At 70.6% G+C, this 101,231-nt stretch carries 96 protein-coding genes, 1 tRNA gene and 1 pseudogene; 44 read left to right on the forward strand and 54 right to left on the reverse strand.

Annotated features, from left to right (window positions below):
• Positions 1-91: 91 nt before the first annotated feature.
• Positions 92-283: a hypothetical protein gene (locus tag EV190_RS16540; protein ID WP_133742482.1), complete on the reverse strand. Its 192-nt coding sequence runs from the start codon at positions 281-283 to the stop codon at positions 92-94.
• Between the two features lie 769 nt (positions 284-1,052).
• Here EV190_RS16540 and EV190_RS16545 point away from each other — a divergent pair.
• From EV190_RS16545 to EV190_RS16585, 9 genes are all read left to right on the forward strand, one after another.
• Positions 1,053-2,465 (forward strand): sensor histidine kinase, encoded by a 1,413-nt coding sequence (locus EV190_RS16545; RefSeq protein WP_133742483.1) that lies wholly within the window; start codon positions 1,053-1,055, stop codon positions 2,463-2,465.
• Between the two features lie 48 nt (positions 2,466-2,513).
• Entirely contained in the window at positions 2,514-2,939 is a 426-nt protein-coding gene (locus EV190_RS16550) for a roadblock/LC7 domain-containing protein (RefSeq protein WP_133742484.1), read from the forward strand.
• Positions 2,940-2,993: 54 nt separating this feature from the next.
• Complete coding sequence (locus EV190_RS16555; RefSeq protein ID WP_133742485.1) at positions 2,994-3,356, forward strand: DUF742 domain-containing protein; 363 nt, start codon at positions 2,994-2,996, stop codon at positions 3,354-3,356.
• A 13-nt stretch (positions 3,357-3,369) separates the two neighbouring features.
• Positions 3,370-3,927 (forward strand): GTP-binding protein, encoded by a 558-nt coding sequence (locus EV190_RS16560; protein WP_133742486.1) that lies wholly within the window; start codon positions 3,370-3,372, stop codon positions 3,925-3,927.
• Positions 3,928-4,073: 146 nt separating this feature from the next.
• A complete protein-coding gene (locus EV190_RS16565; protein ID WP_133742487.1) occupies positions 4,074-4,802 on the forward strand; it encodes a thioesterase II family protein in 729 nt (242 codons plus the stop codon).
• Positions 4,803-4,925: 123 nt separating this feature from the next.
• Positions 4,926-5,990: a lactonase family protein gene (locus tag EV190_RS16570; protein ID WP_133742488.1), complete on the forward strand. Its 1,065-nt coding sequence runs from the start codon at positions 4,926-4,928 to the stop codon at positions 5,988-5,990.
• A 193-nt stretch (positions 5,991-6,183) separates the two neighbouring features.
• Positions 6,184-6,774: a biotin transporter BioY gene (locus EV190_RS16575; RefSeq protein WP_133742489.1), complete on the forward strand. Its 591-nt coding sequence runs from the start codon at positions 6,184-6,186 to the stop codon at positions 6,772-6,774.
• Between the two features lie 16 nt (positions 6,775-6,790).
• Positions 6,791-7,474: an energy-coupling factor ABC transporter ATP-binding protein gene (locus tag EV190_RS16580; protein ID WP_133742490.1), complete on the forward strand. Its 684-nt coding sequence runs from the start codon at positions 6,791-6,793 to the stop codon at positions 7,472-7,474.
• The gene (locus tag EV190_RS16585; protein WP_133742491.1) at positions 7,471-8,067 is read left to right on the forward strand and encodes an energy-coupling factor transporter transmembrane component T family protein; all 597 of its coding nucleotides are present in this window, start codon (positions 7,471-7,473) and stop codon (positions 8,065-8,067) included. The genes EV190_RS16580 and EV190_RS16585 overlap by 4 nt, the downstream gene beginning before the upstream one ends.
• Before the next feature lie 482 nt (positions 8,068-8,549).
• Here the strand turns inward: EV190_RS16585 and EV190_RS24575 are convergent.
• Positions 8,550-8,747: pseudogene (locus EV190_RS24575) on the reverse strand (transposase); the annotation flags it as partial.
• 405 nt (positions 8,748-9,152) lie between these two features.
• On the opposite strand from EV190_RS24575, the gene EV190_RS16590 reads away from it, so the two are divergent.
• The gene (locus EV190_RS16590) at positions 9,153-10,130 is read left to right on the forward strand and encodes a serine hydrolase (RefSeq protein WP_243742615.1); all 978 of its coding nucleotides are present in this window, start codon (positions 9,153-9,155) and stop codon (positions 10,128-10,130) included.
• A 21-nt stretch (positions 10,131-10,151) separates the two neighbouring features.
• On the opposite strand, the gene EV190_RS16595 is transcribed toward EV190_RS16590, so the two are convergent.
• From EV190_RS16595 to fabG, 3 genes are read right to left on the reverse strand one after another with little or no spacing between them, the layout of a single operon-like run.
• Complete coding sequence (locus EV190_RS16595) at positions 10,152-11,279, reverse strand: acyl-CoA dehydrogenase family protein (protein WP_133742493.1); 1,128 nt, start codon at positions 11,277-11,279, stop codon at positions 10,152-10,154.
• Positions 11,276-12,478, reverse strand: a complete 1,203-nt coding sequence (locus tag EV190_RS16600; protein ID WP_133742494.1) for an acyl-CoA dehydrogenase family protein — start codon at positions 12,476-12,478, stop codon at positions 11,276-11,278. The genes EV190_RS16595 and EV190_RS16600 overlap by 4 nt, the downstream gene beginning before the upstream one ends.
• Positions 12,479-12,519: 41 nt before the next feature.
• Positions 12,520-13,278 carry a 3-oxoacyl-ACP reductase FabG gene (gene fabG / locus EV190_RS16605; protein WP_133742495.1) on the reverse strand — a complete coding sequence of 253 codons (759 nt, stop codon included), beginning with the start codon at positions 13,276-13,278 and terminating at the stop codon, positions 12,520-12,522.
• Positions 13,279-13,807: 529 nt separating this feature from the next.
• On the opposite strand from fabG, the gene EV190_RS16610 reads away from it, so the two are divergent.
• The 3 genes from EV190_RS16610 (at position 13,808) to EV190_RS16620 (ending at position 16,425) form a co-directional block, all read left to right on the forward strand.
• Positions 13,808-14,569, forward strand: coding sequence for a glycerophosphodiester phosphodiesterase (locus EV190_RS16610; protein ID WP_133742496.1), 762 nt, complete (start codon positions 13,808-13,810; stop codon positions 14,567-14,569).
• A gap of 189 nt (positions 14,570-14,758) precedes the next feature.
• A complete protein-coding gene (locus EV190_RS16615; RefSeq protein ID WP_243742616.1) occupies positions 14,759-15,340 on the forward strand; it encodes an ATP-binding protein in 582 nt (193 codons plus the stop codon).
• Between the two features lie 209 nt (positions 15,341-15,549).
• Complete coding sequence (locus tag EV190_RS16620) at positions 15,550-16,425, forward strand: helix-turn-helix domain-containing protein (protein WP_133742497.1); 876 nt, start codon at positions 15,550-15,552, stop codon at positions 16,423-16,425.
• A 76-nt stretch (positions 16,426-16,501) separates the two neighbouring features.
• Here the strand turns inward: EV190_RS16620 and EV190_RS16625 are convergent, their stop codons facing one another.
• The 6 genes from EV190_RS16625 to EV190_RS16650 form a co-directional block, all read right to left on the reverse strand.
• Positions 16,502-16,735, reverse strand: coding sequence for a DUF397 domain-containing protein (locus tag EV190_RS16625; RefSeq protein ID WP_133742498.1), 234 nt, complete (start codon positions 16,733-16,735; stop codon positions 16,502-16,504).
• 495 nt (positions 16,736-17,230) lie between these two features.
• Positions 17,231-18,133, reverse strand: a complete 903-nt coding sequence (locus tag EV190_RS16630) for a metal ABC transporter substrate-binding protein (protein WP_133742499.1) — start codon at positions 18,131-18,133, stop codon at positions 17,231-17,233.
• An 87-nt stretch (positions 18,134-18,220) separates the two neighbouring features.
• Positions 18,221-18,889: a potassium channel family protein gene (locus tag EV190_RS16635; protein ID WP_133742500.1), complete on the reverse strand. Its 669-nt coding sequence runs from the start codon at positions 18,887-18,889 to the stop codon at positions 18,221-18,223.
• Positions 18,890-19,024: 135 nt separating this feature from the next.
• A complete protein-coding gene (locus EV190_RS16640) occupies positions 19,025-20,440 on the reverse strand; it encodes a TrkH family potassium uptake protein (RefSeq protein WP_133742501.1) in 1,416 nt (471 codons plus the stop codon).
• A 134-nt stretch (positions 20,441-20,574) separates the two neighbouring features.
• Complete coding sequence (nhaA, locus tag EV190_RS16645) at positions 20,575-21,816, reverse strand: Na+/H+ antiporter NhaA (protein WP_243742629.1); 1,242 nt, start codon at positions 21,814-21,816, stop codon at positions 20,575-20,577.
• 329 nt (positions 21,817-22,145) lie between these two features.
• Positions 22,146-23,063 carry a cation diffusion facilitator family transporter gene (locus tag EV190_RS16650; protein WP_133742503.1) on the reverse strand — a complete coding sequence of 306 codons (918 nt, stop codon included), beginning with the start codon at positions 23,061-23,063 and terminating at the stop codon, positions 22,146-22,148.
• Between the two features lie 108 nt (positions 23,064-23,171).
• Here EV190_RS16650 and cmtR point away from each other — a divergent pair, with 108 nt between their 5' ends.
• On the forward strand, positions 23,172-23,510 hold the full coding sequence (gene cmtR, locus EV190_RS16655) for a Cd(II)/Pb(II)-sensing metalloregulatory transcriptional regulator CmtR (RefSeq protein ID WP_208113213.1): 339 nt from the start codon (positions 23,172-23,174) through the stop codon (positions 23,508-23,510).
• A 38-nt stretch (positions 23,511-23,548) separates the two neighbouring features.
• Here cmtR and EV190_RS16660 read toward each other — a convergent pair whose 3' ends face one another.
• Positions 23,549-24,355: a (2Fe-2S)-binding protein gene (locus tag EV190_RS16660; protein WP_243742617.1), complete on the reverse strand. Its 807-nt coding sequence runs from the start codon at positions 24,353-24,355 to the stop codon at positions 23,549-23,551.
• On the reverse strand, positions 24,352-24,855 hold the full coding sequence (locus EV190_RS24345; protein WP_279536624.1) for a MarR family winged helix-turn-helix transcriptional regulator: 504 nt from the start codon (positions 24,853-24,855) through the stop codon (positions 24,352-24,354). Before EV190_RS24345 ends, EV190_RS16660 begins: the two co-directional genes overlap by 4 nt.
• 239 nt (positions 24,856-25,094) lie before the next feature.
• Here EV190_RS24345 and EV190_RS16670 point away from each other — a divergent pair, with 239 nt between their 5' ends.
• Together EV190_RS16670 and EV190_RS23465 are read left to right on the forward strand one after the other, a co-directional pair.
• Complete coding sequence (locus EV190_RS16670) at positions 25,095-28,286, forward strand: efflux RND transporter permease subunit (RefSeq protein WP_133742505.1); 3,192 nt, start codon at positions 25,095-25,097, stop codon at positions 28,284-28,286.
• Between the two features lie 167 nt (positions 28,287-28,453).
• Complete coding sequence (locus EV190_RS23465; RefSeq protein WP_166655483.1) at positions 28,454-28,600, forward strand: hypothetical protein; 147 nt, start codon at positions 28,454-28,456, stop codon at positions 28,598-28,600.
• 106 nt (positions 28,601-28,706) lie between these two features.
• Here the strand turns inward: EV190_RS23465 and EV190_RS16675 are convergent, their stop codons facing one another.
• Positions 28,707-29,156 (reverse strand): ATP-binding protein, encoded by a 450-nt coding sequence (locus EV190_RS16675; RefSeq protein WP_208113214.1) that lies wholly within the window; start codon positions 29,154-29,156, stop codon positions 28,707-28,709.
• A gap of 660 nt (positions 29,157-29,816) precedes the next feature.
• On the opposite strand from EV190_RS16675, the gene EV190_RS16680 reads away from it, so the two are divergent.
• The 5 genes from EV190_RS16680 (at position 29,817) to EV190_RS16700 (ending at position 38,351) form a co-directional block, all read left to right on the forward strand.
• Positions 29,817-31,850 carry a PhoX family protein gene (locus tag EV190_RS16680; protein ID WP_133742507.1) on the forward strand — a complete coding sequence of 678 codons (2,034 nt, stop codon included), beginning with the start codon at positions 29,817-29,819 and terminating at the stop codon, positions 31,848-31,850.
• Between the two features lie 550 nt (positions 31,851-32,400).
• The gene (locus EV190_RS16685; RefSeq protein ID WP_133742508.1) at positions 32,401-33,384 is read left to right on the forward strand and encodes an ABC transporter permease; all 984 of its coding nucleotides are present in this window, start codon (positions 32,401-32,403) and stop codon (positions 33,382-33,384) included.
• Positions 33,385-33,451: 67 nt separating this feature from the next.
• On the forward strand, positions 33,452-34,378 hold the full coding sequence (locus EV190_RS16690; RefSeq protein ID WP_133742509.1) for an ABC transporter permease: 927 nt from the start codon (positions 33,452-33,454) through the stop codon (positions 34,376-34,378).
• A gap of 14 nt (positions 34,379-34,392) precedes the next feature.
• Positions 34,393-36,582: an ABC transporter ATP-binding protein gene (locus EV190_RS16695; protein ID WP_133742510.1), complete on the forward strand. Its 2,190-nt coding sequence runs from the start codon at positions 34,393-34,395 to the stop codon at positions 36,580-36,582.
• Between the two features lie 62 nt (positions 36,583-36,644).
• A complete protein-coding gene (locus EV190_RS16700) occupies positions 36,645-38,351 on the forward strand; it encodes an ABC transporter family substrate-binding protein (protein ID WP_133742511.1) in 1,707 nt (568 codons plus the stop codon).
• 209 nt (positions 38,352-38,560) lie between these two features.
• Here EV190_RS16700 and EV190_RS16705 read toward each other — a convergent pair whose 3' ends face one another.
• The 3 genes from EV190_RS16705 to EV190_RS16715 form a co-directional block, all read right to left on the reverse strand.
• Positions 38,561-38,977: a hypothetical protein gene (locus EV190_RS16705; RefSeq protein ID WP_243742618.1), complete on the reverse strand. Its 417-nt coding sequence runs from the start codon at positions 38,975-38,977 to the stop codon at positions 38,561-38,563.
• Positions 38,978-38,989: 12 nt separating this feature from the next.
• Entirely contained in the window at positions 38,990-40,330 is a 1,341-nt protein-coding gene (locus tag EV190_RS16710) for a hypothetical protein (protein ID WP_133742512.1), read from the reverse strand.
• An 82-nt stretch (positions 40,331-40,412) separates the two neighbouring features.
• Positions 40,413-41,426 carry a MinD/ParA family ATP-binding protein gene (locus EV190_RS16715; protein WP_243742619.1) on the reverse strand — a complete coding sequence of 338 codons (1,014 nt, stop codon included), beginning with the start codon at positions 41,424-41,426 and terminating at the stop codon, positions 40,413-40,415.
• Positions 41,427-41,686: 260 nt separating this feature from the next.
• Here EV190_RS16715 and EV190_RS16720 point away from each other — a divergent pair, with 260 nt between their 5' ends.
• The 6 genes from EV190_RS16720 to EV190_RS16745 all read left to right on the forward strand — a co-directional run bounded on the left by EV190_RS16720 (position 41,687) and on the right by EV190_RS16745 (position 47,651).
• Positions 41,687-42,055, forward strand: a complete 369-nt coding sequence (locus EV190_RS16720; protein ID WP_133742513.1) for a hypothetical protein — start codon at positions 41,687-41,689, stop codon at positions 42,053-42,055.
• Between the two features lie 505 nt (positions 42,056-42,560).
• Positions 42,561-43,871: a polymorphic toxin-type HINT domain-containing protein gene (locus EV190_RS16725; RefSeq protein WP_133742514.1), complete on the forward strand. Its 1,311-nt coding sequence runs from the start codon at positions 42,561-42,563 to the stop codon at positions 43,869-43,871.
• 6 nt (positions 43,872-43,877) lie between these two features.
• On the forward strand, positions 43,878-44,213 hold the full coding sequence (locus EV190_RS16730) for a hypothetical protein (RefSeq protein ID WP_133742515.1): 336 nt from the start codon (positions 43,878-43,880) through the stop codon (positions 44,211-44,213).
• Positions 44,214-44,564: 351 nt separating this feature from the next.
• On the forward strand, positions 44,565-46,592 hold the full coding sequence (locus EV190_RS16735; protein ID WP_243742620.1) for a polymorphic toxin-type HINT domain-containing protein: 2,028 nt from the start codon (positions 44,565-44,567) through the stop codon (positions 46,590-46,592).
• Positions 46,585-47,103, forward strand: a complete 519-nt coding sequence (locus EV190_RS16740) for an SMI1/KNR4 family protein (RefSeq protein ID WP_133742516.1) — start codon at positions 46,585-46,587, stop codon at positions 47,101-47,103. The genes EV190_RS16735 and EV190_RS16740 overlap by 8 nt, the downstream gene beginning before the upstream one ends.
• A gap of 59 nt (positions 47,104-47,162) precedes the next feature.
• Positions 47,163-47,651, forward strand: a complete 489-nt coding sequence (locus EV190_RS16745; RefSeq protein WP_208113215.1) for a hypothetical protein — start codon at positions 47,163-47,165, stop codon at positions 47,649-47,651.
• Positions 47,652-47,677: 26 nt separating this feature from the next.
• Here EV190_RS16745 and EV190_RS16750 read toward each other — a convergent pair whose 3' ends face one another.
• The 18 genes from EV190_RS16750 to EV190_RS23480 form a co-directional block, all read right to left on the reverse strand.
• Entirely contained in the window at positions 47,678-48,454 is a 777-nt protein-coding gene (locus EV190_RS16750) for a hypothetical protein (protein ID WP_133742518.1), read from the reverse strand.
• Positions 48,455-48,479: 25 nt separating this feature from the next.
• On the reverse strand, positions 48,480-49,142 hold the full coding sequence (locus EV190_RS16755) for a C40 family peptidase (RefSeq protein WP_243742621.1): 663 nt from the start codon (positions 49,140-49,142) through the stop codon (positions 48,480-48,482).
• Between the two features lie 27 nt (positions 49,143-49,169).
• Positions 49,170-49,688, reverse strand: coding sequence for a hypothetical protein (locus tag EV190_RS16760; RefSeq protein ID WP_133742519.1), 519 nt, complete (start codon positions 49,686-49,688; stop codon positions 49,170-49,172).
• A gap of 59 nt (positions 49,689-49,747) precedes the next feature.
• Entirely contained in the window at positions 49,748-50,761 is a 1,014-nt protein-coding gene (locus EV190_RS16765) for an OmpA family protein (protein ID WP_243742622.1), read from the reverse strand.
• 196 nt (positions 50,762-50,957) lie between these two features.
• Positions 50,958-51,665 carry a pilus assembly protein TadG-related protein gene (locus EV190_RS16770; RefSeq protein WP_133742520.1) on the reverse strand — a complete coding sequence of 236 codons (708 nt, stop codon included), beginning with the start codon at positions 51,663-51,665 and terminating at the stop codon, positions 50,958-50,960.
• Positions 51,666-51,715: 50 nt separating this feature from the next.
• The gene (locus EV190_RS16775; protein ID WP_133742521.1) at positions 51,716-51,970 is read right to left on the reverse strand and encodes a hypothetical protein; all 255 of its coding nucleotides are present in this window, start codon (positions 51,968-51,970) and stop codon (positions 51,716-51,718) included.
• A gap of 136 nt (positions 51,971-52,106) precedes the next feature.
• A complete protein-coding gene (locus EV190_RS16780; RefSeq protein ID WP_133742522.1) occupies positions 52,107-52,775 on the reverse strand; it encodes a response regulator in 669 nt (222 codons plus the stop codon).
• Positions 52,776-52,813: 38 nt separating this feature from the next.
• Positions 52,814-54,010 (reverse strand): sensor histidine kinase, encoded by a 1,197-nt coding sequence (locus EV190_RS16785; protein WP_243742623.1) that lies wholly within the window; start codon positions 54,008-54,010, stop codon positions 52,814-52,816.
• A 4-nt stretch (positions 54,011-54,014) separates the two neighbouring features.
• Complete coding sequence (locus EV190_RS16790; RefSeq protein ID WP_133742523.1) at positions 54,015-54,923, reverse strand: DUF5936 domain-containing protein; 909 nt, start codon at positions 54,921-54,923, stop codon at positions 54,015-54,017.
• Positions 54,924-54,972: 49 nt separating this feature from the next.
• Positions 54,973-55,902: a type II secretion system F family protein gene (locus tag EV190_RS16795; RefSeq protein ID WP_133742524.1), complete on the reverse strand. Its 930-nt coding sequence runs from the start codon at positions 55,900-55,902 to the stop codon at positions 54,973-54,975.
• Positions 55,899-57,254: a CpaF family protein gene (locus EV190_RS16800; protein ID WP_133742525.1), complete on the reverse strand. Its 1,356-nt coding sequence runs from the start codon at positions 57,252-57,254 to the stop codon at positions 55,899-55,901. Before EV190_RS16800 ends, EV190_RS16795 begins: the two co-directional genes overlap by 4 nt.
• Before the next feature lie 38 nt (positions 57,255-57,292).
• On the reverse strand, positions 57,293-57,667 hold the full coding sequence (locus EV190_RS16805; RefSeq protein WP_133742526.1) for a TadE family protein: 375 nt from the start codon (positions 57,665-57,667) through the stop codon (positions 57,293-57,295).
• Positions 57,668-57,671: 4 nt separating this feature from the next.
• Positions 57,672-59,270: an AAA family ATPase gene (locus EV190_RS16810; RefSeq protein WP_133742527.1), complete on the reverse strand. Its 1,599-nt coding sequence runs from the start codon at positions 59,268-59,270 to the stop codon at positions 57,672-57,674.
• A 31-nt stretch (positions 59,271-59,301) separates the two neighbouring features.
• Positions 59,302-60,069 (reverse strand): Flp pilus assembly protein CpaB, encoded by a 768-nt coding sequence (gene cpaB, locus EV190_RS16815; RefSeq protein WP_133742528.1) that lies wholly within the window; start codon positions 60,067-60,069, stop codon positions 59,302-59,304.
• Positions 60,070-60,121: 52 nt separating this feature from the next.
• Positions 60,122-61,231 carry a hypothetical protein gene (locus EV190_RS16820; protein WP_243742624.1) on the reverse strand — a complete coding sequence of 370 codons (1,110 nt, stop codon included), beginning with the start codon at positions 61,229-61,231 and terminating at the stop codon, positions 60,122-60,124.
• 461 nt (positions 61,232-61,692) lie between these two features.
• On the reverse strand, positions 61,693-62,166 hold the full coding sequence (locus tag EV190_RS23470) for an ATP-binding protein (RefSeq protein WP_166655484.1): 474 nt from the start codon (positions 62,164-62,166) through the stop codon (positions 61,693-61,695).
• Positions 62,163-62,438 carry a hypothetical protein gene (locus EV190_RS23475; protein ID WP_166655485.1) on the reverse strand — a complete coding sequence of 92 codons (276 nt, stop codon included), beginning with the start codon at positions 62,436-62,438 and terminating at the stop codon, positions 62,163-62,165. Before EV190_RS23475 ends, EV190_RS23470 begins: the two co-directional genes overlap by 4 nt.
• Complete coding sequence (locus EV190_RS23480; RefSeq protein ID WP_166655486.1) at positions 62,438-62,908, reverse strand: hypothetical protein; 471 nt, start codon at positions 62,906-62,908, stop codon at positions 62,438-62,440. Before EV190_RS23480 ends, EV190_RS23475 begins: the two co-directional genes overlap by 1 nt.
• Before the next feature lie 228 nt (positions 62,909-63,136).
• On the opposite strand from EV190_RS23480, the gene EV190_RS16830 reads away from it, so the two are divergent.
• Complete coding sequence (locus EV190_RS16830) at positions 63,137-63,991, forward strand: helix-turn-helix domain-containing protein (protein WP_133742530.1); 855 nt, start codon at positions 63,137-63,139, stop codon at positions 63,989-63,991.
• Between the two features lie 14 nt (positions 63,992-64,005).
• A complete protein-coding gene (locus tag EV190_RS16835) occupies positions 64,006-64,200 on the forward strand; it encodes a DUF397 domain-containing protein (RefSeq protein WP_133742531.1) in 195 nt (64 codons plus the stop codon).
• Positions 64,201-64,385: 185 nt separating this feature from the next.
• On the opposite strand, the gene EV190_RS16840 is transcribed toward EV190_RS16835, so the two are convergent.
• On the reverse strand, positions 64,386-64,619 hold the full coding sequence (locus EV190_RS16840) for a hypothetical protein (RefSeq protein WP_133742532.1): 234 nt from the start codon (positions 64,617-64,619) through the stop codon (positions 64,386-64,388).
• A 173-nt stretch (positions 64,620-64,792) separates the two neighbouring features.
• Between EV190_RS16840 and EV190_RS16845 the strand changes: the two genes are divergently transcribed.
• The 4 genes from EV190_RS16845 (at position 64,793) to EV190_RS16860 (ending at position 67,418) form a co-directional block, all read left to right on the forward strand.
• Positions 64,793-64,987 carry a DUF397 domain-containing protein gene (locus tag EV190_RS16845; RefSeq protein WP_133742533.1) on the forward strand — a complete coding sequence of 65 codons (195 nt, stop codon included), beginning with the start codon at positions 64,793-64,795 and terminating at the stop codon, positions 64,985-64,987.
• A gap of 1,067 nt (positions 64,988-66,054) precedes the next feature.
• A complete protein-coding gene (locus tag EV190_RS16850) occupies positions 66,055-66,390 on the forward strand; it encodes an ArsR/SmtB family transcription factor (protein WP_133742534.1) in 336 nt (111 codons plus the stop codon).
• Complete coding sequence (locus EV190_RS16855) at positions 66,390-67,106, forward strand: cation transporter (protein ID WP_133742535.1); 717 nt, start codon at positions 66,390-66,392, stop codon at positions 67,104-67,106. Before EV190_RS16850 ends, EV190_RS16855 begins: the two co-directional genes overlap by 1 nt.
• A 63-nt stretch (positions 67,107-67,169) precedes the next feature.
• The gene (locus EV190_RS16860; RefSeq protein WP_133742536.1) at positions 67,170-67,418 is read left to right on the forward strand and encodes a hypothetical protein; all 249 of its coding nucleotides are present in this window, start codon (positions 67,170-67,172) and stop codon (positions 67,416-67,418) included.
• Positions 67,419-67,541: 123 nt separating this feature from the next.
• On the opposite strand, the gene EV190_RS16865 is transcribed toward EV190_RS16860, so the two are convergent.
• The 10 genes from EV190_RS16865 to EV190_RS16905 all read right to left on the reverse strand — a co-directional run bounded on the left by EV190_RS16865 (position 67,542) and on the right by EV190_RS16905 (position 76,812).
• Positions 67,542-67,967 carry a tetratricopeptide repeat protein gene (locus EV190_RS16865; RefSeq protein ID WP_133742537.1) on the reverse strand — a complete coding sequence of 142 codons (426 nt, stop codon included), beginning with the start codon at positions 67,965-67,967 and terminating at the stop codon, positions 67,542-67,544.
• A 356-nt stretch (positions 67,968-68,323) separates the two neighbouring features.
• Positions 68,324-68,893, reverse strand: a complete 570-nt coding sequence (locus EV190_RS16870) for a DUF6879 family protein (RefSeq protein WP_133742538.1) — start codon at positions 68,891-68,893, stop codon at positions 68,324-68,326.
• Complete coding sequence (locus tag EV190_RS16875; RefSeq protein WP_133742539.1) at positions 68,890-69,111, reverse strand: hypothetical protein; 222 nt, start codon at positions 69,109-69,111, stop codon at positions 68,890-68,892. Before EV190_RS16875 ends, EV190_RS16870 begins: the two co-directional genes overlap by 4 nt.
• Positions 69,112-69,200: 89 nt before the next feature.
• The gene (locus EV190_RS23485; RefSeq protein WP_166655487.1) at positions 69,201-69,362 is read right to left on the reverse strand and encodes a hypothetical protein; all 162 of its coding nucleotides are present in this window, start codon (positions 69,360-69,362) and stop codon (positions 69,201-69,203) included.
• Positions 69,363-69,538: 176 nt separating this feature from the next.
• Positions 69,539-69,614, reverse strand: a tRNA-His gene (locus tag EV190_RS16880).
• Positions 69,615-69,687: 73 nt separating this feature from the next.
• Positions 69,688-70,323, reverse strand: coding sequence for an oligoribonuclease (orn, locus tag EV190_RS16885; RefSeq protein WP_133742540.1), 636 nt, complete (start codon positions 70,321-70,323; stop codon positions 69,688-69,690).
• Positions 70,324-70,433: 110 nt separating this feature from the next.
• The gene (locus EV190_RS24350; RefSeq protein WP_133742541.1) at positions 70,434-72,029 is read right to left on the reverse strand and encodes a DUF2510 domain-containing protein; all 1,596 of its coding nucleotides are present in this window, start codon (positions 72,027-72,029) and stop codon (positions 70,434-70,436) included.
• Between the two features lie 85 nt (positions 72,030-72,114).
• Positions 72,115-72,780: a hypothetical protein gene (locus EV190_RS16895; protein WP_208113216.1), complete on the reverse strand. Its 666-nt coding sequence runs from the start codon at positions 72,778-72,780 to the stop codon at positions 72,115-72,117.
• 298 nt (positions 72,781-73,078) lie between these two features.
• Positions 73,079-74,866, reverse strand: coding sequence for a substrate-binding and VWA domain-containing protein (locus EV190_RS16900; RefSeq protein ID WP_133742542.1), 1,788 nt, complete (start codon positions 74,864-74,866; stop codon positions 73,079-73,081).
• A 236-nt stretch (positions 74,867-75,102) separates the two neighbouring features.
• Positions 75,103-76,812, reverse strand: coding sequence for a substrate-binding domain-containing protein (locus EV190_RS16905; RefSeq protein WP_133742543.1), 1,710 nt, complete (start codon positions 76,810-76,812; stop codon positions 75,103-75,105).
• 695 nt (positions 76,813-77,507) lie between these two features.
• Between EV190_RS16905 and EV190_RS16910 the strand changes: the two genes are divergently transcribed.
• Both EV190_RS16910 and EV190_RS16915 read left to right on the forward strand, forming a co-directional pair.
• A complete protein-coding gene (locus EV190_RS16910; RefSeq protein ID WP_133742568.1) occupies positions 77,508-78,014 on the forward strand; it encodes a hypothetical protein in 507 nt (168 codons plus the stop codon).
• Positions 78,015-78,074: 60 nt separating this feature from the next.
• Entirely contained in the window at positions 78,075-78,884 is an 810-nt protein-coding gene (locus tag EV190_RS16915; RefSeq protein ID WP_133742544.1) for a TrmH family RNA methyltransferase, read from the forward strand.
• Positions 78,885-78,917: 33 nt separating this feature from the next.
• Here EV190_RS16915 and EV190_RS16920 read toward each other — a convergent pair whose 3' ends face one another.
• Complete coding sequence (locus EV190_RS16920) at positions 78,918-79,802, reverse strand: diacylglycerol/lipid kinase family protein (RefSeq protein ID WP_243742625.1); 885 nt, start codon at positions 79,800-79,802, stop codon at positions 78,918-78,920.
• A 193-nt stretch (positions 79,803-79,995) separates the two neighbouring features.
• Here EV190_RS16920 and EV190_RS16925 point away from each other — a divergent pair, with 193 nt between their 5' ends.
• From EV190_RS16925 to EV190_RS16935, 3 genes are all read left to right on the forward strand, one after another.
• A complete protein-coding gene (locus EV190_RS16925; RefSeq protein ID WP_133742546.1) occupies positions 79,996-80,904 on the forward strand; it encodes a 2-hydroxyacid dehydrogenase in 909 nt (302 codons plus the stop codon).
• 84 nt (positions 80,905-80,988) lie between these two features.
• Positions 80,989-82,695, forward strand: a complete 1,707-nt coding sequence (locus EV190_RS16930) for a bifunctional 3'-5' exonuclease/DNA polymerase (protein ID WP_133742547.1) — start codon at positions 80,989-80,991, stop codon at positions 82,693-82,695.
• Positions 82,696-82,891: 196 nt separating this feature from the next.
• The gene (locus EV190_RS16935; protein WP_243742626.1) at positions 82,892-84,091 is read left to right on the forward strand and encodes a C40 family peptidase; all 1,200 of its coding nucleotides are present in this window, start codon (positions 82,892-82,894) and stop codon (positions 84,089-84,091) included.
• A gap of 412 nt (positions 84,092-84,503) precedes the next feature.
• On the opposite strand, the gene EV190_RS16940 is transcribed toward EV190_RS16935, so the two are convergent.
• Positions 84,504-85,229, reverse strand: coding sequence for an IclR family transcriptional regulator (locus EV190_RS16940; RefSeq protein ID WP_208113217.1), 726 nt, complete (start codon positions 85,227-85,229; stop codon positions 84,504-84,506).
• A 294-nt stretch (positions 85,230-85,523) separates the two neighbouring features.
• Between EV190_RS16940 and EV190_RS16945 the strand changes: the two genes are divergently transcribed.
• From EV190_RS16945 to fahA, 4 genes are all read left to right on the forward strand, one after another.
• Positions 85,524-86,483 carry an MBL fold metallo-hydrolase gene (locus tag EV190_RS16945; RefSeq protein WP_133742548.1) on the forward strand — a complete coding sequence of 320 codons (960 nt, stop codon included), beginning with the start codon at positions 85,524-85,526 and terminating at the stop codon, positions 86,481-86,483.
• A 94-nt stretch (positions 86,484-86,577) separates the two neighbouring features.
• Positions 86,578-88,308: an FAD-dependent monooxygenase gene (locus EV190_RS16950; protein ID WP_133742549.1), complete on the forward strand. Its 1,731-nt coding sequence runs from the start codon at positions 86,578-86,580 to the stop codon at positions 88,306-88,308.
• Positions 88,309-88,466: 158 nt separating this feature from the next.
• Complete coding sequence (locus EV190_RS16955) at positions 88,467-89,396, forward strand: hypothetical protein (RefSeq protein ID WP_133742550.1); 930 nt, start codon at positions 88,467-88,469, stop codon at positions 89,394-89,396.
• Positions 89,397-89,444: 48 nt separating this feature from the next.
• Positions 89,445-90,632, forward strand: coding sequence for a fumarylacetoacetase (gene fahA, locus EV190_RS16960; RefSeq protein WP_133742551.1), 1,188 nt, complete (start codon positions 89,445-89,447; stop codon positions 90,630-90,632).
• Between the two features lie 173 nt (positions 90,633-90,805).
• Here fahA and EV190_RS16965 read toward each other — a convergent pair whose 3' ends face one another.
• Positions 90,806-92,035, reverse strand: coding sequence for a hypothetical protein (locus tag EV190_RS16965; protein ID WP_133742552.1), 1,230 nt, complete (start codon positions 92,033-92,035; stop codon positions 90,806-90,808).
• A gap of 287 nt (positions 92,036-92,322) precedes the next feature.
• Here EV190_RS16965 and EV190_RS16970 point away from each other — a divergent pair, with 287 nt between their 5' ends.
• On the forward strand, positions 92,323-93,201 hold the full coding sequence (locus tag EV190_RS16970) for a glycerophosphodiester phosphodiesterase (protein WP_133742553.1): 879 nt from the start codon (positions 92,323-92,325) through the stop codon (positions 93,199-93,201).
• Positions 93,202-93,453: 252 nt separating this feature from the next.
• Here the strand turns inward: EV190_RS16970 and EV190_RS16975 are convergent, their stop codons facing one another.
• On the reverse strand, positions 93,454-95,025 hold the full coding sequence (locus EV190_RS16975) for a beta-N-acetylhexosaminidase (RefSeq protein WP_133742554.1): 1,572 nt from the start codon (positions 95,023-95,025) through the stop codon (positions 93,454-93,456).
• 396 nt (positions 95,026-95,421) lie between these two features.
• Between EV190_RS16975 and EV190_RS16980 the strand changes: the two genes are divergently transcribed.
• Entirely contained in the window at positions 95,422-96,348 is a 927-nt protein-coding gene (locus EV190_RS16980) for an NAD(P)-dependent oxidoreductase (RefSeq protein ID WP_243742627.1), read from the forward strand.
• 4 nt (positions 96,349-96,352) lie between these two features.
• On the opposite strand, the gene EV190_RS16985 is transcribed toward EV190_RS16980, so the two are convergent.
• The 4 genes from EV190_RS16985 to EV190_RS17000 all read right to left on the reverse strand — a co-directional run bounded on the left by EV190_RS16985 (position 96,353) and on the right by EV190_RS17000 (position 101,070).
• Complete coding sequence (locus tag EV190_RS16985) at positions 96,353-96,604, reverse strand: hypothetical protein (protein ID WP_243742628.1); 252 nt, start codon at positions 96,602-96,604, stop codon at positions 96,353-96,355.
• A 182-nt stretch (positions 96,605-96,786) separates the two neighbouring features.
• Positions 96,787-98,091, reverse strand: coding sequence for a glycosyltransferase (locus EV190_RS16990; protein WP_133742556.1), 1,305 nt, complete (start codon positions 98,089-98,091; stop codon positions 96,787-96,789).
• On the reverse strand, positions 98,088-98,999 hold the full coding sequence (locus EV190_RS16995; RefSeq protein WP_133742557.1) for a DMT family transporter: 912 nt from the start codon (positions 98,997-98,999) through the stop codon (positions 98,088-98,090). Before EV190_RS16995 ends, EV190_RS16990 begins: the two co-directional genes overlap by 4 nt.
• 598 nt (positions 99,000-99,597) lie before the next feature.
• Positions 99,598-101,070 carry a fused MFS/spermidine synthase gene (locus EV190_RS17000; RefSeq protein ID WP_133742558.1) on the reverse strand — a complete coding sequence of 491 codons (1,473 nt, stop codon included), beginning with the start codon at positions 101,068-101,070 and terminating at the stop codon, positions 99,598-99,600.
• Positions 101,071-101,231: the final 161 nt, after the last annotated feature.

Raw genomic sequence — 101,231 nt, forward strand, 5'->3', positions numbered from 1 at the left:
GTCAGAAGGGCGTCAAGGTCAGTTTTCACACACCGATCCTCGACGCCCTTCGCCATGGGCGCAGGCGTTTCAGGGATTTCCCATCAACGATCTAGCGGCGCGAGACCGGGGGGTTGCCGACCCCGGACACGTCGGGCGGGGAGGGCTGGCCGCCGGGGGCGCCGATCGAGGCCAGGCAGCCGACGGCCAGGAGCAGGATGGCGAGCAGGGAGACGCCCAGCCAGAGGGAACCCCACAGGACGGGGTCGCGCCATCCGGGACGGCGTAGGGGAGAGCGGTTCATCGAGGAGGGGCTCCGGGGCGGAAGGGGCGGTGGAGGGGGACCTTGCAGACAGGCTAGGGAGCCGGAAACGCTTCCGACACCCGGCAGCCGAAGAATTGGCCAAAAGCAGGAAGTAGCTTTCCCGGGAAATGGACGAACGACCGGTGTCCGTATCCGCGGCGGGGCGGGACGCCGGCCCCGCGGGGGCCGGGGAGCCCTCGCGGGACGGCGGGGGACACCCGGCCCGCGGACGGGGCCGGGGAGGGCGCGGGAACGGGTCGACCCGGCTCGGTCCCCGATTCGATAAGGGGCGGTGAACTGGGAATTCATCCGGATTCGGGAGTGTGCGAGACGGCTGGGCGGACAGGGCGGAATGGTCGTCGGAGGGGTAATCCTCCGCTGCTCCGGCACTGGTCCGGAAACAGATGCTTTGCCAGCCCGGTAAGGGTTTCTGTGCTAGTGTGGCCGCCGATTCGTTTATATATCGGCGGTTTGAGTCAGCGTTTCGCCAGGGAAAACGGCCCGTGTCCCGTGTGATCGAGGCCACCATATTCCCGTTCAGTGTTCCTTCCTCGCAGTCGGTCGGTAGCATCACGGTTCGCGAGGTGTGCGGTCGCTCGCATCGACACTGCGCCGCTGATCCGCCGTCGTTGACAAGCCCCCCGCAACAACGAGGAGATGTGCCGTGGCACAGGTGCCATCACCAGGTCAGCGCACGGGGCACCCCCTGTCGCACATGATGCAGGCGGAGGCGGACTCCTCCCGCGGCGTAAGAGCCGGAACCCGACGGATGTTCGCCCGGATCCGGGCCCGGTTCGGCAGAGGCCCCAAGGAGACCCCGCCCGCAGTGGTCGCCCCCTACGGTTACGCCCCGGCGCCTCCGCAGGGATTCGCACCCGACGGGATGCCCCCGTACGGCTACCCTCCGGTCCCGCCCCATGGCGTGGTCCCGGAGGGCGCGGCCCAGTACGGCTACCCGCAGGCCCCGCCGCAGGGCCCGCCCCCTGGTTACGGAGCGCCGTACCCTCCGGTCCAGGTGCCCCACCAGATGCCCGTCCCCGGGGAGCACCACGCCCCCGACCAGACGGCGCTCCCCCCCGGTACCGTGGCCCCGCTCGCCCCGACCCCGTTCGAGCAGGCCCCTCCCGTTCCGGACCCGGTCGTCCCCGCTCCGATCGAGCAGGCCGTGCCCGAGGCCCCGGAACCCGAACCGGTCGTTCCCCCCTCCGCCCCCGAGGTCCGGGAGGAGCCGATCACCGAGGCTCTGGCCAGCCTGGCGATGCGCGACCTCACCCTGGTCGAGTCGCTGCTGGACATCGTCGAGGACCTCGAAGACACCACGGAGGACCCCGACCTCCTCGACAAGCTGTTCAAGATCGACAACCTCGCCACCCGGATGCGCCGCAACGGTGAGAACCTGCTGGTCCTGGCCGGACAGGACACCGGTGACCAGCATCTGGAGGCGATCTCGCTGTTGGACGTCTCCCGTGCGGCGATCTCCGAGATCGGCGACTACGAGCGCGTCCGGCTGGGCAGGCTGCCCGAGCTGTTCGTCGCGGGCCGCGTGTCCGACGACGTCAGCCACCTGCTGGCCGAACTGCTCGACAACGCGACCGCCAAGTCCCCCGACCACGCCCAGGTGGTCATCAGCGCGCAGCCCATGACCGGGGACCGCCTGCTGCTGACCGTCGAGGACGAGGGGATCGGCATCCCCGAAGCCCAGCTCGACACGATCAACAAGCGCCTCGAGGGCCCGCCGGTCCTGGAAGAGGGCGCCATCCGGCACATGGGTCTCTATGTGGTCAGCCGGATCGCGCACCGACACGGACTCCAGGTGCAGCTGCAGGCGCGGGCGTTCCGCGGGATCAGCGCACACGTCGTCGTGCCCTCCGACCTGATCAGCACCACCGGACCTAAGCCTGTGACCGAACCAGTGAAGCCCGCCCCCACGCCGGTGAGCGCACGGCCCCTGACCCCTCCGACCCCGCGCGTGTCCAGCGGGGACGGGAGCGGCCCCGCCCTCACCTCCGCGGGTCTGCCTCGACGCGGCGCCAACCGCTCGACCGACCCGATGCCCGTCCTGCCGACCGCCGAACCCGAGGAACCCGCACAGTCGGAGGACCCGGAGAGCAGGGCCGAGCGCATCCGCGCCGACCTCGAGGGATTCCTCGAGGGCGAACGTGCCGCCACCCAGGACGAGTAGCGGATCCGCAGCATTCCCCCCACAAGCCACGACAGAAGCAGGACGGATATGGACAACCGCTTGAGTGAGAGCGCTGAGAATTTCGCCTGGCTCATCTCCAACTTCGTCACCGAGGTGCCAGGTGTCGAGCACGCAGTCGTCGTCTCCTCCGATGGTCTGCTGCTCACCTCGTCCCAGGACTTCCCCGACGAGCACGCCGAGCAGCTCGCGGCCATCGCCAGCGGCCTGCAGAGCCTGGCGGACGGTACCGCCCGGATGTTCGCCAAGGGCGACTCCGAGCAGTTGATCCTGCGCATGAGGCGCGGTTACCTGTTCGTCATGTCCATCAGCGACGGGTCCTCCCTGGCGGTCCTGGCCTCCAAGGACGCCGACATGAAGATCGTGGCCTACCAGATGACCCTGCTCGTGGAGAACGCCGGCCACGTGCTCACCCCGCAACTGCGTTCCCAGTTGCGCGAGGTCGTCGTCCGCTGATCCGCCACACCGGCGCAGGACCCTGGAGCGAATCTTGAAGAGGATGTCATCCCTATGAGGAGCCATCGCAGAAGGCGGGGAGCACGGATCCGCCCGTACACCTTCACGGGCGGCCGAACCCGGTCGCGCCATCCGCTGATGGTGCAGACGCTGGTCTCGATCGCGGACCCGCGAGCTGAACTCCCGCGCAACCTGATGCCGGAGTCGCAGCAGATCTACGAGCTGTGCGCCCAGGTGCGCTCGGTCGCGGAGATCTCGGCCGAACTGAAGATCCCGCTGGGCGTGACCCAGGTGCTCCTCAGTGACCTGGCCGATCAGGGCCTCGTCTACATCCACCCCACCATCACCGGGCACAGCCCATCCGAGAACCAAGTGCTGGAAAGGGCGCTCCGTGGCCTCGAACGTCTCTTCCAATAGCCGTCCGTCCGTGATGTCGACGAAGATCGTCATCGCGGGAGGCTTCGGCGCGGGCAAGACCACCCTGGTCGGCTCGGTCTCCGAGATCCCACCGGTCACCACCGAGGCGGTGATGACGGAGGCGAGCATCGCGCACGATGACGTGTCCTCCACGCCGGACAAGGTGACCACCACCGTGGCGATGGACTTCGGCCGCCTCACCCTGGACGAAGAGCTGATCATGTACATGTTCGGCACTCCGGGGCAGGCGCGGTTCTGGTTCATGTGGGACGACCTGGTGCGCGGCGCGGTCGGCGCCGTCGTGGTCGTGGACGCCCGTCGACTGGCCGATTGCTTCGACGCGATCGACTATTTCGAGAAGAACCAGAACATCCCGTACATCATCGCTCTGAACCGGTTCGACGGGGAGCGGGAGTACACGGTCGAGCAGATCCGCGAGGCCGTCGAAGTCGGCCCCGACGTGCCGATCATCGAGTTCGACGCGCGCGACCGGCTCTCCAGCGGCAGTGTGCTCAAGCAGCTCCTGAAGTACACGCTGTCGCGTCCGGAGCAGCCCGAACTCGTCGGCTGAGAACGGGCCGAGAACGGGGCTCCCCCGACAAACGAATAGGCGGACGGACATCGAGACGGGTTCACGGACCCGTCTCGGTGTCCGTTAAGGGCTGTCTGGGTATGGTTCGGGCGTTACGTTCCCCCGGCCGGAAGTGAGACCGACCCATGAGCCAGGCACGGACCACCACAACGACGCGACCCGGCGCGCACCGCTTCCCCGGCCCCGAAACCGGGGCGAACCTCGTCTGCTTCGTGCACGCCGGAGCCCTGCCCACCGTGTACCAGCCCTGGTCGGCCGAGTTGGCGGGGCGGTTCGGGGTGTGGGTCGGCACGGTCCGGCACCACGACGCCGCCGGAGGAGCCGGACCCATGTGGAAGGGCTACGCCGAACGGCAGGCCGACGCGTTGGAGGCGGTCACCGGGCCGCTCACGCTCTACGGGCACAGTATGGGCGCGGTCTCGGCCTACGAGACCGCGCGTGAGCTGCGTCGGAGGGGGCGCGACCTGGTACGCCTGGTCGTCAGCGGCTGCGATGCCCCGCACCTGCGGGTGAACGCGGACCTGCCCCGGGACCCGGTCGAACTCGTCCGTACCGTGGCCGGCCTCTACGGCGGGATCCCCGAGATGATCCTGGCGGAACCGGAACTGGCGCAGGTGTTCGGCGAGGAGCTGCGCGCGGACTTCGACGCGCTCGCCGCGTACACCTGGACCCCGGGAGCCCCCTTGGACATCCCGCTCACCGTGGCGGGCGGGACCACCGACCCGGTCGTGTCCGAGGCGGGGTTGCGCGCCTGGGCGGAGCACACGACGGGCGCCTTCCGGCTCGAACGCCTTCCCGGCAGCCACTTCTTCACCGACGACGAACGCCCCGCCCTGCTGGCGCTCATGGGCTGAGCCGGGCATCCGGGACGGCGGCCCGTCGACGGGTACGGGTATCCCGGAAAAGGGACGGCCGGGCATAAGGTGTCCTCTGGCCTCCCGGGTGTTCCGGGCGGGCCCGCAACCGGAAGGGCAGTGATGACGCGGCGTCGGATTCTGTGGATCGGCTCCTACACGTTCGGCTCCGGTCCCGGGGAGAGCGCCGCGGGGGTGCAACGGGTCCGGCTGGACACGGGGAGCGGCGCCCTGGAGGACGCGGGGGTGGCCGCCGAGAGCGGCAACCCCTCCTTCGTGGCCCTGTCCGCGGACGGGGGCGCGGTCTACGCCGTCAACGAACTCGAGGCGGGGCGGGTCAGCGGTTTCGCGGTGATCGGCGGGCAGGGCCTGAAGGAGCAGGGGTCCGTCCCGACGGGCGGCTCCTCCCCCTGCCACCTCCTGGTCCACCCGGGCGGGCGGCACCTGGTCACCGCCAACTACGGCGACGGCAGCGTCAGCGTGCACGCCCTCGCGGCGGACGGCGCCCCGGGAGAACCGGTCCAGCGGTTCACGCACACCGGCTCGGGGCCCGACACCGAGCGCCAGGAGGGGCCGCACGCGCACAGCGTGTACCTCGCGCCGGGCGGCGGGCACCTCCTGGTCGTGGACCTGGGCACCGACGAGCTGCGCTGCCACCCCTTCGACCCGGCCTCCCCCGAACCCGTCGGGCCGGGGCACATCGCGGCCCGGTTCGATCCGGGAACGGGCCCCCGGCACCTGGCCGCGCACTCCTCGGGCCACCTCTACGTGGCGGGCGAGCTGGACTCCCGGGTGCACATCCTGCGCTGGGACGCCGACACCGCCCGGGCCGAGACCGTCGGATCGCTTCCGGCGACCCTCTCGGGGAACGAGGGCAACTACCCCGCGGAGATCGCGTTGTCGCCCGACGGGAGCCGTCTGTACGTCGCTAACCGGGGCGCCGACACGATCGCCACCTTCGAGGTCTCGGCCGACGGCGCGCGGCTGCGGCACCTGGCGGACACACCGACCGGCGGCGCCTGGCCCCGGCACTTCGCCCAGGTCAGCGGGTACATTGTGGTGGCCAACCAGAACTCCTCGACGCTGACCTCGCTCCCGGTGGATCCCGTTGACGGGATCCCGGGGGAGGCGCGGCACAGCCTGGACGTGCCCGACCCGGTGTGCGTCCGGCCCGCGTTCGCCGGGTAGGCTGTCGCGGGCCTGGCCGTGTCATGGCGTTCACCACAGGCCGGGAGCGGTTTCAGAGGGGATTTGGCCGGTTCCCACAAGGTCCCGCGGAGGAAAGCTGTGCCTCCCCGCACCCCTGCCGTCCGCTGCGCGTCGACCACAATTGACGCGGACACCCCATTCGGCAGCGGACGCACACGCAAGGACTGGACTCATGAGCGCTTCCGGCACGACCACGCCCCGGTACCGGGGGCTGAACACGCGCGACCTCGCGCTCATCGCCCTGTTCGCCGCGCTTCTCGCGGCGTTGAGCATCGTTCCGGGGATCCCCGTGGGGCCCGTGCCGATCACTCTGCAGACACTCGGCGTCGTCCTGGCGCCCGCCGTCCTCGGCTGGAAGCGGGGGGTCCTGGCGATCCTGGCCTTCCTGGCCCTGGCCGCGGCGGGCCTGCCGATCCTGTCGGGCGGCAACGGGGGTCTGGCCGCCTTCGCCGGCGCCACCGGCGGCTTCCTGGTCAGCTGGGTTCCCGTCGCGCTGCTCATCGGGCTGCTCACCGAGCGCATGCTGCCCGGGTACCGCTTCTGGCCGGGACTGGCGATCAACATCACCGGCGCGCTGGTGCTGTGCTACCTGGTCGGTGTGCCCTGGATGGGGGTGGTCGCCGGGACGGGGACGCTCGGGGCCCTCAAGATCATGCTCGTCTTCGTCCCCGGGGACCTCGTCAAGGTGGTCCTGGCCACCCTGATCGCCGCCGCCGTGCACCGCGCCCACCCCGTCCCGCCCGCGGGCGACCGGGTCGACTGATCGGGGCCACTACCGAATGATTCAGCTGGAGCACGTGACGCACGCCTACAACGGACGTGTGGTCCTGGACGGGATCTCCCTGGAACTGGGCGAGCACAGGATCGGGCTGATCGGCGCCAACGGCTCGGGCAAGTCCACGCTGGCCCGGACGCTGAACGGGCTGGTCGTCCCCGACTCGGGCCGGGTGCTCGTGGACGGCCTGGACACCCGCAAGCACGGCAGGGAGGTCCGCCGCCGGGTCGGGTTCGTGTTCTCCGACGCCGACACCCAGATCATCATGCCCACGGTCGCCGAGGACGTGCAGATCGGGCTGCGCGGCAGCGGGATCGGCCGGGCGGAGATCGCCGGGCGCGTGGACGAGGTCCTGGCCCGGCACGGCCTGGCCGGGCACCGCGACCACCCCGCCCACCTGCTGTCGGGCGGGCAGAAGCAGATGCTGGCGCTGGCCTCGGTCATGGTCACCGAGCCGCGGGTGCTGGTCTGTGACGAGCCCACCACCCTGCTGGACCTGCGCAACGTGCGGGTCGTCACCGAGGCCCTGCGCGGTCTGGAGCAGCAGGTCATCCTGCTCACCCACCACCTGGACACGCTCGCGGGGTTCGACCGGGTCCTCGTCATGGACGAGGGCGCCGTCGTCTTCGACGGGGAGCCCGGGGCCGCGGTCGAGCACTACACCGCTCTGATGGAGCGGCGCCCGTGAGCATGGTGGGGCTGTACGTCCCGGGCACGTCCGCGCTGTACCGGATGACGGCGGGGACGAAGCTGCTCGTCCTGCTGGTCGTGGTCACCGTGCTGCTGGTCCTGCGGGATCCGTGGGTGTCGCTGTCCGCCGCCGTCGCCGCTCCGTCTCTGTACGCGGTCTTCGGACTGGGGGGCCACCTGTGGCGCGCGTTCCGCCCGGTGCTGCTCTTCCTGGTGCTGATCGCGGCCTTCCACTGCCTCTTCACCGGCTGGGAGACGGCGGTCCGGGTGTGCTCCCAGCTCGCCGCCGCCGTGCTGCTGGCGGGGCTGGTGACCCGGACGACCCCGGTCACCGAGATGCTGGACCTGTTCGAGCGGCTGGCCCGCCCGTTGCGGTTCGCGGGGGTGCGCCCCGACCGGGTGGCGCTGGTACTGGCGCTGACCATCCGCTGCGTCCCGATGGTCGCGGGGGCCTGGACGGCGTCGCGCGAGGCCTACCTGGCCCGGGGGCTGAGCGGGGGCGCGCACCGGATGGTCGTGCCCGTCATCGTGAACCTGCTCCGCTCCGCGGAGGCCCTCGGCGAGGCGATGAGCGCCCGCGGCATGGACTAGGGAAGCTCCGGCGCGGGGATGAATTCGGGCACCGGTGCTTCGGGTGGGTCTTTCGGCCTCCTGTCACGCGGAGCACGGGGTTACAGCAGGCAGCGACGGCGGGTGAGGGCCGGGGCCGCGCCCACGATGTCCGTTGCGTGAGGGTTCCGTTGACGGTCTTGGGCTTTCTGCCCGCTTCGGGGCCGGGAAGGGCAGAAAGCCCAAGACCATTCCGGGTGGGGGCGGAACCGGCCCTCGAATGTCCGGTGATCTTGCTGTTTCCCCCCGAGATCAAGGTTCGCGGGGGGAAACAGCAAGATCACCAACGGAAACCACGCGAAACGGACGTCGTGGGCGCGGCCCCGGCCCCGGCCCTCACCCGCCGTCGCTGCCTGCTGTAACCCCGTGCTCCGCGTGACAGGAGGCCGAAAGACCCCCCGAAGCACCGGCACGCCGAAACACCCCCACCCCGGAAACTCTCTAGAGAGTTTCCGGGGTGGGGGTTATAGGGGTGGTGTGGGGTTGAGGGGGGTTTTGGCGAGGAATCCGGTGATGAGGTCGGGGTGGCGTTGGATGTGGGCGAGTCGGGTTCTCGTCAGGTCGGCGAGTTGGTCGATGGTGCGTTTGGTGAAGTTGGCCAGGGACCGTTTCAGGTGGGCCCACACCGCCTCGACCGGGTTCAGTTCGGGCGCGTAGGGGGGATAGGGAGCCTCCGGCGCGGGGTGGTTCGGCGTCGGGAGTCCGCCGGCCGGCTCGTCGAGGTGTTCTCGTGTGCGGCGCGCTGGCGCTCGGCCCTTCGGGGGCCCGGAGGCGGCGGGCCCCGGAAAGGCCGCGATCGGAGCAGAGGTCCGAGCGCCGGGGTTTCGGGGGCAATTGACCGAGAAACAGGGGTAGACGGAGGCGGCCGCGGGAACAGGACGGAGGCGAGGGCGCGGACTCGGCGGGGCCGCGGGCGCCCGACCGCGTCGACTCCAACCGACGGAACCGGGGCGTCGCTCCGGGTCACCTGCCAGCCTCCGGACCCCCGGCGGTTCGGATCTTCTCCGGACGGCCGGAGATCCCCCAGGCCCCTGCCCGCGAAGGCCACTGGTATGCGACAGCGTTCGGTGAGATCCGGCAGACCGTTCCCGCCCTCGTCCCTGCGCGGGGCGCTCGTACTCGCGCTGCTCTTCCTGCTCCCGGCGGTACCGGCGGTGGCCCTGCCCCCCGACCCGCCCGGCGCCCGGGCGCGCGCCGCGCCCGAGTGGGCCGGGCCTCCCCAGCCGTCGGCCCCCGGCCTCCCCGACGCCTCACGCCCCCCGCCCCTGACGCCCGCCGAGTCCGAGCGCCTCACCGGCGCGCTGGGCGACTACCTGGACGGCAGGGGCGGCCGCCTGTCGATCTCGCTGCACGACCTGGCGACCGGGGCCGACTACTCCTACGGACCCGAGGAGACCTACGTCACCGCGAGCCTGGCCAAACTCGACATCCTCGTGCTCCTGCTGCTCCGAGCCGACGACGAGGGACGCGAGCTGTCGGAGTCGGAGCGCGAACTGGCCTCCCGGATGATCCGGTACAGCGACAACGACGCCGCCGACGTGCTGTACTCGCGGATCGGCTTCGACGCGGGCTTCGCCGAGGGCAACGAGCGGCTCGGCCTGCGCGCCACGGAGCCCGCCAGCGGGGTGTGGGGCGCCACCAGGACCACCACGGCCGACCAGATCCGGCTGCTGCGGGCGGTCTTCACCGACGAGGGGCCGCTGTCCGAACGGAGCCGCCGGTACGCGCGCGGCCTGCTGGGGTCGGTCGCACCCGAGCAGGCGTGGGGGGTGTCGGCCGCGGCGGAGGAGGGGGACACGGTGGAGCTGAAGAACGGCTGGGTGCCCCGGGAGAGCGACGGGAACCGGTGGGTGATCACCAGCGCCGGGCACGTCACCGGAGCGGGCCACGAGTACCTGATCGCGGTGCTGTCCGACCAGCACCGCGACTACCAGGCGGGGATCGAGTGCGTCGAGCACGTCGTCACGGAGGTGGCCGCCGCGCTGGGCGGCGACCACTCCGAGGACGTGCCGCCCCGTTCGGGGGCGGTGGACGGCAGGCCCTGACCGCCGCCTGCCCCGCGTCCGTCAGGAGGCCGGCGGCAGGTCCGCCAGCGCGGCGATCCTGGCGCGGTGGCGATCCGCGGTGCCCAGGGCGATGGAGGCGCTCTTGGCCCGCTTCAGGTACAGGTGGGCGGGGTGCTCCCAGGTGAAGCCGATGCCGCCGTGCAACTGGACGGCCTCCTCGGCCGCCCTGACCGCCACCCCCGACACGAACGCCTGGGCCAGGGCCGCGGACAGCGGGGCGTCCGGGCTGCCGGCCGCCACCGCGCTCACCGCGCTGCGCACCACGGCCCGGGCCTGGGAGACCGACACCCACAGGTCGGCGAGCCGGTGCTTGAGCGCCTGGAAGGAACCCAGCGGACGGCCGAACTGGGTGCGTTCCTTGAGGTAGGCGACCGTGGTGTCCAGCGCCCACTCGGCCAGCCCGAGCTGTTCGGCGGACAGCAGCGCGGCCCCCGCGACCAGCGCGGACTCGAACGCCTCCGCCGCCCGCCCGCCCGAGGCCAGCAGGGTCGCCGGGGCGCCCGCCAACTCCACCACGGCCAGTGGTCGGGTCAGGTCCAGGCTCACCACGGGGGTGCGCGCGGCCTCGGCCGCGGGCACCAGGTGCAGGCCGGGGCCGTCCGGTCCGCGGGCCGGGACCACCAGCACGTCGGCGTTGAGCGCGTCGACGACACCGGGCACGGTCCCGGTCAGCCCCCCGCCCTCGGCGCGCACCAGGTCGGGGAAGGCCGAACCCGGGCAGGAGGTCAGCGGCGCCACGAGCGCGGCGGTGCTCTCGCCCGCGGCCAGCGCCGCGAGGGCCGGGCCCGCCGGGCCGTCCCCGTCCACCGCGAGCAGGGCGGCGGTGGCCAGTACGGCGCTTCCCAGGAACGGCACCGGGGCCACGGCGCGCCCCAGCTCCTCGGCGACCACGGCGCTCTCGCGCAGCGTCGCGCCCGCTCCGCCCCTGCTCTCGGCGATGGGGAGCCCGGTAACGCCCAGCGACGCGAGGCCGCGCCACAACGCCGGATCGGCGACCTCGGCCGCGTCGTTCTCCACCCGGCCCAGCACCGCGCTCCACGGGCACCTGTCGGTGAGCAGCGCCCGCACGCTGGCGCGCAGCTCCTGCTCGATCTCGCTGTACAGCAGGTCCGGCTCGTGTCCGCTCATTTGGGCAGGTCCTTCCACGCGACGTCCTTGTCGACCCGGGGTTCGCCCGGAAGGCCCAGGACACGTTCGGCGATGATGTTGCGCAGGATCTCCGAGGTACCGCCCTCGATCGAGTTCCCCTTGGTGCGCAGGTAGTGGAAGCCCGGCGCCCGCTCCGTGAAGTCCAGGCCCTCGGGGCGGCGGAACGTCCAGTCGTCGTAGCCGAGCCCCTCGACGCCCAGGAGCTCCAGTTCCAGCCCGGAGATGCGCTGGTTCAGGTCGGCGAAGGAGAGCTTGGCCGCCGATCCCTCGGGGCCGGGTTGGCCTGCCGCCATCTGCTGGCGCAGCCGCTCCTTGGTCAACCGGGCGGCCTCGGCCTCCACCCACAGCTTCAGCAGGTCCTCGTGCAGACCCGGTGTGCGCAGCTCGGGCCTGGTGCGCCAGATCCGGGTGAGGAGTCCGATCAGGCCGCCCTCACGGGGTTCGGCCCGGCCGCCGATGGAGACCCGCTCGTTCATCAGGGTGGTCCGCGCGACCTTCCAGCCCTCGCCGACCCCGCCCAGCCGCAGCGCGTCGGGCAGGCGCACGCCGTCCAGGTAGACCTCGTTGAACTCGGCCTCCCCGGTGAGCTGGCGCAGCGGCCGCACGTCCACGCCCGGATCGGTCATGTCGCAGATGAAGTAGGTCATACCGCGGTGCTTGGGCGCGTTCGGGTCGGTCCGGGCGACCAGCATGGCCCAGCGCGCCTGATGCGCGATCGACGTCCACACCTTCTGCCCGTCGACCACCCACGTGTCGCCGTCGGGGACCGCCCTGGTCCCCAGGGCGGCCAGGTCCGAGCCCGCGCCGGGCTCGCTGAACAGCTGGCACCAGACCTCCTCGCCGGTGTAGAGCGGTTTGAGGAAGCGGGACCGCTGCTCGTCGGTGCCGAAGGCCAGGATGGTGGGCGCGGCCATGCCCAGGCCGATGACCAGGTGCTCGCGGCCGGTCGGAACGGAGCCGAACCGCTCGAACTCCTCGTCGACGACGGACTGCAGGGCACGCGGCGCGCCCAGGCCGCCCGCCCCCTCGGGAAAGTGCACCCAGGCCAGCCCGGCGTCGAAGCGGGCGGTCAGGAACTCGGTCTGCTCGGTGGTGGCGGGGTCGTGTGCCGCGACGAAGTCGGCGACCCGGCGCCGCATGGCGGCGGCGTCCAGGGCCCCGTCGGTAACCGTTGTCAAGACGAACCTCCGTGAAGGGAACGGGCGGACCGGGTGGAGCGTCAGTCGAGCGGACCACCGGCGACGTAGATGACCTGGCCGGACACGAAGCCGGCCTCTTCGCTGGTGAGGAAGGCGATGGTGGCGGCGATGTCAGCGGGGGCGCCCACCCGGCGCACCGGAATGTTGGCCGCCGCGGCGGCCTTGAAGTCCTCGAATCCCATACCGACGCGCTCGGCGGTCGCCCTGGTCATGTCGGTGGCGATGAAGCCGGGGGCGACGGCGTTGGCGGTGACCCCGAACTTGCCCAGTTCGATCGCCAGGGTCTTGGTGAAGCCCTGAAGGCCGGCCTTCGCGGCGGAGTAGTTGGCCTGGCCGCGGTTGCCCTGCGCGGAGCTGCTGGAGAGGTTGACCACCCGGCCCCAGCCCTGCTCGGTCATGTGCGCCTGGACCGACCGGGTCATCAGGAACGCGCCGCGAAGGTGCACGTCCATCACCAGGTCCCAGTCCTGGTCGGTCATCTTGAACAGCAGGTTGTCCCGGATCACCCCGGCGTTGTTGACCAGGATGGTCGGCGGGCCCAGCCGTTCGGCGGTCGCCGCGACCGCGGCCTCCACCTGCCCGGTGTCGCTCACGTCGGCGCCCACCGGGATCGCCCGGCCGCCGGCCTCGGTGATCGCGTCCGCCGTGGCCCGGGCGTCGGCCTCGTTCAGGTCGAGCACCGCGACGGCGTGGCCCTCGGCGGCGAGCCGTTGCGCGGTGGCCGCGCCGATTCCACGGGCCGCGCCCGTGACGATCGCGACGCGGGGGGTCTGGGACATGGGTTCCTCCAGAAGGGAAAGATGCCGTCGGGGCGGACCGTGTGGTCCACCGCACAGGTGGAGCGATCCTACCTGCTTCGTACCGACCGGGTGGTATGTGGGGGTGGAGTGGGGCGTGTCCTGGTGCGCGGCCCTGCGGAGGGCCGGGCCGCTTCCCGGAGCGAGTCGTACCCCCACCACGCAGGGGGTGGGGGCAACCGGTCAATACGGAGAAGAGTGGATCTTTCGTCGCCGGTCGGGGGTAGGGTGACGCCACGTGATCGGTCGCGCGGGCGCGCGAGTTCCCGGTCCCCGCGGCGCGTTGTGTCCTCTCTTACTGCACCGGCCGCTCGCCCCGACGTCACCGGACGTTGTCCAGGAACGCTGACAGTGGAGGAAAAGTGAAGGCAAGAGGTCGTTTCCCCCGACCCGCCGCAGCAGGAGGCCGGGACGGGGCGCGACTGCGGGAGGGCGGGGCGATGGAACGGCGGGACGGGATCGCGTGGATCGGGGGTCCGGGGGGCCGGGCCGGGGTGGAGGACCGGCTTCGATGATCATCGTCGCGCATCGGGGTGCTTCCGCCTACGCGCCGGAGAACACCCTTGCCGCGCTGCGCGAGGCGTCCCGGAGGGGCGCCCACATGGCGGAACTGGACGTGCGCCGGACCGCCGACGGAGAGTTCGTCGTCATGCACGACCCGAGCCTGCGCCGCACCACCGACGCGGCCGTGGTCTACCCGCACCGCCGCCCCTGGCGGGTCGAGGACTTCACGCTGGATGAGATCCGCCGACTGGACGCCGGGTCGTGGTTCGGCCCCGCGTTCGCGGAGGAGCGGGTGCCGACCCTCCAGGAGGCACTGGCGGTCCTGCGCCAGGACGGCCTGGGCGCCCTGGTCGAGTTGAAGGTGCGCCGCCGCGACCCCGGAACGGCACGCCGGCTCGCCGAGCGGATCGCCGCGGACCCGTACTGGCGCGGTACCGGCGAGATGGGCCGGCTCGTCGTGCAGAGCTTCGACTGGATGACGCTGCGGCTGCTCGGCGAGCACCTGCCGGGCCTGCGCACCGCGGTGCTGGGCAAGACCTACGGCAGGGTGGGGCTTCGCAAGGTCGCCCGCTACGCCAGCCAGGTCAACCCGCATCACCGCAGAGTGAGCGCGCCCTACGTGCGCCACGTCCACGAGCACGGGCTGACGATGTTCAGCTGGACCGTCAACACCGACTCCGCGATCCGCCGCGCGATCCGAGACGGCGTGGACGGAATCATCTCCGACTATCCCGATCGCGTGCAGAGCCATCTGACCATGGCCGCGTAGCCTTCGAAGCGGAAAAGTTCACCACCTTTACAGGACAGACGCAGAATCGGCGTCTTTTTTGTCCCTACTTCAACTGATGGAAGGGTCCAGATGTTCTAGGATTGCGTTCATGGGGCGCGTGCACGTGCATTCGGGCCTTGCATTTGCATAGTCCTCGAAGATTGGCCCGGCGTTCGCGTCGGCAGACCTGTGAGCGATCGAGACGACTGCAAGGGGATCGCGGTGACCGGACATTCTGCCCAGGAGTCTGTTAGGGGGACGCCGGGACGTGAGACGGCGTCGCCGATTCTCGAAGCGGTGCCGCGCGCCTGGTGGCTTCCTGCTCTGGAGCGCGGCGTCCCGCGCTGGGACGTCTGCCCGGGGGCGGTGAGCCACGAGAGCGCCCTGTGGAGCCTGGATCCCGACTACGGCGCGGTCAAGATCGCGCGCGACCTCACCATGGCGACCCTGCGCGAATGGGGAATGGTCCGAATGGCGGGGGACGTGGAGCTCGTGGTCTCCGAACTCGTCACCAACGCCCTGCGACACGCTGGCGCCCGCGCGAACGGCATGGCTGGATGCGAAAATGTTATCCAGCTCAGTGCGATGCGCCGTGGTGCGGAGTTGATCTGCGCGGTACGTGACGGTAATGACAGTCTTCCGGCTCGACGCGATCCGGATTTCATGGCTGAAACCGGGCGTGGCCTGCATCTTGTCTCCTGCTTCAGTCGCAGTTGGGGAGCGGTGCCGACAATCGCCGGGGGGAAATTCGTCTGGGCTCTTTTCACCTGACCACCGACCAGCCTCCGCCGCCTTCTCGGGACGGCTCGGCGGCCTGGTCCGGACCGGCCCGCCGGCAGGGTGCCCCCGAGGACGAGGTATGGCCGGACGTTGCTCCCCTTCGGCGATATCGTGTAGGTGTCGTAGACGACGCGATACGGACGGAACCCGGGGAGGGGGACCGGCGCCGGCGCGGTACACAGGGGTGGGAGGAAACAGCGGTGAGCGTGGCTCAGCCGGAGCCGGGCAGCGGCCCGACCGTCCGTCGCATCCTGCTCGGGTACCAGCTTCGTCAACTCCGCGAGTCCAAGAACATCTCCAGAGCGGACGCCGCCTACAAGATCCGCGGATCCGAGTCCAAGATCAGCCGGGTGGAACTCGGCCGGGTCGGCTTCAAGATCCGCGACGTCGAGGATCTGCTTACCTTCTACGGAGTGGACGACCCCGCCGTCCGGTCCTCGTTCCTCACCCTGGCGAGAGAGGCCAACGAGCCCGGCTGGTGGCACAAGTACGGCGAGTCCCTGCCCATCTGGTTCCAGTCCTATGTGGGGATGGAGGAGGCGGCCACCCAGCTGCGCGTCTACGAGACCCAGTTCGTTCCCGGGCTGCTGCAGACGGAGGACTACGCCCGCGAGGTCATCACCCGGGGCGGCAAGAACCGGCTGGACGTCCTCGCCAAGGACCGGATCGCCACCCGGATGCGCCGTCAGCACCGCATTCGGGAGAACCCGGGCGTGAAGCTCTGGGTGATCATCGATGAGCCTGCTGTGCGTCGTCCGGTGGGCAACGCTGCAATCATGCGCGCGCAATTGCAGCATCTCAAAAAGCTCAGCGAGGAATCCAACATCACGCTCCAGATCGTCCCGTTCTCCCAAGGCGTGTACGCGGCGGAGACGGGATCGTTCACGATCCTGCGCTACCCCGAGTACGACCTGCCCGACGTCGTCTACGTCGAGCAGCTCACCGGCGGCATGATCCAGGAGAAGCGCGCCGAGGTCGAGCAGTACACGATGGCGCTGGAGTGGCTGGCGGTCGTCGCCGAGCGCCCGGAGCAGACCCGGAAGCTGCTGGACGAGATCATCGACGACCAGGAGTAGCCGGCCGGGAAAGCAGTGAGGGCCCTGGCCGCGGTGCGACCCAGGGCCCCGATGGCATCGGTGCTCGTCGGTTCGATCAGCCCAGCAGGTTGTCGAAGTCGCCGTCCTTGGCGCCGAGGATGAGGGCGTCGATCTCGCCCTGGGTGTAGATCAGCGCCGGGCCTTCGGGGAAGCGCGAGTTGCGCATCGCGATCGAGCCGTCCGAGAGCTTGGCCATTTCGACGCAGTTGCCGATCGAGTTGCTGCGGCGGCTCTTCTGCCAGGCGATGTCCCCAAGCTCAGCAGCGGAAATACCGTTGTACGTGCCCATGTACACGCTCCCTTGTCAGCCCTGTGCGGATCAGTGCTGCACGCACGCCGTTGCACTATCAAATGCACGTGCATTCGCACTGTATTTCGCTCAGGATAGCGCATGTGCATGTGAAATCACCGTGAATCATTCGCGCGTAGGCGCTATGTAGGCGGGTTGAGGGGAGGCCGGATCCGATATGCGCGAAAAGAGCCCTGTCGGGCATGGATCCGGCTGAATTCTCCTGCTGTGCGGGCGATCAGGGCTTCTGGGCAGGGTGTCGGCCGCCGTGGGGGAGCCCCTGGTGACCGGCTCGCAGGCTGCCGGAAGGGCGCCCCCTGTCGCCGCAGTTCTCGGGCGGTCCGATGGCGCCCGTCCGGATCATCGGGAACCGGAGCGGACCTCGGAAGGCCGCGTGACGTTCGCGAAGCGACGGCGGCGCGAACGCGCGGGCCGGAGTCGGGAGCACCGCCGGCCCGGTCTTCCCCCGCGGGGCCACCCCGCGACGGAGACTCCCTAGGAGCAGTCCAGCGCGGTGGTGAGGGCGTCCAGGTTGGCGCGCATGACGGACGGGTAGTCGGTGCCCGGCGAGGCGTCGGTGATGCCCTCCAGCGGGTCGAGCACCGCGGTCTCGACACCGGCCTCGCTCGCGATGGTCTCGGCGATGGCCGGGTCCACCAGCGTCGCGGTGAAGATCGTCTCGACCCCGCGCTCCTCGACGAGCCGCGCCACCTCGGCCAGCCGGGCGGGGGAGGGCTCGCTGTTGGACTCGATGCCGGTGACGCCGATCTGCTCCAGGTCGTAGTTGTCGGCCAGATAGCCGAAGGCGGCGTGGCTGACCACGAGGTCGCGCTGCCCGCACTCGGCCAGACCGGTGGCGTAGGCGTCGTCGATCCCGGTCAGTTCGGCCACGACCGCTTCGGTGTTCGCCTGGTAGGCCGCGGCGTTGCCCGGGTCCGCCTCGGCCAGCCGGTCGGCCAGGCCCTGTGCGGCGGTGGCCATGCGCTCGGGGTCCAGCCACATGTGCGGATCGGTCCCGCCTCCGGCGTCGTCGGGCACCTGGCGCAGTTCGACGAGTCCGGCCACGTCGAGCGCGCTGCCGGCGGCCTGCTGGCCGACCGCGTCGTCCACGGCGGGCTGCATCCCCCCGATGTAGAAGACCACGTCCGCGTCGCTGACCGAGCCGACCTGGCGCGGGCTCAGCTCCAGGTCGTGCGGGTCGACGCCCGGCTCGGTGAGGTTGGTGACCAGGACGTCCTCGCCGCCGATCTGGGTGGCGAGCCATTCCAGCGGGTAGACGCTGGTGACCAGCCGGACGCCGTCCCCGGTGCCGGCACCGCCCGAGCACGCGGTCGCGGCGGCGAGTACCGCCCCTACCGCGCCGACCACGGCCGCCTTCGTTGAGATCCCGGATCGCATGGGATCTATCATCCGAAGAGTGAAAACCATTGTCAATCTGGACGGAACGGGTCCCCTCCGGACCGGTCCCGCGCGACGGGGCCGGCGTCAGCTGAGTTCGGCGAATTTCTCCACGTCGTTGGTCTTGCCCGCGACGATGATGATGTCGCCCCGCTGGGGAACGGTGTCCGCTGTGGCGTAGGTGAACGACTCCCCGTGCCGCTTGATGGACACCACGGTGATGCCGTGACTGCTGCGCACACCGGTCTCACCGAGCTTGCGGCCGAGGATCTCCTTGGGAGCGCGGGTCTTGCCGAGGGCGAAGTTCTCCTCGATCTCGACGTAGTCGAGCATCCGGCCGGAGAGCAGGTGCGCCACGCGCTCGCCCATGTCGTGCTCGGGAAGGACCACGTGGTGCGCGCCGATCTGCTGGAGTATGCGGCCGTGGCGGCGGCTGATCGCCTTGGCCCAGATGTACGGAACCCCCATGTCCACCAGCAGGGACGTGGTGAGGATGCTCTCCTCCAGGTGGGTGCCGATGGCCACGACCGCGCGGGTGAACTCGTGCGCGCCGATCTGGCGCAGCGTCTCGTCGTCGGTGGTGTCCGCGACCATGGTGTGGGTGAGGGAGTCGGCGTAGGACTGGACCCGGCGCGGATTGCTGTCCACCCCCAGGACCTCCCAGCCGTGGGCGACGAGCTCCTCCGCGAGTGAGCCGCCGAACCGGCCGAGTCCGATGACGAGTACCCGTTTGTCGTTCGTCTTGCTGCGGGGCACTGCACTCTCCTAGGTCGTGTCTCTCGAACAGCCCCGGGGCCGAGCCCTCGGGGACGGGGTCCGCAGGACGATTCACAGGGGTCGTTCCGCTCGGATGCGGGTCCGAGGCGATCCGGAGAGCACGCCCCGGCGGTGTCAGCCGATGATGGGCCGGCCCTCGGGCAGATCGTAGCGCCGGGTGCGTTCGCGCAGGGCCAGCGCCGACGCGAAGGTGATCGGCCCGATCCGTCCGGCGAACATCAGCACGGCCAGCAGGACCTGGCAGTGAGCGGGCAGGCTGGGGGTGATGCCGGTGGACAGCCCCACCACGCCCGAGGCCGACGTCACCTCGAACAGCACCTCCTGCAGAGAGTAGGGGGTTGCGATGAGCAGGTAGATGGTCCCGAAGACGACCACCGTCATCGACAGGAAGGTCAGGCTGAGCGCCTGGCGGATCGCGCCGGAGGAAAGCCTGCGGCCGAAGGCGTGCACGTGCGGGTGCCCCCGGACCTCGGCCCACACGACCAGGCAGATGACCGCGAACGTGGCGGTCTTGATGCCTCCGGCGGTTCCCGCGCTGCCGCCTCCGACGAACATCAGCATGATGGTGACGAACAGGGTGTGCGACTCCATCGCGCCCACGTCCACCACGTTGAACCCGCCGCTGCGCGGCATGATCCCGTGGAAGACGCCGTCGAGCAGCCGCTGCGGCCAGGGCAGCAGTCCCAGGGTCTCGGGGTTGGACCACTCCATGGCGGTCACCGCGATGGCGCCGCCCAGGAACAGCAGCAGCGAGGTCAGGACGGTTATCTTGGTGTGCAGCGCCCAGCGCCGGGGGGTCCTCAGGTGTCGGCGCAGCTCCAGCAGGACGGGGAACCCGAAACCGCCGAGAATGGTGGCGAGCGCGATCGGGAGCAGGATCAGCGGGTCGCCGGAGAAGCGGGTGAGGCTGTCGCCGTAGAGGGAGAGCCCGGCGTTGTTGAAGGCGGAGACCGCGTGGAAGACGCCGCTGTAGAGGGCCTCGCCGATCCCCATACCGTGCCCCAGCCACATCCGGGGCACGAGGAGCGCGGTCAGCACCGCCTCGCAGATGAGGCTCGCCGCGAGGATGCGCAGCACGATCCCGCGGGCGTCACCGATGTTGAGGGTGCGCTGCTCGCTCTGCACGGTCAGCTGCATCCGCAGGCCGAAGCGGCGGATGACCACGATGCCCAGCACCGAGGCCAGCGTCATGATCCCGATGCCGCCGACCTGGATCAGGGCCAGTACGACGACCTCTCCGAACACCGACCAGTGGGCGCCCAGGTCGACCACGCTCAGTCCCGCCACGCACAGTGCGGTCGTCGCGGTGAACAGCGCCTCGACGAGGGTGACGTCCGGAGCCTGGTGCGCGACGGGGAGCATCAGGAGCCCGGTGCCGATGGTCACCGAGGCGGCGAACAGCAGTACGAGCAGCCGGGCGGGCTTGTTCCAGAGCATCTTGGACGTCCTGAGAGCCTCCCCCGCGGTGCCGGGTGCCCGGCGGGACAGGCGCGCGATCCAGCTGCGCACGCCCAGGAGTCTTTCCCACATGGTCGATTCGCCATTCCTCGCCGGCGGCCGCCGATCGCGGTCCGCGCATAGAGACCGAAGTTAGCGTTTGCGCGCCTCGGTGGTCGAGTCGACCGGCGGCCACCGCGCCGAGCCCCGGGCGGGAACGGCCCCGGTCAGTCCGCGGTGTCGGCGGCGGAGGCACCCGCCCTGCGGTATCGGGCGCTGCGCACCGAGAGCACGGCGGAGGCCAGGAGGGTGGCCGTGAGGGAGGCGACCAGCACACCGGCCTTGGCGTGCGCCAGGACGTCCGGATCGGAGAAGGACAGCTCGGTGATCAGGAGCGAGACGGTGAACCCGACCCCGGCCAGCATGGACATCCCGGTGATGTCGATCCAGCGCAGGGTGGGGCTGAGTTCGGCGGTGGTGATCCTGGTGGTGAGCCAGGACCCGCCGGTGATGCCGACCACCTTGCCGACGACGAGCCCGGCGATGATGCCGAGCGCGGCGGTGTCGGAGAACACGGCCGCCAGGCCGTCCTCGAAGACCACTCCCGCGGCCAGCAGCGCGAACACCGGCAGTACGAGGCCGGACGACCACGGGCTGAGCAGGTGCTCGACCCGGTGGCTGGGCGACGCGCTCTCGCCCGCCACCGGCACGGTGCGCATGAGCAGGCCCATGGCGACCCCGGCGATGGTGGCGTGCACTCCGCTGGCGTGCACGAGCGCCCAGATGGCGAAGGCCAGCGGGAGGTAGACCGACCAGTTGGGCACCGGGGAGGCGTTCAGCCTGGCGGCCAGGCCCCTGCCGCGCTGGAGGTAGCCGAACACCGCGAGCAGCGCGGCCGCGCCGAGCAGCGCGGGGAAGGAGAGGCCGGAGGTGTAGAAGACCGCGATGACCACGATCGCGCCGAGGTCGTCGACGATCGCCAGGGTCAGCAGGAAGGTGCGCAGGGCCGGAGGCAGGTGGCGTCCGACGACGGCCAGGATCGCCACGGCGAAGGCGATGTCGGTGGCCATGGGGATGCCCCAGCCGTGCAGCGTCTCGGGGCGGGAGAGGTTGACGGCCGCGTAGATCAGCGCGGGAACGGCCATGCCGCAGATCGCGGCGACGATGGGCAGCATCGCCCGCCGCGGGTTGCGCAGTTCGCCGTGCACGAACTCCTGCTTGAGCTCGTTGCCGACGACGAAGAAGAAGACCGCGAGCAGGCCGTCGGCGACCCACGCCTCGACGGAGAGGTTCAGGTGCAGGGACCCGGGGCCGAAGGAGAAGGCGCGCAGGGCCTCGTAGGAGTGGCCGACAGGAGAGTTCGCCCAGACCAGCGCCGCGATCGCGCCCGTGATCAGGAGGAGGCCGCCGACGGCGTCGGATCGGAGCAGATCGGGGATTCCCGCGAGTCCGCCGCGTGTCTTCTGCATGGTCATGGAGCCCCCGGAAATTCAGTCGCCGAATACGCCGCCGACCAGACTTCCCGGCACACCTCGGCACGGACTCGTGTTCGGTCACGTGCGCGAAGGCCCTGTCGGGCCCCCGGTGACTATGCCAGAACTCCGAACCCGCTGTCCAGGAGCACGATCGACCGGCGAACGGTCCGAGGAGGTATTCCCTCGTGGCGGATCGATGAACCGAGCGCCGGGACGCGGCCTCACAGGGTTCGTTGGTGATCGTGACGTTGGCGTTCCACTTTGTCCGTTTCGTAGAACGCCAACGTCACGATCACCAACGAAACCCCCGCGCCGGAGCTTCCCTAGTCGTGGCAGGCGCCCTCGTGGTCGACGTGGCCGGCGGGCTCCAGTTGCAGGGTGGAGTGCTCGACGTCGAAGTGCCCCGCCAGGCAGTCGTGCAACCGGTCCAGGATGCGGCCGCTCTCGGCCAGGAGGGCGTCCTCGACCACCACGTGCGCGGACAGCACGGGCATGCCCGAGGTGATCGTCCAGGCGTGCAGGTCGTGCACCTCGATCACGCCGGGCTGCGCGCGCAGGTGGCGGCGGACCTCCTCGAGGTCCATGCCGCGCGGGGTGGCCTCCAGCAGGATGTGCAGCGCCTCGTCGAGCAGTTTCCAGGCGCGCGGGACGATGAACACGGCGATGGCCAGCGAGACGATGGAGTCGGCGCGCTCCCATCCGGTGGTCCAGACGACCAGGCCGGCCGCGATGACGCCCACGGAGGACACCGTGTCGCTGAGGACCTCCAGGTAGGCGCCGCGCAGGTTGAGGCTCTCGCTCTGTCCGCGGTGCAGTGCCACGAGGCCGACCGTGTTCACTGCGAGGCCGGCCGCGGCGACGACCAGCATGGTGGGTCCGGCGACGGGTTCGGGCGCGAGGAACCGCTGCACCGCCTCGTACGTGATGTAGCCGCAGAGGACGAAGAGCAGCAGGGCGTTGGCCGCGGCGGCCAGGATCTCGGCCCGCTGGAAGCCGAAGGTCCGCTTGGAGTTGGAGGGGCGGCCCGCGATCCAGACCGCGAACAGGGCCAGGACGATGCCGAAGGAGTCGGCGGCCATGTGCCCGGCGTCGGCCAGCAGCGCGAGGCTGCCGGCCAGCCTGCTTCCGACGATCTGCACGACCATGACGAGGAGCGTCAGGCACAGGACGAGGACGAGGCGTCCACGGTGCGTCGCCGCGGCGGTCTGGTGGCCGTGGCCGTGGCCGTGTCCGGTGCCCATGAATCCTCCTGATCGCGGCCGGAGCCGTCCCGGTTCCATCGACTATTCAGTCGTCACTGTTTATACAGTCAAGACTGTTTATAAAGCAAAGTATGTACAATGATTTTCATGTTGACCTCCGAGCAGCGTCTCTCCGCGATCCAACGCCTCGGCAGGGCCCTCGCGGACCCCACTCGCTGCCGTCTGCTCCTGGCTCTACTGGATGGTCCGGCCTACCCCGCGCAACTGGCCGAGCAGCTGGGACTTACCCGCCAGAACGTCTCCAACCACCTCTCCTGCCTGCGCGAGTGCGGTCTGGTGCACGCTGTCGCGCAGGGCCGGCAGGCCCACTACTCCCTTGTGGACGACTCCCTGCGGCACGCCCTGGACGACCTGCTCCGGGTGGTCTGGGGCGTGGCCGCCGAGCACGTGCCGCCGGGGGAGACGGTCCCGGTGGCCGCGGGCTGACCCGGGCGGACCGCGCGGAGACCGCGGTACGCGGCCGGTCAGAGGGGGCGTTCGGCCATGGCCGCGCGCCACTGGCCGAGCCGGGTCGCGGGGTCCAGCAGGGCGCAGTCCCCGCACAGGCCGCCGCCGGGCAGCCGGTAGTAGAGGCAGCAGGACCGGCGGACGAAGAACCGGTGCGGCCCGGCGGTGTCGGGGCGCACCACGGAACCGAGCGAGGCCGTCGGCCCCCGGCCGATGAGCGCGGTGCCGATCGCGTCGGCGCGGTCGGCCCACTCGGGGCGCAGGCGGGAGAGCATCTGCACCGCGCCTCCGACCGCCGAGGCGGCGTTCCCCCACAGCAGCCGCTCGGAGACCTTGACCCCCGAGCGCACCGCCGCGCCGAGCGGACGCAGGTGGTGTTCCACCAGTGGTCCGCGCAGCAGGTCGGCGACGCCGGCCGCGTCGGCCGGGTCCACCTCGACGCCGCGCGGGGCCGCGATGCGGGAGGAGACCGACGCGTCCGGCGCGTCCTGCCAGAACAGCGAGGCCGGAGGCAGCTCCAGCACGACCCCGGCGCAGGCCGCCGCGAGCGAGGGCGAGACGAGCCGGGCCGCGAACCCCAGGTGCACGACGGAGGCGCACACCCGCGGTTCGACGGCTCCGTACCGTTGGCGCGCCGACTCGATCCGGGCGCCCAACAGGCCGGGCCGTTCGTACAGCTCGGCGAAGGAGCGCAGACCGGGGGGCGGGTTCCCGGGGCCGACGGGGACGAGCGCGAAGAAGCCGCCCAACCGGGTGAGCTCCTCGATCGCCCGTGTCACGACGGTCGCGCCGCCGTCCGCGCCGGGCCCCCGGACCCCGGTCACGGCTCCTCCGGGGACTCCGAGGTGTCCGCGGTCTTCTCCAGCGCGTCGCACAGGGCCTCCAGCCCCTTGGCGAGGGCGCGCAGGGTGTCGATGTCCAGGGTGCTCAGCGCGGCCCGGTTGCGCTGTTGGCCCACGCCCCACAGGTCGCCGATGAGCGCGTAGCCCTCGTCGGTCAGGTCGACGCGGCGCACCCGCCGGTCGGAGGGGTCCTCGCGCCGGTACACCAGGGTGCGTGCGGCCAGCCGGTCCACGATGCCGGTGAGAGTGGCCACACCGGTCCCGACCCGCTCGGCGAGTTCGTGGGTCGGCATGTCCCCGTCGATGGACAGCACGACCAGGACCTTGAGCTGCTGGATCGTCAGGGTGGTGCTCAACAGGGGCAGAGACCGGCTCCGCGCGAACATCCTGACCTGGCGCAACTCCAGTTCCTGGAGTCGCTCGACCAGTTCGCGTTTGCCCTCGGAGGCGCCGTCGCCCATGTGGTGATCCCTGCTTCTCATCCCTGACATGTCACGGACTGTTCCCTGACATAACCCTGATTTGTATCATCTCGGTGGGATTTTCAACGTGACACGAAGTATTGTGGAGGCGCGTGCCCGGCGGAGAACATCCGCGCGGCCTCCCGTAAAGGCCCGCGCGAGACGAGAACGATCCGACCACGGAGCGCGTCCACTGGACGCGCCCGGATCGCAGCGGTGCCGTGTCCGACGCGAACAGTCCTTTGAGGAGCCCCACTCTCATGTCCAGATTGGCCAAGCTGAGCCTTGGCAACCGGGCGCTGATCCTCCTGATCACGCTCAGCGCGATCATCTTCGGCCTGGTGGCCGCAGGGTCGATGAAGCGCGAGCTCATGCCCTCCATCGAGCTTCCGATGGCCGTCGTCGGCGCCCAGTACCAGGGCGCCTCGCCGGAGGTCGTGGAAACCGAGATCACCCAGCCCCTGGAGCAGGCGGTCAAGGGCGTTCCGGGTGTGACCGGGTACACCTCCACCTCCAGCACGGGTTCGGCCCAGGTCGTCGTCGAGTTCGACTACGGCGACTCCACCGACGACGTCATCCGGTCCCTCCAGCAGGCCGTCGACCAGGTCGGGCCGATGCTGCCAGAGGATGTCGACCCCTTCGTCCAGGCGTTCAGCTTCGACGACTTCCCCGTCGTGATGCTGGCCGCCGGAGCGGGTGACGGCGATGCCCAGGCGCTCGCCGAGCCGCTGCAGGAGCAGCTGGTCCCCGAACTGGAGTCCATCTCGGGCGTGCGCGGCGTGCAGGTCACCGGCGTGCGCGAGTCCACCGTCACCATCACGCCCGACGAGGGCGAGCTGGAGGACGCCGGATACACGGTCAACGACCTGACCAGCGCCCTGCAGGCCAGCGGAAGGCTCTCGCCCGGCGGCCAGATCACCGAGGACGGCAGCACCCTCACCGTCACCACCGGCGGCAAGCTGGAGTCGGTCGAGGACGTCGAGAACATCTGGCTGGCGCCCGGCGGGGCGCCCGCGCAGGCGGTCCCCGGCATGCCCGCCCAGACCTCCGACCCGGTCCGGCTCTCCGAGGTCGCCGACGTCGAGCTCAGGGTCGACGACGTCACCAGCATCACCCGCACCGACGGCGAGCCGAGCCTCGGCGTCTCGATCACCAAGACCCCCGAGGGCAACACCGTCGAGATCTCCGAGGCGGTCCGCGACCGGGTCGACGAGCTCGAGGAGCAGCTCGGAACGGACACCAACATCACCGTGGTGTTCGACCAGGCGCCCTTCATCAACGAGTCCATCCTGGCCATGGCGGAAGAGGGGCTGCTCGGCCTCGGCTTCGCCGTCGTCATCATCCTGGTCTTCCTGCTGTCGATCCGCTCCACCATCGTGACCGCGGTGTCCATCCCGGTCTCGCTGCTGATCGCGCTCCTGGGGATGCAGGGCTTCGGCTACACCCTCAACATCCTCACCCTGGGCGCGCTCACCGTGGCGGTGGGCCGCGTGGTCGACGACTCCATCGTGGTCCTGGAGAACATCAAGCGCCACATGGGCTACGGCGAGGACAAGTACACGGCCGTGTTCACGGGCGTGCGCGAGGTCGCGGTCGCCATCACCTCGGCGACCCTGACCACCATCGCCGTGTTCCTGCCGGTCGGCTTCGTCGGCGGCCAGATCGGCGAGATCTTCCGGCCCTTCGCGGTGACCGTCAGCATCGCGCTGGCGGCCTCCCTGGTGGTCTCCCTCACGATCATCCCGGTCCTGGCCTACTGGTTCATGCGGCCCAGGGTCGTTCCGGCCGAGGAACTGGAGCGGATCAAGGCCGAGGAGAACGAGCGCGAGCTGCGCTCCCCGCTGCAGCGCGCCTACCTGCCGGTGATCCGCTGGGCCACCCGCTACCGGCTGGTCACGCTGGCGGCCTCCGTCGCGGTCCTGCTCGGCACGTTCGCGATGTACCCGTACCTCAACACCAGCTTCCTGGACGACCAGGGGCAGAACTCCCTGACCGTCACGCAGGAACTGCCGGTGGGCACCTCGCTGGAGGAGGCCGACGAGGAGGCCGCCAAGGTCGAGGAGAAGCTCGCCGGGCTCTCCTGGATCGAGTCCTACCAGGCGTCCTTCGGCGGTAACGACCCGGCCGCCGCCATGCTCGGGGGCGGCGGGGCGAGCTCCGTCTCGTACACGATCACCACCGACCCCGACGGTGACCAGGCCGAGTACCAGGAGAAGCTGCGCCAGGCGCTGGCCGAGGTCGACACCGAGTCCGAGGCCCGGGTGCAGAGCGCCGCGGGCATGGGCGGAACGTCCCTGTCCGTCGAGGTCAGGGCCGACGATCCCGAGGTCCTGGAGGAGGCGACCGGACTCGTCGAGGAGGCGGTCCGGGACATCCCCGGCGCGGCCGACGTGCAGAACAGCGTCGCCGCCGCGCAGTCCGCCCTGGAGGTCCGCGTCGACGGCGAGAAGGCCGCCGAGGAGGGGCTCACCGAGGGCCAGATCGGACAGGCCGTCACGGCGGCCTTCCAGGGCACCACCGTCGGGACCGCGACCGTCGACAGCGTCCAGCGCGACATGGTGCTGCGCGTGGACGAGGCCCCCGCCAGTGTCGAGGCGCTGGAGAACCTGGAGATCGCGGCCCCGTCCGGCGAGGTCGAGCTGTCCGAGGTCGCCGACGTCGAAGAGGTGCAGCAGGCGCCCGAGCTGAGCCGCAGCGGCGGGTTCTCCAGCGCGACCGTCTCCGCGACGCCGACCGCCGAGGACCTCGGCCAGGTCACGGTCGACCTGACCGCGGCCATGGACGAGCTCGACCTGCCCGAAGGCGCCACCGCCAGCATCGGCGGCGTCAGCGAGGACCAGAACGAGGCGTTCGCGCAGATGGGTCTGGCCATGCTGGTGGCGGTCGCGATCGTCTACCTGGTCATGGTCGCGACCTTCAAGAGCCTCATGCAGCCCCTGGTGCTGCTGGTCTCCATCCCGTTCGCGGCCACCGGCGCGCTCGGTCTGCTGCTGGTGACCGGGGTTTCGCTGAGCCTGCCCGCGCTGATCGGCATGCTGATGCTGATCGGGGTCGTGGTCACCAACGCGATTGTGCTGATCGACCTGATCAACCAGTACCGCGAGGAGGGCATGGAGCTGCGCGAGGCCGTCGTCGAGGGCTCCCGGCACCGGCTGCGGCCGATCCTGATGACGGCCCTGGCCACCATCGGCGCGCTCACGCCGATGGCGCTGGGCATCACCGGCGGCGGGGCGTTCATCTCCCAGCCGCTGGCGATCGTGGTCATCGGTGGTCTGGTCAGCTCCACCCTGCTCACCCTCATCCTGGTCCCGGTGCTCTACACCATGACCGAGGGGGTCAAAGAGCGCAGAGGGAAGCGCCGCGCGGCCGAGCGCGAGGCCGCGATCGCCGAGGCCCGCGCCGAGGCGGCCGACGCGAAGAAGGCCGAGTCGTTGGAGGACGCCTCCAGCTGATCCGGATGTGAGAAGGAGGGCGCCGCGTCACCCCTTGAGGGGGCGCGGCGCCTTCGTCTTACCGGAATCAGATCATTCCTGGTGGAAGCGGGGATCGAGCGGAATCCGCAGGAGCGCGGGGCGCGTCGATTTGTGGGAAGCGTGTCGTGGAAGGCAAGCTTCGGCATATGGAAAGCAAGCACACGGACCTTGACGAGCTCGTTCGCGAGGAACTCGGAGGGGAGCCGTCGCAGGAGGCCAAGGACTACGCGCGTCAGCTGTACGAGAAGTACCGCCTGCCCGACGCGCCCGCCCCGTCCCGGGAGGACGGCTAGATCGTTGACGGGTTTTCGGTGATCTTGGCCTTTTCGGGGTCTCAACCGCCTCTGAGACCCCGAGAAGGTCGAGGCCACCGGAGACGGGGGGCTCCGCGGGGGTTCGTCAGGGCTCGGCGGGATCGTCTCCGTCCCAGGTCAGCTCGAACCAGACCATCCGGCCGAGGCCGTCCGGGCGGGGCTCGGTGCCCCATTTGGCGGCCAGAGCCTCGACCAGGTCGAGGCCCCGGCCGTGTTCGCTGGCGTCGTAGGGGTCGCGGTGCTGCGGTTGCGGGAGTTCGGGGCTGCCGAGGTCTCGGACCTCCACCCGGGTCCATCCGTCGGTGACGTACACCGTGACCTCGAACTTGCCGCCCGGGGCCCCCGAAGCGCTGTGGGTCACCGCGTTCGTGGCGATCTCGCTGGTCAGAAGGGTCGCGGTGGTGACCTCGGGAGAGACTCCGAGCTGACGCTCCACGAAGCGGCGGGCGTGCCTGATCTGGTTGGCCAGGCCGGGGAAGCGGCGTCGGACCGGAACGCCGCGAGCATCGGGACGGGGAAGAGAGCGCTCGTGCATGGGCTTCGCCGGTACTTCGGGAGACGGATGGGCAACGGGTCTGGTGCGCTGGCGGGGGACCTGGACAGGAGGACTGGCCAAGGACGGCGTGGACGGAATGTCTGTCATGGTGATCACTCCCCAACGGCATGAGGGCCTCATGCCGCCGATCAAGCCGCTTGGACTGCGTTGTCGGCCGGGTTCGCGATGGGTGTCCATGCCCGGGCAGGGTCACGGCGCGGGGACGCGGACGGCCTCGTAGGGCGGCATTTGCGGTTCACGGGTGAGCGTCGCGGCTTTATTGACTTGTATCCACCGCAAAGAATACGTGCGCCGACCCCAGGTGAACGCGCCGGGGGTGAACTATCCGGAATCTGTGGACAACCGCCCGCCTCACGGGACCGGACGGGCTCCGCGGAGGCGGGGAAGAGCAGTTCGGGGCACCTCCCGGCGGCGGGGGACCGGCGAGTCGCGTGACGACCTCGAGCAATCGTCATACCGTGTTCGGTGACGGTGAATTGTCGCCTCGTTCACCACGGATTCACTGTCCCGATCGGCTGCTCCGAGATGGTCGTGGCGGTTGGGCGGTTCTCACCCGCCGAATCGCGGTCCTGTTTCGCCCGTAGGAGGCTCTCCCGGTGACGCGAGACGGGACCTCTCCGCACGCGATCAGGAGGATACGTGACCGAAACCGCCCCCCACCGGCGACCGCTGCCACTCATCGGCCACCTCGGCGGACGCTCCCGCGCGACCTGCCGCTTCCGCTGCGGTGACGCCTGCTTCCACGACGCGCCCAACACGAGCGGCAACGAGTACTTCGGCGACGTCTACACCGAGGTGCTGTCCCGGCGCGGGGTCCTGCGCGCGGGCGTGGTCGGCGCGGGCGTCTCCGCGCTGGCGGTGGGCGCCGCGACCCCCGCCCTGGCCGGCGGCAGGGGAAACCCCCGGCTCACCTTCACCCCGGTCCAGGCCAACACCGCCGACCAGGTCACCGTGCCCGAGGGGTACCGGCAGAGCATCGTCGTGCGCTGGGGCGACCCGGTCGTCCCGGACGCGCCCGCCTTCGACTTCGCCAACCTGACCGCCGAGGCGCAGGAGAAGCAGTTCGGGTACAACTGCGACTACGTCACCTTCTTCAAGATCGACTCGCGGCGCGGCCTGCTGTGGGTGAACCACGAGTACACCAACGAGAACATCATGTTCGCCGGGTACACCGACGGCGCCGCCGCGGACCCCGAGCAGATCAGGGTCTCGATGGCCGCGCACGGCGGCTCCGTCGTCGAGATCGAGCGGGTCGGCCGGACCGGGGAGTGGCGCCTGGTCACCAAGGGCAGGCGCCGCTACAACCGCCGCGTCACCGCGACCACCCCCATGCGGCTCACCGGCCCGGCCGCGGGCCACGCCCTGTTGCGCACCGAGGCGGACCCCAAGGGCGCCAAGGTGCTGGGCATGCTCAACAACTGCGCGGGAGGCACCACTCCGTGGGGGACCGTGCTGACCGCCGAGGAGAACTTCAACCAGTACTTCGTGGGGGGCGAGGGCGCGCCCGAGGAAGCCAAGGAGGCCCTGCGGCGCTACGGTGTCGCGGTCTCCGGAGACACCCGCAGGGACAACCGCCGCTTCGACCGGGTCGACGAGCGCTTCGACCTGTCCAAGCACCCCAACGAGGTCAACCGGTTCGGCTACATCGTCGAGATCGACCCGTTCGACCCCGGCTACACCCCGCGCAAGCGCACCATGCTGGGCCGCTTCAAGCACGAGGCCGCCACCACCCGGCTCGCCAAGGACAACAGGGTGGCCGTGTACATGGGCGACGACGAGCGCTTCGACTACATGTACAAGTTCGTCAGCGACAAGAAGTTCCGCAAGGGCTCGCGCAACCACAACGACACCCTGCTGGACGCGGGCACGCTGTACGTCGCCAAACTCACCGGGAACAGCCCCGCCGAGCAGTTCGACGGTTCGGGCACGCTTCCCGAGGACGGCGAGTTCGACGGCTCGGGCGAGTGGATCCGGTTGTGCGACTCGCGGCGCAGCTACGTCGAGGGCTTCAGCGTCGAGGAGGTCCTGATCCACACCCGGCTCGCGGCCGACAGGGTCGGGGCCACCAAGATGGACCGGCCCGAGGACTTCGAGCCCAGCCCCGTCACCGGCAAGGTGTACTGCGCGCTCACCAACAACTCCGCCCGCACGCCCGAGCAGGCGGACGAGCCCAACCCGCGCGCGAACAACCGGTACGGCCACATCCTGGAGATCACCGAGCGCAAGAACGACGCCGGGGCGACCTCCTTCGCCTGGACCGTGGTCGTGGTCTGCGGCGACCCCGAGGACGAGAGCACCTACTTCGCCGGATACGACAAGTCCAAGGTCGCGGCGATCTCCTCGCCCGACAACCTGGCCTTCGACAAGCACGGCAACCTGTGGATCTCCACCGACGGCCAGCCGGGCAGCATCGGCGTCAACGACGCCCTGCACGTGATGCCCGTCGAGGGCAGGCACCGGGGCGAGCTGAAGACCTTCGCCACCGTCCCGGTCGACGCCGAGTGCTGCGGCCCCTTCATCTCGCCCGACAACAAGACCGTCTTCATCGCACCCCAGCACCCGGGTGACGGCGGGACGGTGGAGAACCCCACCAGCACCTGGCCCGACGGAGACCTCCCCCGACCGTCGGTGGTCTCGATCTGGCACTCCCAGGGCAAGGACGTGGGCGCCTGACGGTTCCCGTCCCGGTTCCGGGGCCCGGCGGCACGTGACGCCGGGCCCCGTCCGTGTGCGCGGGGCCGGCCGTCCGCCGGTCCGCCCGAAAACCACCCGGAAGCGGCGGGAACCCGTCGGCTGCCCCGGATTCCAACCCGCCGGAACCGGATTCCTGTCCGTCTGCCGACTTGACGTCCGTGCCGGTCCGAGGGCTTCGCACTGGGCAGTTTGTCTCGCTCCGAACGGCGATCGGCCGCCTACCGTCCGGTTCTGGCTAATCTTCCCTACGAAGACGCCCCACATCGTTAAGTACAGGCCTCGTGACTCTTTCTTGACACCTCGGTAACCACTTGGTGTCGGAAGGTGCGCAGACTCGTGGTCATTCGACCCGCTGACCGTGGGTCAAGAACACGACACGTTTCGGTTGGCCGCCGGGTGATCCTCTACGGCACATTGATGACTACGCTCGGTCACTGGCCGAACCGGTCCGCTCGACGTGGTCGGGTCCCGCCGGTACGGCCTCCGAGACCACTGAAACGCCGAACAGGCGAAGGCGGGAGGAGTCCCGGTGGGGATGTTCCTGGTCAGACGGTTAGCGAACTACGTGGTGTTGATCTTCCTGGCGACCACGTTCGCGTATCTGCTGGCCGCGACCACGCTCGATCCACGGGCCAACTACGCGGAGATGCGTCCCCAGCCGAGCGAGGAGCAGGTCGACGCGCGTCTCGACGAACTCAACCTCAACGACAAGACGCCGCTGGCCGAGCGCTACGCCTACTGGGTCGGAGACATCGCCACCGGCGACTTCGGACTGAGTGTCCGGGGCACGTCCGTCAACGAGGAGATGGCGCGGCGCGTCGGCGTCTCCCTGCGCCTCATCCTCTTCGGCACCGTCATCGGCGCCACCAGCGGCATCCTGGTCGGCGCCTACGGGGCGGTCAAGCAGTACCGGTTCTTCGACAGGGCGTCCACCGGCGCGGCCTTCTTCGTGCTCTCGGTCCCGGCCGTGGTCATCGCCATCTCGCTCCAGGTCATCGCGGTGTGGATCAACGAGGCCACCGGGGTGCGGATATTCCAGTACGCGGGCGAGTACACGACCGGACTCGACGCCGGCTTCTGGGGACGGCTCGGCAACCGGATCCAGCACGCCGTCCTGCCCACCCTGGCCCTGGCCATCGGCCAGTTCGCGGCGTTCAGCCGCTACCAGCGGAACATGATGCTGGACGTGCTCGGCTCGGACTTCGTGCGCACCGCCATGGCCAAGGGCCTGACCCGCCGCAGGGCGTTCTTCAAGCACGCGCTGCGCACCGCGCTGATCCCCACCGTCACCTACTTCACCTTCGTCTTCGGCATCATGCTCGCCGGGACCACCTTCACCGAGAAGATCTACGGCTGGAACGGCATGGGGTCGTGGGTGATCGACTCCATCGTCACCAACGACGTCAACGCCGTGGCCGCGGTCTCCTGCTTCATGGCGATCTGCGTGATGGCCGCGTCGTTCTTCTCCGACATCCTCTACGCCTGGCTCGACCCGAGGGTGAGGGTCAGTTGACCGCCGCGTCCCCGCCCCGAACCGCCCAGCCCGGGACCAGCGCCCGGACCTCTCTGGAGAGCACACCATGAGCATGTCCGCCGAGCGCGTGGCGTCCGAGACCGAGACCGGCCAGGAGGGCGGAACCGACGAGACCCGCATCCCCGGCCGCTGGTCCGTGGTACTGGGCACCATGCTGCGCCAGCGCCGCGTCCTCGTCGGCCTGGCCGTCCTGCTCCTGCTGGTGGCCGCGGCCTGGATCGGCCCGCTGCTGTCGCCATGGGGGTTCGAGGAGCGCGACTACGCCAGCTTCCTGCGGCCGCCCTCGCCCGAGCACTGGCTCGGCACCGACAACACCGGCCGCGACCTGTACATCATCACCCTGGTGGGCCTGCAGAAGTCGATCATCATCGGACTGCTGGTCGCGGTCATCACCACCGCGGTCGCCGCGGTCGTGGGCGCGTTCGCCGGGTACTTCCTCAACCTCACCGACAAGGTCCTGATGTGGGTCACCGACCTGGCCCTGGTCCTGCCGTCGTTCCTCATCCTGGCGATCCTGTTCCCCGCCATCAGGGACAGCGGATGGATCGTCTTCGTGCTGCTGCTCGCCGCGTTCGGCTGGATGATCACCGCCAAGATGGTCCGGGGCATGACGATCTCGCTGAAGGAACGCGAGTACGTGTACGCCGCACGCTACATGGGGGTGTCCCCGGTCAGGATCATCTTCCGGCACATCATCCCGAACATGTCCTCACTGCTGATCGTGGACGCCACCATCAACGTGAGCTCGGCGATCATCGCCGAGACGAGCCTGTCCTACTTCGGTTTCGGGGTCCAGGCGCCCGACGTCTCCCTGGGCACCCTCATCGCCCTGGGCTCCCGGCAGGCGGTCACCCACCCCTGGACGTTCGTCTTCTGCACCGGGCTGCTCATCGTCCTGGTGATGGCCGTCAACCTCATCGGCGAGGGGCTGCGCGACGCGCTCGACCCGCAGTCCAAGTCGCGCCGCGCCTAGGAAGAGCAACCACCATGACCAGTACTGAGACGAAGACCGGGGACCCCACCGGAGAGCGGAACCCGGAAGCCCCCGTTCTCGAGGTCGAGGACCTGCACGTCACCTTTCCCGGCGTCAACAGGGCGCCCGACATCCGAGCGGTGCGCGGGGTCAGCTACCGCCTCAACCGCGGAGAGGTCCTGGGCATCGTCGGCGAATCGGGTTCGGGCAAGTCGGTGTCCTCTCTGGCCGCGATGGGCCTGCTGCCCGAGTACGCGAAGGTCAGCGGCTCGGTCCGGCTGAAGGGCAAGGAGATCCTGGGCCTCGACGACCGCCGGCTCGCCGAGATCCGGGGCAGGACCATCTCGATGGTCTTCCAGGACCCGCTGTCCGCGCTCACCCCGGTCTACACCGTCGGCGACCAGATCATCGAGGCGGTGCAGATCCACAACCCCCAGGTGGGCAGGGCCAAGGCCCGGGAGCGCGCCGTCCGCCTCCTCGAACTCGTCGGCATCCCCAACGCGGCCCAGCGGGCGGGCGCCTTCCCGCACGAGTTCTCCGGCGGCATGCGCCAGCGCGTCATGATCGCCATGGCGATGGCGAACGACCCCGACGTGATCATCTGCGACGAACCCACCACCGCCCTGGACGTCACCATCCAGGCCCAGGTCCTGGAACTGCTCAAGACCGCCCAGCGCGAGACCGGCGCGGCCATCGTCATGATCACCCACGACCTCGGAGTCGTCGCGGGCTTCGTGGACCGCGTCCTGGTCATGTACGCCGGACGCCCGGTCGAGACGGGCACCGTGGACGAGGTGTACCACCGCCCCCGCATGCCCTACACGATGGGCCTGCTGGGCGCGGTCCCGAGGCTGGACCTGGCCGAGCACGCGCCGCTGGTGCCCATCAAGGGCAACCCGCCGTCGCTGGCCGAACTGCCGCCCGGCTGTCCGTTCGCGCCGCGCTGCCCCATCGCGCTGCCGCAGTGCCTGGCGGCCGAGCCGAGCCTGCTGCGGATCGGCGCCCAGCCGGGCCTCGCCGAGATCGACGCGGCCCCCGGAGCGGCCGGCGAGAGCGGGGGGCCGGACACGGGAGAGCACCGCGTGGCCTGCATCCGCTCCGGCGAGATCGACACCGAGCAGTGGACCGGCGCCGACATCTACCCGCTGCCCGAGATCCCCGAGGGTGAGGCGACCCGGATTCCCCGCGAGGAACGGCCCGTGGTACTGGAGGTCCAGGACCTCGTCAAACACCACCCGCTGATGAAGGGCGCGATCTTCAAGCGCCGCGTCGGCACCGTGTACGCGGTCGACGGGATCAGCTTCGACATCCGCGAGCACGAGACCCTCGGCCTGGTGGGCGAGTCCGGCTGCGGCAAGTCCACCACGCTCATGGAGATCCTCAGCCTCGACAAGCCCGCCCGCGGCAAGGTCGTCGTGCTGGGCAGGGAGTCGGGCACGCTGACCGGGCGCGAGCGCTTCGACATCCGCCGCGACCTGCAGGTGGTCTTCCAGGACCCGATGTCCGCGCTGGACCCGCGCATGCCGGTCTTCGAGATCGTCGCGGAGCCGCTGCGCACCCACGGCCGCTCCCGGAAGGAGATCAACCGCCGGGTCCGCGAACTCCTGGACCTGGTCGGCCTGGACGCCTCGCACGCCGCGCGCTACCCGGCCGAGTTCTCCGGCGGACAGCGCCAGCGCATCGGCATCGCCCGCGCCCTCGCCCTGGAACCCAGGGTGCTGGTGCTGGACGAACCGGTCTCCGCGCTGGACGTGTCCATCCAGGCGGGCGTGATCAACCTGCTGGAGGAGCTCCAGGCCCGCCTCGGCCTGGCCTACCTGTTCGTCGCGCACGACCTGTCGGTGGTCCGGCACCTCGCGGACCGGGTCGCCGTGATGTACCTCGGCCGGATCGTGGAGATCGGCGACGTCCGGTCCGTCTACACCGAGCCGGCGCACCCGTACACCCAGGCCCTGCTGTCGGCCATCCCGATCCCCGACCCGGAGAAGGAGCGAGCCCGCGCCCACGTCGTGCTGGAGGGCGACCTGCCCAGCCCGGCCAACCCCCCGTCGGGATGCCGCTTCCGCACGCGCTGCCAGAAGTTCCGGGCCCTGACCGGCGAGGACCAGCGGCGCTGCCTCACGGAGGAACCCGCGCTCCAGCCCGTGAGCGGCGGTGACCACACGGCCGCATGCCACTACGCGGAGAAGCGCGCCGTCGTCTGACCCCACCCCCACGTCCAGCCGTGCGCCGCACGGACCTGGTCCATCCCCGAGGAGGAGAGAACATGCGCATCAGGAGGAGCGCGGCCCTGGCCGCGCCGGTTCTGGCGCTGGCGCTGCTGGCCGGCGCCTGCGGCGGCGGTGAGGACGGCGGCGACGAGGAAGACGTCCCGACCCTCGCCGACATCGCCAGCAGTGACATGAACCCGCAGGAGCGCGACACGCTCCAGGACGGCGGGACCATGAACTGGGCGGTCAGCGACTTCATCAGCCAGTACATGCTCCACCACACCGACGGCAACCTCGCCGTCAACGTCGACATCCTGCAGTCGGTCATGCCGCGCGCGCACAACTTCGACGACGAGGGGATCCCCGTCCCGTACGAGCCGTTCGTGCTGGAGAGCAGCGTCAACGAGGACGGCTCGGAGGTGGTCTTCACGCTCAACCCCGAGGCCGAGTGGTCCGACGGCGAACCGATCACCTGGGAGGACTACGCCGCGCAGGTCGAGACGCTGTCCGGGCGGACCGAGGGCGACTTCGGCCACGGCGGGTCGGCGGCCGGCTACCGCGACATCGAGGAGGTCGAGCAGGGCGCCGACGAGTACGAGGTCGTCTTCCACTTCTCCACCCCCTACGGCGAGTGGCCCGGCCTGTTCGACGTCCTGTACCCGAAGGAGTACATGGAGGACCCGGACGAGTTCAACGAGGGCTACCTGGAGGACATCCCGGTCACCGCGGGTCCCTTCGAGGTCGGGGAGATCGACAAGACCGCCCAGCGCGTCACCGTGACCCGCGACGACGACTGGTGGGGCGAGCCGGCCAAGCTCGACAGCATCACCTTCGCCACGTACGAGATCGACGCGATGGCGGGCGTCTTCGTCAACAAGGAGATCGACGCCTTCTACGTGGGCTACGACGCGCCCTCCTACGAGCGCGCCCAGGAGCGCGAGGACGCCCGCATCGCCCGCGCGATCGACAACGGCTACCGCTACGTCGAGGTGAACGCCGACCGCGACGCGCTCTCGGACGTCGACGTCCGGCACGCCGTCATGCTCGGCATCAGCCGCGAGTCCCTGGCCGCCGCCTCCCTCGAGGGCGTGGAGTGGCCCAGCGACCCCACGGCCAACCGGCTCATCCGCTCCAACCAGCCCGCCTTCCAGGACAACTCCGGGGAGTGGGGGGCGCGCGACCCGGAGCGGGCGGCCGAACTGCTCGACGGCGCCGGCTGGGTCCTGGAGGAGGGCGCCGAGGTGCGCACCAAGGACGGCGAGGAGCTCGTCCTGGAGTACGTGACCCCCTCGGGCCTGCAGACCACCCTCAACGAGGCCGAGATCACCCAGCAGCAGCTGGCCGAGGTCGGCATCAAGGTCGAGATCAACACCGTTCCGTCGAACGACTTCTTCAACGAGTACATCTACAGGGGCAACTTCGACCTCTCCTCCTTCGTGCAGGTCGGCTCCACCCCGTACGCCGGTGAGAGCTACGAGAACTACGGCGGCCCGTTCGGCGACGGCGAGGAGGACTGGGGCAACAACCTCGCCCGCACCTCCACCCCGGAGATCAACGACAAGTACGACGAGCTGATCCAGGAGACCGACCCCGAGCGGTACTACGAGATCGCCAACGAGATCGACACGCTGCTGTGGGAGAACGCCCAGGGCATCCCCCTCTTCCAGCGCACCGGTATCTGGGCGGTGAACGAGAGGCTCGCCAACTTCGGCGCCGAGGGCATGTCCTCGGTCGTCTACGAGAACATCGGCTACACCGGGTAGCACCCGGTCCCACGCGACCGGTCCGAAGCGCGCCCCCGCCGGGAACCCCGTCCCGGCGGGGGCGCCGTCCTGTCCGCGGGTCTCTCTCGAGGATCTTGACGTTGCCGCCCGGAAACCGTGATTCCAGGGCGATAACGTCAAGGTCATCGACAGAAGTACAGCGTTTCACTCCGGATACGCCGATGCTCGGCCGACCCGTCCAAGCCCTGTCAACGGCGCGGCGCGGGATCCCGTGCGTCGGTGGTCCGGCGCAGGGCGCGGACCAGCAGCCACCCGGCCACCGCGCCGACCAGGGAGAGCGCGGCGGGAACCAGGAAGACGCCCCAGTCCGGGGACCCGCCGGCGGCCAGGACCGCGGCGTCGGCGATGACGGCCGCGAGCGGGCCGCCCAGGACCGCGGCGGCGTTGCGGCCGGTGCGCAGGCGCCACGGGGCGCGGTGCGCCAGCGCCGCCAGAACGGCGGCCGACAGAGTGCAGACGAAGCCGACGCCGCCGTGCCAGAGCACGGCCCCGCCGAACGAGGACAGCTGCTCGGGGGACGCCGCCTCGACGACGACGACCGCTCCCACGGTGTTGAGAACGAACCAGGCGGCGAGGCCGACCAGCCACGAGATGATCAGATCCATGCGTTCCTCCACTCAGGCACAGGTGTCGTAGGGCACGTACTCGCGGACGCCGTCGCTCGGGGCGCCCAGATACTCCGCGCCGTTCACGGCCATCGACTCCCCGCCCCAGGTTCCGCCCAGCCCCAGGCTCACACCGAGCTTGGCCCCGGCGGACACGTCGTAGACGTTGTTCTCGTTGTCGTAGTGGACGCGGGAGGTGCGTCCGTTGTCGAAGAGCCATCGCTCGAACGGGCTCGGGTCGTCGCCCAGTTCGGTGGGGGCCATCGAGTCCCAGGTCAGCGGGATCACCTGGTCGGCGGCAACCAGGCCGAGCCAGTCCTCGACCATGGCCTGCTCCTCGGGGGTCTCCACCGTGACGCTGGTGGTGGTCACCGTGGAGGTCAGGCCCGTTGCCTGGGCCTGGGAGAGGATCAGGCGGGTGATGCCGCCGTCCTCGTCCCGGACGACGGACATCGTCCCGGTGCGGCCCGCCGCGGGCCTGCGCTTGTCGACGACCCAGTTGGCGTTGATGTGCGCGGTCCCGCCGAGTTCGTAGGTGGTGATCGTGCTGCCGTCGCGCGAGTCGCTGGACTGGCCGAGTACGCTCTGCACACCGACCCCGCCCTCGATGAGCAGCTTGGGGTTGACGCTCCAGCCGTCGATGCCGCCGGTCGACGGCTCGCCCTCCGCCTCGTCGTCGCGGTCCCTGCCCAGCTTGAGCCCCGCCATGGCCTGGGCGCTCACACTGGTCTCGACGGCCCGGCGGGTGATGTCCGGTTCGGGCAGGTCCGGCCCCCAGATCTGCTCGACCCCCCACCCGATGATCGGGCTGACGCTCTTGGTCAGCTCGATCTTCTGCTGGGTGCGCAGGTCGTCGGCGAACCCCGCGGCCTCCTCCGGGTCGTCGAACACCCAGGTGCTGCCGTTCGGCAGGGACACGCCGCCGCCCACGCTGATCTCCGCGCCGAGCTGGAAGACCTTCCCCACGTTGACGTTGGCCCCCGCCCCCAGCGACGCCTCCAGCTTGGAGTTGTCCACGAGCGTCAGCCGGGTCTCCCCGTTGGAGTAGGTCTCGGTGATGAAGGAGAACTCCTCGCCGAGGGTGAGGACCACCTCGACCTGGTAGCCCGACACGTCGGTCAGCCTGGTCTGCAGGCAGCGCTCGGGTTCGTAGTCCTCGTCGGCGGCGACGTCGTCGGGGTCGGCACCGCAGTCCTCCAGGGCCAGCGCCATGCAGATGGCGCGTTGGATGCCCTCGGAGACGGGGTTGGGCAGGGCGAGGAGCAGGACCGCCGCCACGACGGCGGAGACAAGGACGACTACGGCGACGTACTCGGTGAGGCTGCCACCGGCGTCGCCCTGTTGGGGGGCCATGCGGTGGACTGTAGAAAAGGTGCGAATCGGGCGAGTAGAAGCTCAGGACCCTATCGGTGGTGGGCCCAGGGGCCCTGTCGGATCACCGGAAGGCGGAGGCGATCTCGGCGGCCAGTTCGAGGTAGGCCACGTGGGTGCCGGGACGCAGCCGGGCCAGTTCGATGGATGCGCCCTCCTCCAGATGCGGGTCGTCGGGGACGCGCAGGACCCGGCGGCAGCGGCCGGAGAAGTGGTCCTCCAGCTGGTCGAGGTCGACCCCGGTGCTGCTCCCCGGGGTCCGGGAGATGACGGCCACGGAGTCCCGGGCGAGGTCGGCGTGCCCGTGCTCCTCCAGCCAGTCGAGGGTGGCGGAGGCGCCGCGGGCCCCGTCCACCGAGGGAGGGCAGACCAGCACCAGCTGGTCGGACAGGGTCAGGATCGCGTGCATCGCGGGGTGCAGCATGCCGGTGCCGCAGTCGGTGACGCAGATGGAGTAGAAGCGCTCGACGATCCCCGCGGCCCGGCGGTAGTCCCGGTCGCCGAGGACCCGATGGGCGTCGGGGTCCGCCCCCGAGGCCAGGAACTCCAGCCGGGACGGCGACTGGCTGGTGTAGCCGCGCACGTCGGAGTAGCGCTCGACGGTGCTCCAGCGGTCGACCAGGTCGCGGACCGTGCGCCGGTTGCGCAGTTCCGGGGGCAGGCGGTCGGCGAGGGTGCCCCGGTTGGAGTTGGCGTCCACCGCGATGACCCGGTCGCCCCGCTCCTCGGCCAGCACCGACCCGAGACCCACCGCGGTGGTGGTCTTCCCGGCCCCGCCCTTCATGCTGAGCACCGCGACCCGGTGGTGGCCGCTGACGACGGGAACACGCACCCGCTCCCGGAGCTCCTGGCGGCGCCGTTCGATCCTGGAGTCACCCGGGTTGATCAGCCCGCCGCTGACCGTGAACACCGCGCGCCGCCACCCTTCGCTGGGCGCCCTGCGCACCGGTCGCAGCAGCGACTCGGAGGTCAGGTCCGCGGCGGTTCCCGGCCGCGGGGCGTCCACGGGCGGCCGTGGAGCCCCCGGGTAGAGGCTGTCGCCGTCGGACTCGGGCCGGTGGGGGGAACTGGAGGACACCGTCGCCTTTCTGCCACCGCGACCGACGGGCCGCGACCAAGGGGAGCGCCGCCCGATCCTACGCGTCCGGGACGCGAGGGGCACGGACCGGTCGGGCCAGACCCAAAAATAAGCCCACTGGCCGGGAACGGCCACCGGGAACGGATCTCCGTCGCAGGGACCGAAATCCCCGGTTGCGCACCACAGAGTCACGGTACAGTCACCCAGACCGCCCCCGACCGCCCCCCGACCGCCCCCCGACCGAGCCCCGGAGCCCTCACATGTACCGGAAGCCCCCCAAGGACCTCAGGATCGCGCGCGTGCTCCTGTTCGTGGTCGCCGGAATCTCCCTCGCGGTGTTCTGCGTCGGGGCCGCCTTCCTCCCCCTGACCCCTTCGGTGCTCGCGGAACTGACCTGGATCCTGGTTCCCGGGGTGCTCTCCCTCGTCTTCGGGGTGCGGATTCCCAAGGGTGGCAGGCCGCTGTTCTGGTCGATCGTCGTCCTCCAGGCGCTGTTCGTCCTGTTCTCGCTGGGTGAGCTCGGCCAGGGACCGAGGGGGCTGACCCAGATGCTCTTCCCGGTCCTGATCCTGGTGTTCGTACTGCGCAGACCGTCCCGGGACTTTCTCGGCGGACGCGCCGAGGCGTAGCCGGCGCCCCGGCCCGAATCCCGGGCCCAGCCGGAGTGTCCACTTCAGGCCATCGGTTTGGGCCCGGAAGCCCTTATACGTTCCGTAGTGACCTGGTTACCTTTATCCGGCTCTGTGTTCCCCCTGATAGGCCGGTGAGTTCTCGGTGCTGCGAAGGATCCATGACCCCGAACGGGGCGCGTCGATTCTCGAGTACGCGGCGGTCATGGCCCTGGTGGCGGCCATCGCCGGGGTGCTGTTCGCCAGCGGTGTCGCGGAGGCGGTCCGGGACGGGGTGAACGACTCGGTCGCCCTGGCGCTGGGGGGTGAAGGCACCCCGGGAGGCGGGGGAGATCCCGGGACGGGCCGGCCGGAGCCTGGCCGGGAGCGGGGCGGCGGGCAGGGGGAGCCCTCCGGAGAGGAGGAGGGCGAGCCGGCCGGTTCCGAACGGGGAGGCAGGGGCGGCGACACCCCCAGAGGGACCCCGAAAGGGGTGGCGGACGGCTGGAGCCTCACCGGTGAGCAGGTGGGCGACTACTACGCCGACCTGCTGTGGAACCACCCCAGGGAAAACCTCGTGGGAACGATCGAGAGCGTCCTCGACCCGCTGGGCACGATGGACGCGATGATGGACGGCGTCGTGGACACCGCCGTGACGATGCGGGACGAGTACGCGGAGAACAGGCGGGCGGCTCTGGACCAGCTCCTCTCCGGTGACGTCCTCGGCGGAATCGGCACCTACGTCGGCGGGAGTCTCCGGATCACGGTCTGGGACAACCCCTACAACGGGCTCGCGATCGCCCGGGGCCTCTGGGGGAGCGCGAGCGAGCACGTCGAGAACGGCGAGTACGGACGGGCCGCCGCGGACGTGGCGTCGGAGGTCCTCGGCTGGGTGGGGCCGGGAAGGGTCGGCCGGATCCTCGACATCCTCAAACGCGGCCCGGACGCCCCGAGCGCCCCGGACCGGCCGGGGAGCCACCCCCAAGCCGGAGCCGACGACCCGCCCGACACCACGGGGAGGGACGAGGAGGGGGCGACGAGAAGCCGGCCCGAGGAGGGCGAGAATCCCGGCGTCTCCTGCCCGGTCGGCGCCAACAGCTTCGTCCCGGGCACACTCGTCCTGATGGCCGACGGCGGTTACCGGGCCATCGAGGGCATTGACGCGGGTGAGCGGGTGTGGGCATTCGACCCGGCCACAGGCGAGGAAGGCCCCCGGGTGGTCACCGACCTGATCACCGGCGGGGGCGCCAAGACCCTCGTCGACATCACCGTCGTCGACGACACCGGCGAAGCCGGCACGGTCACCGCCACCGACGAGCACCCGTTCTGGGCGGTGGAGCGGGCCGAGTGGGTCGCCGCCGTCGACCTGGAACCAGGAGAGTGGCTGCGCACCTCGGCGGGAACCTGGGCCCAGGTAAGCGCCGTGGAGACGCGAGCAGTCCCCGACCAGCAGGTGCACAACCTCACGGTCGAGGACCTGCACACCTACTACGTCGCGGTCGGCGGGGTCGGGGTACTTGTCCACAATGATGGTTGCACTCCCATTCGTGACATCGTTACTGACGAAAACGGTGGTCTCATCGGTTGGGAGAACAGCAGGGGCGTTCGGGTCGTCACTCCGCAGGAGCTCCAGGATGTTAGGGCGAGGTTGCGTGAGGAGTACGGAGACCCCACCGTGCGGGAGGTTCCGGGAAAGGGAACGGTTGAGGTCTGGGAAGTCGAAGGAGGGAAGATCAATTACCGGAATTTCAGTAGCTCAGGCGGTTCGAATGATCCGACTATCGATTTCTCTGGTTTTTCGGATTTAGGGATGAAGAGATTGCATTCCGAGGAGTAGTCTTAGGTGGGTTTCAGTCGCGAAAAATATCAAGAAGAACTCGGTTATCTGGTGGATTATGCCAAGGTTGATTGGTTGAATTTTTATCCGATAGAGGGCGCTGCCAGGGTTCTTGTCGGCTCGGAAGCTTCTGGCGAGTGCTGTAGGAAGGTGGTGTTGAATTTGATAGGGGACATGTTTGATGCCGGGATTCGCCCCATTGACCTGACTCCGCCGCCGGGGCCGCCGTTCGTTTCATGGGCTACCGACAAGGAGCAGACTCTGCGTCGGATTGCCAGGGAAATGGATGAACGTGAAAATTCGATCGATTTCATAGACATTTGCTGGTTCACGTTTGTTTGAACAAAGGTTTTTGGTTGTGAAGTGGGCTCATCGGGCCTTGTTTTCCTGTTGATGATCTTGGCGTTGGTGTTCCAGAATTGAGGATTTTGGAACGCCAACGCCAAGATCATCAACAAAGGCGTGGTGTTCTACCGGGGACACGTCGCACGGGCTCGGAACGGGGGGCATCTCGTCTGCGGACAACCGAACCGCCTGCTCCACGGCCCACATTAGGTCCCAGGGCCCTTCCCTGGATGAAGGAAGGCGTTTTAGATTCAAGGGGTTCGCCATTTCATCCCATCGGTGTGCCAGTTACAGCGGAGCCTCATGACCCCCCAGACCCCCCGTGCGTTGCGGAACGCCCGGCTGCTGATGTTCGTCAGCGCCGGGATCACCTTCCTCATGGTCATGGCCGGTCTCATGGTGTTCTGGACCGGTTGGGAGACATTGGGGGGAATGACCTGGGTGGCGCTGCCCGGGGTGCTGCAGTTGGTGTTCGCCCTTCGCCTCCCGACCGGAGGACGAGGGCTGTTCTGGGCGGTCGTCGTCCTGCACGCCCTGCTGGCCCTGCTGGCCCTGTCGAACCTGGCCGCCGGGATGCCCCAGGGGCTCACGCAGCTGGTCATCCCCGTTCTGGTGCTGATCGGTGTCACCCGTCCCGCCTCCCGCGCCCATTTCGGCTCCTCGCGGCCGCCAGGACCGCGAGGGAGGGGCCGGGGGTTGCTGCGCCGGATCCACGATCCCGAACAGGGCGCCGGCTTCACCGAGTACGCGGCCGTCATCGTCCTGGTGGCCGCCATCGTCGCGGCCGTCATGGTCACCGACGTCGGCGCCCAGGTCCGCACGAGCATCGACGACAGCATCGACTCGATCTTCAACGGAGGCGAACCGGGCGATGGCCCGGACATCGCGGACGGGAACGGGGATACCGACCCCGGTGGGGGCGTGCCTCCGGAACAGCGAGGTGACGTCGTCCAGATCTCCGACACGTCCGACAACGACGGTGGTGGAGACGACGGCGGAGACGACGGCGGAGACGATGAGGACAAGGGGCCTCTGGACCACGTCGGGGGCTTCTTCGGCGGTGTCTGGGACGGAATCTCCGGGGACGTCGAAGGAGCCATCGACCTCTTCACCACCAACCCCGTCGACACCGTCACCGGAATGTGGGAGGGGGTCACTGAGGACCCGCTCGGCCTGCTGATCAGCCCCGAGGCGCGTGAGGCGTGGAAGAACGGCGACTACGGAGATTCCCTGGGGCTGGGAGCGTGGGACGTCGGCTCCTGGTTCATCCCGGGCGCGGGCTGGGCCGCCAAACTCGGGAAACTCGGCAAGCTCAACACTCCCGACGCCCCGGACCGCCCCGACGCCGACAGCGACAACAGCCCTGACAGCGAGGGCGACAGCGAGGGCGGCAACGAGACGGACGCGCCGTCGTGTCAGCGCAGCAGTTTCGTTCCGGGCACGCTGGTGCTGATGGCGGACGGGTCGTACGAGGCGATCGAGGAGGTCGCGGTCGGCGACCTGGTGTACGCCTTCGACCAGGTGAGCGCGAAGGAGGGACCGCGCGAGGTCACGGACCTGATCTCCAGCGACGGCGAAAAGACCCTCGTCGAGGTCACGGTGCAGGACACCGACGGCCAGGGCGGCGTGTTCACCGCGACGGCCGAGCACCCGTTCTGGGCCCCGGAAGCCGCCGAATGGGTCGACGCCGCCGACCTGGAACCGGGGGAGTGGCTACGCACCTCGGCGGGGACCTGGTCCCAGGTGAGCGCGGTCGACGTCAGAACCGTCCCCGACCAGCAGGTCCACAACCTCACGGTCGAAGGGCTGCACACCTACCACGTCGCCGTCGACGGGGTCGAAGCGCTCGTCCACAACAGCAGCACCGGTCCGTGCATCAGCGAAACTCATCCGATTGAGATCCCTGCCGGCAGGGAAGCTGCAGAGAGATGGCGGGAGAAGTGGGCTGACGAGGGCCAGGCGCTTAGTCGAAATAAAAACGTTGGAGTTGCGGACGTCCATATCGAGGGCATGCCTGAAGGGCAGTTGGTGGGGGTTAGTGGTCAGGCTGGCAGGCCTGGAAGCGTGACTCTGCCAGAAAACCCTCGCTATGCTCCTAAGGGTGACGTCAGACGGGACGGCAGTCCTGGGAATAGTCGCGAATATGATTCAGAACGTCAAATTCTGGAGCACTTGGCGGATCAGTTGAATCCTCGGGATGCTAATGGAAATATTACATCTCCTCGGATGGATGTAACCGGAGAAATCCACCTCTACACTGAGCGTCCACCGTGTAATTCCTGTGGTCGTGAGCCAATGGGTAGTGATCCCGGAGGGATCATTCAACAGTTCCGACAGGAATTTCCAAACGTCGAGGTTGTCGTTACCTATGAGTGAGAAGCTGGTTTTCGACCATGTCGGGTTCAAGGAGAGGATGATCGACCTGGGGGTGGCTACCTCTGAAGAGATTCAGGGGTGCAGCGACGGCGAGATCGCCGAGATGCTTTCGACAAAGCGTGAGGTTGATGTTCCGGATTCCTATGTTAAATTTATGAGCCACTTTGGCAGGAGGGCTGGCTATCTGTTTCGTGGGACGGATTTCTATTATCCTTCCTGTCTGGATTTCAATGATTATGCTGAAGAATTTTCCCGCGATGATGATCCGGGCCTTGTGACTCGAGACCGTTTTTTCTTTTCGCTTCATCAAGGGTACGAGCTGTACTTTTTCGAGAGTGGCAACGAGGACGTTTGGTCCTATATTGAGGGAGATGGCAGGTCGAATAAAATTGCAGAATCGTTTCCTGCATATTTGGAATATTCCATTAATTTTCCAAATTCTCATTGGAATTCACTGCGGGAGCAGGACAGGAAAAACCGTGAGCTGAAGAAGAAGTGTCCTCCTGGATGAGTCTTGCGGACATGAGTGTCAGACGACCAATTTGGAGAGACCGGGACGATCCCGGGTTCGTGCGTGAATGGCGCGAAGGGTTGGGCGGGTCGGACACCCTGACCCCGACGGCGTTCATCGACCAGGAGGCGGGGTACCCGTACGTGGTCGCGGCAGCGTGGCTGTTCTGCCCGCAGACCTTCGAGTACCGCGGCGGGGTCTTCCTCGCCGGGGTCCGTGCGGAGACCGTCGACCGGTGGATGGAGGAGTTCGGCGGAGACGTCGGCCGGGTCGAGGCGATGGTCAACCAGACTTCGTTGTTCGACGTCTTCACCAACGTCGCGGTGGACTCCTACGGCGAGGAGAACCTGACCCGGTTGGCCTACGCCATAGGGGAGTGCTGGCAGGGGGTCCTGCAGCGCCGCTATCCCGAACGGGACATCGTGGTCACGGTGGCCGACGAACCCGACGGGGCCTACGGGCCCACGGTCTCCTTCGCGGAGGCTCCCTGCCCGGGGCCGGGAGCCGGTTCCGTGGACGCGGGCCGCCCCGGTCCTCCTTCGGCCTGACGGGACCGCTCCGGCCCTCGCCCCCTTTACTCGCCTTCCTCCCAGGGGAGGAAGCCGCTGCCGAACTCGTAGCAGGGGGCCTCGTACATGGTGACCGGTTCGGGGTACGAGGCCCCGCCGTCGGTGCTCTCCGAGCAGCGCCACGGTTGGTAGCTCGCGCTGTCCGGGTCGAACCGGTGGAAGAACTTCACGTACCGCTGGGCCCACTCCGGGTTGTCGTCGCCCAGGTAGCCGACGACCTCCACGCTGCCGTCGCCGTCCAGGTCCTCTGCCTCAACACGGCTCTGCCCGGCGGTGGCGGGGCCGACGAGCCCGAAGCCCTCGATGCTCTCGGGGAGGTCGGGGCGCAACCAGGAGACCTGCTGCATCCCTGCCACCCCGCTGTACCTGGTGAGCAGGAAGAACGTGCCGTCCTCGGCGAGGTGCCAGCTGTCGTCGAAGTCGGCCGGGGGGAGGGGGGTGAAGCCGGTCGGCGCCTCGTTCATGTTGCTGGCCAGAACCTCGTCGTCGCTGTCGCGCAGGAGGAAGACCCGGGTGGTCCGGGTCGCTCCGGTGACGGGATGCGCCTCGAGTTCGGCCTGGGCGACGAGCAGACGGGCGGGGGTGTCCTCGTACGTGAGACCGGGGACCACGTGGACGTCGTCGGAGCAGCTGGTGCATCCGAGATCCCTGACGAGTCGGGCTTCGGGGGACAGCGGTTCGGCGGACGCGTCCGCTCCGGTGGTCCCACCGGAGGACGCGCAGCCCGCCGCGGCGGCGAGCAGGATCGCCGCGGTGGCGGTGCGGACGCGGAGGAAGCACATGTCCAGTGGGGGTCTCCGAAAGGGGTCAGGCCGCCTTCTGCGGGACTCGGCCGGCGCCCACCCAACGGGACTCCCAGTAGGGGTTGCCGAGCACCTGAGTGACGTTCACCGGGTTCCCGGCGTGCACCATCATGTTATTGCCGATGTACATGCCGACGTGGGTGGGAGGGGGGCCGGGGATGGTCTGGAAGAAGATCAGGTCCCCCGGAATCAGTTCGGCCTTGGACACCGGGGCCAGCGCCGCGTGCTGGGGCCACGTGGTGCGGGGGATCTGCACGCCTGCGGCTGCCCAGGCGCCCTGGACGAGACCGGAGCAGTCGTACCCGTGCGGTCCGGTGCCACCCCAGACGTAGGGCAGTCCCTGCTTGGACAGCGCCCATTGGATGGCGACCTTGGCGTCGCCTTCTCCGAGGACCTCTCCGCCGTAGTGCCCGGCGAAGGTGAACTCGTACTCCTCGGGCTCCTCGGGACGCTGGACGTCGGTCCAGGTCTCGCCACCGCACTCGGGCCCCTCCACGAGACAGGTCATCTCGCGGACGTTGTCGTGGAAGGTGTCCTGAACGGGGGACTGGAGAACCGCGGTGATGATGCTGGCCGCCAGCATCGTCACGACCGCGACCTCGACGAAGGAGGCACCGCGATCGTCTCGAAGTCGGGAATAGGGGTGTTTCGTCGGGGGTCTCGCCACCAGAAAGCTCCTTGTCTTTCAGGCAGGTCAGCTGACAGGGACATCCTTGATCGGGAGGAACCCGGGGATTTCTACGGTTACCTCATTGGTTTCTTTGGGGAGCCGATAAGAAGCCCAATAAGTGTTCTGGAAGCCAGGAGAAGTGAGTAGATGGAACATTGTCGGATTATGATCTGCTCCTGCGCAGACGCAATCCTGATCTGAATCGATGTAAGGGTTGAAGCGGATTCCTTGGGATTCATCAATTAATACCAAGCCGCTTCCTGTAGAAGATCCAGGATAAATATAGGTCTTATTTTCCAAAAATCCTAGGCTGATGTCCGCATTGCTGTTGTTTTGAAGTGTCCAAATAAGGAGGGCGTAGTCTCCTGTTTCGTTGCGTTTGAGTTCTCTGATTTCAATAATCGCGCCTTCCCATGTGCTATTGCTAGCTTGGCTGGAGCCGATAGAGGGAAGGTTTGAAGAATTTGAGGGAGATGTCGATTCGCTTGGTTGTTCATTTTCGCTGGCGTATGCAAAAGAGTTGGTCAGTAGCGCTGCAGTCATGACTCCTGTCAGGGAGATTGCTGCAAGGCGAGATAGGTTTTGTTGGAACACGGAGTCCTCTATTTTGCGAAGGTTATAGTGACGCGTCGGTTCTTCTCTCGGCCTTCTTCTGTTGTGTTGTCACCTATGGGATTGCTGGATCCGTGGCCAGCTACTTCAAAGGAGACTCCCTCGCGGGTGATGAGTTCTTCGAGCCTTTGTTTCACGGCTATTGCGCGGTCATTTGAAAGAGGGATATTGATGGCGTCGTTTCCGCTGTTGTCGGTATAGCCGTCGATCTGCACAATGGTGGCAGAGGATGCGTTAATCTCTTCGGCAACAGCTTCCAGAGCTCCGTCGGCTTCGGATGTCAGCTCCGACTGGTTCAATTCGAAGAGGACGTCGGACGAGAGGAGTACCTGGGCCTCATCGCCAGAATCCGACCTCGATGATCCACTGTCGATATCGTCCTCGAAAGCCCTGATGTCGAGGATACGAGGCTCCCCCACCGGTGCGTTGGCGATGTCGTTGTTGACGGTGACTGCCTCGGTTATCGGAATATCCAGGAAGTCTGGGGTCACTGGGGTGGTGACAACCACCTGATCGGTGCCAGAGGGGGGAGCCGGGAACGCGACCCAGGTTTCAATGGTGCCACCGGGGGGCAAGGACTCACTTCCTGCCCAAGATGAGCAGTGGCAGGTCTTGCCGTCGGTGAGTTTCAGCGGCATGTAGCGCTTCTGGTTCGCCGTGTCGATCAGGGAAACCCCGTCGGGTGAGCTCGCCTGGCCTCCGAGCTCGGTAAGGCTGTGCATAACCTGGGCGTTTTCGGTTCCGTCATTGGTTACAGCCATGCTCAGCACGACCATCTCGTCACTGTGGCGCTCCAGCGAGAAGATATCGAACCTTAGGTTGCTTCCCTCGGCACTGGCGCTGTAGAGCGACGTGGCGATGGCTTGCTTGCCGTCGGAGGGTGCTTCAGAACCGTTCCCCGCAGTGTCTTCCGATGGAGAAGGGGCACTCGGATCACTCGGAGCGGACACGCATGAGGAAAGCAAGGTTGTGCCCAGTGCGATCGGCAGGCACAGCCTGGCCACACGGAGGAAACCGGAGGCAGGGGGCGGTCGATCCACGGTGCAGCCTTCCAATCGGGTACGCATCGGGTCGTCAGCTTAGCCAACTGGCGCGAATGAGGTCTACAGAGGGTGATCGGGGAGAGCGAGAACGGTAGAACCAGATCAGAGCAAAATGTATTAAATTTTCAAGTGAAGCTGATATCCGTTAATACGTTTGCTATTGGGATGGTGAGGGAGATGGTTCCGAGGGCTGATCGCTTGTGCCGAGAGGCTTGTAGAGGTACTGGCCCTCCTCGCTGACAAGTCGGATTTCGATGACCTGTCGGGCGTGCTGAACGCTCTGGATGACCTGACCCTCGCACTCGACACCGACGATCTGGTACTCGACGCCGAAGACGTAGTCACAGTTCGGGATGACCATTTCGGCGATCGCGGAGGCGTTGCCCACGCTGACAAGGCCCTCCTCGTCTTCTCTCTCCTCCTCGGGAGGGCAGACCAGGTCCGACCATTCCCGGCCGCGATCCTCCTGTAGTTCCTGTCGGCAGTTCGCGCCGCTGACCTCCACCCGGACATAGTTGCCGATTTGCCCCATGGTGTCGTCGCTGGCCCGGATGCTCTCCAGGACCGCGCCGTTCTTCTGGGCGTACCTCTCCGCCGTGGTGCGCCCGAGCGCGGGCTCGTAGAGCGGGGAGACCGGGATCTGGTTCCGGGCCAGCATCTCGGCCGCGTTGTCGCGGGCCACGGTCACCGCCGCCAGCGCGGCGGAGTCGGCCGCGGTCTGCACTCTGCTGCGCCACTGGTTGGCGTCGCCCAGTCGGATAAAGAGGAGGGTCAAGGCGAGCAGGGACAGCGTCAAGCCGACGAGCAGGAACAGGTTTGCCTGTCCTCGCTCGTCGGCTGGGAATACTCGGGATCGAGACTTCATGTGGGAAGGACCGTCCGAGAGGATCGAGATCCGAATGAGGGGATTGGAAATTAGGGGACCGTGGGGTCGACTGGTGTGACGCCGCCTCCGCCAAGGATCTGCGCGACCGTGGCAGTTAGGCTACCTGCGATCGTCTGGCCGATGTTGGTGGCGAAAATCGCTCCGGCGATTGCCGCGACAAGGACGATTACGGCGGCGTATTCCACGAAACCCGCTCCTCGGTCGTCGTGGTTGCGCGGGGTGCTCACCCGGTTGACGATACCGAATTTGGCTTTGACGTAGAGGGGGATCAGCGGGTTCTGCATGGCTTCCTCCTTGGGGCTGGGACGGGCCCCGATGTCCGTGACGGCCTGGCGACGAGTATCAATCTAGAGAACGCCTGAGCGGGCAGGTAGGGCCCGCAGGCCCAAAGTGGAGGGCCTAGCCGAGCGGGTGCGGGTCTCACCCGGTGGTCCTCTCTCCCGGGGCCTCTCCGTGGCCGTTCCATCGCGCTATCGCGGCGGCCCGGGTGCTCACGTTGAGCTTTCGGAAGATGCGGTTGATGTGGTTTTTCACGGTTTTCTCGGACAGGAAGAGGTCCTTGGCGATGGCCGCGTTGGGAAGGCCCCGGGCGATCGCGGCGAGGACTTCGGCTTCCCGGTCGGTCAGACCCAGGTCGGTGGGTCGGGGCGGGGCGGGGGCGGTCGGGGCGGAGCGCATGGAGGCCAGCAGGGCCGTGGCCGCGATCGGTGAGAGCGGGCTGCCGTTGCCGTGGACGACCTCGCGCAGGGCGCGCTCCAGTTCGTCCAGGGTGAAGTGGCCGTGCACGAGGTAGCCGCTGGCTCCCCTTCGCAGGGCGGTTTCGATGACCTCCGGGTCCTCGGTGTGGGTGAGCATGACGACCTTGGTGAGTTCGGCGAGCTCCTCGACCGAGCTGACACCGTCTCGGACCGGCATGCGGACGTCGAGGAGGACGACGTCGGGTTCGAGTGCCCGGGTCTGTTCGATGGCCTGGGCGCCGTCGCCCGCCTCACCGATGACCCGGATGCCGTCGGAGGCTTCGAGGAGGGAGATGAGGCCGGCGCGGACGATGATGTTGTCGTCGACGGCGAGGACGGTGATCGGTGGCATGGGGGAGGAGGGCTTTCTCTGAGCGGGGCCGGAAAGGGTCATTCCGAGTCCCCTCGGGAAGCGTCGGCCAACGGGACGCGCAGCGTCAAGGTGGTTCCCTCTCCGGGGCTGGAGGAGACGGCGAGGGTGCCCCCGGCGCGGGCCGCGCGTTCGCGCATGCCGACCAGGCCGTAGTGGCCCGGGGCGGGTGCCGCGGGGTCGAAGCCGCGGCCGTCGTCGCGGATGGTGACGGCCAGGTGCCGGGACTCGGCGGCGAGTTCCACGGTGACGGTTCCGGCGGCGGCGTGGCGGTCGATGTTGGTGAGGGATTCGCGCAGGACGGCGATGGTCTCGTGGCGGGCCGTCACGAGCAGCGGCAGCGGTGCGCCGCAGGCGCGGAACCTGCTCTCCACGCCGGTCTCCTCGGACCACGCGCGCAGCACCTCGGCGACGGTGTCCGCGATGGGGACGCCGGACGCGTCCTCTCGCAGGTCGGAGATGAGTTCGCGGGCCTCCTGCGCGGCGGTCTCGGCGGCGTTGACCACCTGCGCGGCGGTGGCCGCCGCGCGTTCGGGGTTCTTCTCCAGCCAGAGGGGCAGGGCCTGGGCCGCCATGGCGGCGCCGCGCAGGGTCTTGGCCACGGAGTCGTGCATGTCCCGGGCCAGCCGGGAGCGCTCCTCGGCCGCGGCCGCCGCGCGTTCGGCCGCGCGGCGCCTCTCCTGCTCCAGCGCAAGTTCGACGAGGAGCCCGCGCAGCCGCAGGCCGATGTACCCGGCGACCGGGTAGAGCAGGGGCTGGACGAGGAGGACCTGGAAGTCCGCCAGGGTGACCGCGACGGGGCTCCCCAGCATCCCCAGGTACGTGAGGAGCGCCGCAAGGTAGCCGAGGACCTGCAGGGCGGAGACCCCGACGATGCCCTTGACCCCGTACAGCGCCCCCGCCGTGGTGCTGGTGAGCACGGTGGCGAGGAAGAAGGCCCCGGATGGCCCGTCCACCGCGAGGATCGCCGAGGCGACCAGGATGTCGGCGATGACCAGCAGCGGGTGGCGGAACAGGTGGGGGGAGAGCCGTTCCCAGTACCGGGCGAGGAGGCCGGAGAGCACCGCGTAGCTGACCAGCATGACGACGGTCTCCACCGAGAGGCGGTCGGCGGGGAGCAGTAGGAGCGCGATGCCGGTGAGGAGGAAGCGCAGCTGGATGAGCAGCTGCACCAGCCCGGTCAGCCGGTCGGGTGAGGTGTTCCCGGTCGCGGTCACGGGCTCACCCGAAGATGGCCGACAGGTCGATGTCGGAGCCGATGAACATCCCGCCTCCGATGAGCAGCAGCAGGCCCGGCAGCATGGTCGCCGCGGTGACGCCGGTCACCCGGGGGTTGAGCCTCTGGGCGCGGCGGCGCAGGTACTGGGCGTCCTCGCGGCGCATGTCCTGGCCGATGCTCTGCAGTGTCTGGGAGAGCGGGGCCCCCAGCTCCTCGGCTTGTTGGAGGGCGGTGACGAACCGGCCGAGCGACTCGTTGGAGTTCCGCCTGCGCAGCGCGCCGAACGCCTCGCGCCTGCTGGTGCCCAGCTCCATCTGGTGCAGTGCGAAGCGGAACTCCGAGGCGAGGACGCCCGGCATGGAGTCGGCCACCCGTGAGAGGGCCTGGCGGAAGGCGAGGCCGGAGCCCACGGTCACCGCGAGCACGTCCAGGAAGTCGGGAAGCTGCTTCTGGATCTCGTCCTGGCGCTGCTGCTTGGCGCTGTAGAGGGAGATGTCGGTGAGGAGGCTGAAGGCCAGGATCACCACCGCGAACACGGGGGAGCCGTCGAAGAGGAAGAACAGCCCGACGCCGCCGTAGAGCAGCACCTCCCCGGCCTTGCGCTGCGCGTAGCGGCGCACGGTCAGCCCTTCGGGCCGTCCGGCCGAATCGATGCGCAACCGGATCCGGGCCTGCTGCTCCTCGCCGATCCAGTCCATCACCATGGGGCCGAAGGGGCGCCCGATCAGTTCGGTGACGCGGTGCAGGACGAAGGTGCCGTCCTGCTTCTTCTTCGGGGGTTCGATGACGAAGTCCCCGGCGACGTCGCTCTTCCGGGTCATCAGGTAGACGCCCCAGAAGAAGAGGCCCACGGACAGCGCGCCGGCCAGCCCCAGCAGCAGGGCGAGCAGGGGGGTGAGGACGATGTTCATTGCTCTCCAGGCTCTGTGCGCTGTCCAGGGGGTCGGGGCCGGGCGGGTGTCAGAAGTCGATCCGGGACATGCGGCGGATCGTCACGAAGCCGATGGCGAACAGGGAGAGCGAGACGCCGAGGATCGCGAGCCCGGTCGGGCTCTCGGTCATCCTTCCCACGGTGCCGGGCATCATCAGGTTCAGCAGGAAGAGCGAGCCGACGCCCATCGTGAGCAGCGCCCACGCCGTGTTGGTGGTCTCGCTCAGGATCGTGCGGACCTCGCGCCGGGTCTCCTTGCGGTTCTCCAGGGTCTCGGAGATCGTGCGCAGCGCCGTCACCAGCGCGCCGCCCGACCGGGCGGATACCAGCAGGGTGGAGATCAGGACCCCGATCTCGCGTGAGGGCATGCGTTCCCGAAGGTCGCTGATCGCGGCCTCGAAGGGCTGGCCGACCTTCATCGACTCGGCGACGCGGCGCAGCTCCGAGCCGGCCGGGTCGTCCAGTTCGTCGGCGGCCATGTCGATCGCGGTGGGGAGCGCCAGTCCGGCCTGGGTCGCGTTGGACAGGACCCGGGCCAGTTCCGGGAGCTGGGCGGTGAACGCCTCCTTGCGTTTCTCCTCCTGCTGGCGCAGGTAGGCCAGGAACAGGAAGCCCACCAGCCCGGCGGCCAGGACGCCGAGGACGGGCGCGAGGATCTGCCAGACCAGGACGACCGCGGCCGCGGCCGTGCCCGCCAGGAGCAGAACGAAGGCGGACACCCGCATCCGGACGCCCGCCCTGGCCAGGCGGACCTCGACCTGGCGGCCCGGTTCGGTGCGGCGCAGCCACACGTCCAGGCGGGCCATGGGGGTGTTGGCGCGTCGCTCGACCTCGGACAGGACGCTGCGCGAGGCCAGGAAGCGGCGCTGCGCCACACCGTCCGTGTAGACGACGAGGCCCCACACGGCCACGGCCAGGGTGGCGGCCGTGAGGACCAGGATGACGAGCGTGTGGTTCACAGCGAACCTCCCGGATAGGGGGAGCCGTCGGCGGACGGCGCCGCGTGCGAGGCCCTGACGACGCCGAACGCCGCGGGGACCGTCTCGCCCGCGCCGTAGACACGGGCGGCGACGTGCCTGGGCAGGGGGAAGCGGTGGAAGACGCCGGTGACCTTGCGGTCCGCCTCGTAGCGGTGCGCCTCGAAGCGCAGCAGCGGGTCGAGGCGGAACTCCTCGCGCCGGCTGGAGGCCACCACCGACACCTCCGACACCCGCCGGGACCCGTCCGGGTACCGGGACAGGTGCACGATGATGTCGATCGCGGCGTTGACCTGGTCCCGGATCGCCTCGAACGGGACGGTGACCTCGCTCATGGAGGCCAGCGTCAGGAGGCGGTGCACGGCGTCCTCGGCGGAGTTGGCGTGCACGGTGGCCAGCGAGCCGTCGTGGCCGGTGTTCATCGCCTGGAGCATGTCGAGGGTCTCGGCGCCGCGGACCTCGCCGACGATGATGCGGTCGGGGCGCATCCGCAGCGAGTTGCGGACCAGGTCGCGGATGGTGATCGCGCCCGCGCCCTCGATGTTGGGCGGCCGGGACTCCAGGCGCAGCACGTGCTCCTGCTGGAGCTGGAGTTCGGCGGAGTCCTCGATGGTGACGACGCGCTCGTGGGAGGGCACGAACGCGGACAGCGCGTTCAGGAACGTGGTCTTTCCGGTGCCGGTGCCGCCCGCGATGATCACGTTGAACCGGGCCCGCACCAGGGAGGACAGCAGGACGCCGGTGGCCTCGTCGAGGCTGCCCCCGGCGACCAGCTGCTCGATGGTGAAGGGCTTGGGGAAGCGCCGGATGGTGATGATCGGGCCGGACAGCGACAGCGGGGGGATGATCACGTTGACGCGCTCGCCGGTGGGAAGCCGGGCGTCGACCATCGGGCTGGACTCGTCGACGCGGCGGTTCACAGTGGAGACGATGCGGTCGATGGTCTGGTAGAGCTGCTCCTCGCTGGCGAAGGTGGTCTCGATGCGCTCGACCCGGCCCCGGCGCTCGACGAAGACGTTGTCGGGGCCGTTGACCATGATCTCGGTGATGCTCTCGTCGGCCAGGAGCGGTTCGAGGACGCCGAGGCCGAGGGCCTCGTCCACGACGCGGCGGATCATGTTGCCGCGTTCGCGGTCGGACAGGACCGGGCCCTCGCGGGAGAGGAGGTGCCCGACGACCTTCTCCAGGCGGATGCGGCGCTGTTCGAGGCTGAGCATGGCGAGGTCGTCGAGGTTGATCTCGGTCAGCAGGCGCTGGCGCCAGTGGGCGACGCTGCCGCGGTCGGAGTGCTGGTCCGAGAGTCGGTCCTCGTTGAGACGGTCTTTGAGTGCCATGGGCCTTACCTGGGAGGTGCGGGGAAGGGGAAGGGAGGTCAGAGGGCCATGTCGACCCGGCGGGTCACGGTGTAGTCGAGTGAGGCGATGTCGAAGACGACGGGGACGCTGATCGCGACCTCGGCGAAGACGCCGCGGTCGTCGGTGTAGCCGGTGCGGATGTCGGCGTCGTCCATCCAGGGGGGTAGCGCGTTCTGGACGGCGCCCACCGCGTTGGCGGGGCCGGTCTGCTCGGCGACGCGCGCGCCGATGCGGGCGGCGTTCTCGGCCTGCTCGACGGCGACGAACGAGAAGAACACCTCGAGCGCGATCACCGCCATCAGCAGGAACAGCGGGACGTAGGCGGCGAATTCGAGGATCTGGGAGCCGCGGTCGTCACGGCGGCGGGCCGGACGGCGGGGGGGTCTGATCATGCCGTCACCTCTCGCGCAGGACCAGGGACCGGCTGCTGATGTCCCAGGGGCTTTCGACGCCGGGGAGGACCGCGGGCATCGCGATCGTCACCTGGACGTACTCCTGCCCCTGCTCCACGACCTGTTCGAGGGTGAAGGCGTCCTCCTCGTCCCAGGGCGCGCGCACCCGCCGGGTGGCTTCCTCCAGGATCAGCTCGGGGTCGTTGGGGGTGAGGGACGCCTGGCGGGCGCCCTCGTTCGCCGCGTGCGAGGCGTACATGCCGGTCAGGCCGACGAGCACGATCTGCCAGGTCAGGAGGAGCGCCAGCCCCAGGAACGGCAGGAGCGCGGCGAACTCCACGATCGAGGCGCCGGAGTCGCCCCGGTTGCCGCGGGACCGGCGGGTCTGCGCCATCATCGCCTCGGCGGCCTCGTCCGTGGAGGGGCCGGACTCGTCGTCGGGGACGCTGAGCATGCCCAGTTCGCCGGCGAGCCGCCCGAACGCCCTGAGGAGGCCCTCGTCGGTGAGCTTGCCGGGGATGCCCGTGTTGGACGCCTCCTCCAGGGCGCGGTAGGCGGCGGGCACGGCCGTGCGCAGCATGTCGGTGCCCAGCAGTTTGCGGGCGAAGTCCGGCTGGATCTCGTTCCTGCGGCTGTGCCGCATGAGCAGCGCGGTGACGTTCTTGGCGTCGCGGATCTGCAGCCGCTCCCACATCGCGATGAGCCGCTGGGCTCCGCGCAGCGCGGGGAGGTCGGGGTTGACCAGGACGATCGCGGTGTCGGACAGTTCGACCGCCACGGCCGTGGAGTCGGTGATGGACGAGCCGCAGTCCACGACCACCAGGTCGTAGCGCGAGCGCAGCGCCCCCAGGATCTGGCGGGCCGCGCGCGCGGTGACGTCCTCGCCGTGCTCGCCGTGCTCGGGGGCGAGCAGGATGTGCGGTCCGTCGTTGTGGACGTAGAGGGTGTCCGCGAGCATCGCCGCGCTGATGTCGTCGGCGGCGTCGACCAGGTCCACGATGCTGCGGCGGTGCTTGAGGTCGTAGTAGCCGGGGATGTCGCCGGACTGCAGGTCGAGGTCGACGAGGCAGACCACCCGTCCGGCCTTCGCGGCGACCCGGGACAGGTGGATCGCGGTCGTGGTGGTGCCCACCCCGCCCTTGGCGCCGGTCAGGGTGATGATCTGGCCGCGGCGCCCGGACACGGGGAGGTCGAGTGAGGCGGCCTCCAGGTGGCGGCGCAGGGTGCGCGACCACTCGGCGGCGGTGGCGACGCGGGCGCCGAGCTGCTCGATCGTGGCGTCGGCCTGGAGCAGGCCGCGCGCGCCCGCCTCCATCGCGCTGGTGAAGGTGTCGGGGTCGATCTCGTGCGCGATCAGGATGACCGCGAGCTGGGGGTGGTTGCGGGAGATGTCCCGGACGAGGTCGAGCACCGGCAGCGGGCCGAGGTCCTCGTGGATCAGCACCACGTCGAGGTGGGGAAGCTTGCCCACGGTGTCGCTGACCTCGCGGGACGAGCGGTGCACGCTCACGACCTCGGCCTCGGCGAGCTCCTCGAAGCGGGCCGTGAGGGCGTTCTCGAGTTCGTCGCTGGGGGCCCCGATCAGGACCTGGTAGGTGCTCATCCGTCGCCGTCCCGCCTCGTGTGCGCGTCCATCAGTTGGCACCGCCGTTCTCCTGCGCGTCGCCGCCGGGCCCGCCGATCGCCGCGATCTGGTCCTCGCTGCAGAAGTCGACGTCGCCGGGCGTCCCGGACCCCTGCGCGCTGATCAGGGCCAGGCGGAGCTGTGAGGCGAACGCCTCGGCGTAGGTGAGCTCCAGCGCCTGCTGGGGGGTGAGCCGGAAGGTGACCGGGACGACGGAGTTGGTGCCGCCCGTCTGCTCGTCGATCTGCGCGCCGATGTCGCCCACGTCCAGGACCTCGACGTCGGTGAGGACCCGGATGGCGCAGGCGCCGGTCTGGTCGTTGGGCTGGAAGGACGCGTAGATGTCCACCCGGGACTGGCGGGCCACCTTCCCCGCGACACCGGTCTCGGCGTTGATCATGATCGCGATCTCGCGCTCGCCGCTCTCCAGCGCGGGCGCGGGGATGACCATGCTCGTCTGCAGCAGCGTGCCCTCCCGCAGGAAGGTGGAGGAGACGGCCTCGCTGCCGGGGGTGCTGAGCGCCTCGTCGGCGTCGGCGAGGTCCGTCAGGAAGACCTCCTCGTCGAAGTACCGGGCGGGGACCTCGTACGGCTCGATCATGTCCTCGGTGATCGGCTGGTAGGGGTCGACGTCCTGGGTGAGCCGGAGGACCGTCCGGTAGGTGCCCAACTCGCTGTTCAGCGTGTTGACGTACGAGACGACCGTGAGGAACACGGCGATCGCGCCGAACGCGGCGATGATCATGAGCAGAACGCCGCGTCTCTGACGGGGGTTCATGGCGCTCCATTTCTAACCGGGCGGTCGCGGAGGGGGCGGGGCCGCCGACGGTTCAGCGGTGGGTCGGGCGGTAGCCCGGCGTGCGGCCGGTGTCGGCGCCGCTGCCGGGAGGAGGGGCGGGGTGCTGCGGGGCCGGCGGACGGCTGTTCGGGCCCGAGTCGGCCCCGTACCCGGGCGGCGGTCCGCCGTGGGGGGCGGGGCCGGGCGGGGGCGGGGGGCCCTGGGCGGGCGGGCCGGGCGGCGGCGCGGGCGGGGCGGCGGGCGCGGGCACCTGCGCGGCCTTGGCGTAGGCGGGCGGGCGCCCGGCCGGGGTCTGGTTGGCGGCGCCGCAGAACCGGCAGTGCGGTCCGGCGACCCGCTCGCGGCACCACGCGCAGGTGGTGGAGCGGATGGCGCGGACCGGCCGGGTGAGGGCGTCCTGGTGGGCGCTGAAGACCACGAACTCCACGTACCTGGCGGTCCCCCAGTAGGCCGGGCCGAGCGGCTGCTCGGGCAGGTCGCGCGTCGCCGTGGCGCCGACGACCGGCATGAACTGCGCGTCGAAGGCGCTCCGGTCGGCGTCCCCGCCCGCGGAGACCAGGATCTGCACCGGGTTCACCGGGCGGAACGGGATGTTCGGCGCGGGGTCGGACCTGCGGACCCGGCCCACGCGCTGGTGCGGCGCGCAGAAGGCGAGGAAGACGGTCCTGGGCGCGAGGGAGCCCACGTGCTGCCGGACGGAGATGGGGATGGTGGAGAGGTTGGCGACGCTCCTGAGCCAGCCGCCCGCCAGGACGTGGCCGGGGAGTTCGTCGGCGAGCTCGGCGACCAGGCCCGCGGGCAGGTACGGGGAGAGGTAGGCCATCTGGTCGGCGAGCAGCGAGAGCGCCAGCGGGGACAGGTCCATGGGGACGGCCGCGACGCAGTCGGTGCGCAGCGCCCCGCGGGCGAACCGGATCGCACGTTCGGCCCGGTCGCTCCGCCACGCGGGGTAGAGGGCGACGACCTTCCTGCCCTGGGAGACGTGGTGCGCGGCGAAGTCGATGAAGTCGGCGGACCGGGCGGCGACGTCGTCTCCGTCCAGGGGGAAGCGCCGCGCCTGGGCATCGCCGAGGTGGCCCGTGCTCGGGATGTCGGCGAGCAGGGCCACGACGCTCGCGGACCGTGAACGGTCGCTGGACAAGGTACGAGCTCCCAGGGGGTGAGGCGCTTGGGAAGGCTTTCTCGGTGCGCGGGGGTCCGGCTGCCAAGCGGTCTGTCGGTGCTCATGCTAACGACGGGCGCGCCGTCCGTGTCGTCCGGCTCGGCGAAGGATCGTCGCTGGGCACGGATCTACGGTGCGTTATCCGGGCGGGCAAAGCAAGTCCGGTGACGGGGTTGTGGAAAACACCCCCTCGGGTTTGGCCGACATTGGACGGCTTTTCCCCGAGATTTCCCCGGGGCGGGCGGGACGCCGTTCTCCGCCGCCTCCGGGAAAACGGGAATTCCGCCGGACTTCTCGAAAGGCGGCGTCCGGAACCGGGGTGTGCGTTCGGGCGGACGAAGACAGGGCCGCCTTGGACGGTCGCCGGTGGCCGGGAGGAGCACCCGGCCGGCCTTTCGCTTTGGGCCGGATACTCCTCCCCGCAGTGGTCAGGGCAGTGGTCAGGGGTCGGGGACCAGGGGCGGGGCCTGCGGCCAGGTGAGGGTGAAGAACACCCCCGAGGCCGACGGCAGGGGCCCCCAGGTGGTGGACAGGGCGTGGACCAGGGCCAGGCCGCGCCCGTGCTCGGCGTCGGGGGCGGCGTCCACGGCGCGCGGGGCCGCCGCGCCGTGGGGGCGCCGGTCGCGCACCTCGGCGCGCAACCGCCCCGGCGCCACCCGCACGTGCACGCCGAACACCTCGCCGGGCCGCCCGCTGGGGGTGTGGGTGACGGCGTTGGCGGCGCACTCGGACACCAGCAGGACGGCGGTGTCCACCACCGGCTCCGGAACCCGGGCTCTCGGGGCCAGGGCCAGCACGCCGCGCGTCCAGCGCCGCGCCACGGCGACGTTGGCGGGGACCCCGGCCAGGGTGGTGGCGAAGGCCGCCGCCGCGCCGTCGAAGGACGGCGGCGGGACCTCGTGGAAGGCGGTCACGACGCGGTACTCCCGTCGGGGTCGCGGGTCCAGGCGTGGCCGAAGGCGTCCAGACAGGACCCCGGATGGGCGCCGGGGCGCACGCACCCGGTGCCCAGACCGGGGCGGCGGCGGGCGCAGCCGTCGCCCAGCCACGCCGACACCTCGGCGAGCAGGGCCAGACAGGTGTGGCGCACCCCGGTGAGCCAGTAGGCGCGGTCCTGGGTCTGGGCCGCGATCTGGTCGGCCAGCCGCCGCAGGCGGCGGACCTCCTCGGGGGTCAGGTCGAGCATCAGACCACCGCCGAAGCGCGCCGGACAACGCCGCCGCCGCCGCGGTGGCGGGCCAGGTAGCCGCGCGCGTGCGAAGGCGCAACGAACTCGGCGAGCGCGAAGTCCAACGCCTCCAGATCACTGGCCGCCACCACCAGGGTGCCGATGACCCGGTGACGGGCCTGGAAGGACGCGCCCTGGGCCGGGTCGTAGGACAGCGCCCACAACGCCCGGTGGGCCCGGGCGACCTCGGCGAAACGCACCCGGTCGGGCGGCACCGCCACCGTGCGGGCCAACGGCCGCGCCCAGCCGGGGCGGCGCGGCGACGGAACCCCGGGAACGGCGGTGCGGGGCGCGGCGGTGCGGGGAACGGCAGGCCGGGTTGCCGCAGGCCGGGACGTGCGCGCGTGCCGGGCCACCCGACGGGGAGGCGGAGCCAGGAACGACGGCAACGCCGCCCAGGGCATGACGAGAGAACGGACGAGTCGCATGAGCGGACTCCTCGGGAAGGGCCGGATGGGAGGTCCGGCCAGATCTGTTCAGGTGATTCCATCGTGCCCCAGGATCAGGAAAAGTGCAATATTCATTTTGGATCGACTGTAACAATGTTCATCGAATCTGTTGTCCTAGAGTGAACGGTGCACTGAATGTCACAGAAATCAACCTCACGCGTAGAATCGCGCTACCAGTCATCACCCTCAGCGAGGAGTGCTCACGAATTGGCTGCCAGTCCTACGCTCCGCCGACGCCGTCTCGCCCGACAGCTGCTGACACTGCGTGCAAGCAAGGGGTTCACGGTCGAGGCCGTCGCCACTGAAGCGAAGAAGCGGAGCCCCGACCGTCCGTGGTCAGCGGCCAAAGTGACCCGTATCGAGAACCGGAAGCTCCAGCGTCTGAGGCAGGCAGATCTCCTCACCTTGCTGGATATCTACGGAGTGATCGACGAAGAGAAGCGCGCCGCTTACGTGAAGCTGGCGAAGGAGGCCAGTCAGAGCGGATGGTGGGTCGGATACCGCGATGTGCTCGGCACAGGGGCATACATCGACCTGGAAACCGAAGCGACAGAGCTGCGCACCTATGAGGCCCTGTACGTTCCGGGTCTGCTTCAGACGCCGGACTACGCGGAGGCTCTCGTGCGTGGTAGCGGTATCACCGACGAGCACCAGATCACCCGGCGGGTAGAGGCGCGCATGATGCGCAAGCAGATCTTGGAACGCCCTGACGCTCCAGTCTTCAGTGCTCTTATCGATGAAGCCGCTCTGCGCAAGATTCCGGGTGAGATCGCCTCAGGGCAGCTGCGGCACCTCATCGCCGTGCAACGTCCTACCGTCCAGGTGCGCATCGTGCCGGATTCCGTGGGTCCGCACCTCGCGATGAACGGTGCGTTCGTCGTCATGAGGTTCCCGCACGATCCCTCGGCGGTCTTCCTGGAGCAGTCAATCGCTGGAATGTTCCTTGAGGACAGCCAGGAGCTAGAGCACTACGAGAGGGTGTTCGCGGCAGTCGAGGAGGTCGCCCTGTCCGTTGAGGACTCGGTGGCATTCTTGGAAGCAAGCTTGAAAAGTTCCAAGTAGAAGAGCAGATCCTCATGCCTGATCGTTCCCGCCTGACCTTCCGCAAAAGCTCCTACAGCAGTGGAACCGGGCAAAACTGTGTCGAGGTCGCAGACACACTCACCGGTGCGGCTGTCCAGGACAGCCAGAACCCGCACCTCGGCCACATCGAGTTTGAGAAGGCCGAGTGGTGGGCGTTCCTCGCTGATGTCAAAACCGGCAACCTGTAGCCCTTGAACAACGAAGGCCCCCGGCTGTTGCCGGGGGCCTTCATCGCTGTTACCTGAACAGTTCCCGCCGAGATCCTACCGGCTGTCCTCTTCGGCTACCAGATACCGCTTCTTGGCGAGTTGGTGGGTCCTGCGTGACTGGCAGGATGAACAGCGGTCAACCATGAAGAGGGAGTGGAAGGCGGTCACGGCGCGGTACTCCCGTCGGGGTCGCGGGTCCAGGCGTGGCCGAAGGCGTCCAGACAGGACCCCGGATGGGTGCTGGGGCGCACGCACCCGGTGTCCAGACCGGGGCGGCGGCGGGCGCAGCCGTCGCCCGGCCACGCCGACACCTCGGCGAGCAGGGCCAGACAGGTGTGGCGCACCCCGGTGAGCCAGTAGGCGCGGTCCTGGGTCCGGGCCGTGATCTGGTCGGCCATGCGCCGCAGGCGGCGGGCCTCCTCGGGGTAGGTCGGTCATCTGTTGCAGGTCCAGCGCCCTAATCTGAGAGTGCGAGTACTACCTGACTCCGCCGTCGTCGTCGGCGCTGAGCGTGAACGACTCCAGAAGCTTCCTTGAGTGTCTGGCTGAGTCCCGCCCTTGAGGAACAACGATGCTGAAGCCGTCCAACCTCCGGTTCAGGAAGTCCTCGTACTCCGGGCCGAAGACCGAGAACTGTATCGAGATCGCTGAGACTCCGGATATGTCAGCTATCCGTGATTCCCGGAATCCGCAGCTCGGCTACCTCCTGTTCGGAGGCGTCGAGTGGCGAAGCTTCATCGATGTGGTGAAGAGACAGCAGTTCTGACCCCTAACGAGAGACGGCCCCCAGAGTGACTCTGGAGGCCGTTTTCTGCTTACCTGAAGCAGTCCCACGCACATGCTACCCCGGGCGTTTCCTTGCGCCGGATACCGCTTCTTGACGAGTTGGAAGAGCTCTCATGGCTTGCGGAGAAAGACCGAGCCGCTTGAGGATGACCTGCGGGAGTGCAACTCCGATCGACGTGCAGCGCCCGGAACTTCGCGTGGGTCTTTTGGCCTTATGCCGCGTGGATCGCGAGGCGACGGCGGGCACGGGCGCGTCCCCGCCGGAGGTCCGTGGTGCGGCGGTTCGGAGATCGGTTCCGCCCTCACCCCGGGATGATCTTGAGTTTTCCGCCCTTCCAGCCCCGGAAACGGGCAGAAGGCTCAAGATCATCGAGTAGGTCCCTGCTACCGACGCCAAAGCGCCCCGCGCCGGGAACTCCCTACTGCTTGCCTCTGCGTACCTGGTGAGTCGTCGGTGAGACAGGTGGCCGTATCCCTCACCTCTCACCGAGAATGACTCGGTGTTTCTGGCAGACTGTCTCGTAGTGGTCAGGACTTCCTGGATGACATCCTCAGGCAAGATAACGCTCTGCATAGTCGCAGGTCATTAGCCCAAGCCCCACGCACGTGGGGATGAACCGCTGCCGGTCAAGGCCGAGTGCAGCCCCGCCGACCAAGCCCCACGCACGTGGGGATGAACCGCTGGGCTTGGTCCTGACCCGGTCTGTAACAGGGACCTCGGTATCGAGTCGCTGTACGAGTCACCCTTCACCGGACTGGAACTCAACGGCTCCGAGGGCCTGTTCGCCGGGCCCGACCCGGACGTCCTGGCCGGAATCCACCAGACCGCGATCTCGGAGGGTAAGGCGTCGTAGCACGGCCCGTGTCCCCGGCTCCCTGCGAGGGTCCTGTCGATGATCTCGACGTCGGCGTTTCGGAACCGAGTCCTCCAGAACACTGACGTCGGGATCATCGGGCAAGGGGCTCCCGGCCGCCCTCGCCCGGACGCGTCCCGGGAAGGTGAATCCACGGTTATGTGAATTCAGGCTTTCGTGTACTGTTGCCGGCATGCTGACGATCGCCACCGACATCGACGCGCTCGCCCGGTTCGGGCGGGCGCTCGCGGACCCGATCCGCTGCCGGATCCTGCTGGCACTCCGGGAGAGCCCCGCCCATCCGGCCGACCTGGCCGACGTGCTGGGGATCAGCCGCACGCGGCTGTCCAACCACCTGGCCTGCCTGCGCGACTGCGGCCTGGTCGTCACCGTCCCGGTCGGGCGGCGGGTGCGCTACGAACTGGCCGACGCCAGGCTCGGCCACGCCCTGGACGACCTGCGCTCGGCGGTGCTCGCGGTGGAGACCGACAAGGCGTGCGCGGACGCGGCGGAGAAGGGGTGCTGCTGATGGCCTCCCCCCTGGCGCCGGAGGTGTCCGAGGCGCGCCGCTCTGCGCTGACGCGGCGCGTCCGCCTGCTGGTCGCGGCGACCATCGCCTACAACGTCGTCGAGGCCGTTGCGGCGATCGCCGCCGGGACGGTCGCCTCCTCTACGGCGCTGGTCGGCTTCGGGCTGGACTCGGTCGTCGAGGTGTCCTCCGCCGCTGCGGTGGCCTGGCAGTTCTCCGCCCGCGAGGCCGCGGTGCGCCAGGCGAGGGAGAAGAGGGCGCTGCGCGTCATCGCCGTCTCCTTCTTCGCGCTGGCCGCCTACGTCACGTTCGAAGCGGTGCGCTCCCTGGTCGGCGCGGGCGAGGCCGACACCTCCGTGCCCGGCATCGTGCTCGCCGCCCTGTCGGTGGTGGTCATGCCGTTCCTGTCCCTGGCCCAGCGCCGGGCGGGCCGCGAGCTCGGCTCCGCCTCGGCCGTGGCCGACTCCAAGCAGACCCTGCTGTGCGCCTACCTGTCGGCCGCGCTCCTGGCGGGCCTGCTGGCCAACGCCCTGCTGGGCTGGTCGTGGGCTGACCCGGTCGTCGCACTGGCCATCGCCGCCGTCGCGGTCAGGGAGGGCCGCGTGGCGTGGCGCGGCGACGCCTGCTGCGCCCCGGCGGGCATCGCCATGACCGCAGCCGACGCCGACGACGGCGACGCCTGCGGATGCGCGCCGGGCTGCTCCTGCTGCTCCTGACCTCCTGACCGCCGTACCGCCCCCGACCGATGGCGGCCGGAGACCTCCCGAGCGGGGACGCCCGTGACACTCGCCGCGCTCCTGCTCCACCCCACCGGCCTGCTGCTCGCCTTCGGACCACGCACTCTGCTGGCCCGGCTGCGCACCGGCGACACCGCTTTCCGCCGTCCCGAGACCACCCCGTTCAGTCCGGACTGGTGGGGCACGGTACTGTTCGCCGCTGCTCTGCTGCCCGGCCTGGCCGCTCCGGTGGCCGCGCTGGCCGGGCTGCCGCCCGCTCCGGCCGCTTCCTCCCCCGGATCGGCCGACTGAAGTCCGAGGAGCCCGCGAAGACCCCCTCACAGCAGTCCGGGGAGCGGTGACCCCGGCGGCGACGAAGCCCCGGTCGGCGGACTGCCCCGGGGAACCGGGAGCGCCCCCGAGCCAGCCCGGGCGTCAGGGAACGCGGGCGAGGAGCGCTTCGACCTCCCCGGTCCGGGGATCGTCCACGGAGACGAGGATGTCCAGGGCGGCGTTGAGGTGAGAGCGGGCCTGGTCGGGATCGCCCAGTCCCGTGTACGCCTCGCCGATCCCGGTCAGCGCGACGGACTCGCTGTCGTGGTCCCCGAAGTCGCGGAAGACCCCGAGCGCGGACCGGTAGTGCGCCAGGGCGTCGGCGTGCCTGCCGACCGCGTTCAGCACCGCCCCCGTCGAGCAGCCCGCCCAGGCGATGGTCCAGGTGTCCGATATCCCGGTGAAGACGGCGGTCGCGGCGCGGCAGTGGTCCAGGGCGGCGTCGAAGCCGCCGGTGGAGCGTTCGCAGTCGGCGAGGCTGAGCAGGGCCATGCCCTCGCCGCGCCGCTCACCGGCCGCGCGGAACACGCCGATGGACTCCCGGACGAGCGCGCGGGCGGCCTCGCCGCCGCCGCGCCGCCGATCGCGGAGACGACGACCGTCGCGCCGGGCCGGTCGGCCGTTCCGCCGTCCAGCGGGGGCAGCAGCGCGTCGAGCAGAGCGATCTCGGCGCGGCGGTCGACGAACTCCCTCACCGTCATCGGAAGCTGGCGGGGCACAGGCTCGTCCACGGACGCGGAGGCCGTGATGTGCACGTCGCCGTGGAAGACCCCGGCCTGCACGACGATCTCCGGATCGCCCCGGACGTCGTTGCGGGTGCCCGCCGCGCCGGTGGCGCGGTCCGGGGGGCCGCCGTCGATGTCGTCTTCCACTGTCTGCGCCTTTCAGCGGGGGCGCATCGCGGCGTCGAACCGGGCCTGGTACTCGGTGAAGGGGACCGACAGGTGCAGCGCGCGGTCGCGCCAGAGGTTGGCGGCCACGACCTGCTCGGGGTCCTCGACCAGCTCGGGGGTGAGCATCGAACCGTCGGGCCCGTAGTTCATCCTCAGCAGCCTGTGGGAGTCGAACAGCCAGTAGTCCAGGCGCGGTATCCCCTCGGGCCACTCGCCTTCCGGAACGGCGAGGATACGGATGTCCTCACCGGCGGCCACGTTGCGGGGGTAACCCCACGAGCATTCGAAGCGCACGTAGTCCGACAGCGGCTCGGTGACCACGTGGACCCGGCGGTATGTACGCCCCTCACCGATCCCCGCCCGGATCTCCTCGCCCCAGTCGCTCAGGACAGCCGAGTGCTCCGGCTGCCCGCCGGCGAGAAAGCGCCGGAAAGGCGCGTCCTCGTAATCGACGGAGTAGTGCTGGAGCGTCTCCAGCCTGAACGCCGTGTAGCGGAACCTGGCGAACAGCTGCTCGAACTCCTCCTCGTCGACAGGGTGGCTCCCGCGCTGCGGGGTCATCGCGCCCTGTTCTGGTCGTACAGCTCCACGGCCCTGAGGGCGACCTCCGGGGCGATCCGCACGGCCGTCTCCCCGGGCAGGGGATTCTGCAGTTCGGCCAGGTCCGGGGCGGCCAGTTCGACTCCCTGCACGACGAGCTCACCCGTGTCGGCCAGGTAGACCGAAGGGCAGCCCTTCTCGCCGGATTTGTCGTCCTTGGCGAGCAGCGTGAGTCTCATGGTTCTCCTGTCCGATGCCTGAGGGAGAAGCGAAACGCACTCACGGTAACATCCGGCGCCGCCGGTGTGCGGCCGGTGGCCGGAAGCGGTTACTTCTTCCCGTAGTGTCGCCGGATCTCCGCGACCCTCTCCCCGTCGTCCTCCCGGGAAGCCCGCACCAGCTTTTTCAGGTCGGCGGCGAACAGCACGTCCCGCAGGCTTTCCGAGGCGCGCTCGGCCTCGTCGCGGATCCGGGGCTCGTCGGCGGTCATACGGCCTCCCACCAGAGGAAAAGAGCCGGGGCACCTGCCGTCAACGCTAACCGTCCGGACGCGCTCTTGTCGTGGGCCGCGCCCGCTTCGGTCGCGGCCGTACGGGTGATGGCCCCGGCAACGACGAAGCCCCGACCGGTGCGGAGTGTCTCCGCGGGTCGGGGCTTGTCCCTCTATGGGGTGAGTGACGGGACTTGAACCCGCGACATCCTGGACCACAACCAGGTGCTCTGCCAGCTGAGCTACACCCACCATGAGCGCGGGGCCGAACATGTCCGGCGCCTGCGTTCAGCAAGAATACTACCGGGTGTTGGGAGTGGTGCGCTCACCCTTTCCCGGAGGCGGAGCCCACACCGGTGCCGTCGCCGCCGGAGAGGATGTCGGCGGCGATGGCCTTGGCCGTGGGGCTGTCCGGTCCGGGCATGGGGACGAAGGCGGCGGCGCGGAAGTAGCGCAGCTCCTGGATGCTCTCGGTGATGTCGGCCAGGGCGCGGTGTCCGCCGTGCTTCTCCGGGCTGGCGAAGTACACGCGGGGGTACCAGCGGCGCAGCAGTTCCTTGATGCTGGAGACGTCCACCATCCGGTAGTGCAGGTGGTTGTCGATGAGGGGCATGTCACGCGCGAGGAAGGCGCGGTCCGTCGCGATGGAGTTCCCGCACAGCGGGACCTTCTTCGCTTCGGGGACGTAGCGCTTGATGTGGTCCAGGACCTGCTCCTCGGCCTCGGCCAGGGTCACGCCGTTGTCGAGCTCCGCCAGCAGCCCCGAGGTGGTGTGCATCTGGGTGACGAAGTCGCCCATCTGGTCCAGCGCCGCCTGGGGCGGTTTGACGACCACGTCGACGCCCTCGCCGATCTGGTTGAGCTCGCCGTCAGTGATCAGGCAGGCCACCTCGATCAGCGCGTCGTTCTCGAGGTCGAGCCCCGTCATCTCACAGTCGATCCACACCAGGCTGTCGTTCATGAGGGCTAGCTTAGGCGTGTTTCGCCCAAGAGCCGTTTTCCGGCCGGATCCGCCCTCCCGGTACGCGAGGAGCGGCGCGCCCGGCTCGGACGCGCCGCTCCTCGCGGGGGCTACAGGCCGACGAGGCTCGGCGGACCGAAGACGGCGGTCATGAACGGGACCTCGGCGAGCCACAGGAAGCCCCCGGCGCCGACCAGGAGCACGAGGAGCACCAGGAAGGTGAGGCAGCCGCAGCAGCCGCCGCCCTTCTTCTTGCGCTTGGGCGGGGGCGGCGCCGGGTACGGGCCGCGACCCTGCTGGGGTCCCCACTGGGGTTGCCCCGGCACCGGGGGCCGACCGGGGTAGCCCTGCGGGCCCTGGCCGCCGCGCCCCTGAGGCACGGGCGGCTGGACTCCCCGCGGGTACTGGCCGGGAGCGACGCCCGGGTAGCCCTGCTGCGCCGGAGACGGGGTGGAACGGCGGCCGCGCCGGGACGGCTTCGAGGGCGGCACCGGGGGCGTCGGGTTCGGGTGGGGCTGGTACTGCTGCGGGTATCCGGGGGCCGCGCTGCGCTGGGGGCCTGTCGGAGGCCGGTACGGCTGCGGCTGGGGCGACGGAGGGTAGTGGCCCTGCCGCTGGGGAGGCGAGGGGGGCTGCTTCGGGTATCCGGGGGTCTGGGGGCCCGAAGGCGCGGCCGGCGGCTGGGCGTACCCGGCGGGGCTGCCGCCCGTACCGGGGGTGGCGGGGGCGCCGGGGGTGTCCGCGGTCGGGGTGTCCCGCGCGGACCGGGAAGCGGCGTCGACGGGAGGCGTGGGGGGAGTGGGGTTCTGGGCCTCGCGCTCGCGGCGCTCCTGGTCGGCCTTCGCCTGCTGCTCCGCGCGGAGCCTGGCCTCCTCCTCGGCCTTGCGGCGCTGCTCCTCGGCCTTGACGCGCTGCTCCTCCTGGCGTTTCTTTCGGTCCTCGGCCAGTTCGGAGCGGTAGTCCTGGAGCCCCTCCTTGAGGTTGCCGAAGAACTTGTTGAACTTGCCGCCGCCCTCCTCGGGGGCCCCGTCAGGCCCCTCACCGGCGGCCGCCTGGGTGAACATCGGGCCGTTGGGGGTGAACACCGCGGTCTTGGGCGCGTCGTCGAAGCCGTGTGCGGCGTTCCCGCCGCCCAGGTCGGCGGTGGGTTCGTCGTCGTCCTGGTCCGGCCGGGGAGGGCCGGGCGGGTTGACGCGCATGGTGGCGCCGGGGGAGGCGGCGGTGCCGCTGAGGTCGGCGGTGGGTTCGTCGTCGTCCTGGTCCGGTTGGGGGCGGCCGGGGGGGTTGACGTGCATGGTGGCGCCGGCGGGGTCGGCGTCGTAGTGGGGGGTGACGCTGCCCAGGTTGATGGTCGCCTGGTCCGGAGCGGCGTCGCCGAGGTCGGCGGTGGGTTCGTCGTCGTCCTGGTCCGGCCGGGGGCGGCCGGGGGGGTTGACGTGCATGGTGGCGCCGGCGGGGTCGGCGTCGTAATGGGGCGCGCCGCCGCCCAGGTTGATGGTCGCCTGGTCCGGAGCGCCGCCGCCCAGGTCCGCTGTGGTCCCGGCGCCGACCGAGGACCCCCCGTCGGAGGAAGCGGCGTCCTGTCCTCCGGACAGCTCGGACAACGCGCGGACGTGCTGTGTCCAGTCGCTGCCGTCCCACCAGCGGAGCTGGTCGACCGCTCCCTCGGGGTCCGCGTACCAGCCTGGCTCGATCGATCCACCCATGGGCGACAGACTAAGGGGTTTTCGGGTCGGACCGGACCACGGGGCCGTTTCGCTCCCCCCACCGGTACGGGCCGGGTGCTTCGGGTCAGGTCGGACCCGTGGCGGCGTGCGGGCGCACTCCGTTGGCACTCGGCCGGACCCGCGAAAGCGGTCCGGTCGCGGACGGGGAGCGGAGCCCGGGGGCCGGGAAGGGGAGCGGGACCCCGCGCAACCGTCCGATGTCGATCGCGCCGGGTCCGTCGGCCCTGGAGCCGGGAACCTGGGAATGGCCGAAGTGCCCTCCCTGGGCCCACAGGCGCTCGGAGCCGGAGGGGGAGTGGGAGGCGGGGAAGGGCGCGGGCGGTCCGGCAGGCCACCACCGGGGGATCTCCCACGAGTCCAACCACCGCAGGATGGGGTCGAGTCCGTTGAGCGGCCCGTCGGTGAAGGGGAGCAGCGAGTAGCCGACGACCTGGATGACGATGCAGACGCGGCCTTCACGGGCGCGGTCGGTCCGCAGGCCCGGGGTCAGCTGCCCGGCGGCGGCCGCAGTGGCCGGCAGGAGCTGGACGGTGTCCCCCGTCACGGGGTTCCACACCAGGTGGGAGGTGCGGCCGTCGCTGTCCAGCCGCTGCGCCACAGAACGTGCGGACAGATTGTTCGGGTCGGATTCGCTCATGTGCCAGACGGCGCGCGGCGCACCGCCCTGGGGCCGGCCCCCGGGTGTCTTGCCGTTCACCCTGCCGATACCGCGCATCCAAGCGTTGGCCACGGCGGCCACCTCTCAGCGAGTTCGCGTATTCCGCAAACCTCTGCGTACGCGAATACGTACGGTAAGTCCATAGGTGATACCCGCTGGGCGAGGACGGACCGTCCGTCCGGCCTCATCGATCGGTGTGCCCGCCCGGAGCCCTGACCGGAACCGGCCAACGCGCGCCGGGCGGATCGTCGAGGCGTTCTCGCGCTCTCCCCGGTGATCTTGACCTTTCCGGGGTCTCGGAGGCGATTGAGACCCCGGAAAGGTCAAGATCACCGAGAGGAACGGGCACCGTCCCCGCGCCGGAGACCCCCTACTCCTCGTCCTCGGTGATGCGCAGGGTGAAGGACTCCAGGAAGATCTCCCCGATCCGGGTGGGGTCGTCGGTGGTGTAGGCCGCGCCGTTGGTCGCCTCGGCGATCCGCTCCAGCGGTTCGGGGTCCACGTCCGGGCCGAAGGCGATGGAGATGACGGCGACCGGGCGGTCCGGCGCGGCCTCCGCCTGGAGGGTGCTCAGCAGCTCCTCCAGGGAGATGCTGGCGTCGTCGTCGTTGTTGCCGTCGGTGAGCACCAGGATGGTGTTCACCCGGTCCGCCGCGTAGGTGCCGGACATCTCCCGGTACGCGGCCAGGATCGTGTCGTACAGCCCGGTGTCGCCGTCGGGTTTGGGCTGGATCCCGGCCAGCGCCGAGTCCAGAACCTGGTGCTGGGTCGTGCCGTCGACCTCGGCGTCGAGCGCCCGGATCGGCACCGTCTCGCGGTAGTCCAGGTCGTTGTTGATCCGCACCGAGAACTCCCAGATCCCCAGCTCGGAGTCCTTCTTGAACATGTCGAGACCCTCCCGGGCGGCCATGGTGGTGACCTGCATCCGGGTGAGCCCGGTACCAGGCACGGGCTCGATCATGGAACCGGAGATGTCCACGACCGTGAGTAGTCGGGTGCCAAGCCGGAGCTGGTTCCACGCGCTGGTGAGGGACTTCACGGAGCTGTCGCTGGGCGTGGGCAGGTTCTCCGGCGCCTCGGCCCGGAAGCCGGCGTCCTCGCCGAGCACCGCGGGGTCGGTCCTGCCGTCGGCGGACCGGAACCCCTCGGCGCGGATGGACTCCTGCGGGGCCTGCCTGGTCAGGGCGTCGCGGAACGCCTCGGCCGCGCGCAGGGTGAGGGGGTCGGTAGTGCGCAGCACGTACGGGTAGTCCAGCGTGTAGGTGCCGCCCTCGGGATAGGTGACGTGCGCGGCGGAGTCGGGGTGCCGGCTGTTGTAGCGCCAGGCGGCCTGCTCGCTCAGGACCAGGACGGGCCGGGAGCCCTCCTCGGTGTCGCTGAGCACGCCGAAGGCGGCCTCCTCGTCGGCGGAGACCGACTCCTGGAGGTTCTGCAGGGCGGCGATGAGCTGCGGCTGGTCCTCGTCTTCGGTGCCGATCGCGCCGCTGAGGAGCGCGAGTGTGGCCAGCCCCGACGCGCTGCGGACGGGGTCGACCACGCGCACCTGGTAGGGGGCGTCGGTCGTGCTCGACGGCGCCTGGGTGGGGACCAGGGTCTGCCAGGACGGAGGCTCCCCGGCCTCCTCAGCGTCCGCGGCGGCGCCCTCGGGCATCGCCAGCACCAGCGGGGACCGGGCCACCGACGTCCCGGTGTCGGTGACGACGGCGTCGCCGGAGTCGCGCCGGACCATCGAGGGCCAGATGCCCGAGTCCGGGATCCACACGTCCGAGTCCGTGTCACCCATGGTCGGTCCGGCCCCGGTGATGCCGTAGGCGACGTCGGCCGAGTCGACGCCGCGCACCTCGACGTTCACGCACTGGCCGTCCACGCCCTCGTTCTCGTCGTTGAAGGTCTGGGCGACCCGGGTCAGCACGGGGGCGATCTCGGGGGCCGCGGCGACGCTCAGGGGGATGTCCTGGCCGCCGCAGCCGCCCCGGCCGCCGAGGACGAGGTAACCGGTGACGCCCAGGCCGGTGAGGACGGCGAGCGCGGCGGCGAACGCGACGAGCGCGCGCCTCTTGCCGCGGCGCCGCTTCCTGCTCGCGCGGCGGCGCGGCTCGTAGTCGTCGGGGGCGGTGGAGTCGTTCGCGTCAGCGCTGTTTCCGCGATGGCGTCCCAAGGTGTCCTCACGGGTGCTTGTTACCGACGGGTCCACTTCGGAACGGTACTCAAGTCGACATCGTGGAAGAAGAGGCGGGGACGGGGGCGGGGAGCGCGCCGGAAGGCGCGGGCGCGGTGTCCCGCACGTGAACGTCCGGTGAAGAAGGGATTTGCAATACCGCCGCCGTCGCGGACCGGCCCGCCGGGCTTTGCCGGTCCGTCACCCAATCGTGATGTCCGGCCGGGTTCCCGTCGTCACCCCTCGCAGTCCGGAACGCACAGCCGCCGCGAGACGGAACCCAGGAAGATGTCCCCGATCTCCCCGGCGTCGTCGGTCACGTACGAGGTGCCGCTGGTCGCCGCCGCGATCTCCGCCAGCCGGTCGGCCTCGGCTCGCGCGCCGAAGGCGATGACGAACATGGTGACCGGCCGGTCCGGGTCGAAGCGGTTCCGGAGCTCGGCCACCAGGTCGCCGTGGGAGAGCGTGCTGGAACCGCCGTCCACACCCGCCGTCAGCAGGATGACGCTGTTGATCTTGTCCTCCTCGTAGGCGTCCTGCATCTCGTCGTAGGCGGCGAGGATGTTGTCGTACAGCCGCGGCCCGCCGCCCCGGACGGTGATCCCGTCCGCGATCCGCTGCAGCTCCTGGCGCATGGTGACGGCCGACGAGGAGGCCGGGGCCCGCAGCGAGGTCAGCTGCCTGGCCTCGTCGCGCCCGGAGGGGCCGAACCCGTCCGACAGCAGCCACAACCCCAGGTCGGTGTTGTCGGGGAACAGGGAGAGTCCGAGCCGCGCGGCGTCGACGGCGACGTCGATCTTGTCGGGGCCGCCCTCGCTCAGCTCCTCGCTCATCTCCGCGGAGACGTCGGCGAGGACCAGCGCCCGGGACGGCATCGACAGCCGGTTCCAGTCCTGGACCGAGGTCAGCAGGGCGTCCCCGGTCAGCTCGTCGTGCGTCCTGGGAGGCGGTCCGACGATCCCCCCGGTGTCGGAGACGGTCCGGCTCGCCGTGCCGTCCGGCTCGCGAAAGCCCAGGTCGCGCAGCTGCTCGCGGTAGGCGGGGGCCTGCAGGACCTGGTACAGCTCGTCGGCCGCCGCGCGTATGAGCGGATCGCCGGTGGTGGCCACGAACGGGTAGTCCAGACTGACCGTGCCCTCGGAGGGGTACAGCACGCGCAGCGGGGTCTCGGGGGCGTCGTTGTTGTAGCGCCACACCGCCTGCTCGGGGGCGACCACCAGCGGGTCGACACCGGTGGGGGCGGGGTAGACGCCGTCCAGCTGGATCTCCCCGAAGGCCGTGTCCGTTTGGACGTCGCGCACGAACGCGGTCATGGCCGCGTCCGCCTCGTCGCCGGTTCCCAGGGCCCGGCGCACCGCGTACATCGCCGTCATGCCGTCGACGCCCCGGTTGGGGTCGACCATCACCAACGGGCGGTCGGGGGCGCGCCCGCCGGGCAGCACCAGTTCCCAGCTGGCCTCCGTCCCCTCGGGGACGCCTTCGGCCCCCTCGGGGGCGGCCAGTACGACGGGGGAGCTGGCCAGCGAGTGCGGTTCGGTGTCGATGGTGCGGGCTCCGGTCTCGGAGACGCGGGCGAGCTCGGTCCAGGCCGAGGACTCGGGCACCCACACGTCCGGGGCGGTCCCCGACGGGATGCCCGGGCCACCCGACAGCTCGGTCATGATCCGGTGCGGGGGCGCCTCGTCGGCCTGGGCGTAGACGCAGACGCCCTCGACACGGTGGCCGGCGTCGTTGAACTCGTCGGCGGCCCGCTGCAGGACCGGCGCGATGCTCAGGGACGCGGCGACCCTCAGGTACCTCGGTTCCCCGCAGCCCAGCGCCCGGAGGCCCGCGGGGACGGCGAGGGCGGTCACCAGCAGGACCCCGACCACGACCGCGGTCAGCCCGACGGGAGCGGCCGGTGTCCGGCGGACCGGGGAGGGGAGCCGGTGTCGTCCGATCGCCACGTCGTCTCCCTGGGGGATCCGCGGACGCCCCGGTGGGCGCAGAGGGGAGGAGGCGCCTTCCCGGGGACCCGCTTGGTGAGTACTCGGTTGTTCTGTGACCTTAGTCTCACGGGGGGCGAAGGGGGAAGGCGGGGGCGCCCTTGCCGAGCGCCGTTCTACCGGGGTTCCCGGGAGCCGGAGCGGGTCGGCCGGGTGGTCCTCCCGAGCCGAGGAGCGCCGGACGGGGCCGCGTGGCATTCGCGGGACGGCGGCCGCGCGAACAGCACGCTCGAAGCCGCCCGCCGGTCCTGTGGCCGGGGACCGGCGCGGCGTCGGACCCGCGTGGTTCGCGCGGCCGCCGCTACGCGAGGCCGCGCGGCCTTCCACTGTCCACGGCGGTCGATGGGGAGCCGAGAGCCCCGCGGGACTTCCGCGGAGTCCGGTGGTGTTCCGCGTCCGCGCCCCGGTGGTTTCCCGCCGGCCGCGGGGGGACGGGATGCCGCGGGGATGGAACGCGGCTAGGATTGCGAACCGCTCGCGCCAGTTGATTCTGGGTTTCGCGTGCCGGACGCGCATGGTCGTGGCAGTTGTGCCGGGGGAGCGGTAGCACGCCTGGACGGGTCCGGTGGCGAGGGGGGTCGCGGGGTGAAGGAGCCGCAGGCAGGGGTGTTCCCGCGCTGCGGCTTTCCGTAATCACTGGACTCTTTAGGGTGGCAATGATCAAGCTCGGCGCTCGTTGGGACTCCCTCGGCACGGTCGGCACCGCTGTGCTCGGCTCGCTCTGCCTGGGCGGCGCGACCGTCTACACCGCGGTGGTGGGCACGTCCCTGGTCTCCCTGCCCGACGCTCCGACGGAGGCGGCGAACCTCAGCACCATGAGCGGGCTGACCGACCTGCCGGACGCCCCTGTCGCCGCCCTGGAGGTACGCGTCGACAGAGGCGAGGAGTCCTACGGGCAGAGCCTCACCTGCGAGGGCGACCCCTTGACCGACCCCGCCGCCTGCGCGGAGCTCGCCGCCGGGGTCGAGGAGGAGGACCAGGCGGGGCCCTTCGACGAGGTGGCGCCCGGCTCCATCTGCACCGAGGTCGTGTACGGCCCGGAGACCGCCACCATCAGCGGGGTCTGGGAGGGCGTGGAGATCGAGACGGAGATCTCCCGCGGCGACTCCTGCGAAGAGGCCCGCTGGCAGCGGCTCAAGCCGCTGACCGACCACCTGGAGTAGGCCCCGGGCGGAAGCGGTCCGCCGGGCGCGCCCCCGACGCCGGTCGGTGAGAATGGGGCCGTGAACGTCATCGAGGTACCCGACGCGGACGACGAGCGGCTGGCCGACTACGTCCGGCTGCGCGACGTCAACCTCCGCAAGAGCCTGGAGGCCGAGCACGGCCTGTTCATGGCCGAGGGGGAGAAGGTGGTCCGCCGGGCGCTGCGCGCGGGGTACCGGCCGCGCTCGCTGCTGCTCACCGAACGGCGCGCGGCCGCGCTGGCCGACGTGGTTGGGACGGTCCGGGCCCCGGTGTACACCGTCGCCGAGTCCGTCGCCGAGCGGCTGGTCGGTTTCGACCTGCACCGGGGCGTCCTGGCCTCCTTCCAGCGCAAGCCGCTGCCCGGTGTGGACGAGGTGCTCGCCGGAGCCCGCCGCGTCGTGGTCCTGGAGGACGTCGTCGACCACACCAACGTGGGCGCGATCTTCCGCAGCGCCGCCGGACTGGGTGTCGACGCGATCGTGCTCGCCCCCCGCTGCGCTGACCCGCTGTACCGGCGCGCGGTCAAGGTGTCCATGGGCGCGGTGTTCACCATGCCCTACACCCGGCTCGACGACTGGCACGGCGGGCTGGAGGGGTTGCGCGAACGCGGTTTCGCACTGCTGGCGATGACGCCCGCGCCGGACTCGGTGACGCTGGCCGAGGCCGTCGGCGACGGAGCCGGGAAGTACGCGCTGCTGCTGGGCAGCGAGGGCGACGGACTCTCCTTCCGCTGGATGGACCAGGCGGACGTCCGCGTGCGCATCCCCATGGCCGAACGCGACGTCGACTCCCTCAACGTCACCGCCGCGGCCGCGATCGCCTGCTACGAGCTGGTCGTCAACCGCTGACCCGGCCCCGGGGCGGCGGAGAGGGGGCCGGGGTCACCCCCCGGCGGGCGGCACCACGAAGCGCCAGGCGCCGGGCAGGACCGTCCAGGTGCGCGAGATGACGCCCTCGGTGATCTCGCCGTCGTTGCTCTCGGTCACCGGTTCGCAGACGACCCTGACGGTGCGGGCCTGGCGCCGGTAGACGTCCAGTTCCATCGGGTGCGTGCCCCGGTGCAGGCGCACCGCGTGCGTGGCGCGCCGCCAGAAACCGCGCGAGCGGGAGACCACCAGGTTGATCGTGCCGTTGTCGGCCCGCGCGTCCGGGTCGAGGGTGCCGGCCCCACCGCCGATGTAGCGGCCGTTGGCCAGCCCGGCCATGAGGACCTTGTGCCGGGGGCCGATCACGGTCTCGCCGTCGGCCTCCACCAGCATCCGGTAGCCCTGCGCGGCCCATCCCGCGATCAGTCCGCCGACCGGGAAGCTCACCGGACCCAGCAGCCTCTTCCACCGGGCGGCCTCCCGGGTGGAATCCGCGCCGATCCCCAGGTGCACCGCGTTCACCGTCACCTCGCCGGTGTCGTCCACGAACAGGTCCAGCGGCCGGGCGGCCCCGGCGAGGAACGCCCGGGCGGCGGCCTCGGGGGACAGCGGGATGCCCAGCCCGCGGGCGAAGTCGTTGCCGGTTCCCAGCGGGAGCAGTCCCATCGTGCGGCCGCCGAGTTCCCCGCGCCGGTGCAGCGCGTTCGCGACGGCGTGCAGGCTGCCGTCCCCGCCCGCCACCACCAGCGTCTCGTGGCCGCGCTCCAGCGCCTTCTCCAGTTCCGAGGCGTCACCGCAGGAGGCGACCTCGACCGCCCCGGACCCCGCGACCGTCAGCTCCCCCACCGCGGCGCGCAGGCTCCGGTCCTCGTTGCCGCCTGCCTGGGAATTGCTGATCACGAGCACGGGAGGGCCTCCACGGGGGTGCCCGCAGGGGGCGCGGGGGGACACGGTGGAGCGCGGCGGGGTGCCCTGCTCCGGACGTCCTCCTCCTTCCCCCTCCCGCGCCGAATACGCGTGATCCGATCGGGGGACGGCGGCTGGTAGCGTCGGACCCGGTCGAGCGGGCGTGGAGCGAAGAAGAGGTGGCGGTGTGGACGGGCGGGTTCTGGTGCCCTGGAAGCAGAACAAGGACAACGCCCCGGGCGCGCTGACCGTGGAGGTCTACGACGGTCGCGCCGAGCCGCCCGCAGACCTCGGCGACGTCGTCTTCTACGTCATGCCGTACGGCCGCCCGAACGCCGCGCGGCTGCTGCGGCGGATGCCCCGGCTGCGGGCCGTCCAGCTGCTCACCGCCGGATACGAGCACGTCGTCGCCGACCTGCCGGCCGGGACCAGGCTGTACAACGGGCGCGGGCTGCACGACGCGAGCACCGCCGAGCACGCCCTCGGACTCATCCTCGCCGCGCAGCGGGACCTGCCCCAGTGGGTCGACGACCAGCGCGGGAACGTGTGGAACCCGCACTACACCCGCTCGCTCGCGGACACGCGGGTGCTCATCGTCGGCTACGGCAGCATCGGGGAGGCCATCGAGGCGCGCCTGCTGCCGTTCGAGACCGAGGTGGTGCGCGTGGCCCGCCGGGCGCGCCCCGCGTCGGGCGTGCACGGCATCGGGGAGCTGCGCCGGCTGCTGCCCACCGCTGACATCGTCGTGGCCGTCACCCCGCACACCCCCGAGACCGAGGGGCTGATCGGCGCGGCCGAGCTCGCCCTGCTGCGTGACGACGCCCTCGTGGTGAACGTGGGGCGGGGACCGGTCCTGGACACCGCCGCGCTCCTGGCCGAGAGGGGCCGGGTGCGCGCCGCCCTGGACGTCACCGACCCCGAGCCGCTGCCCGCGGGCCATCCGCTGTGGAACGCCCCCGGCGTCCTCGTCACCCCGCACGTCGCGGGAGGGTCCGACGCCTTCTACCCGAGGGCCCGGCGGTTCATCGACGAGCAGCTGCGCCGCTGGGTCGCGGGCGAACCGCTGGCCAACCGGGTCGCCCTCGACGGGGCCTGACCGCGGCGCGGGCCGGAGGCGGGGCGCGCGGACGGTCCGCGCGCCCGGGGCGACCGTGTCGGCGGCACCGAGCAGACTGTGGGCATGCGCATCGCGGTGGTCACCGATTTCGAGGGCGGGGCCCGGCTGCGTGAGCTTGCCGCGGACGGCACGCCCACCGGTCCGGTCCGGACGGTCAGCGACCTCGCCGGGGTCGTCGCCGACTACCGGCGGCACGCCACCGGGCAGCCCCGCTGGGTGTGGGCGTCCACCGGCGAGGTGTACCCGCCGCTGGTGGAGCGCTCACTGCGGCTCGGCCGCTGCCACGACGTCGGGCTCGTCGAGGCGCTCCTGCTCGGCTACCACGGTCGGCTCGGGGAGGCGCACTCCCTGGGCGCGGCCTGGGCCAGACTGCACGGCAGACCGGTTCCCGACGACCTCCGGGCCCCGCCCGGCGCGGGAGCCGAGCCGCCGCCCGCCCTCTTCGAACCCGACCTCTCCACGCTGCCTCCGGGAGTGGACCGGCTCGACGCGCTCGTGGAGGTGCACGCCGACCAGCAGCGGCGGATCGCCGGGCTTCCCGAGCCGGGCAGGTTCGCACTGCTGGCCGCCGTCGAGTCGGCGGGGGCGCTGGCCGCGGTGGAGATGGCCCACGACGGCGTCCCGTGGCGCGCCGACGTGCACGACGCGATCCTCGCCGAGCAGCTGGGCCCCCGCCCCTCCAACGGGGCGCGCCCTCCCGTGCTGGCCGAACTCGCCGCGCGGATCAGCGCGGAGTTCGGCCGCGAGGTCAACCCCGACTCCCCGGCCCAGCTGCTCAGGGCGTTCGCCGCGATCGGGCATCCGGTCGGCTCCACCCGCTCCTGGGAGCTGCGCCAGGTCGAGCACCCCGTCGTGCCGTTCGTACTGCGCTACAAGGAGCTGTCGCGACTGCACTCGGCCTGCGGCTGGGCCTGGTTGGACACCTGGGTGCGGCACGGCCGGTTCCGGCCCGACTACGTGGTGGGCGGAGTGGTCTCGGGCCGGTGGGCCACCCGGGGCGGCGGCGCGCTGCAGATCCCCAAGACCGTGCGCCGCGCGGTGCGCGCGGACCCCGGTTGGACCCTCGTCAGCGCCGACGCGGGCCAGCTGGAGCCCCGCGTCCTCGCCGCCGTCTCGGGGGACCGGGCCCTGGCCGCGGCGGCGGGCAGCGACGACCTGTACGCCCGGCTCGGAACGGTCTTCGGGGGCGGCGGGGTCTCGGAGGAGGAGGCCCGCCAGCGTGCCAAGATCGGGGTGCTGTCCGCGATGTACGGTCAGACCAGCGGGGACGCCGCCGCGTTGCTGAGCACCATGCGCCGCGCCTTCCCCCGGGCGATGGAGTACGTGGACACCGCCGCGCGGGCCGGTGAGGAGGGGCGCCTGGTGCGCTCCTGGCTGGGGCGGACCTGCCCGCCGCCCTCCTCCCGGTGGCGGCGCCTCGTGTCCGGGGGACCCGGCGGGGAGCCCGATGGCGACGGCGGCCGGGCGGCCCGCGAACGGGGCCGGTTCACCCGCAACTTCGTCGTCCAGGCCACCGCCGCCGAATGGGCGCTGGTGTTCCTGGCCGGGGTCCGGCGCCGACTGGTCGCGCGGGACACGGGACGGGAGTCGGCGCGGCTGGTGTTCTTCCAGCACGACGAACTCGTCCTGCACGTGCCCGAGCCGCTGGCCGACGACTGCGTGGCCCTGCTCAGGGAGGCCGAGGAGGAGACCCGGCTGCTGCTCTTCGGCGACACGGAGGTGCGGTTCCCGCTCGACATAGCGGTGGTCGACTGCTATGCGGACGCCTGAGGCCGCCGGCGGGAAACCGGTATGCCGGATTCTCCAGCGGCGCTCCGGGAGTGCTCCCCGACACGCCCTCGGGAAGTTTCCGCCCGCATGGGCCTTTCACGTAGCGTTCGTCCACATGGCTTGAAAGTGTCCCCCCGCACACTCCATTCTTATACGGGACAAAACAGCTTCCCCGGAACCTCGGAAAGGCGTGGGCGTGGCGGCACGGCGACGGTTGACGGCTTGCACGGGCACCACCGTGGCGTTCGCGGTGGCCTTCGGCGCTTTCGGCTCGCCGGCCTGGGCGCAGCCCCGGCCGAGCGTGGAGGAGCGGCCGCCGGTCGGCCTCTTCTCGACCCCGCCGGTGGAGAACCCCGGGCGCGGGGACCGCCCCTCCTCCGGAGACGGGGCCTCGCCCCCGGTCGCCGACGAGGACGGCCTCAGCCGCGACGTCGAAGTCGAGCCGTTCGACGAGGCGCGTTCGCGGGAGTACTTCGCGGTCTCCGCCACGGCGTTGGAGGCCGGTCTCGTCGACAAGGTCGAGGCGCTCGAGGACGTGCGGTCCGTCGAGGTGGTGGACGCGGCCCGGGTCGAGGTGGACGGTGTGGCCATGTCCGTGCTGGGCGTGGACCCCTCCACCTTCCGCAACTACGCGCCGGAGCCCTCGGCCGAGTCCGACGAGATATGGCAGGGCGTCGCGGAGGGACACATCGCGCTCTCCGACGAGGTCGGCAAGCAGCGCGGACTCGACCTGGGCAGTTCGGTGGCCATGGCGGGCGGACGGGGCGAGGTCGACAAGGAGGTGTGGACGCACGCCACCTCCGGCGTGGCCGGGATCGACGCGCTGGTCTCCCGGGAATCCGCCGAGGAGCTGGGTTTCCCCACCGGGAACGCCCTGGTCGTCTCCGCGCCCGACGCCGACCTGTGGGAGCTCCGAGACGAACTGGAGCGCGTCCTCGGCGAGGACGCCAGCCTGCAGCTGCTCGCGGAGGACCCCGAACCGCGTCCCTCGGGCGCGGCCGGCGAGGAGGTCGACGACGCGGTCGTCGAGGACATGATCGCCGCGGCGGAGAGCCAGCTGGGTGTCCCGTACGTGTGGGGCGGCTCCACCCCCGGAGACGGCTTCGACTGCTCGGGCCTGGTGCAGTGGGCGTTCCGCGAGGCGGGCGTGGCGGTGCCTCGGGTCACCCACGACCAGTGGTGGGCGGGCGAGCACGTGGACTACGCCGACGCCCGGCGCGGCGACCTGATCTTCTGGCGCAGCGACCCCAGCGCGCCCGACTACATCTCGCACGTGGCGATCTACCTGGGCGGCGGCCGGATGCTGGAGGCCCCGCGCACCGGTGACGTGGTGAAGGTGACCGGCGTCCGGACGGACAAGATGGCCGGAGTGGTCCGGGTGCGCGTCGCCGGGTAGGGAGCCTCCGACGGGGAACACTCCCGCGCCGTTCCTCCCCGGTGATCGTGACCTTTTCGGGGTCTCAACCGTCTCTGAGACCCCGAAAAGGTCACGATCACCGGGGAGGCAGAGGCGGGGACCCCGAACGGGAAGGGGGCCACACCGCGCCGGTGTGGCCCCCTTCTGTCTCCTGATGTTGAGACCAACCGGGAGGGGAGGGTTGGCTCTGCAGGAGGGGAGACAGGGACGTCTACTGAGGGAGGGGGTGTTCAGCAGACGGTCCCTGCGTAAGGCTCTTCGTTTATCGTTCGGATGCCTTCGTCATCGGGGCGGCTGTTGCCCATGCGCAAACATAAAGCGCCGGTGGTCTTTTGGCAAGAGCGCACCGTGTCGCCGCCCACAAACCCAAAATAGCCGAAATCTCGGGGGCTCACGGCAAATCCGCCATGATTTCCTTGGCCGCCGCCAGAACACGGGCCCCGAGTTCCGCCCGGTCGCGCTCGACGGGCCCCGCGCCCTCCAGGTAGACCACGGAGACCGCGGCCGCTCCCCCCGCCGTCCGCAGCGGCGCGGCCACCGAGGACAGGCCCGAGACCACCTCGCCGCGGGAGTGGGCCCACCCACGCTCCCGCGCCACCGCGACCTCGGGCCGCTCCCCGGGGCGCGGCGGCCCGGCGGACAGCAGCGCGATCCCGGGCGCGCCCCGGCCCAGGGGGTGGCGCGTGCCGGGGGCGTAGGCGACGTGCGCCACGGACCGGCGGGGCTCGACGGTCAGCAGCGTGATCGCCTCCTCCTCGCTGGGCACCACCAGGAAGGCCGTCATCCCGGTGCCGTCGGCGAGCAGGGACAGGACCGGCAGCGCGGCCGACTGCAACCCGGGGGAGACGCCATGGGCCAGGACCGGCAGGCCCAGGCCCAGCTCGTAGGAGCCGTCAGCGGTTCGGGAGACCAGGCGGTGGTCCTCCAGCGTGCGCAGGATCCGGTAGACGATCGAGCGGTGCACGTCGAGCGCGCGGGCCAGTTCCGCGATGGTCATGGGCGCCGGAGCCGAGTGGAGCGCCTCCAGGACCCTGATCCCCCGGTCCAGGGTCTGCGACCGCGCTCCCGAGGGCGCCGGGCGCGGGTCGGGGCGGTCGGGGCCGACGGGTTTCGTCACGCGCCTTCTCCTCAGCGTTCTCGGCCGCGGGTCCGCGGCGGCGCGGTCCGGCCGGGGCGGGCCCGGCCGGGGAGCGCCGCGGCCAATAATCGCACAGCGCGCTCGCACGCCTTCCGTGGAAGGGGGCCGGGCGGCCCCGTCCCTCCGACCGCCCGCCGGGACGAGGTGGTGGCCGCCGCGATCGGGGGTAGGCGGGGAGGGACGACCCTTGCCTGCGGCTGTGTCCCGTGTCACATTTACTGTGACTCTGAAAGAGAACAGCAAGTTCGATAATCGATCAAAAGGTGTGCGTGCATGAGCAAACCGTTCGCAAGCTCGGCGGACCTCGACGAGAAGAGGCAGACACTGGAGGTGCTCGCGGACGGGGTGTACGCCCTGACCGCCGAGGGCGACCCCAACGTCGGGGCCGTCGAGGGCGAGGACTTCCTGGTCTGCTTCGAGGCGCTGGCCACCCCCGCGGCGGCCAGGGAGTGGCTCATCCAGCTGCGCGAGCACACCCACAAGCCGATCCGCTACCTGGTGCTGTCGCACTACCACGCGGTCCGCGTCCTGGGCGCCAGCGCCTTCGGCGCCGACGTCGTCGTCGCCCACGACAACACCCGGGCCCTGATCGCCGAGCGGGGGGAGCAGGACCGGGCCAGCGAGTACGGCCGGATGCCCCGCCTGTTCAAGGACCCCTCTTCCATCCCGGGGCTGACCTGGCCCGATGCCACCTTCTCCGAGAGCCTTACCATCCACCTGGGCGGTGACCGCGGCGACCTGGTCCTGCGCTACTGCGGCCGGGGCCACACCGAGGGCGACATCGTGGCCTGGCTGCCCCGGCACCGGATCCTCTTCGCCGGGGACCTGGTCGAGGCCCAGGCGGCCCTGTACACCGGTGACGCGTTCCACCACGACTGGGCGACCGGCACCCTCGACCGGGTCGCCGCCTTCGAGGCGGAGGCCATGGTCGGAGGGCGCGGGGCCGTGGTCAGGGGGCGTGCCGCCGTGGACGCCGCCATCGCCCAGACCCGCGGCTTCCTGAACACCATGCGCGAACAGGTCGGCGCCGTGCACGCGCGCGGCGGAACCCTCAAGGAGGCGTTCGGCGCCGCGCACACCGCGCTCGCCCCCGCGTTCGGCGGCTGGCCGATCTTCGAGCACTGCCTCCCGTTCGACGTCGCCCGGCTGTGGGAGGAGTACGAGGGCACGGAGCGTCCCACCATCTGGACCGCCGAACGCGACCGCGAGGTCTGGGACCGGCTCCAGGGCTGACCGGGGGGCCGCCACGGGCCCTCCCCGAACCGAATCGAGGCCGCCGCCGCGAGGTACCGGGGACCCGCGGCCGCGGTGGAACGGGAGCGAGACCATGACGTCCACCATCCCGTCGCCCGCCCCGCCGGGCGACGACTCCGCGCAGGGACCGCCCGTGCTCATCAGCGGGGCCGGCCCGGTCGGGCTGTGCGCGGCGCTCACCCTCGCCCGCTTCGGGGTGCCCACCGTCCTGTTCGAGTCGCGCCCCGAACCCGACGACGACCACCTCCGCTACAGCGGTTCCAGGGCGATCTGCTTCCAGCGCGACGTCCTGGACGTCTTCGACCGGCTCGGTGTCGCCGCCCCGCTGCTGGCCGAGGGCACCACCTGGACCACCGCGCGCACCTACTACCGAGGGCACGAGGTGCGCACCGTCGTCTTCCCCGCCGCGCCCGAGGCGGGGGAGTACGCGCCGCTGCCGCCGTGGATCAACGTCTCCCAGGCGAGGGTGGAGCAGGAGCTGCTGCGCGCGGCCGACGCGAACCCGCTCGTCACCGTCCGGTACCGCAGCCGCGTCACCGCGCTGACCCAGGACGGCGGCGGGGTGATCGCGCGGACCGCGGGCTGGGGCGGAACCGAACTCATCAGAGGATCGCACCTGGTCGGCGCGGACGGCGCGTCCAGCGCGGTGCGCAAGCTGATGGGCGTGGGCTTCCCCGGAGGCTCTTTCGACGACCGGTTCCTCATCTGCGACATCCGCGCGGACCTGCCGTTCCCCAACGAGCGCCGGTTCTACTTCGACCCCGAGTGGAACCCGGGGCGCCAGGTGCTGGTGCACCAGTGCCCCGACTCCACCTGGCGCATCGACTGGCAGGTGCCCGACGACTACGACCTGGAGGCCGAGCGCGCCGGCGGCGCGCTGGACGAGCGCGTCCGCAGGATCACCGGAGACCGCCCGTACGACATCGTGTGGTCCTCGGTGTACCGGTTCCACGAGCGCTGCGCGGAGCGGTTCCGCGTCGGTCGGGTCCTGCTCGCCGGAGACGCCGCCCATCTGTACGCGCCGTTCGGCGCGCGCGGTCTCAACTCCGGTGTCCAGGACGCCGAGAACCTCGGTTGGAAGATCGCCGCGGCCCGCGCGCTGCCCGCCGGGGCCGCCGACGCGCTCCTGGAGAGCTACCACCAGGAGCGGTGGGCCGCCGCGCAGGAGAACCTGCGGGTCACCGGGGACACCATGCGGTTCCTGGTCCCCCCTGACGAGCACTACGCCCGGCTGCGGCGGGAGACGCTGGAACTGGCCGTCACCGACGCCGGGGCGCGCGACCGCATCGACTCGGGCAGGCTCGCCGAGCCGTTCTGGTACACCGGGTCGCCGCTGACCACCCCGCCCGAGGTCCCCGAACCGCTGCCGGCCGACGCCAGGGGCGGCCACCCGCCGGTGCCCGGGGTCATCTGCCCGGACGGGCCGTGCCGCGCCCCCGACGGGACCGGGACGACCCGGCTGCGCGGACGGCTCGAACCCGCGGTCACCGTCCTGGTCGCCCACGCGCGGCAGGCGGACGCCCTGGCCGGGGCCGTCCGGGACACGCCGATCCCGGTGCGGGTGCTGGTACTGGACGAGGTGGACCCCGGGGGCGCCCTCGCCGCCGCGCTGCGCTGCGACGGCGGTACCGCCCACGTCGTCCGCCCCGACGCCCACCTGTGCGCGGTGCTGCCCGTGGAGGACGCCGAGGCGGTGCGCGCCGCGCTGCGCCGCCTGTTCGCACGGGCCGGACCCGCCGCGGGCGGAGGGGAGGAGCGGCACGAGGAGAGGCGGCTCCTGCCGCCGCTCGCCAACGAGCGCTGAGGGCGGGAGCCGATGTCGCCCCCGCCCGGTGAGACCACCACAATGTGGAACCAGACGGATTCATGGACCGCGCGGTCGGCAGCCGCGCAGCGCGCGGTCCGAGGCCCGGCGCGGTCGGGACCGCTCCGGGAACCGAGCAGACAACGGAGACGGCCGCGATGACCGAGACCTTCCGCCCGCCCGCCCCGGGGGCCGCCGCGATCCTGCTGCGCGGCCTGGTCGACGACGCCGGGCTGTTCCCGCCGACCGCGCTGCCGATGGGCCGGGCGCTGGCGCGGCACCGGGCGGACCGGACGACGGCCCACCCCATGCTCGCCGGCCGCTTCCTGTGCCCGGTGAGCCGCTGGGCGGAGCTGTGCGACAGCCTCGGGGAGGCCGACCGGATCGACGTCGGTCTGATCCTGGACACCGAGCAGGGGCTGGTCGACGGCAGCCGGGTGGAGGACCCCCGGGTGCGCGTCACGCACTACGAGACCAGGGCCCCCGGCATCGATGTCGGGAAGGCCGCGCGATACCTCAGGACGGCGGCCGGTCCGGCGCCCCGGCAGAGGAGGGGCTTCTTCTCCCGGCGCGCCGAGCGGCCGGACCGGACCCCCGCCGCCGGGCCGCCGGTCTACTTCGAGTTCGACCGGGGCGGAGAGGGGCGCGCCAACATCGCGGGGCTCGCGGGCGCGCCGGGGCTGGGCGCGAAGGTCCGCTGCGGCGGGGCCGACGCGGAGCTGTTCCCCGGTCCGGAGGAGCTGTCCGAGTTCATCGCGGCCTGCGCGGAGCACGGGGTGCCCTTCAAGGCCACCGCCGGACTGCACCACGCCGTCCGGCACACCGATCCGACCACCGGGTTCACCCACTTCGGCTACCTCAACCTGCTGCTGGCCACGGCCATGGCGGTGACCGGGGACGGGCCCAACCGGGTGCGCAGGGCGCTTGTTGTCACCGACCCGGACGAACTCGTCGACCGTGTCGGCGGCCTCGACGAGGCCACCGCGGCCAGGACCCGGGAGCTGTTCGTCGGCTACGGCTCGTGCAGTACCCGGGACCCGGTGGCCGACGCCGAGGGGCTCGGCCTGCTGGAGGGGGTCCTCCCCTGAGGCGGCCCCGCCGACCTCCTTTCCCGCAGTCACTCACAAAGGAGCACCGTGACCACCAGCTGGGTTCCCGGAGCGGACGCCTCCGGATTCGGAGCGGACAACCTGCCGTACGGAGTGTTCTCCCGGAGAGGGGCGGATCCCCGGGTCGGCGTGCGGATCGGCGGCCACGTCCTCGACCTCGCCGGGCTCCTGGGCGACCGCGAGTTCTTCGCCGCCTCCCTCAACCCGTTCATGGCGCGCGGGTCCACGACCTGGCGGGCCACCCGAGCCAAGGTCTCGGGCATGCTCGTGGGGGAGGGCAGCAGGGCCGAGGCCGAGCCGCACCTGGTCCCGCTGGACGAGGTCGTGCTGCTGCCGCCGTTCGAGGTCGCCGACTACGTCGACTTCTACTGCTCGCTGGAGCACGCCTCCAACGTCGGCAGGATGTTCCGGCCCGACGAGGAGCCGCTCAAACCCAACTGGCGGCACCTGCCGGTGGGCTACCACGGCCGCGCGGGCTCGGTCGTCCCGTCGGGCACCGACATCGTGCGCCCGGCCGGTCAGCGCGGGACCGTCGACGGCCCGGTGTTCGGACCCAGCACCCGGCTCGACATCGAGGCCGAGATCGGCTTCGTGGTGGGGACCCGGACGTCGCCGGGCCGCACGGTGCCCGTCGCGGACTTCGCCGAGCACGTGTTCGGCGTCGTCCTGGTCAACGACTGGAGCGCCCGGGACATCCAGGCGTGGGAGTACGCCCCCCTGGGGCCGTTCCTGGGCAAGTCCTTCGCCACCTCCGTCTCGCAGTGGGTGGTCCCGCTCGACGCGCTCGGCGCGGCCAGGTTCGCCGGGCGGGAGCAGGAGCCCGAGCCGTTCGCGTACCTGCGCCGGGTGGCGGACTGGGGCCTGGACATCGCCCTGGAGGTCAGGCTCAACGGGGAGGTGGTGTCCCGACCGCCGTTCGCCGCGATGTACTGGACCGGAGACCAGATGCTCGCCCACCTCACCAGCAACGGGGCGCCACTGCGCACCGGCGACCTGTACGCGTCCGGGACGGTCTCGGGCGGGCGCCCCGACCAGCGGGGGTCGCTCCTGGAGCTGACCTGGGGCGGGACCGAACCGCTGCGGCTCGGTGACGGCTCGGCGCGGACCTTCCTGCAGGACGGCGACACGGTCTCCGTCACCGCCACCGCGCCGGGGATGGCGGGCGGGACCATCGACCTGGGCGAGGTCGTGGGGACGGTCCTCCCGGCCGTGTGACCGGGAGGAGTCGCGCCACCGGACCCTCGGAGAGCCGGGTAGGGGCACCGCCCCGGTCCGGAGCACCGCGGACCCGTCCGTGGAGCAGGCCCGGGGCCTGCTCAGCGCGTGGGCGGACGGAGTCGTGCGGGCGCGGGACCGGGGCGGTGCCCGCGGTGGTGCGTCTCACCCGGTCACTGCCAGGAGAGGAGGTCCCACAGGTCCTGCTCCTGCGAGAACGAAGAGACCTCCTGGCTCTTCTTGGCCGGACGCGGAGAGGTGGACATCTCCTTGAACACCTCTTCGACCTGGGACTCCTCCAGGCCGAGCCGGTCGGCGCACTTGGAGATCGCCTCCCGGCGGATCGGCTCCTGGACCTCGTTCCACAGGCCGGAGTTCCACGTCACGCTGGATCCGGGGGAGAACTCGATGTTCTGGTCCCAGATGGCGCCCGGCATCGCGCCGATCTCCTCGGTGAGGCAGCGCTTGACGGCGGCGGTCTCCTTGTCGCTCAGCTCGCCGTCGGCGCCCTCCTCCTGTCCGGGAGCCGGGGCGGGCAGGGTCTCGGGGGCGTCGGTCCCCGCCTCCCCGGTCCCGGTCCCGGACTCCCCGGTCTCGGGGCCGGACTCGGCTCCGGCCTCTCCCGGGGCGGCCACGACCGGCTCGTGCGGCTGGGCCTCGCCGGCCTCGCCCGCCCCGGCGGGCTCCGCGGGGGCCGCCGGCTCGGGCTGCCCGCCGGGGCGCGGGATCTCCCCGACCCCGGCCGGTTCGGCGGCCTCCGCGGGTTCGGGCTGGCCGGCGCGGTCGGCCGCGGTCCGTACGGCGCCCGCCGTCTCCTCGCCCTGGGCGACCCCCCGGACGTTGGGCACGTCGACGGAGGGCAGGTTGACATCGGGCACGTCCGGGACCGACGCCTCCCGCGGCGAGATGCCCTCGGCCATCGCCATCAGTTCCTGGGTCTCCCACGTGTCCGGACGGAGGAAGACGGCGACGGCGACCCCGTCGCGCTCCATCCAGAACACGTCGCCGGTGGCCTCGGAGAGATAGGCCTCCTTGCCGTTGACGTCGACCGACCGCAGGTCCCCGTCGTCCAGGTGGGAGTAGTGCGAGCTGCGCACCTCGTCCAGGCTGCCGAGCCTGCTGGTGCGGTACACGCTCACCTTGCCGTGGACCGTCTCCGGTCCCTGCACCCACGCCAGGTGCGCGGTCCGGCTGCCGGTCCGGTCGGTGAAGGTCTCCGAGTTCATGCTGTGGCGCTCCAGGCCGGGTGCCAGGTAGCCCACCTCGAACCCGTCGATCAGATAGGTCGACGCCTTCTGCTGGACGGTCGGCCAGGTCAGGGGAAGCCGGTCGTCGGCCGCCACCGGGCCGGCGGCGGCGCCGAACGCCGCCAGAGACACGGTGGCCGCTCCTGCCAGCGCCATCCACCGAGTATGGGGCTTGCGCATCGTGAACCTCTCGATTGATTACATTGAGTTCTTGTGACAGCACTTACAGTGAGATTGATTGCTGTCTGTGTCTAAACTCCCACAGTGTGTAGTCAATTTCGGGTAGGCGGGACTCGTGTCGCCGGAAGGCGGCGTCTCGACTCGGTCGACTGGCCGAGCTCTTCCCAACCGGGATGCCCGCCGCTCTCCCGTTGGACGCGCAATGGAAACCCAAGGCGATCAGTCTGGAGCGGAAAGTGACCGGTTTTCGACAAGGGAGCACGATGCTGACTCGTCTGGGACTCGCTGCGACCGTACTCGCCGCCGCAATGGTCGCCACGACCGGGGCCGTCTCGGCCGCCCCGTCCCGTCCCCGGATCCCGGAGGTGACAGCGGTGGCCCACCGGGGAGCGTCGGCCTACGCCCCCGAGAACACCCTCGCCGCGATCGACGAGGCGCGCGCCCGCGGGGCCCGGGTCGTCGAGCTCGACGTCCAGCGCACCAGGGACGGAGTGCCCGTCCTCATCCACGACACCACGCTGACCCGCACCACCGACGTCGAAGAGGTCTTCCCGGGGCGCGCGTCCTACCGTGTCGCCGACTTCACCTTCGCCGAGATCCGCCGTCTCGACGCCGGGTCCTGGTTCGACCCCGCCTATGAGGGCGAGCGGGTCCCGACCCTGCGGGAAGGGCTCGACCGGCTGCGTCGCCAGCGGTTGAACCTGCTGCTCGAACTGAAGGAGCCCGCACGCTACCCGGGGCTGACCGAGGAGGTGGCCGAGACGCTGGACGAGCAGCGGTGGTGGACGGGCCGGCGCGGACAGGGCAACGGGCACCGCCTGGTGATCCAGAGCTTCGACCACGAGGCGGTGCGCGTCTCCCACGACCTGCTGCCGCACATCCCGCACGGCGTGCTCGGAAAGGTCCCGGTCGGCCGGATCCCCGCCTACGCCGAGTGGGCGGACCAGATCAACCCGAACCACACCACGGTCGACGCCGCCTATGTCGACGCCGTGCACGCCGAGGGGCTGGAGATCTACGTCTACACGGTCAACGACGCGGACACCATGCGCGCGACCATCGCCAAGGGCGTCGACGGGATCATCTCCGACCGTCCCGACCTGCTGCTCAAGGTGATCGAGGAGGAGACCGGAGCCCGGTAGGGCCCCCGCCGTCGCCGCCCGTCGTGACAGGCCCCGGGCGGAGGGCCGGGGCCGCTCGCACGATGACCGTTGCGGGAGGCTTTCGTTGATGGTCTTGGGCCTTCTGCCCGTTTCGGGGCCTTGAAGGGCGGAAAGCCCGTGATCATTCCGAGCGGGGGCGGGACCGGCCCCCGAACCGCCGGGTCAGGGACACCCGGCGGTTACGCGCGGCCCTCCCGCCTCCCGCGTTCCTAACCTCTCAGGTCAGTACACCTAGCCCCGGCCGGGGACGCCGGGGCGGCGCTGCCAGGGGTGGGGGCCGTCCAGGGGGCGGTACTCCACGCCGACGGCGTCCAGGCGGAGCAGGTGGTCCTCCAGGCGGGGGAGGAACTCCGCGTAGTCGCGCTCGGCCGGGGACCACGCGGCCTCGGCGAAGGCGCACAGGCGCGGGAAGACCATGAAGTCGACCACGCGGGGCGAGTCCATGTGCTCGGTCCACACGTTGACCTGGGCCCCCAGGACGTGCCGGGCCTCGGCCTCGGTCAGTTCGGCCGGGACCGGCTCGGCCGCGTACACGTCGGCCAGGGACAGCACGGTGCCCACGGGGACCGGCTCGTCGGGGGAGTCCGACTGGCGGTAGTCCAGGTACGAGGTCCGGGTCGGGCACATCACCACGTCGTGCCCGGCGCGGGCCGCCGCGACGCCGCCCTCGGTACCCCGCCACGAGGCCACCGTCGCCCCCGGGGCCAGACCGCCCTCCAGGATCTCGTCCCAGCCCAGGAGGCGGCGGCCGCGCTCGGTGAGGTAGGCGTCGAAGTGCCGGATGAACCAGCTCTGCAGCTCGTCCTCGTCCGTCAGGCCCTCGGCGGCGATGCGCGCCCGCGCCGTCTCGCTGGAGCGCCACTGCCCCTTGGGGCACTCGTCGCCGCCCACGCACACGTACTCGCCCGGGAACAGCTCCAGCAGCTCGTCGAACACGTTGCGGTAGAACTTCAGCGTGTCCTCCGAGACGTTCAGGACGTCCTCGATGATCCCCCAGGCGCGCCCCACCTCGAGCGGCCCGCTCTCGCCCAGTTCCGGGTAGGCGGCGATGGCGGCCTGCGAGTGGCCGGGCACGTCGATCTCCGGCACCACGGTGATGTGCCGGTCCGCCGCGTAGGCGACGATCTCGCGGATGTCGTCCTGGGTGTAGAAGCCCCCGTGCGGCCGGCCGTCGTAGACCGGCGGCAGGGAGGCCCCCACCTGGCTCTCGCGCCGCCACCCGCCGACCCGGGTCAGCCGGGGGTAGCGCCTGATCTCGACGCGCCAGCCCTGGTCGTCGGTCAGGTGCAGGTGCAGCACGTTGAGCTTGTGCAGGGCCAGCAGGTCGATGAGGCGCAGCACGTCGTGCTTGGGCATGAAGTGCCGGGCCACGTCCAGCATGCAGCCCCGCCAGCCGAAGCGCGGCCGGTCGCTGATCCGCACCGCCGGAAGGGTCCAGGCCGCCGTGCCGAGCGGAGCCCTGCGGTAGGCGGCGGCGGGCAGAAGCTGGCGCAGCGTCTGCGCGCCGTAGAAGACCCCGGCCGGGTCGTGGCCGGTGACCAGTGCTCCGGTGGGGCCGACCGCCAGCCGGTACCCCTCGGGGCCGAGTCCGGCGCCGGGGTCCACCCGCAGCCTGATCGCGCCGTCCCCCTCGCCCGGGGCCAGGGGGAGACCGGTGGCCGCTCCGAGCTCGGCGCGCAGCCAGGCGGCGGTTCCCAGGGACGTGCCGTCGGCGTCGACGCGGGTGCCCGTGTCCAGACTGAGCCCCGGTCCGTCCGCTGGGATGAACTCGGTGGGGCGGGGGACGAGCGAGTGTTCGGGCACGGGAGGTCTCCTCAGGGCGGGGCCGCGATCGGCTCCATGCTGCCATGGGCCACCATAAAATGGAAACTTTCTTTCCAGTAAAGAGCAGGTTCGGAGGTCGCGAAGTCGGAGTTCCCGATGGCCGTTTTCGGCATTCGTCGAATACTGCCGCGAGATCTATCTAATCTGTATCCAAGTTGCGAAACCGGCTCCGGAGCGTGGCGAGAACTGCGACCAAGGGTTACGTGACGTAGATCTCATTTGTGGTTTTCGTTGTGCCTCATCCCTCTGATCAGCGTGTTTTCGGCCGAGATGGCGTGTGGAAGCCAACTGGTCGCCCTGTTTTCGCCGCGCAACAAAAGGTACTTTTTTGGATTGTTGACCCGTGTTTGACCGTGCCGTTCTTGGAGGTGGATCGTGAGTGCTCCCTACGTGGCCATCACGGACACCGGTGCCCTCGATCCGGAGCCCGCGATCCGCCTGCTCGCCGGGGCCGGATTCCGGGCGCGGGTACTACGGACCAGCGACCCCGCGCGCGTCGCCGCCGAGGCCGCCGGGGCGGTGGCGCTCATCGTCCACGACACCCGGGTGGACGCCGCGCTACTGGACGCGCTGCCCACCCTGCGGCTGATCATGAGCGCGGACCGCGACTGCTCCCGGATCGACATCGCCGAGGCCGAGCGGCGCGGACTGTGGGTCTCCTCCCCGCCCCAGCGCGAGAACGTCGACCAGGCGGCCAACCGCGCGCTCACCCTGACGCTGGCCCAGCTCCGCAGGATGGCGCGCGACCGCGTCTCCCCCCTCATACCGTCGCCGCGCGCCCGCGACCTCACCCTCGGGCTGGTCGGGATGGGCCAGGTGGCCACCAGGCTCGCCGGTCTCGCCGCCCCCATGTTCAAGCGGGTCGTCGGAACCGGGTCGCGTCTGCGCCGGTGGCCCCGCGGCGTCGACCGGATGGGGCTCCGGCAGCTGCTCGCCACCGCTGACGTGATCTCCCTGCACGTGCCCGTGACGGCCGGCACCCGGGGACTCATCGGAGCCCCGGCACTGGCCGGGATGCGCCCGGGAACGGTGCTGATCAACCTCTCCAGCCCCGAGCTGATCGACCGCACCGCCCTGCTCACCGCGCTGGACACCGGTATGCTCGCCGGCTACTCCGCCGGGTACCCGCTCGGCGGCACCGGACACCTCGACGAGGTCTGCGCGCTGCGAAACCACCCCGCGGTGCTGTTCTCGCCCGAACGGGCCGACCGAGCCCAGGACCGGATCGCCACGCTGGCCCGGCACGTCATCGCCTGGAGGGACGGGGGCTTCCCGGTCGCCACGGTCGCCCGCCCCTCCTGACCCCTCAGCCCTCGGCGAGTCCCTGGCAGGACAGGCGGCGGCGCAGGCGTTCGAGGCGGCGGCGCAGGCGGCGCGCGACGTGGACGGCCCGGTCCCGGTCCTCCCGGGTGTCCCACCAGCGGGAGTAGGCCTCGATCCGGGCCCGGCGCAGCTCCTCGAGTTCGGTCTCCAGCCGCCGCACCCGCCGGTCCAGTTCCGCGTGGTCGCGCTGGTAGACGCCGAGCGCGCGTTCGCAGGTCTCCGCCTGGAGCTCCACGCGATTCACCTCGGCGGTCAGACCGTCCAGAACGGTTGACCCCCGATCCTGGTTACCTCCGACGAACCACACGTCCTTACGTCTTCCCGGACGGATCGGCATCCCACGGAAGGCGGGGCAAAAAGTACGGAAAGGCAGAAGATGGGGGAAGTCACCTACGACCTCCCCCATCCCGGGAGCGGTCAGGCGGCGACCGCGGTGCGGCCCCGGGTCGCGGGCACGCCCGTCAGACCGCGCGGCGCCATCCGCGTCGGACCGGGGCGGACCCGGGCGTAGATCTCCTCGAACCGGTCCAGCGAGCGCTGGTGGTCATGTGTCTGGGCGATCTCCCTGCTGGCCGCGCCCATGGCCGCGCGCCGCTCGGGCGACTCGAGGACGGCGAGCAGGTGCCGGGCCAGCTCCGCCACGTCGCCCGGCGGGTACAGGTAGCCGTTGCGGCCCGAACGCACCAGGTGCGGGAGCGCGAGCGCGTCGGCCGCCACGACGGGCAGGCCGGTGGACATCGCCTCCAGCGTGGCGATGCTCTGAAGCTCGGCCACGCTCCCGATCGCGAACAGGTCCGCCGCGACGTAGAACAACGGCAGCTCCTCGTCCGGCACGAAGCCCAGGAAGTGCACCCGGTCAGCCACTCCCAGCGTCTCGGCGAGCCTCTTGAGCTCGGCCTGGCGCTGACCGGTCCCCGCCAGCGCCAGTTGGACGTCGCGGTGCTCCAGCAGAAGGGGCAGCGACCGGATCAGCTCGTCGATGCGCTTCTCCACGTCCAGGCGTCCGACGAAGGCCATGGTCTCGCGGTCGGGCAGCCCGAAGCGGGCGCGCGTCGCCGCGCGCTCGTCGGGGCGCGGCTGGAAGCGCTCCAGGTCGATGCCGCACGACACCGCCTCGACCGGGCGGCTGAAGCCCTTGCCCGCCAGGAGCCTGGCCGCCCGCTCGGTGGGCGTGGTGACGTAGTCGGCCTCGTAGGCGACCCTGATCATGTCCTGCCAGGCCAGGGAACCCACGATTCCGTGCAGGGGGCCGGGGACGTGCGCGTGCGCGAACAGGTTGTCCGGCATGAAGTGGTTGGTCATCACCACCGGGACCCCGGCCCTGCGGCCGCACTGGATCGCCGCCCGGCTGATCGTGAAGTGGCTCTGGGAGTGCACGACGTCCGGGGCGAACCGCTCGATGAGCCGGGCGACGTGCCCGTTCACCCCGAGGGGGACGGCGGTGCGCATCGTCGGGTGGACCAGGACCGACGCCGAGCGCAGCCTGTGCAGCGTCACCCCGTCCTCGTGCTCGATCCGGGGGGCGCCCGACGCCGAGGCGCACACCACGTGGACGTCGTGGCCGCGTTCGGCCAGGCCGCTGGCCAGGCGGTGGGTGAAGTATCCGGCCCCGTTGACGTCCGGGGGGTAGGTGTCGGTCGCGATGAGGATGCGCTGCCGGGGGCCGGACTCACGCGCGCCCGAACTCGGCCGGGTACGCGCACGCTGGTTCGGCAGGGTCATTTCGGGTCTCCTGACGTGGGAACGAGGTCATCGGTCGTGGAAAGAGAGGGGGACCGCTCGGTGGCTTCGGGGTTGCGGTTCCTGGCACGGGCCAGGACGGCGGTGCCCGTGATCGCCAGCAGCGCCGCGCAGGTGGCGAGCAGCTGGTCCAGAGGGGTTCTCGGCAGCCCCTCGCCGAGCACCAGCGCGCCGATCCCCGCCCCCGCGACGGGATCGACGACCAGGAGGGTGGCGTAGGCCGCCGTGAAGTGACCGGTGCGGTAGGCGTTCTGCTGGAGCAGTCCGCCGAACACCGCGATGGCCACGGCCAGGGGGGTGAGCCAGGTGAGCACCGCCATGGGGTTCGAGGCGGTGTCCGAGGCCACCACGCGGGCAAGGGCGGAGGTGGTGCCCAGCGCGGCGCCGCCGAGGGTGGCCAGCAGGACGGCCCTGGGACCCGCCGGGACCCAGTGGGCCGCGAGGTAGCCGGCCGTGCCCACGGCTGCCACGCCCCCCACGAGCAGCAGCGCGGTGGAGGTCGGCAGGACGGGGTCGTCCGAGGTGTGGGGGAAGAGCAGGAGCACCCCCGCCAGCCCCACCATCACGGCCAGGCCCGCCAGTAGTTGGCTCACGCGCACCCGGCGGTGGTTGAACACCGCCGACAGCACGATCGCGAACAGCAGACCGGTGACGCCCAGGGGCTGGATGATGGTGAGCGGTGCTCCGCTCAGCGCCACCAGGTGCAGGCTCACGCCCGCCCCCGCGGCCAGGGTGCCCGCCAACCAGCGGGGACTGCGCACCAGGTGCATCAGGAACCCGAACCGGGCCACGCTGCCGCCGGGGGCGCGGACCGCGTCGCGCTCCTGCAGGGCGGAACCCAGCGCGAGGCAGAACGCGCCCGTCAACGCGATGACGATCGCCCAGACCACGCCGTCACCCCCCGTCCGCCGCGCGGCGTCTCCCCGGTCGTGTCCACGGCGGCCCCCTTCGAAGGTCGGTGCGGCGCGCCGGTCGCGTCCGCGTGACCATGACACTACGAATCGACCGCTGCCCAGATCGATAAGGGCAACACCCGAACCCGGGTGGTGTCAGCCCCACCCCGGAAGGCGGGAACGTCATGCCCCTGGCACCGTGGATATCCGACGCGAGTTTCACACCGGGTAAAAGTCGGGGGTCGACGCGGAAACCCTCGCCAAAAGTCGGGTGCGGCCGCCTCGCTGGTCAGGGGACCGGGTCGGGGCGCGTGCGAAGCGCGCGAACACCGGACCGGTTGAACGCCCGCGCGGTCAACGGGGCGGTTCCGATATGGAGGTTCCGGTGCGGAGGTGTTTCGACGGGTCGGCCGGGTGATCCTCCTGTGCTGGAAAGGGGCCTGGCGAAGTCACGCAACCCCGGACCATCACCGGGAGCAGAGGAGGATCACCCGGCCACCCCGCCGAACAACCCCCGCGACGGAAACCCCATAGGGCGCGCCGCTCGGGGAGAGGGCCCGGGGACGAGTGGGGAGAACCCCGAGGAGGCGGGCGCTCAGCCAAGGTAGGGCGTGATCAACTGGTCGACCGGGGCGTGGTCGTCGGTGAGGACCACGCCTTCGGTACGCCAGGCGTCCAGCAGCGCGTCGTCGGCAAGCGCTCCGGGCTGCTCCGCGGCGGACAGCGCCGCGTCCAGCGCGTCGGTGTCCAGGGGCGCGTCGGAGGCGACGAGCACGTGGTTGCCGCCGACGGGCGATTCGAAGCCGTCGCGCGCCCCGGCCACCGCCACGTGCGCGAAGACCGCGCCGAGGGTCGCGGTCTCGGCGGCGAGGAAGTCCCGCGGACCGCGGTCGATGACGTTCACGACGTACAGGCCCTCGGCGCGCAGCACCCGACGGACCTGGGCCGCGAACTCGCGGGTGGTCAGGTGCCAGGGGACGCTCAGCCCGCCGAACGCGTCCCCCACCACGAGGTCGCGGCTGTCGGAGGGGGCGTCGGCGATCGAGGTCCGGGCGTCGCCCGACACGACCTCCAGGTCCGGACCGGTGCGCAGGCCCAGTTCGGCGCGGGCCATCGCGGTGACGGCCGGGTCGACCTCGAGGACCAGGCCGGTGGAGCCGGGACGGGTGGCCGCCAGCCAGCGCGGCACCGTGTAGGCGCCGCCGCCCACGTGCAGGCTCTCGACCGGGCCCGCGGCGAGCTGGGACTCCACGGCCGCGCCGAACCACTGCGTGTACGCGAACTCCAGGTGCAGGGGATCGGCCAGGTCCACGTAGCCGTGCCGCAGGTCGTCGAGGAGCAGCAGCCGCCCGCTCGGACGGTCCGGGTCGGACTCCACCCGAGCGCAGTAGTAGGCGGTCTCGGCGTCACACGGGGAGTCCACACGCAGCAGCAGCGCGCCGCCGAGCAGGCAGACCCCGATCACCGAGAGCGCCGGGCGCGGATCGCGCGGCAGGCCTCCGCGCACCGCGAACAGGACCCCGAACGCGATCATCGCGCCGCCGCTGACGAGCAGCACCATGGACACCGGGAGCATGGCGATGAGCACGTAGCCGGTGAGGAAGGTCCCCGCGAGCGCGCCGACCGTGCCCCAGGCGCTGAAGCGGCCGATGACGCTGCCGCTGTGCTCCAGGTCCGCCAGCTGCGTCTTCACCACCACGGGGGTGACCGCGGACAGCAGCGCGACCGGAACCGAGATGCCCAGGGCCACCAGCAGCAGCGCGGTGAACGGCCCGGCGCCGCCGAGCGCGGGGCCGAGGAGCAGCACGACGGGGCGGGCGAGCATGGTGGTCCCGCCTCCGAGGACCAGCAGCAGGGCCAGCAGCGGCTCGGCCCGCCGCCGGTCCGCGGCGTCCCCGCCGGCCTTGGCGCCCAGCGCGATCGCCGCGAGCGCGACCCCGATCGCCGCGGTGTACGTCTCCAGGGTGTCCCCGGCGTAGGGCGCGACCAGCCGGGTCACCGAGACTTCCAGGACGAGCACGACCGCGGAGGAGAAGACCACGACGGCCGTGGCGATAATCCGGTTCACGGACTCCGAGGGTAGTGGAGGACAGCCGGGCCTCTCGTCCGATCCTCCCGGTGGTCGGGGGGGGTGGGGGGGGGGGGGGGGGGGGGGGGGGCCGGCCCGGCCCCCCCCCCCCGGGCGGGGGGGGGGGGGGCGGGGGGGGGGGGGCCGGCGCGGGCGGCGGG

The organism is Actinorugispora endophytica (assembly GCF_004363075.1).
GTDB lineage: Bacteria > Actinomycetota > Actinomycetes > Streptosporangiales > Streptosporangiaceae > Actinorugispora > Actinorugispora endophytica.

What these genes read in the sequence shown, in the direction of transcription:
- EV190_RS16735 (WP_243742620.1), top strand. Translation starts at nt 44,565, where the DNA reads ATGTTCGTCAGCGCCGGGATCACCTTCCTCATGGTCATGGCCGGTCTC.
- EV190_RS16710 (WP_133742512.1), bottom strand. Translation starts at nt 40,330, where the DNA reads ATGGCCCCCCAACAGGGCGACGCCGGTGGCAGCCTCACCGAGTACGTC.
- EV190_RS16810 (WP_133742527.1), bottom strand. Translation starts at nt 59,270, where the DNA reads ATGAGCACCTACCAGGTCCTGATCGGGGCCCCCAGCGACGAACTCGAG.
- EV190_RS16775 (WP_133742521.1), bottom strand. Translation starts at nt 51,970, where the DNA reads ATGCAGAACCCGCTGATCCCCCTCTACGTCAAAGCCAAATTCGGTATC.
- cmtR (WP_208113213.1), top strand. Translation starts at nt 23,172, where the DNA reads ATGTTGACCTCCGAGCAGCGTCTCTCCGCGATCCAACGCCTCGGCAGG.
- EV190_RS16695 (WP_133742510.1), top strand. Translation starts at nt 34,393, where the DNA reads ATGACCAGTACTGAGACGAAGACCGGGGACCCCACCGGAGAGCGGAAC.
- EV190_RS24345 (WP_279536624.1), bottom strand. Translation starts at nt 24,855, where the DNA reads ATGAGAAGCAGGGATCACCACATGGGCGACGGCGCCTCCGAGGGCAAA.
- EV190_RS16580 (WP_133742490.1), top strand. Translation starts at nt 6,791, where the DNA reads ATGATTCAGCTGGAGCACGTGACGCACGCCTACAACGGACGTGTGGTC.
- EV190_RS16690 (WP_133742509.1), top strand. Translation starts at nt 33,452, where the DNA reads ATGAGCATGTCCGCCGAGCGCGTGGCGTCCGAGACCGAGACCGGCCAG.
- EV190_RS16540 (WP_133742482.1), bottom strand. Translation starts at nt 283, where the DNA reads ATGAACCGCTCTCCCCTACGCCGTCCCGGATGGCGCGACCCCGTCCTG.
- EV190_RS23465 (WP_166655483.1), top strand. Translation starts at nt 28,454, where the DNA reads ATGGAAAGCAAGCACACGGACCTTGACGAGCTCGTTCGCGAGGAACTC.
- EV190_RS16650 (WP_133742503.1), bottom strand. Translation starts at nt 23,063, where the DNA reads ATGGGCACCGGACACGGCCACGGCCACGGCCACCAGACCGCCGCGGCG.
- EV190_RS16855 (WP_133742535.1), top strand. Translation starts at nt 66,390, where the DNA reads ATGGCCTCCCCCCTGGCGCCGGAGGTGTCCGAGGCGCGCCGCTCTGCG.
- EV190_RS16625 (WP_133742498.1), bottom strand. Translation starts at nt 16,735, where the DNA reads ATGGGCACGTACAACGGTATTTCCGCTGCTGAGCTTGGGGACATCGCC.
- EV190_RS23480 (WP_166655486.1), bottom strand. Translation starts at nt 62,908, where the DNA reads ATGCGACTCGTCCGTTCTCTCGTCATGCCCTGGGCGGCGTTGCCGTCG.
- EV190_RS16575 (WP_133742489.1), top strand. Translation starts at nt 6,184, where the DNA reads ATGAGCGCTTCCGGCACGACCACGCCCCGGTACCGGGGGCTGAACACG.
- cpaB (WP_133742528.1), bottom strand. Translation starts at nt 60,069, where the DNA reads ATGAACCCCCGTCAGAGACGCGGCGTTCTGCTCATGATCATCGCCGCG.
- EV190_RS16850 (WP_133742534.1), top strand. Translation starts at nt 66,055, where the DNA reads ATGCTGACGATCGCCACCGACATCGACGCGCTCGCCCGGTTCGGGCGG.
- EV190_RS16965 (WP_133742552.1), bottom strand. Translation starts at nt 92,035, where the DNA reads ATGGCGCTGGCAGGAGCGGCCACCGTGTCTCTGGCGGCGTTCGGCGCC.
- EV190_RS16990 (WP_133742556.1), bottom strand. Translation starts at nt 98,091, where the DNA reads ATGACCCTGCCGAACCAGCGTGCGCGTACCCGGCCGAGTTCGGGCGCG.
- EV190_RS24350 (WP_133742541.1), bottom strand. Translation starts at nt 72,029, where the DNA reads ATGGGTGGATCGATCGAGCCAGGCTGGTACGCGGACCCCGAGGGAGCG.
- EV190_RS16840 (WP_133742532.1), bottom strand. Translation starts at nt 64,619, where the DNA reads ATGGCCGACCAGATCACGGCCCGGACCCAGGACCGCGCCTACTGGCTC.
- fabG (WP_133742495.1), bottom strand. Translation starts at nt 13,278, where the DNA reads ATGTCCCAGACCCCCCGCGTCGCGATCGTCACGGGCGCGGCCCGTGGA.
- EV190_RS16565 (WP_133742487.1), top strand. Translation starts at nt 4,074, where the DNA reads ATGAGCCAGGCACGGACCACCACAACGACGCGACCCGGCGCGCACCGC.
- EV190_RS16570 (WP_133742488.1), top strand. Translation starts at nt 4,926, where the DNA reads ATGACGCGGCGTCGGATTCTGTGGATCGGCTCCTACACGTTCGGCTCC.
- EV190_RS16750 (WP_133742518.1), bottom strand. Translation starts at nt 48,454, where the DNA reads ATGTGCTTCCTCCGCGTCCGCACCGCCACCGCGGCGATCCTGCTCGCC.
- EV190_RS16700 (WP_133742511.1), top strand. Translation starts at nt 36,645, where the DNA reads ATGCGCATCAGGAGGAGCGCGGCCCTGGCCGCGCCGGTTCTGGCGCTG.
- EV190_RS16835 (WP_133742531.1), top strand. Translation starts at nt 64,006, where the DNA reads ATGCCTGATCGTTCCCGCCTGACCTTCCGCAAAAGCTCCTACAGCAGT.
- orn (WP_133742540.1), bottom strand. Translation starts at nt 70,323, where the DNA reads ATGAACGACAGCCTGGTGTGGATCGACTGTGAGATGACGGGGCTCGAC.
- EV190_RS16950 (WP_133742549.1), top strand. Translation starts at nt 86,578, where the DNA reads ATGACGTCCACCATCCCGTCGCCCGCCCCGCCGGGCGACGACTCCGCG.
- EV190_RS16675 (WP_208113214.1), bottom strand. Translation starts at nt 29,156, where the DNA reads ATGCACGAGCGCTCTCTTCCCCGTCCCGATGCTCGCGGCGTTCCGGTC.
- EV190_RS16760 (WP_133742519.1), bottom strand. Translation starts at nt 49,688, where the DNA reads ATGACTGCAGCGCTACTGACCAACTCTTTTGCATACGCCAGCGAAAAT.
- EV190_RS16740 (WP_133742516.1), top strand. Translation starts at nt 46,585, where the DNA reads ATGAGTGAGAAGCTGGTTTTCGACCATGTCGGGTTCAAGGAGAGGATG.
- EV190_RS16875 (WP_133742539.1), bottom strand. Translation starts at nt 69,111, where the DNA reads ATGAGACTCACGCTGCTCGCCAAGGACGACAAATCCGGCGAGAAGGGC.
- EV190_RS16930 (WP_133742547.1), top strand. Translation starts at nt 80,989, where the DNA reads ATGCGCATCGCGGTGGTCACCGATTTCGAGGGCGGGGCCCGGCTGCGT.
- EV190_RS23485 (WP_166655487.1), bottom strand. Translation starts at nt 69,362, where the DNA reads ATGACCGCCGACGAGCCCCGGATCCGCGACGAGGCCGAGCGCGCCTCG.
- EV190_RS16595 (WP_133742493.1), bottom strand. Translation starts at nt 11,279, where the DNA reads ATGAGCGGACACGAGCCGGACCTGCTGTACAGCGAGATCGAGCAGGAG.
- EV190_RS16780 (WP_133742522.1), bottom strand. Translation starts at nt 52,775, where the DNA reads ATGCCACCGATCACCGTCCTCGCCGTCGACGACAACATCATCGTCCGC.
- EV190_RS16705 (WP_243742618.1), bottom strand. Translation starts at nt 38,977, where the DNA reads ATGGATCTGATCATCTCGTGGCTGGTCGGCCTCGCCGCCTGGTTCGTT.
- EV190_RS16555 (WP_133742485.1), top strand. Translation starts at nt 2,994, where the DNA reads ATGAGGAGCCATCGCAGAAGGCGGGGAGCACGGATCCGCCCGTACACC.
- EV190_RS16720 (WP_133742513.1), top strand. Translation starts at nt 41,687, where the DNA reads ATGTACCGGAAGCCCCCCAAGGACCTCAGGATCGCGCGCGTGCTCCTG.
- EV190_RS16545 (WP_133742483.1), top strand. Translation starts at nt 1,053, where the DNA reads ATGTTCGCCCGGATCCGGGCCCGGTTCGGCAGAGGCCCCAAGGAGACC.
- EV190_RS16640 (WP_133742501.1), bottom strand. Translation starts at nt 20,440, where the DNA reads ATGTGGGAAAGACTCCTGGGCGTGCGCAGCTGGATCGCGCGCCTGTCC.
- EV190_RS16770 (WP_133742520.1), bottom strand. Translation starts at nt 51,665, where the DNA reads ATGAAGTCTCGATCCCGAGTATTCCCAGCCGACGAGCGAGGACAGGCA.
- EV190_RS16610 (WP_133742496.1), top strand. Translation starts at nt 13,808, where the DNA reads ATGATCATCGTCGCGCATCGGGGTGCTTCCGCCTACGCGCCGGAGAAC.
- EV190_RS16560 (WP_133742486.1), top strand. Translation starts at nt 3,370, where the DNA reads ATGTCGACGAAGATCGTCATCGCGGGAGGCTTCGGCGCGGGCAAGACC.
- EV190_RS16945 (WP_133742548.1), top strand. Translation starts at nt 85,524, where the DNA reads ATGAGCAAACCGTTCGCAAGCTCGGCGGACCTCGACGAGAAGAGGCAG.
- nhaA (WP_243742629.1), bottom strand. Translation starts at nt 21,816, where the DNA reads ATGCAGAAGACACGCGGCGGACTCGCGGGAATCCCCGATCTGCTCCGA.
- EV190_RS16955 (WP_133742550.1), top strand. Translation starts at nt 88,467, where the DNA reads ATGACCGAGACCTTCCGCCCGCCCGCCCCGGGGGCCGCCGCGATCCTG.
- EV190_RS16630 (WP_133742499.1), bottom strand. Translation starts at nt 18,133, where the DNA reads ATGCGATCCGGGATCTCAACGAAGGCGGCCGTGGTCGGCGCGGTAGGG.
- EV190_RS16670 (WP_133742505.1), top strand. Translation starts at nt 25,095, where the DNA reads ATGTCCAGATTGGCCAAGCTGAGCCTTGGCAACCGGGCGCTGATCCTC.
- EV190_RS16550 (WP_133742484.1), top strand. Translation starts at nt 2,514, where the DNA reads ATGGACAACCGCTTGAGTGAGAGCGCTGAGAATTTCGCCTGGCTCATC.
- EV190_RS16800 (WP_133742525.1), bottom strand. Translation starts at nt 57,254, where the DNA reads ATGGCACTCAAAGACCGTCTCAACGAGGACCGACTCTCGGACCAGCAC.
- EV190_RS23475 (WP_166655485.1), bottom strand. Translation starts at nt 62,438, where the DNA reads ATGCTCGACCTGACCCCCGAGGAGGTCCGCCGCCTGCGGCGGCTGGCC.
- EV190_RS16845 (WP_133742533.1), top strand. Translation starts at nt 64,793, where the DNA reads ATGCTGAAGCCGTCCAACCTCCGGTTCAGGAAGTCCTCGTACTCCGGG.
- EV190_RS16870 (WP_133742538.1), bottom strand. Translation starts at nt 68,893, where the DNA reads ATGACCCCGCAGCGCGGGAGCCACCCTGTCGACGAGGAGGAGTTCGAG.
- EV190_RS16910 (WP_133742568.1), top strand. Translation starts at nt 77,508, where the DNA reads ATGATCAAGCTCGGCGCTCGTTGGGACTCCCTCGGCACGGTCGGCACC.
- EV190_RS16790 (WP_133742523.1), bottom strand. Translation starts at nt 54,923, where the DNA reads ATGAACATCGTCCTCACCCCCCTGCTCGCCCTGCTGCTGGGGCTGGCC.
- EV190_RS16970 (WP_133742553.1), top strand. Translation starts at nt 92,323, where the DNA reads ATGCTGACTCGTCTGGGACTCGCTGCGACCGTACTCGCCGCCGCAATG.
- EV190_RS16805 (WP_133742526.1), bottom strand. Translation starts at nt 57,667, where the DNA reads ATGATCAGACCCCCCCGCCGTCCGGCCCGCCGCCGTGACGACCGCGGC.